This is a genomic window from Stenotrophomonas rhizophila (genome assembly GCF_000661955.1).
GTDB lineage: Bacteria > Pseudomonadota > Gammaproteobacteria > Xanthomonadales > Xanthomonadaceae > Stenotrophomonas > Stenotrophomonas rhizophila.
In genome coordinates this window covers 3,796,338-3,911,680 of the sequence record NZ_CP007597.1, presented here as the reverse complement: position 1 = coordinate 3,911,680, position 115,343 = coordinate 3,796,338, and the positions used below count along the sequence as shown (strand labels likewise).

General features: G+C 67.6%; 96 protein-coding genes, 1 pseudogene and 1 riboswitch. Of the genes and pseudogenes, 67 read left to right on the top strand and 30 right to left on the bottom strand.

Translation table 11 applies throughout. The features are described from left to right. Positions 1-104: 104 nt before the first annotated feature. The 11 genes from DX03_RS17125 (at position 105) to DX03_RS17075 (ending at position 12,487) form a co-directional block, all read left to right on the top strand. A complete protein-coding gene (locus DX03_RS17125) occupies positions 105-446 on the top strand; it encodes a DUF4398 domain-containing protein (RefSeq protein ID WP_051598900.1) in 342 nt (113 codons plus the stop codon). After that, positions 446-1,357 carry a coiled-coil domain-containing protein gene (locus DX03_RS17120; RefSeq protein ID WP_081797266.1) on the top strand — a complete coding sequence of 304 codons (912 nt, stop codon included), beginning with the start codon at positions 446-448 and terminating at the stop codon, positions 1,355-1,357. The genes DX03_RS17125 and DX03_RS17120 overlap by 1 nt, the downstream gene beginning before the upstream one ends. A gap of 394 nt (positions 1,358-1,751) precedes the next feature. After that, on the top strand, positions 1,752-1,970 hold the full coding sequence (locus DX03_RS17115; protein ID WP_038690653.1) for an HP1242/YdcH family protein: 219 nt from the start codon (positions 1,752-1,754) through the stop codon (positions 1,968-1,970). Between the two features lie 201 nt (positions 1,971-2,171). Beyond that, a complete protein-coding gene (locus DX03_RS17110; protein ID WP_038690651.1) occupies positions 2,172-3,542 on the top strand; it encodes a pyridoxal-phosphate dependent enzyme in 1,371 nt (456 codons plus the stop codon). 130 nt (positions 3,543-3,672) lie between these two features. Continuing rightward, the gene (locus DX03_RS17105; protein WP_038690649.1) at positions 3,673-4,866 is read left to right on the top strand and encodes a cystathionine gamma-synthase; all 1,194 of its coding nucleotides are present in this window, start codon (positions 3,673-3,675) and stop codon (positions 4,864-4,866) included. Then, entirely contained in the window at positions 4,863-5,693 is an 831-nt protein-coding gene (locus DX03_RS17100) for an ABC transporter permease (protein ID WP_038690647.1), read from the top strand. The genes DX03_RS17105 and DX03_RS17100 overlap by 4 nt, the downstream gene beginning before the upstream one ends. Next, entirely contained in the window at positions 5,683-7,035 is a 1,353-nt protein-coding gene (locus DX03_RS17095) for an ABC transporter ATP-binding protein (RefSeq protein WP_038690645.1), read from the top strand. Before DX03_RS17100 ends, DX03_RS17095 begins: the two co-directional genes overlap by 11 nt. Then, the gene (locus DX03_RS21500; protein WP_038690643.1) at positions 7,032-7,613 is read left to right on the top strand and encodes a CatB-related O-acetyltransferase; all 582 of its coding nucleotides are present in this window, start codon (positions 7,032-7,034) and stop codon (positions 7,611-7,613) included. The genes DX03_RS17095 and DX03_RS21500 overlap by 4 nt, the downstream gene beginning before the upstream one ends. Positions 7,614-7,625: 12 nt before the next feature. Continuing rightward, the gene (locus DX03_RS17085; RefSeq protein WP_038690641.1) at positions 7,626-8,663 is read left to right on the top strand and encodes a class I SAM-dependent methyltransferase; all 1,038 of its coding nucleotides are present in this window, start codon (positions 7,626-7,628) and stop codon (positions 8,661-8,663) included. A 27-nt stretch (positions 8,664-8,690) separates the two neighbouring features. After that, complete coding sequence (locus DX03_RS17080; RefSeq protein WP_051598899.1) at positions 8,691-11,438, top strand: glycosyltransferase; 2,748 nt, start codon at positions 8,691-8,693, stop codon at positions 11,436-11,438. Continuing rightward, positions 11,435-12,487, top strand: a complete 1,053-nt coding sequence (locus DX03_RS17075) for a glycosyltransferase family protein (RefSeq protein ID WP_185753378.1) — start codon at positions 11,435-11,437, stop codon at positions 12,485-12,487. Before DX03_RS17080 ends, DX03_RS17075 begins: the two co-directional genes overlap by 4 nt. Before the next feature lie 43 nt (positions 12,488-12,530). Here the strand turns inward: DX03_RS17075 and DX03_RS17070 are convergent, their stop codons facing one another. The 7 genes from DX03_RS17070 to DX03_RS17040 form a co-directional block, all read right to left on the bottom strand. After that, the gene (locus tag DX03_RS17070; protein ID WP_185753377.1) at positions 12,531-14,549 is read right to left on the bottom strand and encodes a hypothetical protein; all 2,019 of its coding nucleotides are present in this window, start codon (positions 14,547-14,549) and stop codon (positions 12,531-12,533) included. A 68-nt stretch (positions 14,550-14,617) separates the two neighbouring features. After that, positions 14,618-15,751, bottom strand: coding sequence for a dTDP-4-amino-4,6-dideoxygalactose transaminase (gene rffA, locus DX03_RS17065; RefSeq protein WP_081797265.1), 1,134 nt, complete (start codon positions 15,749-15,751; stop codon positions 14,618-14,620). A gap of 34 nt (positions 15,752-15,785) precedes the next feature. After that, positions 15,786-16,151 (bottom strand): EamA family transporter, encoded by a 366-nt coding sequence (locus tag DX03_RS17060; RefSeq protein ID WP_038690635.1) that lies wholly within the window; start codon positions 16,149-16,151, stop codon positions 15,786-15,788. Continuing rightward, positions 16,148-16,915, bottom strand: a complete 768-nt coding sequence (locus tag DX03_RS17055) for a GNAT family N-acetyltransferase (RefSeq protein ID WP_038690633.1) — start codon at positions 16,913-16,915, stop codon at positions 16,148-16,150. The genes DX03_RS17060 and DX03_RS17055 overlap by 4 nt, the downstream gene beginning before the upstream one ends. Then, the gene (locus DX03_RS17050) at positions 16,899-17,909 is read right to left on the bottom strand and encodes a glycosyltransferase family 2 protein (protein WP_244880137.1); all 1,011 of its coding nucleotides are present in this window, start codon (positions 17,907-17,909) and stop codon (positions 16,899-16,901) included. Before DX03_RS17050 ends, DX03_RS17055 begins: the two co-directional genes overlap by 17 nt. A gap of 21 nt (positions 17,910-17,930) precedes the next feature. Continuing rightward, entirely contained in the window at positions 17,931-18,869 is a 939-nt protein-coding gene (locus DX03_RS17045; RefSeq protein WP_038690631.1) for an electron transfer flavoprotein subunit alpha/FixB family protein, read from the bottom strand. Further along, positions 18,869-19,615 carry an electron transfer flavoprotein subunit beta/FixA family protein gene (locus tag DX03_RS17040; protein WP_038690629.1) on the bottom strand — a complete coding sequence of 249 codons (747 nt, stop codon included), beginning with the start codon at positions 19,613-19,615 and terminating at the stop codon, positions 18,869-18,871. The genes DX03_RS17045 and DX03_RS17040 overlap by 1 nt, the downstream gene beginning before the upstream one ends. A 259-nt stretch (positions 19,616-19,874) precedes the next feature. Between DX03_RS17040 and rfbB the strand changes: the two genes are divergently transcribed. Genes rfbB through rfbD form a run of 4 tightly spaced genes read left to right on the top strand, consistent with a single transcriptional unit; the run spans position 19,875 to position 23,291 of the window. Beyond that, a complete protein-coding gene (gene rfbB / locus DX03_RS17035) occupies positions 19,875-20,930 on the top strand; it encodes a dTDP-glucose 4,6-dehydratase (RefSeq protein ID WP_038690627.1) in 1,056 nt (351 codons plus the stop codon). 32 nt (positions 20,931-20,962) lie between these two features. Then, complete coding sequence (gene rfbA / locus DX03_RS17030) at positions 20,963-21,850, top strand: glucose-1-phosphate thymidylyltransferase RfbA (RefSeq protein ID WP_038690625.1); 888 nt, start codon at positions 20,963-20,965, stop codon at positions 21,848-21,850. Next, complete coding sequence (gene rfbC, locus DX03_RS17025) at positions 21,847-22,404, top strand: dTDP-4-dehydrorhamnose 3,5-epimerase (protein ID WP_038690623.1); 558 nt, start codon at positions 21,847-21,849, stop codon at positions 22,402-22,404. Before rfbA ends, rfbC begins: the two co-directional genes overlap by 4 nt. Beyond that, the gene (gene rfbD, locus DX03_RS17020) at positions 22,401-23,291 is read left to right on the top strand and encodes a dTDP-4-dehydrorhamnose reductase (protein ID WP_038690621.1); all 891 of its coding nucleotides are present in this window, start codon (positions 22,401-22,403) and stop codon (positions 23,289-23,291) included. The genes rfbC and rfbD overlap by 4 nt, the downstream gene beginning before the upstream one ends. A 69-nt stretch (positions 23,292-23,360) precedes the next feature. On the opposite strand, the gene DX03_RS17015 is transcribed toward rfbD, so the two are convergent. Both DX03_RS17015 and DX03_RS17010 read right to left on the bottom strand, forming a co-directional pair. Further along, entirely contained in the window at positions 23,361-24,764 is a 1,404-nt protein-coding gene (locus DX03_RS17015) for a mannose-1-phosphate guanylyltransferase/mannose-6-phosphate isomerase (protein WP_038690619.1), read from the bottom strand. Between the two features lie 11 nt (positions 24,765-24,775). Continuing rightward, positions 24,776-26,125, bottom strand: coding sequence for a phosphohexomutase domain-containing protein (locus tag DX03_RS17010; RefSeq protein ID WP_038690616.1), 1,350 nt, complete (start codon positions 26,123-26,125; stop codon positions 24,776-24,778). Between the two features lie 159 nt (positions 26,126-26,284). Between DX03_RS17010 and DX03_RS17005 the strand changes: the two genes are divergently transcribed. From DX03_RS17005 to DX03_RS16995, 3 genes are read left to right on the top strand one after another with little or no spacing between them, the layout of a single operon-like run. After that, positions 26,285-27,019, top strand: coding sequence for a CoA transferase subunit A (locus tag DX03_RS17005; protein WP_038690614.1), 735 nt, complete (start codon positions 26,285-26,287; stop codon positions 27,017-27,019). Between the two features lies 1 nt (position 27,020). Then, positions 27,021-27,653, top strand: a complete 633-nt coding sequence (locus tag DX03_RS17000; protein ID WP_038690612.1) for a CoA transferase subunit B — start codon at positions 27,021-27,023, stop codon at positions 27,651-27,653. 56 nt (positions 27,654-27,709) lie between these two features. Then, entirely contained in the window at positions 27,710-28,294 is a 585-nt protein-coding gene (locus tag DX03_RS16995; RefSeq protein WP_038692531.1) for an alpha-ketoglutarate-dependent dioxygenase AlkB family protein, read from the top strand. Positions 28,295-28,310: 16 nt separating this feature from the next. On the opposite strand, the gene DX03_RS16990 is transcribed toward DX03_RS16995, so the two are convergent. From DX03_RS16990 to DX03_RS16970, 5 genes are all read right to left on the bottom strand, one after another. Then, positions 28,311-29,273: a glycosyltransferase family 2 protein gene (locus DX03_RS16990; protein WP_038690610.1), complete on the bottom strand. Its 963-nt coding sequence runs from the start codon at positions 29,271-29,273 to the stop codon at positions 28,311-28,313. Between the two features lie 86 nt (positions 29,274-29,359). Beyond that, positions 29,360-30,019: an ABC-type transport auxiliary lipoprotein family protein gene (locus tag DX03_RS16985; protein ID WP_038690608.1), complete on the bottom strand. Its 660-nt coding sequence runs from the start codon at positions 30,017-30,019 to the stop codon at positions 29,360-29,362. Then, positions 30,016-30,942 carry an MlaD family protein gene (locus DX03_RS16980; protein ID WP_038690607.1) on the bottom strand — a complete coding sequence of 309 codons (927 nt, stop codon included), beginning with the start codon at positions 30,940-30,942 and terminating at the stop codon, positions 30,016-30,018. Before DX03_RS16980 ends, DX03_RS16985 begins: the two co-directional genes overlap by 4 nt. A 3-nt stretch (positions 30,943-30,945) precedes the next feature. Continuing rightward, positions 30,946-31,776 (bottom strand): ABC transporter ATP-binding protein, encoded by an 831-nt coding sequence (locus tag DX03_RS16975; protein WP_038690605.1) that lies wholly within the window; start codon positions 31,774-31,776, stop codon positions 30,946-30,948. A gap of 4 nt (positions 31,777-31,780) precedes the next feature. Further along, entirely contained in the window at positions 31,781-32,893 is a 1,113-nt protein-coding gene (locus DX03_RS16970; RefSeq protein WP_038690603.1) for an ABC transporter permease, read from the bottom strand. Between the two features lie 101 nt (positions 32,894-32,994). Here DX03_RS16970 and DX03_RS16965 point away from each other — a divergent pair, with 101 nt between their 5' ends. Together DX03_RS16965 and DX03_RS16960 are read left to right on the top strand one after the other, a co-directional pair. Beyond that, positions 32,995-34,254 (top strand): threonine/serine exporter family protein, encoded by a 1,260-nt coding sequence (locus tag DX03_RS16965; protein WP_038690601.1) that lies wholly within the window; start codon positions 32,995-32,997, stop codon positions 34,252-34,254. Between the two features lie 651 nt (positions 34,255-34,905). Next, entirely contained in the window at positions 34,906-35,820 is a 915-nt protein-coding gene (locus tag DX03_RS16960; RefSeq protein WP_038685553.1) for an IS110 family RNA-guided transposase, read from the top strand. A 308-nt stretch (positions 35,821-36,128) separates the two neighbouring features. Here the strand turns inward: DX03_RS16960 and DX03_RS16955 are convergent. The 3 genes and pseudogenes from DX03_RS16955 to DX03_RS16945 all read right to left on the bottom strand — a co-directional run. Beyond that, positions 36,129-36,500: pseudogene (locus tag DX03_RS16955) on the bottom strand (H-NS histone family protein); the annotation flags it as partial. Positions 36,501-36,667: 167 nt separating this feature from the next. Continuing rightward, a complete protein-coding gene (locus DX03_RS16950; RefSeq protein WP_038690598.1) occupies positions 36,668-38,359 on the bottom strand; it encodes a proline--tRNA ligase in 1,692 nt (563 codons plus the stop codon). A 101-nt stretch (positions 38,360-38,460) separates the two neighbouring features. Next, positions 38,461-38,841: a DUF4124 domain-containing protein gene (locus DX03_RS16945; protein WP_038690596.1), complete on the bottom strand. Its 381-nt coding sequence runs from the start codon at positions 38,839-38,841 to the stop codon at positions 38,461-38,463. A 160-nt stretch (positions 38,842-39,001) separates the two neighbouring features. Between DX03_RS16945 and pssA the strand changes: the two genes are divergently transcribed. Genes pssA through rimI form a run of 3 tightly spaced genes read left to right on the top strand, consistent with a single transcriptional unit; the run spans position 39,002 to position 40,778 of the window. Next, entirely contained in the window at positions 39,002-39,781 is a 780-nt protein-coding gene (gene pssA, locus DX03_RS16940) for a CDP-diacylglycerol--serine O-phosphatidyltransferase (RefSeq protein WP_038690594.1), read from the top strand. A gap of 56 nt (positions 39,782-39,837) precedes the next feature. After that, a complete protein-coding gene (locus DX03_RS16935; protein ID WP_081797343.1) occupies positions 39,838-40,284 on the top strand; it encodes a hypothetical protein in 447 nt (148 codons plus the stop codon). Then, the gene (gene rimI, locus DX03_RS16930; RefSeq protein WP_038690590.1) at positions 40,281-40,778 is read left to right on the top strand and encodes a ribosomal protein S18-alanine N-acetyltransferase; all 498 of its coding nucleotides are present in this window, start codon (positions 40,281-40,283) and stop codon (positions 40,776-40,778) included. Before DX03_RS16935 ends, rimI begins: the two co-directional genes overlap by 4 nt. Positions 40,779-40,885: 107 nt before the next feature. On the opposite strand, the gene DX03_RS16925 is transcribed toward rimI, so the two are convergent. The 5 genes from DX03_RS16925 to DX03_RS16905 form a co-directional block, all read right to left on the bottom strand. Then, a complete protein-coding gene (locus DX03_RS16925) occupies positions 40,886-41,710 on the bottom strand; it encodes a DMT family transporter (RefSeq protein ID WP_038692529.1) in 825 nt (274 codons plus the stop codon). 135 nt (positions 41,711-41,845) lie between these two features. Beyond that, on the bottom strand, positions 41,846-44,614 hold the full coding sequence (locus DX03_RS16920; RefSeq protein WP_038690588.1) for a valine--tRNA ligase: 2,769 nt from the start codon (positions 44,612-44,614) through the stop codon (positions 41,846-41,848). Positions 44,615-44,657: 43 nt separating this feature from the next. Further along, complete coding sequence (locus DX03_RS16915) at positions 44,658-44,846, bottom strand: YqaE/Pmp3 family membrane protein (RefSeq protein WP_038690586.1); 189 nt, start codon at positions 44,844-44,846, stop codon at positions 44,658-44,660. A 48-nt stretch (positions 44,847-44,894) separates the two neighbouring features. Next, complete coding sequence (locus DX03_RS16910; RefSeq protein WP_038690584.1) at positions 44,895-45,320, bottom strand: DNA polymerase III subunit chi; 426 nt, start codon at positions 45,318-45,320, stop codon at positions 44,895-44,897. An 85-nt stretch (positions 45,321-45,405) separates the two neighbouring features. Next, positions 45,406-46,884: a leucyl aminopeptidase gene (locus DX03_RS16905; protein WP_038690582.1), complete on the bottom strand. Its 1,479-nt coding sequence runs from the start codon at positions 46,882-46,884 to the stop codon at positions 45,406-45,408. 104 nt (positions 46,885-46,988) lie between these two features. Here DX03_RS16905 and lptF point away from each other — a divergent pair, with 104 nt between their 5' ends. Together lptF and lptG are read left to right on the top strand one after the other, a co-directional pair. Continuing rightward, complete coding sequence (gene lptF / locus DX03_RS16900) at positions 46,989-48,071, top strand: LPS export ABC transporter permease LptF (RefSeq protein WP_038690580.1); 1,083 nt, start codon at positions 46,989-46,991, stop codon at positions 48,069-48,071. Next, positions 48,068-49,174, top strand: coding sequence for an LPS export ABC transporter permease LptG (gene lptG, locus DX03_RS16895; RefSeq protein ID WP_038690578.1), 1,107 nt, complete (start codon positions 48,068-48,070; stop codon positions 49,172-49,174). Before lptF ends, lptG begins: the two co-directional genes overlap by 4 nt. Positions 49,175-49,549: 375 nt before the next feature. Here lptG and DX03_RS16890 read toward each other — a convergent pair whose 3' ends face one another. Beyond that, positions 49,550-50,026, bottom strand: coding sequence for an RDD family protein (locus tag DX03_RS16890; protein ID WP_038690576.1), 477 nt, complete (start codon positions 50,024-50,026; stop codon positions 49,550-49,552). Positions 50,027-50,096: 70 nt separating this feature from the next. On the opposite strand from DX03_RS16890, the gene xerD reads away from it, so the two are divergent. After that, positions 50,097-51,074: a site-specific tyrosine recombinase XerD gene (gene xerD / locus DX03_RS16885; RefSeq protein ID WP_038690574.1), complete on the top strand. Its 978-nt coding sequence runs from the start codon at positions 50,097-50,099 to the stop codon at positions 51,072-51,074. Between the two features lie 105 nt (positions 51,075-51,179). Beyond that, positions 51,180-51,980 carry a thioredoxin fold domain-containing protein gene (locus tag DX03_RS16880; RefSeq protein WP_038690571.1) on the top strand — a complete coding sequence of 267 codons (801 nt, stop codon included), beginning with the start codon at positions 51,180-51,182 and terminating at the stop codon, positions 51,978-51,980. A gap of 120 nt (positions 51,981-52,100) precedes the next feature. Here the strand turns inward: DX03_RS16880 and DX03_RS16875 are convergent, their stop codons facing one another. Continuing rightward, positions 52,101-54,203 (bottom strand): glycosyl hydrolase family 18 protein, encoded by a 2,103-nt coding sequence (locus tag DX03_RS16875; protein ID WP_038690569.1) that lies wholly within the window; start codon positions 54,201-54,203, stop codon positions 52,101-52,103. Between the two features lie 292 nt (positions 54,204-54,495). On the opposite strand from DX03_RS16875, the gene purL reads away from it, so the two are divergent. The 28 genes from purL (at position 54,496) to DX03_RS16730 (ending at position 98,520) form a co-directional block, all read left to right on the top strand. Next, positions 54,496-58,482, top strand: coding sequence for a phosphoribosylformylglycinamidine synthase (gene purL, locus DX03_RS16870; protein WP_081797342.1), 3,987 nt, complete (start codon positions 54,496-54,498; stop codon positions 58,480-58,482). A gap of 451 nt (positions 58,483-58,933) precedes the next feature. Continuing rightward, on the top strand, positions 58,934-66,499 hold the full coding sequence (locus DX03_RS16860) for an ESPR-type extended signal peptide-containing protein (RefSeq protein ID WP_038690565.1): 7,566 nt from the start codon (positions 58,934-58,936) through the stop codon (positions 66,497-66,499). 159 nt (positions 66,500-66,658) lie between these two features. Next, positions 66,659-68,512, top strand: coding sequence for a S8 family peptidase (locus DX03_RS16855; RefSeq protein WP_038692525.1), 1,854 nt, complete (start codon positions 66,659-66,661; stop codon positions 68,510-68,512). A 293-nt stretch (positions 68,513-68,805) separates the two neighbouring features. Next, complete coding sequence (gspE, locus tag DX03_RS16850) at positions 68,806-70,533, top strand: type II secretion system ATPase GspE (protein WP_038690563.1); 1,728 nt, start codon at positions 68,806-68,808, stop codon at positions 70,531-70,533. A gap of 37 nt (positions 70,534-70,570) precedes the next feature. After that, positions 70,571-71,791, top strand: a complete 1,221-nt coding sequence (gene xpsF / locus DX03_RS16845) for a type II secretion system protein XpsF (RefSeq protein ID WP_038690561.1) — start codon at positions 70,571-70,573, stop codon at positions 71,789-71,791. A 46-nt stretch (positions 71,792-71,837) separates the two neighbouring features. Beyond that, positions 71,838-72,266: a type II secretion system major pseudopilin GspG gene (gene gspG / locus DX03_RS16840; protein ID WP_038690559.1), complete on the top strand. Its 429-nt coding sequence runs from the start codon at positions 71,838-71,840 to the stop codon at positions 72,264-72,266. Positions 72,267-72,302: 36 nt separating this feature from the next. Then, positions 72,303-72,779 (top strand): type II secretion system protein XpsH, encoded by a 477-nt coding sequence (gene xpsH, locus DX03_RS16835; protein ID WP_137191088.1) that lies wholly within the window; start codon positions 72,303-72,305, stop codon positions 72,777-72,779. Then, positions 72,776-73,192 carry a type II secretion system protein XpsI gene (gene xpsI, locus DX03_RS16830; RefSeq protein WP_038690558.1) on the top strand — a complete coding sequence of 139 codons (417 nt, stop codon included), beginning with the start codon at positions 72,776-72,778 and terminating at the stop codon, positions 73,190-73,192. The genes xpsH and xpsI overlap by 4 nt, the downstream gene beginning before the upstream one ends. Next, positions 73,189-73,821, top strand: coding sequence for a type II secretion system protein J (locus DX03_RS16825; protein WP_038690556.1), 633 nt, complete (start codon positions 73,189-73,191; stop codon positions 73,819-73,821). Before xpsI ends, DX03_RS16825 begins: the two co-directional genes overlap by 4 nt. Beyond that, complete coding sequence (locus DX03_RS16820) at positions 73,818-74,681, top strand: type II secretion system minor pseudopilin (protein ID WP_038690554.1); 864 nt, start codon at positions 73,818-73,820, stop codon at positions 74,679-74,681. The genes DX03_RS16825 and DX03_RS16820 overlap by 4 nt, the downstream gene beginning before the upstream one ends. Further along, entirely contained in the window at positions 74,678-75,844 is a 1,167-nt protein-coding gene (locus DX03_RS16815; protein ID WP_038690552.1) for a PilN domain-containing protein, read from the top strand. Before DX03_RS16820 ends, DX03_RS16815 begins: the two co-directional genes overlap by 4 nt. Beyond that, positions 75,819-76,640, top strand: coding sequence for a type II secretion system protein GspM (gene gspM / locus DX03_RS16810; RefSeq protein WP_081797263.1), 822 nt, complete (start codon positions 75,819-75,821; stop codon positions 76,638-76,640). The genes DX03_RS16815 and gspM overlap by 26 nt, the downstream gene beginning before the upstream one ends. Further along, positions 76,630-77,421 (top strand): hypothetical protein, encoded by a 792-nt coding sequence (locus DX03_RS16805; protein ID WP_038690550.1) that lies wholly within the window; start codon positions 76,630-76,632, stop codon positions 77,419-77,421. The genes gspM and DX03_RS16805 overlap by 11 nt, the downstream gene beginning before the upstream one ends. Before the next feature lie 9 nt (positions 77,422-77,430). After that, a complete protein-coding gene (gspD, locus tag DX03_RS16800) occupies positions 77,431-79,647 on the top strand; it encodes a type II secretion system secretin GspD (protein WP_038690549.1) in 2,217 nt (738 codons plus the stop codon). A 39-nt stretch (positions 79,648-79,686) separates the two neighbouring features. Next, positions 79,687-80,538, top strand: coding sequence for a glycosyltransferase family 2 protein (locus tag DX03_RS16795; RefSeq protein WP_038690548.1), 852 nt, complete (start codon positions 79,687-79,689; stop codon positions 80,536-80,538). A 5-nt stretch (positions 80,539-80,543) separates the two neighbouring features. Then, positions 80,544-81,380 (top strand): glycosyltransferase family 2 protein, encoded by an 837-nt coding sequence (locus tag DX03_RS16790; protein WP_038692519.1) that lies wholly within the window; start codon positions 80,544-80,546, stop codon positions 81,378-81,380. Positions 81,381-81,455: 75 nt separating this feature from the next. After that, positions 81,456-82,631: a nicotinate phosphoribosyltransferase gene (pncB, locus tag DX03_RS16785; protein ID WP_038690547.1), complete on the top strand. Its 1,176-nt coding sequence runs from the start codon at positions 81,456-81,458 to the stop codon at positions 82,629-82,631. A 171-nt stretch (positions 82,632-82,802) separates the two neighbouring features. Continuing rightward, positions 82,803-83,984, top strand: a complete 1,182-nt coding sequence (wecB, locus tag DX03_RS16780) for a non-hydrolyzing UDP-N-acetylglucosamine 2-epimerase (protein ID WP_038690546.1) — start codon at positions 82,803-82,805, stop codon at positions 83,982-83,984. Then, positions 83,981-86,194, top strand: a complete 2,214-nt coding sequence (locus tag DX03_RS16775; protein WP_038690545.1) for a cellulose biosynthesis cyclic di-GMP-binding regulatory protein BcsB — start codon at positions 83,981-83,983, stop codon at positions 86,192-86,194. The genes wecB and DX03_RS16775 overlap by 4 nt, the downstream gene beginning before the upstream one ends. Positions 86,195-86,200: 6 nt before the next feature. Next, entirely contained in the window at positions 86,201-88,345 is a 2,145-nt protein-coding gene (locus DX03_RS16770) for a glycosyl transferase family protein (RefSeq protein WP_038690544.1), read from the top strand. Further along, entirely contained in the window at positions 88,342-91,161 is a 2,820-nt protein-coding gene (locus DX03_RS16765) for an NfrA family protein (protein ID WP_038690543.1), read from the top strand. The genes DX03_RS16770 and DX03_RS16765 overlap by 4 nt, the downstream gene beginning before the upstream one ends. Positions 91,162-91,183: 22 nt before the next feature. Then, on the top strand, positions 91,184-92,230 hold the full coding sequence (locus DX03_RS16760; RefSeq protein WP_038692517.1) for an alginate O-acetyltransferase AlgX-related protein: 1,047 nt from the start codon (positions 91,184-91,186) through the stop codon (positions 92,228-92,230). Positions 92,231-92,234: 4 nt separating this feature from the next. After that, positions 92,235-93,359 (top strand): alginate O-acetyltransferase AlgX-related protein, encoded by a 1,125-nt coding sequence (locus DX03_RS16755; RefSeq protein WP_051598895.1) that lies wholly within the window; start codon positions 92,235-92,237, stop codon positions 93,357-93,359. 12 nt (positions 93,360-93,371) lie between these two features. Next, positions 93,372-94,952 (top strand): MBOAT family O-acyltransferase, encoded by a 1,581-nt coding sequence (locus DX03_RS16750; protein ID WP_038690542.1) that lies wholly within the window; start codon positions 93,372-93,374, stop codon positions 94,950-94,952. A gap of 13 nt (positions 94,953-94,965) precedes the next feature. Next, on the top strand, positions 94,966-95,196 hold the full coding sequence (locus DX03_RS16745) for an acyl carrier protein (RefSeq protein ID WP_038690541.1): 231 nt from the start codon (positions 94,966-94,968) through the stop codon (positions 95,194-95,196). Between the two features lie 28 nt (positions 95,197-95,224). Beyond that, a complete protein-coding gene (locus tag DX03_RS16740; protein ID WP_038690540.1) occupies positions 95,225-96,700 on the top strand; it encodes an AMP-binding protein in 1,476 nt (491 codons plus the stop codon). Next, the gene (locus tag DX03_RS16735; protein WP_051598894.1) at positions 96,697-97,383 is read left to right on the top strand and encodes an alginate O-acetyltransferase AlgF; all 687 of its coding nucleotides are present in this window, start codon (positions 96,697-96,699) and stop codon (positions 97,381-97,383) included. The genes DX03_RS16740 and DX03_RS16735 overlap by 4 nt, the downstream gene beginning before the upstream one ends. A 3-nt stretch (positions 97,384-97,386) precedes the next feature. Beyond that, positions 97,387-98,520 (top strand): acyl-CoA dehydrogenase family protein, encoded by a 1,134-nt coding sequence (locus tag DX03_RS16730; protein WP_038690539.1) that lies wholly within the window; start codon positions 97,387-97,389, stop codon positions 98,518-98,520. A gap of 73 nt (positions 98,521-98,593) precedes the next feature. On the opposite strand, the gene DX03_RS16725 is transcribed toward DX03_RS16730, so the two are convergent. Next, positions 98,594-99,601, bottom strand: a complete 1,008-nt coding sequence (locus DX03_RS16725) for a DUF4434 domain-containing protein (RefSeq protein WP_185753376.1) — start codon at positions 99,599-99,601, stop codon at positions 98,594-98,596. Positions 99,602-99,993: 392 nt separating this feature from the next. Here DX03_RS16725 and DX03_RS21265 point away from each other — a divergent pair, with 392 nt between their 5' ends. Continuing rightward, the gene (locus DX03_RS21265; protein ID WP_038690536.1) at positions 99,994-100,317 is read left to right on the top strand and encodes a hypothetical protein; all 324 of its coding nucleotides are present in this window, start codon (positions 99,994-99,996) and stop codon (positions 100,315-100,317) included. A 47-nt stretch (positions 100,318-100,364) separates the two neighbouring features. On the opposite strand, the gene DX03_RS16715 is transcribed toward DX03_RS21265, so the two are convergent. The 3 genes from DX03_RS16715 to ettA form a co-directional block, all read right to left on the bottom strand. Further along, positions 100,365-101,681: an NCS2 family permease gene (locus DX03_RS16715; protein ID WP_038690535.1), complete on the bottom strand. Its 1,317-nt coding sequence runs from the start codon at positions 101,679-101,681 to the stop codon at positions 100,365-100,367. Positions 101,682-101,749: 68 nt separating this feature from the next. Continuing rightward, positions 101,750-102,424, bottom strand: coding sequence for an outer membrane protein (locus DX03_RS16710; RefSeq protein ID WP_185753375.1), 675 nt, complete (start codon positions 102,422-102,424; stop codon positions 101,750-101,752). A 191-nt stretch (positions 102,425-102,615) separates the two neighbouring features. Beyond that, the gene (ettA, locus tag DX03_RS16705; protein WP_038690533.1) at positions 102,616-104,280 is read right to left on the bottom strand and encodes an energy-dependent translational throttle protein EttA; all 1,665 of its coding nucleotides are present in this window, start codon (positions 104,278-104,280) and stop codon (positions 102,616-102,618) included. Positions 104,281-104,516: 236 nt separating this feature from the next. Between ettA and DX03_RS16700 the strand changes: the two genes are divergently transcribed. The 7 genes from DX03_RS16700 to ribD all read left to right on the top strand — a co-directional run bounded on the left by DX03_RS16700 (position 104,517) and on the right by ribD (position 109,801). Further along, positions 104,517-104,993, top strand: coding sequence for an RcnB family protein (locus DX03_RS16700; protein ID WP_038690532.1), 477 nt, complete (start codon positions 104,517-104,519; stop codon positions 104,991-104,993). A 153-nt stretch (positions 104,994-105,146) separates the two neighbouring features. After that, complete coding sequence (glyA, locus tag DX03_RS16695) at positions 105,147-106,400, top strand: serine hydroxymethyltransferase (RefSeq protein ID WP_038690531.1); 1,254 nt, start codon at positions 105,147-105,149, stop codon at positions 106,398-106,400. Then, positions 106,397-106,840, top strand: coding sequence for a hypothetical protein (locus DX03_RS16690; RefSeq protein WP_051598893.1), 444 nt, complete (start codon positions 106,397-106,399; stop codon positions 106,838-106,840). Before glyA ends, DX03_RS16690 begins: the two co-directional genes overlap by 4 nt. Before the next feature lie 25 nt (positions 106,841-106,865). Further along, positions 106,866-107,321 carry a hypothetical protein gene (locus DX03_RS16685; RefSeq protein ID WP_038690530.1) on the top strand — a complete coding sequence of 152 codons (456 nt, stop codon included), beginning with the start codon at positions 106,866-106,868 and terminating at the stop codon, positions 107,319-107,321. 239 nt (positions 107,322-107,560) lie between these two features. Next, positions 107,561-108,040 (top strand): hypothetical protein, encoded by a 480-nt coding sequence (locus tag DX03_RS16680; RefSeq protein WP_185753374.1) that lies wholly within the window; start codon positions 107,561-107,563, stop codon positions 108,038-108,040. An 83-nt stretch (positions 108,041-108,123) separates the two neighbouring features. After that, positions 108,124-108,645, top strand: a complete 522-nt coding sequence (nrdR, locus tag DX03_RS16675) for a transcriptional regulator NrdR (RefSeq protein WP_038690528.1) — start codon at positions 108,124-108,126, stop codon at positions 108,643-108,645. Positions 108,646-108,718: 73 nt separating this feature from the next. After that, positions 108,719-109,801, top strand: a complete 1,083-nt coding sequence (gene ribD, locus DX03_RS16670; protein WP_038690527.1) for a bifunctional diaminohydroxyphosphoribosylaminopyrimidine deaminase/5-amino-6-(5-phosphoribosylamino)uracil reductase RibD — start codon at positions 108,719-108,721, stop codon at positions 109,799-109,801. Positions 109,802-109,827: 26 nt separating this feature from the next. Here the strand turns inward: ribD and DX03_RS16665 are convergent, their stop codons facing one another. Then, positions 109,828-110,712 (bottom strand): hypothetical protein, encoded by an 885-nt coding sequence (locus DX03_RS16665; RefSeq protein WP_038690526.1) that lies wholly within the window; start codon positions 110,710-110,712, stop codon positions 109,828-109,830. Between the two features lie 605 nt (positions 110,713-111,317). Beyond that, on the bottom strand, positions 111,318-111,956 hold the full coding sequence (locus DX03_RS16660; RefSeq protein WP_038692510.1) for an outer membrane beta-barrel protein: 639 nt from the start codon (positions 111,954-111,956) through the stop codon (positions 111,318-111,320). A 160-nt stretch (positions 111,957-112,116) separates the two neighbouring features. Further along, positions 112,117-112,261, top strand: a riboswitch (FMN riboswitch). A 75-nt stretch (positions 112,262-112,336) separates the two neighbouring features. Between DX03_RS16660 and DX03_RS16655 the strand changes: the two genes are divergently transcribed. From DX03_RS16655 to nusB, 4 genes are all read left to right on the top strand, one after another. Continuing rightward, a complete protein-coding gene (locus DX03_RS16655) occupies positions 112,337-112,963 on the top strand; it encodes a riboflavin synthase (RefSeq protein ID WP_038690525.1) in 627 nt (208 codons plus the stop codon). Next, a complete protein-coding gene (ribB, locus tag DX03_RS16650; protein WP_038690524.1) occupies positions 112,960-114,057 on the top strand; it encodes a 3,4-dihydroxy-2-butanone-4-phosphate synthase in 1,098 nt (365 codons plus the stop codon). Before DX03_RS16655 ends, ribB begins: the two co-directional genes overlap by 4 nt. 202 nt (positions 114,058-114,259) lie before the next feature. Further along, entirely contained in the window at positions 114,260-114,727 is a 468-nt protein-coding gene (ribH, locus tag DX03_RS16645) for a 6,7-dimethyl-8-ribityllumazine synthase (RefSeq protein WP_038690522.1), read from the top strand. Further along, positions 114,724-115,203, top strand: a complete 480-nt coding sequence (gene nusB, locus DX03_RS16640) for a transcription antitermination factor NusB (RefSeq protein ID WP_038690521.1) — start codon at positions 114,724-114,726, stop codon at positions 115,201-115,203. The genes ribH and nusB overlap by 4 nt, the downstream gene beginning before the upstream one ends. The last annotated feature ends 140 nt before the right edge of the window (positions 115,204-115,343 follow it).

The following is a 115,343-nucleotide window of genomic DNA, read 5'->3' as shown; positions in this document are numbered from 1 at the left end:
GGCTTCCGACAATGGCCGCGCTCCTACTTCTGGCGACGGCACCCCCAATGAATAGCTTCGCACAAATACGACGTATCCCGTCGGTGGTCATGATTGTTTGCGTGATGGCGTGCACATTCGCGCTGGCAGGCGCCGCCCAGGCCCAGGACGGCGCCCTGGAACTGATGCAGGCCCGGCAGGCGGTGGACAAGGCCACCCAGGCCGATGCCGACCAGTACGCCCCGGATCTGATCGCCGTGGCCCGCCAAGGCCTGGAACAGGCCCAGCGCGCCGCCGGCGACCGCCGCGAGCGCAAGAACGCCCCGGCCTTGGCCGTGCGCGCCACCGTGGATGCCGACCTGGCCCGCGCCCGCAGCGAAGAAGCCACCGCCACCGCCCAGCTGCAGCTGCGTCGCAATGAAGTGACCCAGCTGCAACGCCAGCTCGCCACCGGGGAGAACCGTTGATGACCGTCGCGCCGAAGAAGTCCCGCACGCTGCGCGCGTCCACCCTGGTGCTGGCCGCCGGCCTGGCCCTGCCGCTGCTGGCCCAGGCCGCCGAAGACCCGGCCGTGGCCCAGCTGACCCAGCGCCTGATGGCCATGCAGGCCAATCCCGACGCCTCGCAGCTGGCCGCCTTCGAGCGCCTGCAGGCCCAGCAGGCCGTGGCCGACCTGGACAAGGCCAAGCGCCGCGACCTGGACCAGGCCCGTTACCTGGCCGAACGCCGGGTCGAGATCGCCGAAACCAGCGTGCGCGCCGCGCTGGCCCAGCGCGAGGTGGACCAGCTGGAACGTACCCGCAGCGAGCTGCTGATCGAAGCCAGCCGCCGCGACGCCCAGCGCGCCCGGCAGGAAACCGAGCGCCTGCGCGTGCAGGCGCAGATCCAGGCCGAGGAAACCGAGCGCCTGCGTCAGTCGGCCGAGCAGGAGGCCCTGGCCCGCCAGGACGCCGAAACGGCGCTGACCAGCGTGGCCGGCAAGCAGACCGCCCGCCTGAGCGCGGCCCAGCAGAGCGCGGCCAAGCTGGCCCGCGAGGAAGCCGAACTGGTCTCGGGCAACACGCTGCCGGGGTCGAAGTTCGACAGCCGCGGCGAAGTGTTCACCTTCAATGGCGATGCCTTCGCGGCCGGCAAGGGCAGTCTGTCCAGCGCCGCCAAGGGTCAGGCCAAGGCACTGGCCGAGTACCTGAACATCGGCAAGAAGGGCCGGGTCCGGATCGAGGCCTATGACGCTGCGGCCGGGGTGGGCGACCAGCGCGCCCAGGCCCTGCGTGACGCCCTGGTGGCCGCCGGCGTCAGCGCCAGCCGCCTGCAGGTCGCGGGCAAGAAGGCTGCGGCCACCAAGGCGCGTTCGGCCGAGGTCATCATCGCCCCCTGAGCCGGTTCTGCGGGGGTCAACGCGGGTCGCTGGCAACGGTCGGTCATGACCGTTGGTCATGACGCAACCTGCTGTTTTTGTTTAATTTTCGTTGAAGTGCGCGTTCAGCCTGAACCCCGGCTTGAGCGGATCGAAAATTTCAGATGAAACGCTTGAAGACCCCATCGGGCAGGCGTAGGGTCAGTTGTCCGGGGCGCCTTCCGCGACCCGGACGATTGGAGGGCCGGGCCGATGAACCGAGGGCACGAACCACAGCAGTCTGCAGTCCGGGCAGTCCCGGTTGCGCATGCGGGTTCGGTCGCGGTCATCGCCAGGTGCTCCACCCAAAAGCAACGCCCCGTGCCGTCAGGCCGGGGCGTTCTTGTTTCTGCCGTACAGCGATAGGAGGTTCATCATGTTTGAAGGTCAGCCCCAGAGCGAGATCGACGCACGCCGCAAGCGTGATCCGGAATTCAAGGCACTTTACGAACGGCACCAGAAGTTGAACAAAAAGTGCATGGATGCCCAACTCGGTGTACTGCCGATAGACGATCTCACCTTGGGCCAGATGAAGCGTGAGAAGCTGCTGGCCAAGCAGAAGCTGGAACGGATGTACGACTCCCCCATGCATTGATGTAAGGTTTTGACCCAACGCCGCGGGCGGCGTCCGTCACCTCGTCGACGGGCGCCGTTCGCGTCGCTCCGCTGTCGCGGCCGGCATCACCCCGCCGCCTACAGCCCGGCATCCGCCGTTGATCGCCACAACCTGACTTTCCGCGTCAACCGTCGGATAATCACCGGTCCGGCCGCATTGCGGCGCGAACGATGTGATCCGATGGCAATCCACTCCTCCGTACTCGACCTCATTGGGCACACCCCGATCGTCAAGGCCCAGCGCCTGGACACCGGTGTCTGCGAGCTCTACCTGAAGCTGGAGAGCGCCAATCCCGGAGGATCGATCAAGGACCGCATCGGCCTGTCGATGATCGAGGCCGCTGAGAAGCGCGGCGAGCTCACCCCGGGCGCGACCCTGGTCGAGGGCACCGCCGGCAACACCGGCCTGGGCCTGGCCCTGGTAGCCCAGCAGAAGGGCTACAAGCTGATCCTGGTCGTGCCCGACAAGATGAGCCGCGAGAAGATCTTCAACCTGAAGGCGATGGGCGCCGAAGTGCGCCTGACCCGTTCGGACGTGGCCAAGGGCCACCCGGAGTACTACCAGGACATGGCCAAGCGCGTGGCCGAGGAAACCCCCGGCGCGTACTTCATCAACCAGTTCGGCAACCCGGACAACCCGGCCGCCCATGAGTTCGGCACCGGCCCGGAGATCCTGGAACAGATGGACGGCGACCTGGACGCGATCGTGTTCGGCTGCGGCAGCTCGGGCACCATGACCGGCCTGTCCCGCGCCTTCGCCAGCGCCTCGCCGAAGACCGAGCTGGTCCTGGCCGACCCGGTCGGCTCGATCCTGGCCGAGTACATCAACGACGGCGTGCTCAACGACAAGTCGGGCAGCTGGCTGGTGGAAGGCATCGGCGAAGACTTCCTGCCCTCCATTGCCGATTTCAGCCGCGTCACCAAGGCCTATGCCATCACCGATGCGGAGAGCTTCCACACCGCGCGCGAGCTGCTGGGCAAGGAAGGCATCCTCGGCGGTTCCTCCACCGGCACCCTGCTGGCGGCGGCGCTGAAGTACTGCAAGGAGCAGACCACCCCGAAGAAGGTGCTGGTGCTGGTCTGCGACACCGGCAACAAATACCTGTCCAAGATGTACAACGACTACTGGATGCTGGACAACGGCTTCCTGGAGCGCCCGCAGAGCGGCGACCTGCGCGACCTGATCCTGCGCCCATACGGCCAGCGCGACACCGTCGTGATCGGCCCGAACGACCTGCTCACCACCGCCTACCAGCGCATGAAGCTGTACGACGTGTCGCAGCTGCCGGTGATGGACGGCGACCAGCTGGTCGGCATCGTCGACGAAAGCGACGTGCTGCTGCACGTGTATGGCGATGAAGCCCGCTTCCGCGACCCGGTGGCCACGGCCATGGTCAGCAAGCTGGACCGGCTGGATGTGAAGTCCCCGATCGAGGCGCTGCTGCCGGTGTTCGACCGTGGCCAGGTGGCCATCGTCATGGACGGCGGCACCTTCCTGGGCCTGATCACCCGCATCGACCTGCTGAACTACCTGCGCCGCCGCGTTCAGTAAACGCCTGGCCCCGGCCGCCGCTGCTCTGAATCTGCGTTTATCCGCGTCAACGGCCGATTAAGCCGCCGCTGATAGACTTCCGCTCCTTTTGCGGGAGCCCCCACCGGGGCTCTCCTTGCTGGGAAACAACATGTCCGACCACGCTTCCTCCGGGCACGGCAACCGTGCGCTTGCCCTGGCTACCCTGGCCATCCACGGCGGACAGTCGCCGGATCCGAGCACCGGCGCAGTGATGCCGCCGATCTACGCGACCTCCACCTACGCCCAGTCCAGCCCCGGTGAACACCAGGGCTTCGAGTACTCGCGTACCCACAACCCGACCCGCTTCGCCTACGAGCGCTGCGTGGCCTCCCTGGAAGGCGGCAGCCGCGGCTTCGCGTTCGCCTCGGGCATGGCCGCCAGCTCCACCGTGATGGAGCTGCTGGACGCCGGCAGCCACGTGGTGGCGATGGATGACATCTACGGCGGCACCTTCCGCCTGTTCGAGCGCGTGCGGAAGCGCACCGCCAACCTGCAGTTCAGCTTCGTCGACCTGACCGACCTGGCCGCGTTCGAAGCCTCGATCACCCCGCAGACCAGGATGGTGTGGATCGAAACCCCGACCAACCCGATGCTGAAGATCGTGGACATCGCCGCGGTGAGTGCCATCGCCAAGCGCCACGGCCTGGTCGTGGTGGTGGACAACACCTTCGCCTCGCCGATGCTGCAGCGCCCGCTGGAACTGGGCGCGGACCTGGTCCTGCACTCGGCCACCAAGTACCTCAACGGGCACTCGGACATGGTCGGCGGCATGGTGGTGGTGGGCGACAACGCCGAGCTGGCCGAACAGATGGCCTTCCTGCAGAACTCCATCGGGGGCGTGCAGGGCCCGTTCGACAGCTTCCTGGCCCTGCGTGGCCTGAAGACGCTGCCGCTGCGCATGAAGGCCCATTGCGCCAACGCGCTGGCCCTGGCCCAGTGGCTGGAAACCCACCCGGCGGTGGAAAAGGTGATCTACCCCGGCCTGACCTCGCACCCGCAACATGAACTGGCCACGCGCCAGATGAACGGCTACGGCGGCATTGTCTCGATCGTCCTCAAGGGCGGTTTCGAGGCGGCCAAGCGCTTCTGCGAGAAGACCGAGCTGTTCACCCTGGCCGAGTCGCTCGGCGGCGTGGAAAGCCTGGTCAACCACCCGGCGGTGATGACCCATGCCTCGATCCCGGTGGAACGCCGCGCCCAGCTGGGCATCAGCGATGCGCTGGTGCGGCTGAGCGTGGGCGTGGAGGAGCTGGGGGATCTGCAGGTGGATCTGGAAGGTGCGCTGGCGGGCGCCGCAGAATGAGCAGTATCCATGCCGAATCTGGCAGTTCGCCAGGCGCGCTGCTCCGCAGCCTGGTGTCCAATCGCACCCTTATCTGGCAGTTGGCCAAGCGCGATGTGATCAGCCGCTACCGCGGCTCGGTGTTTGGCCTGGCATGGTCGTTCTTCAACCCGCTGCTCATGCTCGCGGTGTACACCTTCGTGTTTTCCGTGGTGTTCAAGGCGCGCTGGGGACTGGAAACGAGCAATCACGGCGACTTCGCCGTGATCCTCTTCGTGGGCATAATCGTCCATGGCGTGTTTGCCGAATGTGTCAACAAGGCCCCCGGCCTGATCCTCAACAGTTCCAGTTACGTGAAACGGGTGATTTTCCCGCTCGACACATTGCCTTGGGTGGCAATGGGCGCAACCTTGTTCCACTCCACGATCTCGCTGTTGGTCCTGCTGATCGCGCAGATCGTCCTGAGGGGTTCTATCCCCATTACCGCACTCTGGCTGCCCGTGGTGATTCTGCCGCTGGTGATCGGCACCATGGGCGTTTCCTGGCTGCTGGCGGCGCTTGGCGTGTACTTGCGTGATATCGGCCAGGTCACCGGCATTCTCACTACTGCCATGCTGTTCATGGCGCCGGTACTCTATCCGCTGCAGGCGCTTCCCGAGCGTATCCGTCCATACATCTACCTCAATCCGTTGACATTCATCATCGAACAGGCGCGCGAAGTACTACTGTGGGGGCATTCTCCGGACTTTGTCGGCCTGGGGAAATATGCGTTGGGCGCAATGCTGGTGGCCTGGTTCGGATTTGCAACGTTCCAGAAGATGCGCAAGGGGTTTGCCGATGTGCTCTGACTCCACGCGGGACGTGGCCATCCGGGTAACCGGCGTGACCAAGTGCTTTCAGATCTACGAACAACCGCACTTGCGGCTCAAGCAGGCGCTGCTGCCACGTTTGCGGCGCGCGGCAGGGTTGCCGCCCCGCAACTACTTCCAGGAGTTCTGGGCACTCAAGGGGGTGGACTTTGAAGTGCGGCGAGGCGATACGGTCGGCATCATCGGACGCAATGGGTCGGGCAAATCCACATTGCTGCAGATCATCTGTGGCACGCTGCAGGCAACCACGGGCACAGTCGAGGTAAAGGGGCGCGTTGCAGCGCTGCTGGAACTCGGCGCAGGCTTCAACCCCGAGTTCAGTGGGCGTGAGAACGTCTACCTCAGTGCATCCATCCTCGGTCTTGATCGACAGCAGATCGATGCGCGCTTCGAGGATATCGTCGCCTTCGCCGACATCGGTGACTTCATTGAGCGACCGGTAAAGACGTATTCCAGCGGCATGTACGTGCGGCTTGCTTTTGCCGTCATCGCGCACGTCGACGCGGACATTCTCATCATCGATGAGGCCCTTGCGGTGGGTGACGCAATTTTCGTACAGAAGTGCATGCGTTTCCTGCGTAAGTTCCGCGAGAACGGAACGCTTCTGTTCGTCAGCCACGATACTGCATCGGTGCTCAATTTCTGCCAGAGCGCGCTATGGTTGAATCGGGGCGACATGGTATTGCATGCGTCGGCCGAAGAGGCCTGCAATGCCTACATAGAGTATTGCTCGCAGGAAGTGTACGGGGAGGCAGTGAAGCTGACGCCCCGTCAAGCACTGCGGGAGGCGGCACCTGAAAAGCCGAAGGCAAAGGTGGAGGCCGATACCCGCCTGGAGATGTTCGACAACGTAGCCAATGCAGCTGGTTGGCAGTCGGGCATCGCCAGCATCGATTCGGTGGTGCTGAGCAACCCACAGGGTGAGCCGCTGAGCGCTTTCTCCGGTGGCGAAGACGTGCTGCTGAGCGTGCGCGCCACCGCGCACGCCGCATTGTCCAGTCCGCTTATCGGCTTCTTCGTCAAGGATCGCTTGGGCCAGTCGTTGTTTGGCGAGCACACCTATACGTATGTGCAGCCGCCTATGCAGGTCGAGGCTGGCACACGCCTGGAGGCCAATTTCCGTTTCACCCTGCCCATGCTGCCCAACGGAGACTATTCCATGACTGTCTCCATTGCTGATGGCGATCCGTTCGCCAACACCCAGCATGCCTGGCTGCACGATGCGGTACTGATCAAGGTAGCCTCGCCCAAGCTTCGCTATGGCTTGGTCGGCATTCCTTTCGACGAGGTAACGATGACACGTCTGGGGAGCGGCGAATGAACCATGGTTTCATTCCGCCGCTGACATCGGATGATCCGCGGATCAGTATTGGCCGGTTCACCTATGGTGGGGCCACCTTCAAGCTCTGGAGCGCCGGGGAGCGCGTCGAGGTCGGCGCATTCTGTTCTTTCGCAGAGGATGTGCTGATCTTCGGTGGCGGCGAGCATCGCTTGGACTGGGTAACCACCCATCCGTTGAGGATCGCGTTCAATTCCCCGGGTGCAGGCCAGGATGGCCATCCTCATAGCAAGGGACCGACGCGCATCGGCAACGACGTATGGATTGGCCACGGCGCGATGGTGCTGTCCGGGGTAACCATCGGCGATGGTGCCTGCATCGGCGCCGGGGCCGTCGTCAGCAAGGACGTTCCTCCCTATGGCATTGCCGCCGGTAATCCCGCCGCCTTGGTGCGTACTCGCTTCAGCGAGGCGCAGATTGCCCAATTGCTTCACGTCGCGTGGTGGAACTGGCCCATCGACAGAATCAAGCAGTTCGAGGCGCTGCTTTGCAGCGCCGACATCGATGCCTTCATCCTGGCCGCGCTGGCCGATCCGGACGCTTCGGCGTCGCACTCGTAATCAGAGACGCACATGATTGATTTTGTACTGTCGCCCAGCATGCTGATGATGCCTCGCAAGCTGCCGCATAGCGCTTGGTTGGGACACATTCCGTTCGCCAGCTGGTTGCTTGATGTCCAGCGGCCGCAACACATTGTCGAACTTGGGACCCACAACGGCGCATCGTTCCTGGCCCTCTGCCAGGCGGTCGAAGCGCAACAGATCAGCTCGCGCGTGTTCGCGGTGGATACCTGGCAGGGTGATGAACACGCGGGATTCTACGGCGATGAGATCTATGCCGAACTGCGTGACTATCAGCAGCGGCATTACGCAGGCATCTCCGAAATGATGCGCATGCGATTCGACCAGGCGCTGGAGTATTTCGCTGACGGATCGATTGATCTTCTCCACATTGATGGCCTGCACACCTACGAGGCCGTGCGCGAAGACTTCGAAACATGGCGCAAAAAGTTGTCACCGCGCGCGGTGGTACTGTTCCATGACAGCTGCGTGCGCGAACGTGGATTTGGTGTCTGGCAGTACTGGAGTGAGATTTCCACCGAGTATCCGTCTTTCGAGTTCAGCCACACCCATGGGTTGGGCGTATTGTTGGTTGGCCAAGAGCAGCCTGAGGCCTTGCTGCGCCTTGCCCGGGCGTCGCGGAACGGTGAGTTTGCATCGATCAACCAGCTCTTCGATTCACTTGGGCGGAACATCAAGAATGTTGAGGAGATCGAGCGTGTGAACAGCGCTCTCACTGCGGCGCATGGGGAAATCGGTCGCCTGAACGAGGAGTGCGCGCGATTCCGGGCGTTGCTCGACAAGAACACTGACGTCAGCGATGAGCACTACACGTTGATCGAAGCGCAATTGCCCGCGCTCGCGCAAGGGCTGTCGCTCCTGGAGCGACGTGTCATTGATGGAATGAACGATATGCGGCTTGCGCTGGATGAATCGCGGGAAGCATCGGTGAACAATGTCGTTGCCTCTGTGGTGCCGCGGATGGAAGAGCAGGATCGCAAGCTCAACCACCTGTTGCGTCCTTGGTGGCGTCGCGCCATCGGCCGCTAACTTACCTGGCACTGACAAGGTACCCACATGTTCATCGACAAGACCCTGCTGAAGCGCGGCCTGAAACGGGTGGCGGCAAAGCTGCTGTCCGTCAACTGGTTCGCGTTGGTTCCCGATCGCGTAAAACTGATCGTGGTGCGACGGGCAGGCGTCTGCGACTGGCACTGGTACGCGCGCTTCATCATGCGCCTGCCCGACGCCGCCGCCGATGGCCCCCGACATTTCCTCGTGCATGGGAACGCAGAAGGAAAATCGCCGGGTCCGCTCTTCGATCCGACTTGGTACTGCGAGCGTTTCGGGTTGCGCGCCAAGCCACTTGATGCGTTGACGCAGTATGTGCTGATCGGTGACTGGATCGGTCTGCAGCCGTGTGCCTGGTTTGATCCGCGCTATTGCCGGAAAACAGGCTGCGCTCGCGGGCTGCGGCCCGTGCTGGGGCGGTATCTTGTGGACTACCGCAACGCCGGGGTGCCGCATCCGCTGTTTGACCAGGACTGGTACCTGGATAAGTACGCGGATGTGCGCAGCAGTGGCGTCAACCCATTGGTGCACTTCCTGTATGACGGGATTCCGGAAGGTCGTTTACCCAATCCGTATTTTGTGCCGGCATGGTATCTGGAGTCGTATCCAGACGTCGGCGGAACCGACCCCCTCTCGCACTTCCTGCTGCACGGTGCGGCAGAAGGGCGTAGCCCCGGCCCGGATTTCAACGCGCGCCAGTACCTGGATGCAAATCCCGATGCTGCTGCGTTGGGAATGAATGCGCTCGCCCATTATCTTGCGGTAGGGCGTCGCGATGGACGTGAGCTGGGAAAACGCCCTTTGTCGCTGGCAGATGTTGTCGCCCCCACCGCCGTGGGGAAGATGCTGCAACGGGCCGGCGTCGTCGACATCGTGCTGCCGGTGTATCGCGGCTTGGACGAAACGCGCAACTGCATCGAGTCTGTACTCGCGTCGCAGAATCGCACCCGAACGCGGCTGCATATCTACAACGACTGTTCGCCTGAGCCGGAGGTCACCGCCTACCTGCGCGAGTTGGCCAGCCACGAGCCGTCGTTGCGTCTGGTCGAGAATCCGCAGAATCTCGGCTTCGTGCTGACCGTCAATTCCGGCATGACGCATGCCCTGAATCAGCGGGACAGCATCGGCGCGCTGCTGCTCAACAGCGACACTATCGTTGCCGGAGACTGGGTGGATCGCATGGTCGCCCATTTGGATGCCGATGTCGGCTCGGTGACGGCCCTGTCCAATAACGCGACGATCTGCAGCTATCCCCAATTAGGTGCCAATGCGCTGCCAACTGCGATGGATGCCGCTGCCCTGGACCGCCTGACCCGGGTTGCCAATGCGGGTGTAGCCGTGGATGTGCCGACCGGGGTGGGCTTCTGCATGCTCATTTCCCGCGCCGCGCTGGAGAAGGCCGGGCTGTTTGACGCCGAGGCCTTCGGTAAAGGCTATGGCGAGGAGAACGACTTCTGCATGCGCTCGGGGCGATTGGGCTTCCGGCATCGCCTGGCCATGGACGTGTTTGTCGAGCACGTGGGAGAGGTCAGCTTTGCCGACGACAGCAAGCCTGGCAAGATCATCGCCCAGAGGATCATTGACGAGCGCTATCCGGACTACGGTGCGCAGGTCGCTCGTTTCTGCTCAATGGATCCGGGCTTCGCGGCGCGCGTGCGGTTAACCCTTCAGGTATGGAAAGCGCGTGGACGGCCGGTTTCGGTGCTGCTCACCCACACTTGGGGCGGGGGCACCGAACGTGCCGTGCAGGCGATGCGGACATCGCTGGCTGAAAGCGGCGAGGTGGTGATCGTGCGCCCCATGGAGGACAACAACGGCGCCGGATTGGTCAATGTGAGCCACACATCGGATTTCGACGGCTTCGAGTTCCTGTTCCGATACCGGACCCCCGAGGAACTTGCGGCGCTGCTGCAGGAGCTGGGTGCCAGCATGCTGCAGATCCATCACCTGGTTGGCTTCGGGAATTCGGTACGGCGGGCCGTGGCCTTGGCTGGTCTGCGTTACAGCTTCCACGTGCATGACAACTATGCGATCTGCCCGCAGATCACGCTGACCGATGCGTCGGGGAACTACTGTGGCGAGCCGGCTGAAAATGGCTGTGACGCCTGCATCGCAGAGCGGCCATCCAACGGAGCAACGGACATCCGCAACTGGCGTGCCAATCACGAGTGGGCGCTGCTCGGCGCCCAGACGGTGCTTGCACCGAGCCTCGACGCGGCGCAACGGATGCAGCGCTACACCGGTATCCCGGTGCAGACGGTGTACCACGAGTCGATGATTGATGCGGCACCGGGGCGGCTGGGGCAGGGACTGCGGCCGTACCGCGTGGTGCTGCTGGGCGTAATGGCCGCGCACAAGGGATTGAACCACCTCTTGGCCATTGCCGAGGAAGCGCGGCGCGTGCGTGCGCCGCTGCATCTCCACGTGATTGGATACCCGCAGACGGAACTGCCTAAAAATCCTGGCTTCAGCTGGAGCGGCCCCTATGAGGAGTCAGCGCTGGATGCCCTGATCCAGGCCTACGATCCAGATGCGTTCCTGTTTCTGTCGCAGGCGCCGGAGACCTACTCTTATACGTTGTCTCATGCACTGCGCGATGGCCGACCGATCGCCGCCAACCGCCTCGGCGCGTTCACCGAACGGCTGGAAGGCGTGCCCAATACACTGATGCTGGCGCATGATGCGCCTGCGGTCGTTGCCGTGCAGGCGCTGGTCGCGTGGTTGGACGTCCTGTACGAAAAGGAACATGCATGAAACGGGAATTCGGCATGGGGACCCAGCCCGCTCTGCGTTCTCAGTACGGCGTGCGGGTTGCGGTGATACCCGAGCGCTATGGCGCGGTGATGTCGCCGTGCGCCAGCATCCGCTTGCACGCGTTCACTGAACGCTTTGCCGCCGATGTGCGATATCTGGTGCCGGAAGAGCTTTCCGCCTTCGCGCCCCAGGCCATCCTGTGGAACCGCGGGGCGATCGATGACGTCGAGCAGATCGAGCAGATGGCTACGATGGCGCGGCGAATCGGTGCGCGGCTGATCTACGACATCGACGACAACCTTCTGGCCATGGAGGAGCATCCGGAGCGGGACGCCTACGCGACGCTGATCAATGCCGTGCGTGCGTCGATCGCACTCGCTGATGAAGTGTGGTGCTCGACGGAGACGCTGGTGTCGGAAATTCAATCCGCCGGCGGCAATGCCATCGCGATGCCCAATGCGCTGGACCCCGATCTCTGGTCGGGCGCCTGCCCGCCCACTGACCGAACGTCACGTTTGAGATTGGTGTACATGGGGACGCGCACCCATGACGAGGACTATGCGTTTGTGCAGCGCGTTCTGGCGCGGTTGCAAACCCTGCGCCCGGACAGTTTCTCGCTGACCCTGGTAGGGGTGAACGCAGCGGACGTAGCATTGCCTGAGTGGGCTGAGGTGCTGTCACCGCCTTCCCATGTCGGTGCATCGTATCCGGCTTTCGTGCGCTGGTTCGTCGGCCAGGGACCGTTCGATCTTGGTCTGGCGCCCCTGATGGAAACGAAGTTCAACCAAGCCAAGAGCGGCATCAAGGTGCTCGACTACGCGGCTATCGGCGTGCCCACGCTCGCATCGGATGTGGCTGCCTATCGCGGCGGTGTAGCCGGCGACCGTCTATTGGCGCGGAACGACGAAGATGCGTGGCTGGAGATTCTGCAGGCAGTACTGGACGATCGCGCGATGCTGGATCCGATCCGCGATGGCGGCAGCCGCCTTGTCGGAGCAGAGATCTTCGCCGACGCCGTCAAATGGCGCTGGTCACGCATCGTCGCTTGACGCGTCGCCGTCTGCTGGAGTGGCAGCAGACGGCGGCCATCAATCACGGTGTCAGGTTGGGTAACGCGATGGCGACGAAGGAGTAAGCGCCCAAGACTACAGCCGCCGCGAGAGCGATATGGGCCAGCCGCTCAAGCTGCGACCCTGGCCTCAGGTGCGACAGCTGCGCCCCCAGCAGTACGCAGACACCCAGGACGTAGCGCCCCTGTGCCTGGAAGTCGTAGGTCCAGCTGTGCAGCAGGGATGCACCCAACAGACTGACGCCCGCACCGGCCGCAAGCACCAATTGGCCGCGGCCCAGCTGCAGCGGTTGCGAGGTGGCCGCCGTACTCAGTCCAAGAAGCGTCAACAATACTGTCACCACCCAGATTGCCCAGTAGTAGGCGGCGGGCGCGTAGTACTGCATATAACCGTAGACACCGAACAGGCTCTTGGCAGTTGCCACCTGCCATTGCAGCGGTGGCTGCAGCATCTGGGGCAGGGAATACCCTCGTTCGTACATGCGCAGGCCGGGTGACGGGGTCGTTGCACTGGGTTTGAACGCTGGTGCGGCGTGGATCTCTCGGAGTCGGTCAACCTGTTCCGCTTTCTCCGCACCGCTGCCGTTGCGCAGGATATCCACCGTGATCCACGGTGCGGCCACGACCAGGGCCAGTGACATCAATATGGCGAAGCGATAGAGCGGCGTTAGCATACGGTGGCGCAACAGCATCCAGCCGTCGTAAGCCAGTACGCACAGGGCGGTCAGGACCAGTATGGCGATCGGCCACCCCGCACCGTATGCCTGGTGCAGGGCGTTGCCGGCGGCCGCCCACAGGATGCCGGCGGTACAGAGAACCGCCATGGCGAGCGAGGAACGAGCCGGCAGACGCAACCCGCCGGACGCGAGCGCGGCCGCGATGAAGACGCCGACTGGCCAGTAGTTGCGCTTTGAAATGATGAGCAAACCTAGACACAGCGCAAACAAGAGAGCATGCACGATCACCACTAGCTCGGCCCGGCGTCCTCCTTGGAGATAGCCGCGTAATGGACTGTCGCGCGTCAGCGCGATGCCTGCCGCCAGGCTCGCCGCCATCAATGGCAGCGCATCGCCGTTCATGTAGGAAAAGACGTACCACGCTTGGGGCGTAACGAGGATGGGTGCGAGCGTGAACGCGGAAAGTCGAAGCAAAAACACGGCAGCGATCAACAGCAGCAATAGCGAAGCCTGGTAGAGCCTGAAGCCTTGTCGCTCGGAAAGGCCGGCTTGCGTAGCCACGTTGCCAGCCTTACCTGCGAAGAAGTACGTCACGTTCCATTCGGCGAGATAGCTCACCCCGTACGGACTGGCCTGGTAGGAGGGCAGCATCTCCGGCGAATCAAGGGATGGCGGCATCCAATGATTGCTGAAGTAGCGCGCCCCTGCTTCGTGCAGGTCTTCGTCGGGGCTGACGGACGGTGAGGGGACCGCAAAAGCAGCCAGCGCCAGCACCAGCGACGCGCAGATCAGCGAGGGCCATGCATAGGACCGGGTATAAGCCATCTGCAGGCCCATCACGATCACGATGCAGAGGCCCAGGCCGATCCAAGTCAGGTGGACCAGTCGGCGCTCGACGCGGGAGGGATTGTCGGCGGGGGCAGGAAGTGCCACCAGCAATTGGGGATCCCGGGCGCCCGGCTGAAGTTGGTAGTGCGCGTCGCCGCCCGCAGCGTCAACCGTTGCCAGATCGTGGAGCGGGCTGCCAACCAAGGACGTCGCTGCCAGCAGCGGATTGCCCTTGATCCGTAGGTCGCCCACAGAGAGAGTTCCGGCACCCTCGGGAGGATCCAGTCGCAGCGCAACCGTACGTCCACTTGGCAGTTGCACCTGCAAGTTAGAGCGCCCGGCCGGCAGTGTCTGCGTCCATGAGTTGGCTTCAGAGAAGCCCTGCCCCTGGTCGAAGAACACCTGGAACGGACCAGGTGCACCCAGTTCCACGTCCACGGCCAGTTGGCTGCTGCTGTAGGGGCGTGAGCCGGCCAGTACGACAAGTAACATGGCGATGATCACCGCGACCAATTGGGTCCTGCGGAAATGTGCCAAGTCGCGCCACCAAGCAGCCAGTTGCTGCTGTTGCTGGCCTAATGGGACGGTCAGAGCACCAACGCTCCTCATTGGGGCATGCCCAGAACCTCATCTGCTGCGGCGAAGATCGCATCGAGATGATCTTCCACGCCGATCCACAACGGCATGCGCACCAAGCGTTCACTGAGTGTATCGGTGTTGCGCAACTCTCCGTGGGCGCGCCCTGCCTGTCGTCCAGCTGGTGCCGAATGCAACGGAATGTAGTGGAACACGGTCTGCACGCCTCGAGTCTTCATCTCCTGGATGAATCGCGTGCGGGCATCCAAGGTGGGTAGTAGCATATAGAACATATGCGCGTTGTGCTCGCAATCGGCCGGTATGACGGGGCGACGCAGGCGCCCGGCGCGTTCATGTGGTGCGGCCCATTGCTGGTAGCGGTCCCAGATGGCCAGGCGACGCGACGTGATCTGATCAGCTTCTTCGATCTGCGCGCAGAGGAACGCCGCCGTGATCTCACCTGGCAGGAAGGACGAGCCAACATCAACCCACGTGTACTTGTCGACCTGGCCGCGGAAGAAGCGGCTGCGGTTGGTGCCCTTTTCACGCAGGATCTCTGCGCGCTCGCCGAACTGGGCATCACGGCAGAGGAGGGCGCCGCCCTCGCCTGAGATGATGTTCTTGGTCTCATGGAAGCTCAGCGCTCCGAGCTCGCCGATAGTACCCAGCGGCCGTCCCTTGTAGCTGGACATGATGGCCTGTGCCGCATCTTCTACGATTGCCAGCCCGTGGCGGGTGGCAATGTCCACCATCGTATCCATTTCACAGGCGACGCCAGCGTAGTGGACGACGCAGATGGCCCGGGTACGCGGCGTAATGGCTGCTTCCACCAACCGCTCGTCCAGGTTAAGGGTGTCTTCGCGGATGTCCACGAACACCGGCACTGCGCCACGTAGAACGAACGCGTTGGCCGTGGAGACAAAGGTGTAGGACGGCATGATCACCTCGTCACCGGGCTGCAGGTCGAGCAGCAACGCCGACATTTCCAAGGCTGCCGTGCAGCTATGGGTCAGAAGGGCCCGATGTGCACCCGTTCGCTGTTCCAGCCAGGCGTGGCTGCGCTTGGTGAATTGGCCGTCACCGGACAGGTGCCCATTGGCGTGCGCCTGCGCGATGTGCCACAGCTCGCGGCCGGTCATGAAGGGCTTGTTGAAGGGAATCAAGAGTGTGCCTCGCAGGGTGGACGTTGTGAGGGTGTCAGGCGACCGATCGTGACAGCACGACCACACCCAGCATGATGATCAGCGTTCCGGCAATCTTGTATCCATCCAGCTGCTCCCGGAATATCACGCTGGCAAACAGCGCAACCAGAAAGAAGTTGATCGCCATGTAAGGGTACGCACGGCTGATCGGCATCTTGCTGATGGCCGCCATCCAGCACAACGATGCGCCGAAAGCGGCAGCAAATGCAGAAATGACCCACGGCTTGAGGAGCAGCTGCACCAGGTTCAATGGCTGCAGCGGTGCCGACAGCAGGTGGCCGTGAACGCCAACCTGCCATTTCAGGATCAACTGGCCGTACACGGTGAGAACGATTGTGAAGGCAATGAAAAGGTAGCTCACTTTTCGGTCTCGGAGAGGGAATGGATCGTGCGGGGCTGCAGGCGGCGATCTACGTGGTAGGTATCAAACGCACGTTCGATCCGCAGGCCGGCGCGGGCCCACTGCCGTTGCACGGTGTAATTCCAGATCTGTGTGGAGATGATGAGGCGCTGCTCGCCTTGGTGCGCGTGGTGGCGCATGACATGGTGTAGAAGGCGCCCATAGTGGCCGCGGCGTTCAAAACGTGGATGTACCGAATTCAGCACGATCTCGGCCACGCCACCCTCGCTGTCGCACGTTGCAAAACCGGCAATCACATCGCCATCGGACACGACCCAGGTGGACTGGTTTTCTTCCTGCTGCCCAAGTCGGCTCTGGGCCCACTCTACATAGCCTTCAAGGACCAGATTGGCCGGGATCAACGGGTTGGCCGCATAGTGCGATCGGTAGCCTTGGAAACCTGCCGCAGCGATATCGATGATGGCAGGGCGATCCGCAGCGGTCGCACGTCGTACCGACGGCGCCCATGTCCCGGACTCGGGAGTGAGGTCGATCCCGTAGTAGACCAGCGTATCGGCGGGAATGACAATCTCTCCGGTCTGCTGCAGGGCCAGGGCAATGTCGGTTCGGCCGGCCGGCACGCGGAGGATCAGCAGGTCGGCTGATGACGACGAGATGCTTGCAAGCAGCTCGGCCAGCGGTGATTCGGTGTTGAAACTGCCCCGTTCGACTCGAATGCCGAATCGCGCGCTGTCGAATGGAGAAAAATCAATCATCCCGGTCATTCGTGCTGGACTCCTGCCACGTATCGTGCCAGATGATGAACTGGGGACGACGCTTTGTTTCGCTGTGGATGCGGCCAATATAGAGGCCCACCACGCCCAGGCTGCCCATAATGAAGCTGCCAACCAACCAGATGGACGCGAGAATGCTGGTGAAGCCCGCTACCCGGATGTCGCCTGCCCAGTAGCGATAGACCGCCAGAAGAGCGATGCCCGCCCCAACCGCGGCCAGGGCGAATGCCATCGTCATCACCAGACGCAATGGTTTGTCGGAGAACGACAGCGCGATACGTGTGGCCATCTGCAGCAGCTTGCGCAGTGTATAGCCGCTCTTGCCTTCCGTGCGCCGACCGTGGGACACCGGCACGCGGAGTGTGCGATAGCCCGTCCAACGGGCCATCAACGGGAGGAACCGATCCACCTCGGGCATGGCATTCATGGCGTCAACGACCTTGCGGCTGTAGGCGCCGAAATTTGCCGTGGACGGATCGTACTCAGTGTCGGTCAACCACCCGAGCGTGCGATAGAAGGCGTTGGAGCCGCTGCGCTTGAACCAGGTGTCCTGCCGTTCAACCCGCTGGCCCAGAACAATTTCGTAGCCGGCCTCCAAACCTTCAAGGAGGGCGGGAATCTCTTCGGGAACGTCCTGAAGATCGCAGTCCATCACAATAATGCGCTGACCTCGGGCGTGATGGAGGCCAGCGCTGATTGCGGCGTGTTGTCCGAAGTTGCGTGAAAGCTGCAGGCCGCGAACTCGGGAAGACATCTTCCCGAGTTCACGGATCCGTTCCCACGCTTGATCAGGACTGTGGTCATCTACCAAGAGAAGTTCATGCGTGAGCCCTATCCCCGACAGGACACTGGCGACCCGTTCGGAAAGCTGCTCAAGGCATCCCGCGCACCCATAGACCGGCACGACGACCGATACGTCGGGACAGGGGGCAACGTTAAGATGGGTTGGCTTGCTCACCTGATCGCCCATGGCGGATTCACGCATGATAGTAGCCACAGTCCGGAATCAAAGCGCCGCTTCCAGTTCCGGCAGCAGGGTGAACAGGTCGCCCACCAGGCCGATGTCGGCAATTTCGAAGATCGGGGAATCCGGGTCCTTGTTGATGGCCACGATCGTGCCGGCATCCTTGATCCCGGTCAGGTGCTGGATGGCGCCGCTGATGCCGACGGCCACGTACAGCTCCGGGGAGATGATCTTGCCGGTCTGGCCCACCTGCAGGTCGCTGGGCACGTAGCCGGCGTCCACGGCGGCACGCGAGGCACCCACGGCGGCGCCGAGCTTGTCGGCCAGCTGGAAGATCACCTTGAAGTTCTCTTCCGAACCCACGCCACGGCCGCCGGAGACCACGCGCTTGGCGCTCTGCAGGTCCGGACGGTCGGTGGCACCGGCGGCCAGGCCGATGAAGCGAGTGTGCGACGGCAGGGTCGCCTCCACGCTGGCCGCTTCAACCGCAGCGCTGCCACCCTTGGCCGCTTCCGGCCAGGACGCGGCACGCACGGTGGCCACGACGATCTGGTCGGCCGGGACCTCCACGGTGATGATCGCGTTGCCGGCGTAGATCGGGCGCTTGAAGCTGTGGCTGCCTTCGACGGTCATCAGGTCGGACACCTGGTTGACGCCCAGCAGGGCGGCCACGCACGGCATCAGGTCCTTGCCGAAGGTGGTCGACGGGCCGAACACGTGGGTGTAGCCGGTGGCCAGCGCGGCGATCTGCGGCGCCAGTACCTGGGCCAGCGCCTGCGCGTTGGCCGGGTTGGCCACGGTCAGCACCTTGGCCACGCCCGCCAGTTGCGCGGCCTCGGCGGCCACGGCGGCCGGGTCGGCGGCCAGCACCAGCACGTCGATGCTGGCGCCGCTGATCGCGGCGGCCGCGCTGACGGTCTTGGCGGTGGCGGCGTTGAGCTTGCCGTCATGGTGTTCGGCAACAACGAGGATCTTGGTCATTACAGCAACCCCTTCTGCTTGAGTGCGGCGACCAGTTCGGCCGCGTCCTTGACCATCACGCCCTTGCTGCGCTTGACCGGCGCGGCGTACTGGGTGGTCTTGAAGGTATCGGCGGCGTCCACGCCGAGGTCGGCCAGCTGCAGGGTCTCCATCGGCTTGGCCTTGGCCTTCATGATGTCGGGCAGCTTGATGAAGCGCGGCTCGTTCAGGCGCAGGTCGGTGGTGACCACGGCCGGCAGATCCACTTCCAGGGTTTCCAGGCCGGCGTCGACTTCACGGGTGACCGTGGCCTTGCCGTCGGCAATGTCCAGCTTGCTGGCGAAGGTCGCCTGCGGGCGGCCCCACAGCGTGGCCAGCATCTGCCCGGTCTGGTTGGCATCGTCATCGATGGCCTGCTTGCCCAGGATCACCAGGTCCGGCTGTTCCTTCTCGACCAGCTTGAGCAGGGTGCGCGCGGCGGTGAGCGGCTGGATGGCCTGGTCGGTGACCACGTGGATGGCGCGGTTGGCGCCCATGGCCAGGCCGTTGCGCAGGTGGGCCTGGGCGTCGGCGGGGGCGATGGTGGCGACCACGACTTCGGTGGCGATGCCCTTGTCACGCAGGCGCAGGGCTTCTTCCAGCGCGATTTCGTCAAAGGGGTTGGGCGACAGCTTGACGCCGTCGGTGACCACGCCGGAACCGTCCGGCTTGACCTGAATGCGGACGTTGTAGTCCACCACGCGCTTGTACGCGACGAGGATTTTCATCTGGTGCGGAATCCTTGAATAACGGGGGAACGTCCGGCCCTGGAGACAGCAACCGGTTCGGGGGTGGGACCCGGATTCTAACTGGCCGGAGGCAACCATGCGAATGCGTATGGTGATGCTGCAATGCCGCACGAAACGTGACGCAGTCAGCGCTGTTCACGTGCTGCAGGCAGTCGTGAAGACGGCTGCACTGTATCCTGTGGCGCTGAATTGGACGCCAGCTGGCGCCTCCCATGCACACATAACAGGAGAACAGGTAGTGCCCACATGGCTTGTCACCGGCGGAGCCGGATTCATTGGCGGTAACTTTGTCCTCGAAGCGGTCGCCAAGGGCGTGCGGGTAATCAACCTGGATGCGCTGACCTACGCGGGTAACCTGAAAACCCTGGCCCCGCTGGAGGGCAACCCGGACCACGTGTTCGTGCACGGCGACATCGGTGACCATTCGCTGGTGGCCCGCCTGCTGGCCGAACACCAGCCCGATGCGGTGGTGAACTTCGCCGCCGAAAGCCATGTCGACCGTTCCATCGACGGCCCCGGCGCGTTCATCCAGACCAACGTGGTCGGCACCCTGGCCCTGCTGGAATCGGTGCGCGACTACTGGAAGGCGCTGCCGGCCGACAAGGGCGGCGCGTTCCGCTTCCTGCACGTGTCCACCGACGAGGTGTACGGCACGCTGGGCGAAACCGGCAAGTTCAGCGAAACCACTCCGTTCGCGCCCAACTCGCCGTACTCGGCGTCCAAGGCGGCCTCGGACCACCTGGTGCGCGCGTTCCACCACACCTACGGGTTGCCGGTGCTGACCACCAACTGCTCCAACAACTACGGTCCGTACCACTTCCCCGAGAAGCTGATCCCGCTGGTGATCGCCAAGGCGCTGGCCGGCGAGCCGCTGCCGGTGTACGGCGATGGCAAGCAGGTGCGCGACTGGCTGTTCGTGTCCGACCACTGCGAGGCGATCCGCACCGTGCTGGCCAAGGGCCAGGTCGGCGAGACCTACAACGTCGGCGGCAACTCGGAGAAGGAAAACATCGAAGTGGTGCATGCGATCTGCGCGCTGCTCGATGCCCGCCGCCCGCGCGAGGACGGCCAGCCGCGCAGCAGCCAGATCACCTATGTCGCCGACCGTCCGGGCCATGATCGCCGCTATGCGATCGACGCCAGCAAGTTGAAGGACCAGCTGGGCTGGGAGCCGAAGTACACCTTCGACCAGGGCATCGGCTTCACTGTCGACTGGTACCTGGACAACCAGGAATGGGTGAACGGCGTGCTTGACGGCAGCTACCGCCTGCAGCGCATCGGCACCGCCGCCTGAGTGGCGGCCATCCACAGACAGAGGACCACCGCATGACTCAACGCAAGGGCATCATCCTGGCGGGCGGCTCGGGCACGCGCCTGTACCCGATCACCAAAGGCGTCAGCAAGCAGCTGCTGCCGGTCTACGACAAGCCGATGATCTACTACCCGCTCAGCGTGCTGATGCTGGCGGGCATCCGCGATGTACTGATCATCAACACCCCGCACGAGCAGGCGCTGTTCCAGGCGCTGCTGGGCGATGGTTCGCAGTGGGGCATGAACATCGAGTACGCCGTGCAGCCGAGCCCGGACGGGCTGGCGCAGGCCTACCTGATCGGCCGCGACTTCGTCGACGGCAAGCCGAGCTGCCTGGTGCTGGGCGACAACATCTTCCACGGCCATGGCCTGCGCGAAGTGCTGCGCAATGCCGACCAGCGCGATACCGGCGCCACCGTGTTCGGCTACTGGGTCAACGATCCGGAACGCTACGGCGTGGCCGAGTTCGACAAGGCCGGCAAGGTCATCGACCTGGTTGAAAAGCCCGAGAAGCCGCGCTCGAACTACGCCGTGACCGGGCTGTACTTCTACGACGGCAATGCCAGCCACCACGCGGCCGAACTGAAGCCCTCGCCGCGTGGCGAACTGGAAATCACCGACCTCAACCAGCGTTACCTGCGCGAGGGCAACCTGCACTTGGAAGCGCTGGGCCGCGGGTATGCGTGGCTGGATACCGGCACCCACCAGTCGCTGCTGGAGGCGTCCAACTTCATCGAGACCATCCAGACCCGCCAGGGCCTGCAGGTGTGCTGCCCGGAAGAAATCGCGTTCGGCCAGGGCTGGATCAGCGCCGAGCAGCTGGAAGCACTGGCTGCGCCACTGATCAAGAACGGCTACGGCCAATACCTGCACACGCTGGCGGTACGAGGAGTTGTTCCGTGAAAATCATTGAAACCAAGCTGCCCGGTTGCGTGGTGATCGAACCGGCGGTGTTCGGCGACGAGCGCGGCTTCTTCTTCGAGACCTGGAACGCCGAGCGTTTCGGTCAGCACGGCCTGCCCACGAAGTTCGTGCAGAGCAACGTCTCCACCTCGGCCAAGGGCGTGCTGCGTGGCTTGCATTACCAATGGCCGCGGCCGCAGGGCAAGCTGGTCAGCGTGCTCGAAGGCGAAGTCTATGACGTGGCCGTGGACATCCGCCGTGGCTCGCCGACGTTCGGCCAGTGGGAAGCGGTGGTCCTGAGCGCGGAGAACAAGAAGCAGTTCTGGATTCCGGAAGGCTTCGCCCATGGTTTTGCCGTGCTCAGCGAGCGTGCGGTCTTCAGCTACCTGTGCACCGAGGTGTACCTGAAGGACTTCGACGCCGGCGTACGCTGGAACGATGCCGACGTTGCGGTGGACTGGCCGATCAGTGGCCCGACCCTGTCGGCCAAGGACGAAACGGCCCCGTTCCTGAAGGACATCGCCGAAGACCGCCTGCCGGTGTTCCAGCCGTGACCGTGCTGCTGTTCGGTGGCAATGGCCAGCTGGGCCAGGAACTGCGGCGCGCGCTGGCGCCGCTGGGCGAGGTGGTGGCGACCACCCGCAGTGGCTCGCTGCCCGACGGCAGCGCCTGCGAAGTGGCCGACTTCAACGCGCCCGCGTCGTTGACCGCGCTGCTCGACCGGGTTCGCCCCGACGTGGTGGTCAACGCCGCGGCCTACACCGCGGTGGACCGCGCCGAGGACGAGCGCGACGCGGCCTGGCGGGCCAATGCTGAAGCCCCGGGCGTGATCGCGCGCTGGTGTGCGGCGGCGGGCGTGCCGATGGTGCATTACTCCACCGACTACGTCTTCGACGGCCAGGGCACCCGCCCGTACCGCGAAGAGGACGTCACCGCACCGCTGGGTGCCTACGGCGGCAGCAAGCTGGACGGCGAGCAGGCGATCCGCGCCGCCGGTGGACGTCACCTGATCTTCCGCACGGCATGGGTGTACGCCTCGCACAGCGCCAACTTCCTGCGCACCATGCTGCGTGTGGGTGCCGAGCGTGATGTGCTGCGCGTGGTGGCCGACCAGGTCGGCACGCCGACCCCGGCGGCGCTGATCGCCGATGTCACCGCCCAGGCACTGCAGCATTCCGGCGGCCTCTCCGGTACGTGGCACCTGACCGCCAACGGGGAAACCAGCTGGCACGGGTTTGCCGAGGCGATCTTCGCCGAGGCCGTTGCGGCCGGGAAACTGGCGCGCGCGCCGAAGGTCGAGGCGATCACCACTGCCGAGTACCCGACCCCGGCCAAGCGCCCGGCCTATTCGGGCCTGGACGTGTCCAAGCTGGAGGCGGACTTCGGCATCGCGCTGCCCAGCTGGCAGGACGGTTTGAAGCGCGTCATCGCCGAGCTGTAACGGCGGGCATCGCGCGATCCAAAAAAAACCCGGCCTTGGCCGGGTTTTTTCTTGCCTGCGGCGTGCCGGTCAGGCGCGGCCGTAGGTGTCTTCGAAGCGCACGATGTCGTCCTCGCCCAGGTAACTGCCCGACTGCACTTCAATCAGTTCCAGCGGCAGCTTGCCCGGGTTCTTCAGCCGGTGGGTGACACCCAGCGGAATATAGGTACTCTGGTTTTCGGTCAGCAGCAGCACGTCATCACCGCGGGTGACTTCGGCCGTGCCGCTGACCACGATCCAGTGCTCGGCACGGTGGTGGTGCATCTGCAGGCTGAGCGTTGCACCGGGCTTGACGGTGATGCGCTTGACCTGGAAACGCTCACCGTGGTCGATCGAATCATAGGCGCCCCACGGGCGGTACACCTTGCGATGCCAGGTCGCCTCGGGACGACCGGCAGCCTTGAGCCGGGACACCACCTGCTTGATCTCCTGCATGCGGTCGCTGCGCCCGACCATCACCGCATCATCGGTCTCCACCACGATCACATCATCCAGCCCGACCAGCGCGATCAAACGCTCGCCGTAGGCATAGGTATTGTGGCAATCGATCGCGATGACATCGCCGTGGTGGGCGTTGCCATCGGCATCCTGCGCCGATACGTCGCGCAGCGCCGTCCACGAGCCGACATCGTTCCAGCCGGCATCCAGCGCCACCACCACCGCATCGGCGGTCTTTTCCATCACCGCATAGTCGATCGAGTCCGATGGCACCGCCGTGAACGCGTCCTTGTCCAGGCGGGTGAAGTCCGCATCGCGGCGCGCCTGCTGCCAGGCCGTGCGGCTGGCGGCCAGCATGGCCGGGTTGAACCGTTCCAGCTCGGCCAGGTAGCGCGAGGCCTTGAACAGGAACATGCCGCTGTTCCAGAAGTACTCGCCCGACTGCACATACTGCTGGGCGGTATCGGCATCGGGCTTTTCGACGAAGCGATCCACCGGGCGCACGTCGCCTGCGGCACCGGCCTTGATGTAGCCATAGCCGGTTTCCGGGCCGGTCGGCACGATGCCGAAGGTGACCAGCTTGCCCGACCGGGCTGCCGGCATGGCACGCAACACCGCCGCGCGGAAGGCCTCCTCGTCGGCGATCACATGATCGGAAGGAAGCACCAGCAGTACGGCATCATCGCCGTCACGCGTGGCTTCCAGTGCGGCCACGGCAATGGCAGGCGCGGTGTTGCGACCCACCGGTTCGAGCAGGATCGCCTGGGGTTGCACACCCAGCTGCTGCAGTTGTTCGGCGGCGACGAAACGATGTTCCTCGTTGGCCACCACCAGCGGCGCACGGCCGGCGATGGGCGCAACGCGCTGCCAGGTGGCCTGCAGCATGGTCTGCTCGCCCGCCAGGGCAAGGAACTGCTTGGGGTAGGCTTCGCGCGACAGTGGCCACAGCCGGGTGCCGGAACCACCGGACAGGATGACGGGAAGAAGATCGTTCATCGGGGCAGGCCTCAGGATGCCGTGAGCAGCTGGGAAATCTCATCGGTGCGCTGCTGCAGCAGGGCGGCATCGCCACGGGTTTCAACATTCAGGCGCAGCAGCGGTTCGGTGTTGGAGCTGCGCAGGTTGAAGCGCCAGGCACCGAAGTCGGCGCTGATGCCGTCGGTGTGGTCCAGTGCCGGCGACTGCGCGGCATAGTGGTCCATCACCCGCGCGACGGCCGCCTTGGCATCGGTGACCTTGAAGTTGATCTCGCCGCTGCACGGGAACTTGGCCATGCGCGCCTCGACCAGGTCGGCCAGCGAGCGGCCGGACTCGGACACCAGTGCGCCGATCAGCAGCCACGGAATCATGCCCGAGTCGGCGTAGGCGAACTCGCGGAAGTAGTGGTGCGCGCTCATTTCACCGCCATACACGGCATTTTCGCTGCGCATCTTTTCCTTGATGAAGGCATGCCCGCTCTTGCACAGCACCGGCTGGCCGCCGGCGGCTTCCACCATTTCCACCGTGTTCCAGGTCAGGCGCGGGTCGTGCACGATCTTGCCGCCGGGCTGGCGGGCCAGGATCGCCTGCGCCAGCAGGCCCACCAGGTAGTAGCCCTCGATGAAGCGGCCGGTGTGGTCGAAGAAGAAGCAGCGGTCGAAGTCGCCGTCCCAGGCAATGCCGAAGTCCGCACCATGTTCGCGCACGGCCTGCGCGGTCAGTTCGCGGTTTTCCGGCAGCAGCGGGTTGGGGATGCCGTTGGGGAAGCTGCCATCGGGTTCATGGCAGATACGGATGAACTCGAACGGCAGGTGCGGGGCGAGCAGGTCGACGATGGTGCCCGCGCCGCCATTGCCCGCGTTGACCACCAGCTTCAGCGGCTTGAGCGCGGCGCGATCGATGTAGCTGAGCAGGTGCTCGATGTAGGCGCCCTTGTCCGGATGCGCCTGCAGGCCACCGGTGGCGGCGGCCGCAGCGTCGGTATCGGCTTCGACGGCATCGGAGATCGCGAACAGGCCGGTGTCCGAGCTGATCGGGCGGGCCTGCTCCTTGACCAGCTTCATGCCGTTGTAATCCATCGGGTTGTGGCTGGCGGTGACCATGACCCCGCCGGCGGCGTTGAGGTGGTCCACCTGGAAATAGACTTCCTCGGTGCCACACAGGCCGATGTCCAGCACGTCGCGGCCGGCGCCACGCAGGCCGGCGGTGAGTGCGTCCTGCAGGGCGGCGCTGGTCAGGCGCACGTCGTGGCCCACCACCACGGTACCGGGGGCAAGCTGATCGGCCAGGGCCACGCCGATGCGGCGCGCCAGGTCTTCGTTCAGCTCGTCCGGCACCCGGCCGCGGATGTCGTACGCCTTGAATGCGGGAAGGGTCATCTATTCAATCCTTGAGACAGTCAGCGGATTAGTTTAGCCGTAGCCATGTATGGGAATCGTTTTCATGCCCTGCCGCGGGTAAACGCTGCTTCAGGCGCGCCGGGAAACCCCGGCGTACTGGCTACAATGCCTGCTTACATCAACGAGGTGAGGGCGTAGATGAGCAAGTCCCCAGATACGGCCGGCCGGCGCAGCAAGCGCTACGCCAGCGCCGCCGAGGCGCTGCAGGGCGTGGTTGCCGATGGCCAGACGCTGGCGGTGGGCGGTTTCGGCCTGTGCGGCATCCCCGAGGCGCTGATCGCCGCGCTGCGCGACAGCGCGGTCAAGGGCCTGACCGTGATTTCCAACAATGCCGGCGTGGATGGCTTCGGCCTGGGCCAGCTGCTGGAAACCCGCCAGATCCAGAAAATGATTTCGTCCTACGTGGGCGAGAACAAGGAGTTCGAACGGCAGTTCCTGGCCGGTGAGCTGGAGCTGGAGTTCAACCCGCAGGGCACCCTGGCCGAGCGCCTGCGCGCCGGCGGTGCCGGCATCCCGGCCTTCTTCACCGCCACCGGCTACGGCACGGTGGTGGCCGAAGGCAAGGAAACCCGCGAATTCGACGGCAAGCACTTCGTGCTGGAAACCGCGCTGCGCGCCGACGTGGCCCTGGTCAAGGCGTGGAAGGCCGACGAGGCCGGCAACCTGGTGTTCCGCAAGACCGCGCGCAACTTCAACCCGGCCTGCGCGATGGCCGGCAAGGTCTGCATCGTCGAGGTCGAGGAAGTGGTGCCGCTGGGCAGCATCGACCCCGACCAGGTGCACCTGCCGGGCATCTACGTACACCGCATCGTGCACAACCCCACGCCTGAAAAGCGTATCGAACAGCGCACCGTCCGCGCGGAGGGCAACTGAGATGGCTTGGACCCGCGATGAAATGGCCGCGCGCGCAGCGCGTGAGCTCACCGATGGCGCCTACGTCAACCTGGGCATCGGCCTGCCGACCCTGGTGGCCAACCACATTCCCGAGGGCGTGGATGTGTGGCTGCAGTCGGAGAATGGCCTGCTCGGTATCGGCCCGTTCCCGACCGATGCTGAGGTCGATGCCGACCTGATCAATGCCGGCAAGCAGACCGTTACCGCGCGCGCTGGCGCCAGCTATTTCGGCAGCCACGACAGCTTCGCGATGATCCGCGGTGGCCACATCAACCTGGCCATCCTGGGCGCGATGCAGGTGACCGCCAGCGGCGATCTGGCCAACTGGATGGTGCCGGGCAAGATGGTCAAGGGCATGGGCGGGGCGATGGACCTGGTGGCCGGCGTGCAGCGCGTGGTGGTGCTGATGGAGCACACCGCCAAGAACGGCGAGCACAAGATCCTGCCCGAGTGCACGCTGCCGCTGACCGGCGTGGGCGTGGTCGACCGCATCATCACCGACCTGGCCGTGTTCGACGTGACCGACACCGGCCTGGTGCTGGTTGAAGCCGCACCGGGCGTGGGCATCGACGAGCTGAAGGAAAAGACCGGCGTGGCCTTCAGCCAGGCCTGACCCGGCGTGCCGGGGTGCCCGTGCAAGCGGGCGCCGCGGCCACCCACGAGGACCGCATGGACCTGCATCTGCGCGACGCCGACGTACGCTGGCACCGCCACTGGCTGGCGGCTGCCGACGCCGATGCCCTGCAGCGCACGCTGCGCGAGCAGGTGCCGTGGGAGGTGCATCGCATCCGCATGTTCGGCCGCCAGGTGGACTCGCCGCGGCTGAGTTGCTGGATGGGCGACCCGGCGGCGCGCTACCGCTATTCGGGCACCGACTTCGTCCCCGCACCGTGGGACCCGGCGCTGCTGCCGTTGCGCGAGCGACTGGCGGCGTTCTGCGGGACGGACTTCAACAGCGTGCTGCTCAATCGCTACCGCGACGGTGACGATGGCATGGGCTGGCACAGCGACAACGAACCCGAGCTGGGTCCGGCACCGCTGATCGCCTCACTGAGCCTGGGCGCCGAACGCCGCTTCGCGCTGCGTCGTCGCGACGACCATGCGAAGAAGGCCGAAGTGGTGCTCGGCCATGGCGACCTGCTGCTGATGGGCGGCGCCACCCAGCGCCATTACCAGCACGCACTGCCGAAAAGCACCCGGCCGCTGGCCGAGCGCATCAATCTTACATTTCGTTGGATCCAGCCGGGGACATGACCGGCGCGCGCAGGGCTCAGGCGCGCACCAGGTCGATCACTGCCGACAACACGCCGCGCCCGAACCGCTGGTAGTTGCCGGACAGCAGTTCGCCAACGATGCGCGGAACACGTTGGAGACGACCGGCCGGGAGGTCGGCGCGGAAGGACACATGCTGCTGCTTCCGCTCGACCCACGCCAATGTGGGGGCCGGGAGACCCACGCTGCGGCCGCGTTCGAGCAACTGCATGCATTGAATCCGCTCGGTGTTCAGCTGCCGCATCCGGCGCGCGTGGCGCGGTGCAGGGTCGTTGCCTCCCAGGCCGAGCTGATTGCCGTCATGCAGGCGATAGCTGATCAGTGGCTCGGGCAGGCTGTCGATGTGTCCACGCATCGCCGCCAGGGTACCGATCCAGGCGTCGTGCACCCAGTCGGTTTCAGGCAGCGGCAGTGCATCTACCAGCACGTTGCGTCGCAGCGCCATTGCTGCGCCGGTCATCAGGTTTCTCTGTAGCATCAACCGGAAGCCGTCACCGGCATGCATCCGGCGCAGCGTTCGCCAGTTGATACCCAGTGCATCAAAAAGCCGTTTCGGCAGCGTCGCGCCCTGCCCATCAATCAGCAGCGCATCGCTGTGCACTGCCAGCAGGTGGGGGCGGGCATCGAACTCGGCGCAGATCCGCGCCACTTTCCCTGCATGCCAGACGTCGTCCTGGTCGCAGAGGAAGATCACCTCGCCGTTGCAGGCCCGCAGCGCACCATCGAAATTGCGGCGGTAGCCCACGTTCTGCGGATTGGCCTGCAGGTCCACGGCAATGCCCAGCGCCTCGGCCCGTGGCACGAACGCGCGCAGCAGGTCCATGCTGGTATCGGTGGAGACGTCATCGCGGATGACGATCTGGTCAGGCCGGCGCGTCTGCGCAAGCAGGCTGTCCAGCTGCGCCTGCAGGAAGCGCTCGCCATTGTAGGTGCACATGGCGATGGAGACGGTGGACGGCATCAGGACTTCGGCGGACGGAGCGGGGGCCGATTATCGCATGCAGGCGCTGCGTGCCCTGCAGCGCCTGGCCGTTGGCAGCGGGGGCATCAACGCACCCGGGTCGGCGTGACCTGCGCCTGCTGGTAATCGGCCTGGCCGCGCACCAGCGTCCAGCCCACCACCTCGGACGTCGTGGCCTGCAGGCCCTGCTCGAACGCGCGGGCGACATCGGCGGTGGCGGTACTGGGCACCGGCTGCTCCTGGCGGAACGTGCGGTCGGCGACCACGCGCTGGTCCACCACGTGGATCAGCTTGGCGTTCACTTCGATCAGCGCGGTGGGCGTGGCCTGGCCGCGGTAGTCGGCTTCGAAGCGGCGCACATCCAGGGCCAGCTTGTAGTCGGCGCGGATGCCGGTGGTGGCGCGGGCCACCCCTTGGATGCGGCCGGAATCCTCGAAGCCGCGCACCAGGGCGTCATCCAGCATGTCGGTGGCCGGCTGTGCCCAGCTCACGCCCTTGTACACCTCCAGCTCGGAGGGGGAGGGGCGCACGTTGATGCGCGGGCTGTCGACCACGCGTGCGGCGCTGGGCTTGACCAGCACCAGCTGCCAGTCGACCTTGGGCCAGCTGGGGTCGGCCTGGATGCGCACGACCGGGGAATAGATGGTGACTGCGCTGCGTTCGTTGCTGCCCAGCAGCGAGCAGCCGCCCAGCAGGGCGAGCATCGCCGCCGGCAACAGGATCCGGGTGAGAGTCGGGCGGCTCATTTGGGTTCGAACTCCTTGGGCGCGTCACGGCCCAGCAGATAGCGTGCCGGGTTGTTGTCGAGGCGGTCGCTGACCCGGCGCAGGTCGCGGATCAGCCCGCGCAGCTCGGTCAGGGTCGGGCCAAGCTGGGCCAGGCCATCGTTGGCGAAGCTGTTGATCGCCGCACGGTTCTCGCCGAGGATCGAATCGGCATTGCCGGCGGCCGAATCCAGCTTGCTCAGGGTGGTTTCCAGCTTGTCCAGGATCGGCGGCAACTGCTGCACCAGGTTCTTGTCCAGGCGCTGGATGGTGCCGTTGGTGCTCTTGAGGGTGACATCCAGGCTGCGCGCGGCGTCGCGCGCGCTGAGCAGCAGCGCCTGGGTGCCCTGGTCGCGGTCGGCCAGGCCGCCGCTGATGGTTTCCAGGTTGGCCAGGGTGGCGTTGATGCTGGCCACGTTGCGGTCGCTCAGCACCTGGTCCATGCGCTCGACGATGCGGTTGGCCACGTCGGTGATGTTCTGCAGCGCCGAGGGGGTGGTCGGAATGATCGGCGCCGGGTCCTTGTTGACCGCGGTCAGCGCAGCGGCCTGCGGGGTGCCACCGCTGAGCTGGATGATCGACGGGCCGGTCAGGCTGGTGATGGCCAGCTTGGCGCGGGTGTCGGTCTTGATCGGCGTGTTGGAGTTCAGGCGGATGCGGGCCACCACCTGGCGCGGGTCGTCCGGCACCAGGTTCAGCTCGGTGATCGAGCCGACCGCGATGCCGTTGTACTGCACCGGGCTGCCCACCGTCAGGCCGGTGACGGCTTCGCGGAAGACCACCCGGTACTCGGTCCAGGTGCGGTCGGAGGAGTACTTGGCTGCCCACAGGCCGAAGGCCAGCAGCGCCAGTCCCACCACCAGGGTGAAGGCGCCGATCAGTACGTAATTGGCTTTGGTTTCCATGGCTTACTCGATCTCGTTCTTTGCGCTTCGCGCCGCGCGGGCGCGTGGTCCGTGGAAATACTCCTGGATCCACGGGTGGTCCAGCTGTTCGATCTCGTGCAGCGGTGCGTTGGCGATGACCTTCTTGTCGGCCAGCACCGCCACCCGGTCACAGATGGCATACAGCGTGTCCAGATCGTGTGTGATCAGGAAGACGGTCAGGCCCAGCGCTTCCTGCAGGGTCTTGATGAGCCGGTCGAAGGCGGCCGCGCCGATCGGGTCCAGCCCGGCGGTGGGTTCGTCCAGGAACAGCAGTGGCGGATCCAGCGCCAGCGCACGGGCCAGGCCGGCGCGCTTGCGCATGCCGCCGGACAACTGCGAGGGCAGCTTGTTGATCGCATCGGCCGGCAGCCCGGCCAGCTTCACCTTGAGCAGGGCCAGTTCGTAGTGCCAGCGTTCGGGCAGTTCGCGGTGGTGTTCCTTCAGTGGCACCTGCACGTTCTCGCCCACGGTCAGCGACGAGAACAGTGCTCCGTCCTGGAACAGCACGCCGGTATTGCGTTCAATATGCAGGCGGCTGGCCGGGTCGCTGGAGCGTGCATCCACGCCCAGTACCTCGATCTGGCCATCGTCGGGCTCGCGCAGGCCGAGGATGCTGCGCATCAGCACCGACTTGCCGGTACCCGAGCCGCCCACCACGCCCAGGATTTCACCGCGACGCACGTCCAGGTCGACGCCGTCGTGCACCAGTTGCGCACCGAAGCGGTTGACCAGCCCGCGCACGCGGATCACCAGGTCGGGATCGGCGCTGGCGGGCGCGCTGTGGTCGGCGGCAGGGGCGGTGTCGAGGGTCATCCGGTTACCAGCCCATCTTCATGAACCACAGCGCGGCGAACGCGTCGAGGATGATCACCAGCGAAATGGCCTGGACCACACTGGAGGTGGTGCGCTCACCGACCGACTGCGCGGTGCCTTCCACCTTGAGGCCTTCCAGGCAGCCGATCAGGCCGATCACCAGCGCGAACACCGGCGCCTTGGACAGGCCCACCAGCATGTTGCGCACTTCCATGGTCTCGTACATGCGCGCGATATACATCTGCGGCGGAATGCCGAGATCGAACGCGCCCACGGTGACGCCACCGGCGAGGCCGGCCATCATCGCGATGAAGCTCAGCAGCGGCAGGGTGATCAGCAGCGCGACCAGTCGCGGCAGCACCAGCAGGTCGATCGGGTCCAGGCCGAGGGTTTTCATCGCATCGATTTCTTCGCGCGCCTTCATCGCGCCGATCTGCGCGGTGAAGGCACTGGCGGTGCGGCCGGCCAGCACGATGGCGGTGAGCAGTACGGCGAATTCGCGCAGGAAGGCGATGCTGACCAGCTCGACCACGTAAATCTCCGCGCCGAAGTCGCGCAGGATGGTCGAGCCGAGGAAGGCGATGACGGCGCCCACGAGGTAGGACAGCAGGGCCACCAGCGGGACGGCATCCAGCCCGACCTGTTCCATCTGGGCCACGGTGGCGGTAAGCCGGAACCGGCGTGGCTCTTTGATCAGGCGCGCGCCTTTGACCAGGTTCTCGCCGAGGAAGCTGGCCAGCGCCACGATGTTGTGGCCCATGCCGTGCACGCTGACGCCCAGGCGTTCGAGCGCGGCCAGGACGCCGAAGTCACGCTTGGGCCGGGGACGGTCGTCGGCGACTTCTTCGATGGTGCACACCAGCGCGCGGTGTTCTTCGCGGAAGGCCAGGGCGTCTTCGCCCAGGTCGGCACGCCGCGCCACGCGCAGGACCTGCAGCACGCCGGCCGAGTCGAGCACGGTGATGCCGCTGGCGTCGATGCCGGTGAGCGTGTCGGGAATGCCGCGCAGCACTTCGGCCGCGGCCAGCGCGGTATGCAGGGTCCAGTGGCCGGACAACCGGACCAGGCCGGGGTCCTGCGCATCCTGTTCGAGATGGGGGGCGTGTGTGTGCGTCATGGGCGTCCTGCCGCGCAGCATACCTTGTCCGTGTAGACGGCAAGTGTGTGGCAGGCAACATGAATGTTCAGCCGGGCAGGCTTCGGGTAATACTACGAAACATGTCCGCCGATACCGCCACCATCGTTACCCCCCAGGCCACCTACGCGCAGCGCGTGGCATTCGTATCGGAAATGGCCGGGCGCCTGCACAGCTATGGCACGACGGCGCAGCGGCTGGAGGCGGCAGTGGTCGCGCTGGCGCAGCGGCTGGACCTGGATTGCGAGCCGTGGTCGAACCCGACCGGGCTGATCCTGAGTTTCAGCGACCCGACCAAGGCGATCGGTTCGTCGGACATCACGCGGGTGATCCGGCTGGCGCCGGGCGAGAACGACCTGCATAAACTGAGCATCGCCGACCAGATCACCGATGCGGTGGCCAACGGTACGATGAGCATCGCGCAGGGTCACACGGCGCTGCGGCAGTTGGACAAGGATCCGGGCCGGCGCGGCAAAATCCGGATGATCCTGTCCTACAGCCTGGGTGCGGCGGGCGTGGCCGGTTTGTGGAAGCTGCCGTGGCTGGATATCGCGACGGCGGGGATGATCGGGTTGTTGATCGGGCTGATGACGCTGTACACCGACCGCCGGCCGGCCAGCCGGGAGGCAAGCGAGGCGTTGGCGGCGCTGCTGGCCGGTACGGTGGCGGCGCTGGTGGCGTCGTTCCTGGGGCCGTTGAATCTCAATACGGTGATCATCGCGTCGCTGGTGGTGATGCTGCCCGGGATGTCGTTGACCAATGCGGTGAACGAGCTGGCGAGTCAGCACTGGGTTTCGGGGACGGCGCGGTTTGCCGGTGCGATCACGACGATTCTGAAACTGACGGTGGGCGCGGTGATCGCGGTGACGCTGTCGGGGATCATCGGGCTGGACCCGCAGGTGCGGGCCTCGCGGCCGCAGGCCGACTGGGTGGAATGGAGCGCGCTGTTGGTGGCGGCGTTCGCGTTCGCGATGTTGTTCAAGGCCAATCGGCGCGATTATCCGTGGGTGATGGCAGCCTCGGTTGCCGGTTATGCGATTTCGAAATTCGCCGGGCAGGCATGGGGGTTGCCGGCGGGTATTTTCATGTCGGCGATGGTGATGACGGCGGCGGGCAATCTGTTCGGTCGGTGGGTGCAGCGGCCGGGCGCGATCATCCGGTTGCCGGGGATCATCATGCTGGTGCCGGGCAGTACGAGTCTGCGCGGGGTGCTGACGCTGGTGCAGCAGCAGGACATGAGCGCGGGCCAGACGGTGCTGATGACGGTGCTCAATGTGGTGATGGCGCTGGTGGCCGGGCTGCTGTTTGGCAATCTGCTGGTGCCGGCGCGGAAGAATCTCTGACCGTTTGGATCAAGATCCAAATCCAAGTCCAAATCCAAATCCAAATCAAGTCCAAGTCCAAGTCCTTGTAACCTCCTGCATCGTGCTGGGCCGGGGGGTGTGGGTTCCCGGGACACGCCGCAAGTACGTCCGTGTAGGCTCCGTCGGCGCATCCATGCGCCTCAGGGTCCCGGGAACCCACACCCCCCGACCCTCGACAGTTGGCTGGTGGCCATTGGCCAGGCAAAGGCAAAGGCAGAAGCGGAAACTGGCTTCGGTCGGCCAGCCGCTTCTCGCTTTTTCGGTGGGTACCGACCCACTGTCAGAGGGCGGGTACGGGTGGGTTGGCGGGACCGTTGGGCGCCATGGGTCCGGCGCATGCGCCGGACGGGTTGGGCAGGACGCCCAACCCCGGTCTTGCCGTTTGTGCAGGACTGCACAAACGAGCAAGGCGCTCACGAGCCTTATCTGATCGGAATCTGGCAGTTTAGGTGTCGAGAGCCGGCGTGGGCCGCCGTGTGAGCCTGGATCTCGACGATCGCCGTGTAGCTTGGCGCCCACGCCGGAATCTCCCTTGATCCGCCCGAACAGTTGCTGGAGCTGTCACTCGAAGCGATAAGACTGGGCAAGCGGGGGAGCTCTCGACCCTTCCAGACTATACGGAGTCGGGCGATGAACGGGATCGGGATTGATGTAAGCAAGCGCCGGCTGGATGTTGGAACCTCCGACGGCCAAACCCTGCAGGTCAGCAATGACCCCTCCGGTTTCGCTGAATTGGACCTCTGGCTGAGGCAGCGCCCGAGTAACCAGATCGTGCTGGAGGCCACCGGTGGCTACGAACAGCCTGTGCTGGATTTTCTGCACAAGGCCGGTCATCCGGTGGTTCGGGCCAATGCCTTGCGGGCGCGGAAGCTTGCTCAGGGGCTGGGCCAGAGGGCCAAGACCGACCGCTTGGATGCCTATGCATTGGCACAGATGGCCACGCTGGTGAAGCTGCCGGCCTATCAGCCGTTGGAGGCTTGGCAGCAGAAACTGCGGGAGTTTGTGCGGGCACGTCGACAGATGATCCAGGCCTTGGCCGTCGCGCGACAGCAGCAGGAAATGGTGGGTGATCGTGAACTGCGCCGGCTTTTGCAGGCCAACATCACCCACCTGAAGACACTGGTCAAACGCCTGGGAAAGCAGATTGCCGAGCAGCTCGCTCAACAGCCCCAGCTCACGGTTCTGAAGTCGATGAAGGGCGTGGGGCCGGTGGTACAGGCGGTGCTGGCCAGCTACCTGCCTGAGCTGGGCCATATCAGTGGAAAGGCCATCGCCAGCCTGGTGGGCGTGGCGCCGATGTCCCACGACAGCGGGACGATGCGTGGAAAACGAAGCATCCACGGCGGTCGAGCCGAGATCCGTCAGGTGCTTTACATGGCCGGCATGTCAGCCCTGCAGCACGAACCGCGCATACGGGACTTTTACCGGTCGCTACGGGCCCGCGGCAAGGAGGCCAAAGTAGCCATCGTGGCGGTAATGCGAAAGATGCTGGTGATCCTCAACGCCCGCGTGCGCGACGCTCAAAGCGGACCGATCCCCGCCTGAAGCGCGCCCGGGCACATCTCCAACGGCTGCCGGCCAGCGGCCGGCACTACCGTGCCCGTCTGCTGGAGGGGCCGAAGCCTCCTCCAGCAACACAGTTGCTACACGGACGTACTTGCGGCGTGTCCCGCCAACCCACCCGTACCCGACCCAGCCAGCGGAAGCGCGCACTCGCACGCGCATTTGCGGCTGTTGATTTAGCGTCTGGCGTTGCACGCAGAACGTCCATCAGCGTGAGAGAAAACTCATAAAAAACGCCGGCTTTCGCCGGCGTTTTGAGATTCGGTTTCTGATGAAACCAGAATCGATTACTTCTTGATCAGGAACTCTTCGACCTTCTTGCCCTTGGTCGTCAGCGCCGCCAGCCAGCGCGGCTGCTTGCCGCGGCCGGTCCAGGTTTCCTTCGGGTTGGCCGGGTTGCGGTACTTCGGGGCAACCTTGCCCAGCTTGCGCACGGCCTTCTTGGCCGGGGCCTTGGTGGCCTTCGCTGCACGGCCGCGGGCCGGGGCCACGCCGCCGAACACCTCTTCGATCGAATATCCGTGCGCCTTCGCCAGCTTGGTCAGCTGCGCGCGCACCTTGGTTACCGCCGGGCGCTTGGCCACGATGGTCTGCTGCTTCTTCGCGTTCTTGATCAGGGCGCCCAGCTCTTTGGCGGACAGGCCACTCAGGTCAATGCTCATCAACTACTCCGGAATCTATTTAAGGACGGGGTGGGCCAGTCCTTGGCGTCGGCGACAGCATACATATCCCATCGGGTGCTGCACAGAGTTAACCGGGATATTCAATCGGAAGGCGCAAAAGAAAAGCCGGGATATTCCACCCGGCTTTCTTCGATCCCCTGTTTCGGTCAACCCGCCAGGCGGGCCAGCAGCGTCTCGCGGTCCAGGCTCTCGGCCTCGCTCGCGCTGCGCGACCGGTACTCGTAGGTCCCGGCGGCCAGCCCGCGCTCGGACACCACCACCCGGTGCGGCACACCGATCAACTCCATATCGGCAAACATCTGGCCCGGGCGCAGACCCCGGTCGTCCAGCGCCGCGTCCAGCCCGGCCGCCTGCAGCTGCGCCAGCAGCTCGCCCGCCGCGGTGGCCACCGCCTCGTCCTGCTTCGGGTTGATCACGCAGACCACCACCTGCCACGGGGCCATCGCCGCCGGCCAGATAATCCCGGCCTCGTCGTGGTTCTGCTCGATTGCCGCCGCCACGATGCGCGAAATGCCGATGCCGTAGCAGCCCATCGCCATTACCGCCGCCTTGCCGTTCTCATCCAGCACCGTGGCCTTCAGCGCCTGCGCATACTGGCGGCCCAGCTGGAACACGTGGCCCACCTCGATACCGCGCGCGATCTTCAGCTCGCCACCGTCGCTGGCGCGGTCGCCGGCCTTCGCATTGCGGATGTCGGCCACGTCCGGCTCGGGCAGGTCGCGGCCCCAGTTCACCCCGGCAAAATGGAAACCGGCCTCGTTGGCGCCGATCACGAAGTCGGCCATCGCCGCCACGTCGCGGTCGGCCACGATGCGGATCGGCTTGACAGGGTTCAGCGGGCCCAGGAAGCCCGGCTCGCTGCCCAGGTGCGCGGCGATCTCCGCTTCGCCGGCCATGCGGTGACCCTGCAGGCCCTCCACCTTGCCCAGCTTGATCTCGTTGACCTCGTGGTCGCCACGGACCAGCGCCAGCACGAACCCGGCTTCGGTCATCAGCGCGATCGACTTCACAGTGCGCTCCAGGCCCAGCCCGAGCAGCTCGGCTACCGCTTCGCAGGTCTTCTGGGTCGGCGTTTCCACCTTGCGCATCGCCTCGCTGGCCGCACCGCGGGCGCCCGGGGCGGCGGCCACGGCCGCTTCCATGTTGGCCGCGTAGTCCGAGCCGGTGGAGAACACCAGCGCGTCTTCGCCGGAATCGGCGATCACGTGGAATTCCTGCGAGGCGTCGCCGCCGATCGCGCCGGAATCGGCCTGCACCATGCGGAAATCCAGGCCCAGGCGGGTGAAGATGCGGCTGTAGGCCGCCTTCATGTTCTCGTACTCGCGCACCAGGCAGTCATCGTGCAGGTGGAAGGAGTAGGCGTCCTTCATCAGGAACTCGCGCGAACGCATCACGCCGAAGCGCGGGCGGATCTCGTCGCGGAACTTGGTCTGGATCTGGAAGAAGTTGACCGGCAGCTGCTTGTAGCTGGAGAGCTCCTGGCGCGCGAAGTCGGCCGCGGCCTCTTCGGCGGTGGGGCTGTAGCAGAACACCTGGTCCTTGCGGTCCTTGATCTTCAGCAGCTGCGGGCCGAACTTTTCCCAGCGCCCGGTGGTTTCCCACAGTTCCTTGGGCTGGATGGTCGGAATCTGGAATTCCACCGCGCCGGCGCGCTCCATTTCCTCGCGCACGATGCGCTCGACCTTGCGCAGCACGCGCAGGCCCAGCGGCGACCAGGTGTACAACCCCGAGGCCAGCTTGCGGATCATGCCCGCGCGCAGCATCAAGCGGTGGCTGGTGAGCTCCGCGTCACTGGGGGTTTCCTTGGTGGTGTGCAGGTGGAACTGGGAGAGGCGCATCGTCGGCTTCGCTGAACGGCAGAAGCCGATATTCTGCCAGCCCGGCCGCCGCCCTGCCCATCACGGCCGCCACACACCTGGCAGCCATGCCCCGGGCTTACTCAGGCGCCGGGCTTGCAGTAGGCCTTGATCGCCGCCTCGGCCAGGTTGCGCTGCGCGCCGCGCTGCTCGTCGCTGAGGGCGGTTTCGGCCTTGCCGTCGCCATCGGTGTCCTGCATGACCGCGCCCTTGCCGTCCAGCAGGGTCAGGTTGCTGCGCGCGGTGGTGCAGTCGGCCGACTGCGCCGGTACCGCGGCGGCCGTGGCCGGGCGGGCGACCGGGTCGCGCCCTTCCACCTTGCGCGCTTCGTACTTCTGGCCGGTCGGGGCCTTCTCCGAATACTGGGTCACGCCGTTGGCGTCCTTCCACTTGTAGACAGTACCGGCCTGGGCCGAGGCGCTGGCGAGCAGCAGCAGGCAGCACAGCGAGGGCAGGGCACGCATGGCAACTCCGGGCATCAGGGCAAGGCGCCGATTGCAGCACCCCGGCCCGGCGCTGGCAAGCCGCCGGCGACCGGCGGGCCGGTGGGTACCGGCAACGGTCACCCGGCCCCGGAAGCACCGGGCTGCCCCAAAGGCCACCACACCCACTAAACTGGCCGGTATGGATCAGATGAAACCCCCGCCGCGCTCCCGCAGCATCTACCTGCTGCCCAACCTGTTCACCACCGCAGGCCTGTTCGCCGGCTTCTACGCGATCATCGCCGCGGCCAATGGCGACTTCGTCAATGCGGCCATCGCCGTGTTCGTGGCGGCGGTCATGGACGGCCTGGATGGCCGCGTGGCCCGGCTGACCGGGACCAGCAGCGAATTCGGCGTGCAGTACGACTCGCTGGCCGACCTGGTCAGCTTCGGCATGGCCCCGGCGCTGGTGATGTACCACTGGTCGCTGTCGTGGCTGAAATTCGATGACCCGGTCTGGGGCCGGGTCGGCTGGGCGGTGGCCTTCCTGTATGCGGCCTGCGCCGCGCTGCGCCTGGCCCGCTTCAACACCCAGGTCACCGTGGTCGACAAGCGCTGGTTCGTCGGCCTGGCCAGCCCGGCCGCCGCCGGGCTGATGATGTCCTTCGTGTGGGCCTTCGCCGATGGCAACCTGGGCTGGGATGGCAATCAGCTGCGCTATGTGTCGTTGGGCGTGACCCTGGTGGCGGCGTTGCTGATGGTCAGCCGGATCCGCTTCTGGAGCTTCAAGGGCAGCGGCGAACGTGGTCCGCGCGCCGATCGCGTGCCGTTCCTGGCGCTGGCGCTGGTGCCCATCGCCATTGCCATCATGGTCATCGACCTGCCGCGGGTGCTGTTTGCCGTCGGCATCGTGTACGCCCTGTCCGGCCCGTTCTACTGGCTGTGGCAGCGCGCCCGCAAGACGGCCGAGCCCCGCGCGTGAGCGAGGCCGGCCTGCCGCCGCTGTGGTCGCCGGCGCAGCAGTCGTGGCTGCAGGCGATGGGCTACACGGTGTTCGTGGACGGGCAGATCGACGAGGTCGCCCCGGCACCGATCACGCTGAGCGTGGCCGCCCATGCCGCGCCGGCCGAGCGCGCCGTGGCGCCACCCGCGCCCGCATCGGCAGCGGATACTCCGGTGCACGCCGCGCCACCGCCGCGGCGCAGTGCGCCGACCAGCATCGATGCGCCGGCCGTCGCGGGCAGCGGCAGTGCCGGGGACACCCCGGCAGCGACGCGCGAACGCAGCCCCGGCCGCCGCCCGGCCGTGCGCATGCCCGACCGCCTGCAGATCGCCCTGCTGCGGGCGTCCGGCTGCAATCCCGCCGAGCCGGAGACGCAGGCGTTGATGGCCGGGTGGAACCTGGACGACCTGCGCGGCAATGCCGCCGCCAAGCGCGCGCTGTGGCCGCAACTGCGGGCCCTGCGCAAGCGGGGCCGGCCGTGAGCGCGGTCAGCTCGCCCCGCCCACTGGCGTTGCGCGCGCTGCGCGAAAGCGATATCGACACCCTGATGCCGATCGAACTGCGCGGTTACCCGTTCCCGTGGACGCGCGGCATTTTCGTGGACTGCCTGCGTGCGGGCTACCCGGCGCTGGCGCTGGAGGACGACGGCGTACTGGTCGGCTACGGCGTGCTCAGCATCGCGGCCGACGAAGCCCACGTATTGAATGTGTGTGTGGATCCCCAGACCCAGTCGCGCGGCCTGGGCCGGTTTCTGTTCCGCGCGCTGGTCCAGCTGGCACGCGACCACGGCGCCCAGCGCGTGTTCCTGGAAGTGCGCCCGTCCAACACGCCGGCGGTGGCGCTGTACCACAGCGAAGGCTTCAACGAGATTGGCCGCCGCCCGCGCTACTACCCGGCCCGCGAGGGGCGTGAGGATGCCCTGGTGATGGCGATGGAGCTGGTGGACGACGACATCCAGACCATGCCGCCGCTGTAACGGCGCAAGGCAGCCGACCAACGGTCGGCTCTACCAACCGTCGTAGAGCCGATCGTTGGTCGGCTGCACGCAACGCCAGACCGGGGCCACACACGCCCGGCGCACCCTCACGCCACCCGCAACACCGCCGCGCCCGCAACGATCAACCCCGCCGCGATCCAGCGCATCCGCGTCACCCGCTCGTGCAGGACGAATGCGGAGATCAGGATGCCGAACAGGATCGAGGTTTCGCGCAGCGCCGAAATCATCGCCACCGGTGCGATGGTCATGGCCCACAGCGCCAGCCCATACGAGGTCAGCGTGCCGATCCCGCCGACCACGCCAAAGCCCGCGTTTTCCCGCGCGTAGGCCCACAGTCGGGACGCACGCGTGCACACCGCCCACACCGGCAGCGGCAACCCGGACAACAGAAACAGCCACAGCGTGTAGCTGAGCGCCGCACCGGACTGGCGCGCGCCCCATGCATCGACCAGCGTGTAGGTGGCGATAACCCCGGCATTGAGCAACGGCAGCCACAGGTGCTGGCGTGCGCCGCCGCGTGCCATGCACAGGATGCCCACACAGATCAGTGCGATGCCGCACCACGCCACCGCATGCAGGCGTTCCCCCAGGAACATGGTGCCCACCAGCGCCACCAGGATCGGTGCGCAGCCGCGCATCAGCGGGTAGGACGCGCTCATGTCGGTCACCCGGTAGGTGCGCGCGACCAGAACGTAATAGAGGACCTGCAACACCGTGGAGGCGGCCAGCCATGGCCAGCTGCGTGGCAGCGGCGCGGGCACGAAGGGCAGCAGGAGGGCCGCGATCAGCGCGGCCGACCCGGTGACCAGAATCGTGGTCAGCAGCGTATCGCTGCCGCGTTTGACGATCGCATTCCAGCTGGCATGCAGCAGGGCAGCGAACAGCACGGTACAGAAAATGGAGAGTGACATCGTGTCGGCAGGCACGCATTCCATGGACGAACACGCATCATGCCCCGGTAGAGCCACCCCATGGGTGGCTGCATCCATCGTCCCACCCGGCAGGTACCGACCATGGGTCGGTACCCCCAGGCAAACACCGCCGCGTTACAACTTCGCGCGCTGCTCGACGAGGCCGGCCAGCTGCGCGGTCCATTCCACCAGACGCACGCGTTCCTGCTCGACCACCGCGGCCGGCACCTTGTCGGTGAACTTGCCCAGCTTGGTCTGGCTCTTCTCCTTCTCCGACTCCACCCGGGCAATTTCCTTGTCCAGGCGGGCGCGCTCGGCGCCCAGGTCGACCAGGCCTTCCAGCGGCACCAGCAGCTTCAGCTCACCCACGATGGCCGCCGCCGACGGCGGGGTATCGGCCGCGTCGGCCAGCCAATCGATGCGCGCCAGCTTCAGCAGGAACGACAGCGAGGCCGTGAAGCGCGCCACGCGGGTGCGGTCGTCTTCGGTGCCACCCTGCAGCAGCAACGTGACCTGCTTGGCCGGCGGCACGTTCAGTTCGCTGCGCACGCGGCGCAGCGCGTTGACCATGCCCTTGAGCCATTCCACGTCGGCCTCGGCACGGGCGAAATCGCCCGCGAATTCTTCTGCCGTCGGGTACGGACGCAGCGACAGGGTGTCTTCGCCCAGGCCCAAGCGCGGGGCCACCTGGCGCCACAGCTGCTCGGTGACGAACGGAATCAGCGGGTGCAGCAGGCGCAGCAGTGCTTCCAGCACGTACAGCAGGGTGTGGCGGGTGCTGGCCGCGTCGTCGGCGTTGTCGCCGTTGAGCGCCGGCTTGGTCAGTTCCAGGAACCAGTCGCAGAACTCGTTCCAGGCAAACTCGTACAGGCACTGGGCCAGCAGGTCGAACCGGTAGTTGGCGTAGTGCGTCTGTGCCTCGGCCGACACCGCCGCCAGGCGCGCCAGGATCCAGCGCTCGGCATCGGTGCGCGGCTGCGGCACGCCGGTGAAGCTGCTGCCCTCGGTGTTCATCAGGGTGAAGCGGCTGGCGTTCCACAGTTTGTTGCAGAAGTTCTTGTAGCCCTCGGCGCGGCTCATGTCGAACTTGATGTCGCGGCCGTGCGTGGCCAGCGCGGCAATGGTGAAGCGCAGCGCGTCGGCACCGTGGGCAATGATGCCGTCGGGGAATTCCTTGCGCGTGGCCTTCTCGATCTTCGGCGCATCCTTGGGCTTCATCAGCCCGGTGGTGCGCTTGGCAACCAGGTCTTCCAGCGAGATGCCGTCGATGATGTCCAGCGGGTCGAGCACGTTGCCCTTGGACTTGGACATCTTCTGACCCTGCGCATCGCGGATCAGGCCGGTCATGTAGATGTCCTTGAACGGAATCTTCCCGGTGAAGCTGTCGGTGGCCATGATCATGCGGGCCACCCAGAAGAAGATGATGTCGAAGCCGGTGACCAGCACCGCCGACGGCAGATAGCGCTCGAAACCACGGTCGGCCATCGCCTGTTCGTTCGGCCAGCCCAGGGTGGAGAACGGCCACAGCTGCGAGGAGAACCAGGTTTCCAGCACGTCGCTGTCCTGGTGCAGGGCGACGTCGGCGCCGACGTTGTTGCGCGCGCGCGCATCGGCCTCGTCGCGGCCGACGTAGCAGTTGCCCGCGTCATCGAACCACGCCGGAATGCGGTGGCCCCACCACAGCTGGCGGCTGATGCACCAGTCCTGGATGTTCTCCATCCAGTGGCGGTAGGTGTTGATCCAGTTGGCCGGAACGAACTGGATGCTGCCGTTCTCGACCAGCTCCAGGCCGCGCTTGGCCAGCACGTCCATCTTCACGAACCACTGGTCGGTGAGGTAGGGCTCGATCACCTGCTGGGTGCGGTCGCCGCGCGGCACCTGCAGCTTGTGCGGCTTGGTTTCGACCAGGATGCCCAGGTCTTCCAGCTCGGCCAGGATCACCTTGCGCGCTTCGTAACGGTCCAGCCCGCGGTATTTCTCCGGGGCGTTGTCGTTGATGGCGGCCACCGGGGTGAACAGGTTGATCATCGGCAGGTTGTGGCGCACACCCACCTGGTAATCGTTGAAGTCGTGCGCGGGGGTGACCTTGACCACGCCGGTGCCGAACTCGCGGTCCACGTAGTCATCGGCGATCACCGGAATTTCGCGGTCGGTCAGCGGCAGCTTGACCATCTTGCCGATCAGGTGCGCGTAGCGCTCGTCTTCGGGATGCACCATCACCGCGGTGTCGCCCAGCATGGTTTCCGGGCGGGTCGTGGCCACGGTCAGCGTGCCGCTGCCATCGGCCAGCGGGTAGCTGATCGACCACAGGAAGCCGTCTTCTTCCACGCTCTCCACTTCCAGGTCGGAAATGGCGGTCTTCAGCACCGGGTCCCAGTTGACCAGGCGCTGGCCGCGGTAGATCAGGCCCTGCTCGTGCCAGCGCAGGAAGGCCTCGATCACCGCTTCGGACGGCTGCGGGTCCATGGTGAAGGTGCTGCGCGACCAGTCGGCCGAGGTGCCCAGGCGGCGCATCTGGCGTTCGATGGTGTCACCGGAGAACGCCTTCCACTCCCAGACCTTCTCGATGAAGCCCTCGCGGCCCAGCGAATCGCGGGTCTCGCCCTTGCCTTCCAGCGCCAGGTTGCGGCTGACCACCATTTCGGTGGCGATGCCGGCGTGGTCGGTACCCACCTGCCACAGCGTGTCGTAGCCGCGCATGCGGTGGTAGCGCACCAGCGCGTCCATCAGGGTCTGCTGGAAGGCATGGCCCATGTGCAGCGTGCCGGTCACGTTCGGCGGCGGCAGCAGGATGGTGTACGGCTCGCCCTTGCCGGACGGCTTGAAATGGCCGGCCTTCTCCCACGCGTCGTACAGCGCGGTTTCGAAGGTTTTGGGGTCGTAGCTGGAGGCGAGTTGGGTCATGCGGGAACCAGGATCGAAGACGGGAGGTGGGGGTGCCGGAACATCAGCGCCCGAGGGCGCGCTGGATCTTCTGGTCGGTATGGAACTGCGAAACCGCGTAGGCGGCCCAGATCGCGGCCGGAAGCCAGCCAATCAGGGTGATCTGCAGGATCAGGCAGAGGATGCCTGCGAACGGGCGGCCAATGGTGAAGAAGGCGAACCAGGGAAAGATCAGGGCGATCAACAGGCGCATCAAGGGTCTCCGGGCTCGGTGGCGGCGCCACGGCGGGCGCCGCGCGGGTTACATGTCGTACTTGTTCAGGTCAAAGCCCAGCGCCTTGTACTGGCGCCAGCGCTCGCGCAGCGGTTCGCGCGCTTCCGGGTCGGCCGGCACCACTTCCAGCACCCGGTCGCACTCGGCCAGGTACGGGTCGTCGCGCAGGTTGATCACCAGCGGGCGCGCCGGGGCCGGCGTGCCGGGCACGGCGATCAGCACCAGCGCCTCCTCCTCGTCCATGTCCTCACCGGCGATCTGGTGCGGGATGTAGGCCTCGTCGTCGAACGACCACAGCAGCTCGTCCAGCTCCTCGGCCTGGGCCTGGTCGCGTGCCAGCACCAGGGTGAACAGCCCGGCGTCGTTGGCCTTGCGGGCCAGCTCACAGACCAGGCGCAGCGGCTCGGTCAGGAAGCGGGGCTTGGCGATCAGGTAGAAATCAGCACGGGACATGGGCAGGCCAGGAGCGAAAGGGAAGGCCCGGCAGCAGGCCGGGCGGGATCGGGGCGGCGCTCAGGCCCCCCGATCGGGCACGGCATCAGGCGCGGGCGACCTGGTCCAGCAGCCACTGGCTGAGCAGGCCAACCGGGCGGCCGGTGGCCATGCCACGCTTGCCTTCGTCGCTGGCAACGCCGGCGATGTCCAGGTGGGCCCAGCGCTGGCCTTCGGCGAAGCGCGACAGGAAGCAGCCGGCGGTGATCGCGCCGGCCCAGCGGCCGCCGATGTTGTAGACGTCGGCGAAGCTGGAATCCAGCATCGGCTGGTACTCGTCCCACAGCGGCAGGCGCCAGGCGCGGTCGAACACGTGCTCGCCGGCGGCCAGCAGTTCGTTGGCCAGGTCGTCGTGCTTGGTCATCAGGCCGGCGGTCTGGTGGCCCAGGGCAACCAGGCAGGCACCGGTCAGGGTGGCCACGTCGACCAGCGCGGCCGGCTCGAAGCGCTGCGCGTAGGTGAGCGCGTCGCACAGGATCAGGCGGCCTTCGGCGTCGGTGTTGCCCACTTCGATGGTCTTGCCCGACATCGAGGTGATCACGTCCGACGGGCGGTAGGCATTGCCGTCGATGGCGTTTTCCACCGCCGGCACCACCACCACCAGGTTCAGCGGCAGCTTGGCGGTGACCGCCGCGACGAAGGTGCCGATGACGTTGGCGCCACCGCACATGTCGTACTTCATCTCCTCGATGCCGCCCTGGGTCTTCAGGTTGACGCCGCCGGTGTCGAAGGTGATGCCCTTGCCGACCAGCACGTAGGGCTTGGCGTCGCCGCCGTTGCTCCACTTCAGCACCACCAGGCGGGGGCGGTTGGCCGAGCCGCGGGCCACGGCCAGCAGCGAGCCCATGCCCAGCGCTTCCATCTGATGCTCGTCCAGGATCTCCGCCTCGGCGCCGGCGTGGGCCTGGGCGAAGGCAACCGAGGACTCGGCCAGGTAGGCCGGGGTGCACAGGTTCGGCGGCAGGTTGCCCAGCTCGCGGGCGTACTGCACGCCAGCGGCGATGGCCTGGCCCTGGGCCAGGGCCTGGGCGTCGGTACCGGCGATGGCCAGCTGGGTCAGGCCGGGTTCGTCGGCCTTCTTCTTGCCCAGGGTGGCGCTGTAGCGGTAGGCGGCGTGGTCGGCGGTGATGATGGCCTGGCGGATGTTCCAGGCGGCATCGCGGCCCTTGACCTCGAGTTCGGTCAGGGTGAACAGCGCGTGGTGGTTGACCCCGCTCTTCAGGGCGCGGCTGGCATCGCCCACCGCCTTGAGGTACTGCGGGACGCCGAACTTGGCCGGTTCGCCCAGCCCCACCACCAGCACGCGCGGGGCGGTGACGCCCGGCAGGTCGTGCAGCAGCGTGGTGTTGCCGGTCTTGCCGCCGACGTCGCCGCGGGCCACCAGGGCCGTCAGGCGACCGCCCGAAGCGGTGTCCAGGGCCTGTGCCGCCGGGCTCAGGGTCTGGTCGGCATAGGCGCCGACGATGACGCAATCGAACGCGGCCGAGGCCGGCGTTGCGTGGTTCAGGGTGAATTCCAGGGCCATTGATCAGATTCCGTTGGCAAATCCGTACAATCGCGAGCTGTTTACGTCCCGTCAGTAGACTGGGCAGCACCGCGAACGAATCCGAGAGTTTAAACCACCGCCCCATGTCGAAGCTCGATCGCTATCTCCTGCGTGATTTCGTCCAGAGTTTCCTGGCCACTTTGATCGTGCTGCTGGTGGTAAGCGTCGGTGGTGTCCTGGTGGACATCCTCGGCAATATCGCCGACGGCCGCGTACCGGCCCGCCTGCTGTTCTCGCAGCTGGGCCTGCAGTTCATCGTCTATATGCCGCTGATCCTGCCGCTGGCGCTGATGCTGGGCCTGCTGCTGGCCACCGCCCGGCTCTACCGGGACTCGGAAATGGCGGTGCTGACCGCCATCGGGGTGGGGCCAAAGCGGCTGCTGCGCCCGGTGCTGATGCTGGTGCTGCCGGTGGTGGGCCTGATCGGCCTGTGCTCGCTGTGGCTGGGCCCCTGGGCCGACCGCACCAGCGAGACCATGATCGTGGAAGCCAACCGCAGCGTGGCCATGGCCGGGCTGGAGTCGGGCAAGTTCACCAACCTGCCCAACAACGGCGGGGTGGTCTACCTGTCCTCGCTGTCGCCGGACGGTACCCGGCTGGGCAAGGTGTTCCTGCAGCGGCAGAAGGACGACCGCATCGAGGTGGTGTCGGCCGACCACGGCCGCATGTTCTTCGAGGGCGAGCGCCAGCGCTACCTGGAGCTGGACGACGGCCACCAGGTGGAAGGGCCGGCCAACGGCGCGCTGGACTACAAGCTGATGACCTTCGCGCGCAACGACGTGGCCATGCCCGACGGCGCCGACACCCGCCAGAAGGATGACCCCGAGCTGCTGCCCACCACCCAGCTGCTGGGTGACGCGCGCCCGGCGGCGCAGGCGCAGCTGCATTCGCGCATCACCCCGCCGCTGATCGCGCTGGCGTTCGCGCTGATGACGCTGCCGCTGGCGCGCAGTTCGCCGCGCCAGCAGCGCTACGGGCGGATGATGCTGGCATTCCTGGCCTACCTGGTGGGCATGAACCTGATGTTCATCGGCACGCGCTGGATCGCCGATGGCAAATTGTCCGGCAGTGTCGGTCTGTGGTGGCTGAGCCTGCCGCTGCTGGCGCTGGCGATCTGGATGTACCTGCGTGACGGCAAGCTGTCGCGCCCGCGGAGGACCGCATGAAGCTTCGCCCGATGCGGTTTGATCTTTATCTTGGCCGGTCGGTGTTCGGCACGGTGCTGCTGACCTGGGCCGTCCTGTTGGGGCTGGACGTGGTGATGGCCTTCTCCGGCGAATTCAAGGACGTGGGCAAGGGCGGCTACACGATCGGCCATGCGGCCGCGTGGGTGCTGTACACGGTGCCGCGCCGGGCCTACACGTTCTTCCCGACGGCAGCGGTGATCGGTTCGCTGATGGGGCTGGGGCAGCTGGCGGCGACCTCCGAGCTGACCGCGCTGCGCGCGCTGGGCCTGTCGCGCAAGCGCCTGAGCGCGTCGGTGGCGATCGCGCTGTCGCTGTTGACGGCGGTGATGGTGTTGACCGGCGAGACGCTGGCACCGTGGGCGCAGAGTCGGGCCGACGACATCCGGATGAGCGCCAAGTGGGGCAACGACATGGCGGTGGCCCGCTATTCGGGCGTGTGGGCACGCGAGGGCGATACGTTCCTCAACGCGGGCGCAGGCGACGAGCAGCTGCTGCCGGGCGGTGGGACCAAGCTGGTGCTGCGCGATGTGCGGCTGTACAAGATCGGCGACGACGGCAAGCTGGCGTCGTTGACTTACGCGGGCACGGCCGAGCATGGTGATACGGGCTGGGTGTTGAACAAGGTGCGCCGGGATACGTTCGGGGAGCGCTCGGCGACGCGTGAGACGGTGGAATCGGAGCCGTGGAATTCGAAGCTGGATGCGGCGGCGCTGGCCAGCGGCATGTCCAAGCCGCGCAACCTGCGCGCGGCCGACCTGCGCACGAGCATTGAGTACCGCAAGCGCAATGGGCTGGATGCGCGCGATTACGAGGACATCTACTGGAGCCGGTGGTTCTACCCGGTGAACGTGCTGGCGTTGTGCCTGGCGGCGGTGCCGTTCGCGTTCGGCTCGCTGCGCAGCGGCGGGATGGGCAAGCGGTTGTTCCTGGGCATCCTGTTCGCGCTGGGCTTCTGGCTGCTGCAGTTGTTCTTCGGGCGCATGGCCGGTGCGTTGAAGTTCGATTACCGCATTGCCTACGCACTGCCGCCGATCGTGATGCTGGTGGTGTCGGGGATGCTGTTCCGGCGCAAGTCGGGGTAACGCGGCGTCCATCGTTGTGCGGTGACCCGCTCTGGAAGGTGCGTCGTGTGTGGCCGGAATGGCGCCGCCCGGACCAGCTCCCCGCAGAATCTTCCCCGCCCAGGTAGTGCCGGCCGCTGGCCGGCTCCCCGCAGAATCTCCACCGCCCAGGTAGTGCCGGCCGCTGGCCGGCTCCCCGCAGAATCTCCCCGCCCAGGTAGTGCCGGCCGCTGGCCGGCTCCACGGAATCTGTCAGGCAGTATCGGGAGCCGGCCAGCGGCCGGCACTACGCTGATGCGTCCGGCGGTATCGGGGGCCGGCCAGCGGCCGGCACTACGCTGATGCGTCCGGCGGTATCGGGGGCCGGCCAGCGGCAGGCACCACCGTGGGGCGCGGTCAGCGCTTGGGCAGGCGTCGCATGCGCGTGCCGCTGGCGCGGTCGTGCCAGGTCAGGCGCTGGCGGTCGATCAGTGACCACCACAGGCCGAGCCCGCCGAGCAGAACCGAGACGGTGCCGACGGTGTAGCGCAGCCATAGTTGCCGGCGGGTGGGGGCGGTGCCGTCGGTGCTAGTGACCTGCAGGCGCCAGGGACGCATGCCCAGGGTCTGGCCGCCACGGCGCCAGCTCAAGGTGGCGTACAGGCCGGTGACGATCCAGCAGCACAGCCAGAGCAACCATTGCAGCGCGCTGAAGGGGGCGATGTTGTCGCGCTCGGCGTGGCCGGACAGCGTGTAGCCCACGGTGAACAGCGTGCCGGCCAGCATCCACAGCGCCAGCGCGGGGAACAGGTCGTAGAGCAGCGCCAGGAGGCGCCACAGCAGCAGGCTGGCGGGGCGGTCGGTGGCGGCAGCGGGAGCGGTGGTGGTGGCCATGGGCCGAGCATACCTGCGCCATGGCGCCGGTTCGATGGCCGCCCCGTGTTCGGCTCCGTATGCTGGTCGCATGTCCGATGCCTCTACCCCCGCGCTGCGCCGCCAGCTGGTGCAGCAACTGCCGCCCCTGCGCGATGCCGACAACGTGCTGATCCAGCGTTTCCTCGATGCGATCTGGGCCGAACAGGGCCTGGCACAGGCCAGCCTGGACAGCTATCGACGCGACCTGGAGGGCGTGGCGCGCTGGCGCGATGGCGCTGCGGGCGGGTTGGCAGCGATCGACCGGACCGGCCTGTTCGACTACCTGGCCTGGCGTGCACGGCACGGCTGGTCGCCGCGCAGCAACGCGCGCCTGCTGTCGGCGCTGCGCGCGTTTTTCGCCGATGCCCTGCGCCGCGGGCAGCGCAGCGAGGACCCCAGCGTGCTGCTGGATCCCCCGCGGTTGCCGCGGTTGCTGCCCAAGGCGCTGGCCGAAAGCCAGATCGAGGCACTGCTGGATGCGCCGGACATCGACACGCCCCTCGGCCTGCGCGACCGGGCGATGCTGGAGCTGATGTACGCCGCCGGCCTGCGCGTAAGCGAACTGGTGCAGCTGCCGGCCAATGCGGTCAACCTGCGCCAGGGCGTGCTGCGGGTGACCGGCAAGGGCAGCAAGGAACGGCTGGTGCCCTTGGGCGAGGAATCCCAACATTGGCTGGAGCGCTACTTGGCCGAATCGCGGCCGCTGCTGGCCGGCAAGCGCGCGGTCCCGGCCGGGGCCGACGGCTCGGTGCCGATGTTCCTGGAACCGTCGCTGCACCCGCTCAGCCGCCAGCAGTTCTGGGCGCTGGTGAAGAAGTACGCGGCGCTGGCCGGGATCGATCCGGTGCGGATCAGCCCGCATGGGCTGCGCCACAGCTTCGCCACCCACCTGCTCAACCACGGCGCGGACCTGCGGGCGCTGCAGATGCTGCTGGGCCACAGCTCGCTGTCCACCACCCAGATCTACACGCTGGTGGCGCGTGAGCACCTGCAGAAGCTGCACGCCCGGCATCATCCGCGCGGCTGACCTCGCGGGCGGGCCGGCGGGGCGCCCTGTTTCGCTGCGGTCCAGCTGTGTGCCGGGGCGGCTGTGCGAGAATCGCGCTTACCTTCTTTCCTGACGGACTGCTCGATGCTCCGTGTTGCCATTGCCGCCCTCTTCGGCGCGCTCAGCCTGACTGCCTGCGCGCAGCAACCGTCCGCGCCTGCCGCCAGCAAGGGCGCCAGCCCCGCCGCGGCCGCCACGCCTGCGGCACCTGCCGCCGGTAGTGCCGATGAGCGGGTGCGCAGCGCACTGCAGAAACTGGATCCCAAGTTCGCGCCGGACTACATCGGCGCCGCGCCGTTCCCGGGCTTCCGCGAAGTGCTGGTGGGCGGGCAGGTGCTGTACGTCACCGATGACGGCCGCTACCTGATGCAGTCCCAGCCCTACGACATTCAGAACAAGGCGCCGGTCAGCAGTGCCGGTCTGCTGGCATACCGGCAGAAGCTGCTGGCGAAGGTGCCGCAGGCCGAACGCATCGTGTTTGCCGCGCCCAATGCCAAGTACACCGTCAGCGTGTTCACCGATATCGAGTGCGGGTACTGCCGCAAGCTGCATCAGGATATCGCCGAGCTCAACCGCAACGGCATCACCGTGGAATACCTCGCGTTCCCGCGCATGGGCCTGGGCAGCCAGGACTACACCGACATGATTTCGGTGTGGTGCGCCGCCGATCGCAAGCAGGCGCTCACCGCGGCCAAGACCGGCAAGCCGGTGACGCCGAAGAACTGCACCAACCCGGTGGCCATGCAGTACACGCTGGGCCAGCAGATGGGCGTGAACGGCACCCCGGCGATCTTCGCCGCCGATGGCACCCAGCTGGGCGGCTACCTGCCGCCGGCACAGCTGAAGGCCGCGCTGGAGCGCACCACGGCCGGCGGCAGCCGCTGAAACCAGAACGCCCCGGCAATGCCGGGGCGTTTTTTTTGGCGGGTAGAGCCGGGCTCTGCCCGGCTGCACGTTTGCAATGACGTGGTCATCGATCAGCGGGGCAGAGCCCCGCTCTACGGGTCAGTTCAACCCGTCGCTGATGGCCTTGGTCAGGGTGCCCTGCGGGTCATCGCCGCTGAACTCCCAGAAGAACGCGCCGCCCAGTCCCTGGGCTTTCACGTAGCCCATCTTCTCGGTGACCATCGCCGGGGTATCCACGCTCCAGAAGGTGGTGCCGTTGGAGATCCACGTGGCCTTGGCAACGTTGTCGGTGTAGACCGGCCAGGTCAGGTTCTTGAGCACCTTCCAGTCTTCGATGCCGGCTTCATACGTGCCCGGCGCCGCGCCGCTGGCGCTCTTGTACAGTCCGTTGTTGCCGCTGGCCACGCCGGTCCAGCCGCGCCCGTAGTAGCCGATGCCCAGGTTCAACTTGGACGCCGGCACGCCACGGCTCAGGAACGCCTCCATCGCATCGTTGCTGTTGTAGAGCTTCTGGTCACCGGTGGACGGGTCGGCCGGGGAGTCGAACAGCGCCGAGTGATGGTTGGTCTGCGGATCCCACGCACCGTGGAAGTCGTAGGTCATCACGTTGATGAAGTCCAGGTACGGGTGGTACGCCGCCGGGTCGGTAACGCGGATCTTGTCGATCCCCGCGCCCACCGCCACGGTCAGCAGCAGCCCGGGCCGCACCGCATCGAGCTGGCGGCGGAACTCGGCCAGCAGCGCGGTGTAGTTGGCGTTGTCGGCCGGGGTACCGCAGCTCAGCCCGCACGCCACCGGGTATTCCCAGTCGATGTCGATGCCGTCGAACACGCCCGCCGCCGCGCCCACGCCACCGGCGCCGTCGGTCACCGGCAGGTTGCCCTTGATGTAGGCATCCACGCACGAGGCCACGAAGGCCTGGCGGTTGGCCGGCTGCGCCGCGCTGGAGAAGCCGCGCGACCAGGTCCAGCCACCCAGCGAGATCAGCACCTTCACGTTCGGGTGCTTGGCCTTGAGCTGCTTGAGCTGGTTCCAGTTGCCGCGCAGCGGCTGGTCCCAGGTATCGGCACCGCCACTGACGCTCTCGCCGGCACCGAAGGCCTTGGTGTAATCGGCGAACGCATCCCCGCCCACGCCGGTGTTCGGGTCGGAGGCCTGGGTCACGCCCACTTCGCAGCGGTTGTTGCGCACGTTGCCGAAGGCGTAGTTGATGTGGGTCAGCTTGGCCGCCGAACCGCTGGTGTCGATGTTCTTGACCCGGTAGTTGCGCCCGTAGATGCCCCACTGGGTGAAGTAGCCGATCACCCGCTTGTTGCCGCCGCCACCGCCGCCGGCCGCGGTGGTCACACTGATGGAGCCGCTCTGCGCCGAGGCATTGCCGGCGTTGTCGCGGGCACGCACGGTGTAGGTGTAGGCGGTGCTGGCGGTGAGCCCGCCGTCGGTGTACTGGGTGGCGCTGGGCGAGCCGACCAGGCTGCCGTTGCGGTACACGTCGTAGCCGGCCACGCCGCTGCCGCCGCTGTTGTCGGTGGCTGCGCTCCAGGCCAGGTTGACCGTGGTGGCGGTTTTGGACGGCGAGGCCAGGCCGCCCGGTACGCTGGGCGGGGTGGTGTCGTTGCTGGCGGCGGTGACGGTCACGCTGACCGTGGCCGAGGACGTCACCGCGTTGTTGTTGTCGGTGGCCACCGCCTTGAAGGTGTGGCTGCCGGCCGATGCATTGGCCCAGGTCACGCTGTAGGGCGCGCTGGTGTCGATGCCCAGCGAGGTGCCGCCGCGGAAGAACTCGACCTTGCTGACGCTGCCGTCGCTGTCGGCGGCGTTGGCGCTGACGGTGATGCTGCTGCCGGCGGTGAAGCTGGCTCCGGCGCTGGGCGAGGTCAGGCTGACGGTGGGCGGCTGGTTGCTGCCGCTGCCATCGCAGGCGCCCAGGTTGGTGTAGTAGGGCGCGCCGGCCGGGTGGTCGGGCGGGGCATTCCAGATGTCCTGGTTGGCCCGGTACAGCACGCCCCCTTTCTGCAGGGTGGTGCCGGCGAGGTAGATCACCGCGCCGTTCCATTCGGGCGCGCCGGTACAGTTGGCGGCCAGCGCCAGGCTCGGCGTGGCGGCCGCCGCCAGGGCCAAGGCAAGCAGCCAGCGTTTGTGGCGGGCCGCTGGCTGGGAGGATATCGATGTCACCGCACTGCGCATCATCGGGTCAGGCATGGTCTTACTCCGATCTAGTGATGGGCGCGGGCCGCCGGGTGGGGCGGCCCGCGTGCAGCAGGTCCGGGCGCCGGTGAGAGAGGCCGGCAACAGCAGTGGGGGCGGACGAGGGCCTGACCGGCAGGGGTGCCGGGCAGGCGAGGACAACGTTGTCATGCATTCGTCCGCCAATCCGTGAGCCAGCGCAAGGTTCGGCCGTGAAGACGGCGCGGCCGTGCTGACCGCCCGCCAAGCCCCGGCGGCCGACTTCGGTACAATGGTGGGCCCCGTTCCCAACCACGGTTCCCCGGACATGATGGTCCTCGAGGGCGCATCCGCCCTTTCGCCGTTCCGCCGCGAACGTCTTGAATCCCGCCTGCAGTCCCTGGCCGCCGATCTGCGCATCACCGGTGCCTGGCATGTCTACTTCATCCAGACCGAGGGCGATGCGGCCCCGGACCCGGCGATCCTGAGCCGGATCCTGGAAGCCCAGCCGGCACTGGCCGGGCAGGAAGCGGGGGCGGTATCGCGCTTCGTGGTCCCGCGCCTGGGCACCTTGTCGCCGTGGTCGAGCAAGGCCACCGAACTGGTGCGCGGCGCCGGGCAGCCGATCCGCCGGGTGGAGCGTGGCCTGCGCATCGACCTGGCCGGGTGGCCGGCCGATGCCGCCGCCCAGGCGGCGGTGGCGCGCGCGCTGCACGACCCGATGACCCAGTCGGTGCTGGACCAGGCAGACCAGGCCCAGGCGCTGTTCAGCGCACCGGCCCGGGGTGAACTGGAACGCATCGCGCTGGAGGACCTGGAAGCGGCCAACCGCCGCCTCGGCCTGGCCATGGCCCAGGACGAGATCGACTACCTGCGCCAGCGCTTCGGCGAACTGGGCCGCAAGCCGTCGGACGTGGAACTGATGATGTTCGCGCAGGCCAATTCCGAGCACTGCCGCCACAAGATCTTCAACGCCAGCTGGACCATCGACGGCGCCGACCAGCCGCATTCGCTGTTCCGCATGATCAAGAACACCCACCAGCAGACCCCGCAGCACACGTTGAGCGCGTACAGCGACAACGCCGCGGTGGTCGCCGGCCTGCCCGCGTCGCGCTACCGCCCCGATCCGGCCAGTGGCCAGTACCGCAGCGAAGCGGTGGTCGATTCGGCGTTCTGCATCAAGGTGGAAACCCACAACCATCCCACCGCGATCGCCCCGTTCCCGGGCGCGTCGACCGGTGCCGGCGGTGAAATCCGCGACGAAGGCGCCACCGGCCGCGGCGGCAAGCCGAAGGCCGGCCTGACCGGCTTCTCGGTCTCGCACCTGCGCATCCCGACGCTGCCGCAGCCGTGGGAAGCGCCGCGCGCGCTGAACCCGCGCATGGCCCCGGCGCTGGACATCATGCTGGACGGCCCGCTGGGCGGCGCCGCCTTCAACAATGAGTTCGGCCGCCCCAATCTGCTGGGTTACTTCCGCAGCTTCGAGCTGCCCGAAGGGCAGGGCCTGACCCGCGCCTACGACAAGCCGATCATGCTCGCCGGCGGCCTGGGCGCCATTGACCAGAACCAGGTCGAAAAGCTGACCCTGCAGCCGGGCGATGCGGTGATCGTGCTGGGTGGCCCGGCCATGCTGATCGGCCTGGGCGGCGGTGCCGCCAGTTCGGTGGCCTCCGGTGAAAGCGCCGAAGACCTCGACTTTGCCAGCGTGCAGCGCGACAACCCGGAAATGGAGCGTCGCTGCCAGGAAGTGATCGACCGGTGCGTGGCGCTTGGCCTGGACAACCCGATCCGCTGGTTCCATGACGTCGGCGCGGGCGGCCTGTCCAACGCGATTCCCGAGCTGCTGCACGACTCCGGCGTGGGCGGTGTGATCGACCTGGGCAAGGTGCCCGCCGATGACCCGTCGTTGTCGCCGATGCAGTTGTGGTGCAACGAATCGCAGGAACGCTACGTGCTGGGCGTGCCGCAGGCGCGGCTGGCCGAGTTCGCCGCGATCTGCGCGCGCGAGCGCTGCCCGTTCGCGGCCGTTGGCGTGGCCACCGCCGAGGAACGCCTGGTGGTGGCCTACGGCGCCACCGTGGGCAACATCCCGGCCGATGCGCCGATCGACCTGCCGATGGACGTGCTGTTCGGCAAGGCGCCGAAGATGCACCGCGACACCGCGCACCCGCCCGCACCGCGCTGGCCGGCGCTGAAAACCGCCGGGCTGGACCTGCATGAAGCGGGCCTGCGCGTGCTGGCGCATCCTTCGGTCGCCTCGAAGAACTTCCTGGTCACCATCGGTGACCGCAGCGTGGGCGGGTTGACCGCACGCGAGCAGATGATCGGCCCGTGGCAGTTGCCGCTGGCCAACGTCGCCATCACCCTGGCCGGGTTCGACACCGTGGCCGGTGAAGCGATGGCCATTGGCGAACGCACCCCGCTGGCCCTGCTCGATGCCGCCGCCTCGGCCCGCATGGCCGTGGGCGAGGCGATCACCAACCTGTGCGCCGCCCCGGTGGATGCACTGGAGACGGTGAAGCTGTCGGCCAACTGGATGGCCGCGGCCGGCCACAACGGCGAAGACGCGCTGCTGTACGACGCGGTGCGCGCGGTGGGCATGGAACTGTGCCCGCAGCTGGACCTGAGCATCCCGGTCGGCAAGGACTCGCTGTCGATGCAGGCGCAGTGGCACGCCGATGGCCAGGCGCACAAGTCGGTGTCGCCGGTCTCGCTGGTGATCTCCGCATTCGCGCCGGTGGCCGATGCCAACGCGCAGCTCACCCCGCTGCTGGACCGCGACACCGACAGCGAGTTGTGGCTGATCGGCCTGGGCGCGGGCAAGCAGCGCCTGGGCGGTTCGATCCTGGCCCAGGTGCATGCCGACCACAGCGACCTGCCCGCGTTTGCCGGCGCCGTGCCGGACCTGGACGATGCGCAGCGCCTGCGCGCGTTCTTCGAACTGATCCGCGATGCGCGCCAGGCCGGCCTGCTGCTGGCCTACCACGACCGCAGCGATGGCGGTGCCTTCGCCGCGCTCTGCGAAATGGCGTTCGCCTCGCGCCTGGGCCTGGACATCACCCTGGATGCCTGGGGCGATGATCCGTTCCGCAGCCTGTTCAATGAAGAACTGGGTGCGGTGGTGCAGATCGCCAAGGAAGACCGTGCTGCGTTCGCTGATCTGGTCGAGCGCCATGCACTGACCGAATGCGCGCAGCGCATCGCGCGTCCGACCACCGCTCCGGTGGTGCGTGTCTCGCTGCAGGGCGAAAGCCTGGTCGAGTGGCGCTGGGAAACGCTGTTCGATGCCTGGTGGTCGGTCACCCACGCCATGCAGAAGCTGCGCGACAACCCCGACAACGCCGACCAGGAGCGTGCGATCGCGCGCAACTTCAACGCGCCGGGCCTGAAGCCGAAGCTGACGTTCGATATCAACGAAGACGTGGCGGCGCCGTACATGGATGTACCAGTGTCGCGGGCGCAGGATGCGCAGGAGCGACCGCCGTACATGGATGTACCAGTGTCGCGGGCGCAGGATGCGCAGGAGCGACCCCCGTTCATCAACACCGGCGCGCGCCCGCGCGTGGCGGTGCTGCGCGAGCAGGGCGTCAACGGCCAGATTGAAATGGCCAACGTCTTCGAACGTGCCGGCTTCAGTTCGTTCGATGTGCACATGAGCGACCTGATCGAAGGCCGCGTCGCGCTGTCCGATTTCACCGGTCTGGTCGCCTGCGGTGGCTTCAGCTACGGCGACGTGCTGGGGGCCGGCCGCGGTTGGGCCACCTCGGTGCTGGAACGCAGCGCACTGCGCGATGCCTTCGCCGCGTTCTTTGCGCGTGACGACAGCTTCGCCCTGGGTGTGTGCAACGGCTGCCAGATGATGAGCCAGCTCAAGGACATCATCCCCGGTGCCGAGCACTGGCCGCAGTTCCGCCGCAACCGCAGCGAGCAGTTCGAAGCGCGTACCGCGCTGCTGGAAGTGGTGGAGTCGCCGTCGATCCTGCTGCGTGGCATGGCCGGCTCGCGCCTGCCGGTCGCGGTGGCGCATGGCGAAGGCCAGGCGGTGTTCGCCACGGCCGTGGACCAGGCCGCCGCACGCGTCTCGCTGCGCTACGTGGATGGCGATGGCAACGTGGCCACCCAGTACCCGCTCAACCCGAACGGTTCGCCGGACGGCATCACCGGCCTGACCACCAGCGACGGCCGCGTCACCATCATGATGCCGCACCCCGAGCGCACCCCGCGCGCGCTCAATCTGAGCTGGCGTCCGAGTGAGTGGCAGGGTGACTCGCCGTGGCTGCGGATGTTCCGCAACGCACGCGTATGGTGCGGCTGATACTGCGCACGCCACTGTTGTCGATGCGGTGAAAATCGCGTGAAGAAACCGCCGGCACTGCCGGCGGTTTTCTTTTATGCGGAATGGAAAATGATCGGCAGCAAGGAGTTACAGCGCGTTACAACGTGAAAACGCGTTATAGCCATTACTCACATGAAACTAACGTAATCAGCATGTTTATCGTCGGTTTTGTGACGCGCATCGCTGTCGGAAGTTTTTCTACGTCAAAGTCTTGACGTTCCTGAAACTGTACGTTAACACTGCATCCTCATTTCGAAAGCGTTCAGTTCTGCAGTAACCGCATGGATGGCGAGTCGGCTGTACTTCTGTAGCAAGCCATTCGGCGCAACGCAGTAAATCAAGCGAGTAAACGCCCCCAGGGGACGTTGGACCACACGGTCCGGCGTTGGCGTCGCTTTGCCCAAAACCAGCCCACTCAGGAGTCGCATCGATGAATCGGATTTATCGCAAGGTCTGGAACAAAGCACTGGGGCAGATGGTTGTCGCCTCGGAATTGGCCACCAGCCAGTCTGCCGGCGTGGTCATCGACCAGCGACGATCCACCGACACGCGCGCCTCGTCGCTGCTGTCGGGTGCCATCGCGTTGACACTCGGGTTGGGAATGGCAGGGCTCGCGCCGGCGGCGTTGGCGCAGTCGGTGGAAGTGGGCGGCAATGCCAACTGCGTCGTGCTCAACAGCAAGATCCTCGACAGTTGCGTGGTGGATGGCAGCGCCAGCGCGACCGGCAGCAATGCGGTGGCCATCGGCAGCAACAGCACCGCGTCGGCCAACAACAGCGTCGCGCTCGGTGCCGGCTCCAAGGCCAACCGCGTCAACACGGTGTCGGTGGGTGACGCCGGCAAGGAGCGCCAGGTCACCAACGTGGCCGCCGGCACCGCCGCCACCGATGCGGTGAACAAGGCCCAGCTGGACAAGGTTGCAGTCGCTGCCGAAGGCGCGACCCGCTATTTCAAGGCAGACGGCGCAGGCAACAACAGTGACGCGGCCACGATCGACGGTGACGGCGCGCTTGCCGCCGGTGCCGGTGCCAACGCCGAGGGCGACGGCGCCACCGCCGTGGGGCAGGGCAGCCAGGCGCTGGCCAATGCCACCACGGCGACCGGCAGCCAGGCCATTGCGGCCGGCCTGGGCGCCAGCGCCTTCGGCCAGAACACGCTGGCCTTCGGTGACGCCAGCACGGCGGTGGGGCAGAGCGCCGCCGCTTTCGGCCTGGGCGACGTAGCGCTGGGCGCACATGCACTGGCCGCCAGCGAGAACGGTGCGGCCACCGCGATTGGCGGCCTGGCCGAAGCCAGCGCCGACGGTGCCACCGCCATTGGTGGCGGCGCATTGGCCATCGGCGCGGGCAGCACCTCGCTCGGCCGTGGCGCCGGCAGCGGCGGTGAAGCCTCGGTGGCGGTCGGCGCGTTCAGCGTGGCCGTGGCCGATTTCAGCGCTGCGCTCGGGTCCAATTCCGCGGCCGTGGCCGTGGGCAGCGTGGCGCTCGGCGCCGGCTCCTACGCCGATCGCATCGACACGGTATCGGTGGGCAACGGCGAAACCGGTCTGCGCCGCCAGATCACCAACGTGGCCGATGGCACCGACGCCAACGATGCAGTGAACAAATCCCAGCTGGATGCCGTGGGCGAAGTCGCGGCCACCACCAGCAAGTACTTCCAGGCCACCGGCAGCGACGACAGCGATGCCGGCGCGTACGCCGACGGCGACAACGCCACCGCCATCGGTGAAGCGTCCAACGCACTCGGCAACGGTGCCACCGCGCTGGGCAGCGGTGCCACGGCGGTGGCACAGAACGCCACGGCGGTGGGCTTCAATGCCGTGGCCACCGGCCAGAACAGCGCCGCCTTCGGCAACAACGCGCAGGCCAACGGCCCGGGCAGCGTGGCGGTCGGTGGCGCGGCGGTGGATGCCGATGGCAACCCGCTGATCACCAATGGCGGCGTGCCGGTCGATACCGGTGCCACCAGCGCCGGCGTCGGCGGTACCGCGGTGGGTGCCAGTGCCGAAGCGTCGGGCTTCGCCTCATCGTCCTACGGTGTCGGCGCGTACGCCGGCGGCGCGCAGTCGTCCGCCTTCGGCGCGGTGTCCAACGCCATCGGCGACTACTCCACCGCCGTCGGCACGCAGAGCGTGGCCACCGGCAACAGCAGCACCGCCATCGGCGGCCCCGCCGACCTGCTGCCGGGCCTGGGCTTCTTCGTGCAGACCCAGGCCAGCGGTGAAGCGGCGACCGCCGTGGGCGCCGGCGCCATCGCCAGCGGCGATTACGCCACCGCCAACGGCACCCTGACCGAAGCGTCGGGCACCGAAGCCACCGCCGTGGGCTACTTCGCCTATGCGCCGGGTGAGGGTGCCACCGCACTGGGCGCGGAAACCTGGGCCAGCGGCGAACTCAGCACCGCGGTCGGTTTCTACGCCACCGCACGCGGCGCCAACAGCGTCGCGCTGGGCGCCAATTCCACCGCCACCCGCGCCAACACCGTCTCGGTGGGCGACGTCGGCAACGAACGCCAGATCACCCATGTGGCGGCCGGTACCGACGCCACCGATGCGGTAAACAAGGCGCAGCTGGATGGCGTGGCCCAGGTGGCCAACGTCACCGCCAGCCGCTTCAAGGCCAATGGGTCCGATGACAGCGACGTGGGCGCCTTTGCCGACGGCGACGGCGCACTCGCCGCGGGCGAAGCCAGCAATGCGCTGGGCGCCGGTGCGGCCGCACTCGGCAACGGGGCCAACGCGCTGGGCGATGACACCGTGGCCGTGGGCCGCAACGTCAGCGCGAACGGCAACGGCAGCGTCGCCATCGGCGGCCTCGGCCAGGCCTATGACGAGTTCAACCAGCCGCTGGTCGATGCCGACGGCAACGCCGTCAAGGTAGGCACCACCGCGGCCCAGGATGCGGTGGCCGTGGGTGCGGGGGCATTGGCCACCGGCACCACCAGCAACGCGTTCGGCAGCGGCGCGCAGGCCACCGGCAACAACAGCCTGGCCGCCGGTTACAAGGCGCGCGCCACCGGCGACTACAGCGTTGCGCAGGGCGACAACGCCTTCGCCAGCGGCGAGGAAACCACCGCCACCGGCGCCTACGCCTGGGCCACCGAAGACGGTGCCACCGCGTTCGGCGCCAGTGCCTGGGCCACCGCTGCCAACGGCACCGCGGTGGGTCAGTCGGCGTGGGCCAGCGGCACCGGCTCCACTTCGATCGGCTACAACAGCTGGGCCCGCGGCAGCAGCGCCACCGCGCTGGGCCGGGGGGCGTTCGGCTACGGCGACAACAGCGTCGCGGTCGGCTTCCAGGCGCTGGGCAACAGTATCAACACCATCGCCATCGGCACCAACGTGGTGGCCGGCGGTGAAAGCGCGATCGGCATCGGCGCCGGCAGCAACGCCAGCGCGTCCAATGCGGTGGCACTCGGCGCCGGTTCGGTCGCCGACCGTGCTTACACCGTGTCGGTGGGCAGCAGCACCCGCCAGCGCCAGGTCACCAACGTCGCCGCCGGTACCCAGGGCACCGATGCGGTGAACCTGGACCAGCTCACCGACGCCACCGCGCAGTTCCAGGCCAGCGGTGACGGCGTGGCCGTGGCCGCTGGCGAGGAAAGCGTGGCCGCCGGTTCCAACGCGGCCACCGATGGCGATTACGCCACCGCCGTGGGCTCGGCCAGCTTCGCCGCCGGCAGCGGCGCCACCGCGCTGGGCAGCGGCGCGTTCGCACTGGCCGACAACGCCAGTGCGGTGGGCTTCAATGCACTGGCCAGCGGTGCCAACGCGATCGCCGTGGGCGCCAATGCGCAGGCCAGCGGCGAATACGCCACCGCCACCGGCGCCGAAAGCGAGGCCTCCGGCGAGCAGAGCACCGCCACCGGTGCGGCCAGCGTCGCATCCGGTGCGGGCAGCTTTGCCGGCGGTGCGTTGTCCGACGCGGCCGGCGAAGAGTCGGTGGCGCTGGGCTACTACAGCAGCGCCAGCGGCCAGGGCGCGACCGCCGTGGGCGCCGAAAGCGTGGTCAGCGGCACCTTGTCGGCCGGCTACGGCTTCGGTTCTGAAGCCACCGCCGGCTACACCACCGCCATCGGCGGCCTGGCCGTGGCCAGCGCCTTCAACGCCACCGCACTGGGCAGTTTCGCCCAGGCCACCGGGTCCAACAGCGTGGCCGTCGGCGGCGATGCCGAAGCCTCCGGGGCCTACAGCACCGCCACCGGCCAGGGCAGCCTGGCCACCGGCACCAACAGCGTGGCCGTGGGTGGTTCGCTGTTCGGCCTGCTGGCCACCGAAGCCTCGGGCAACTACTCCACCGCCGTGGGCGGCGGGGCGTGGTCGCCGGGCGTGAACAGCACCGCGCTCGGCAACGCCGCCACCTCCAGTGGTGAAAACAGCGTGGCCCTCGGTGCCGATTCCATCGCCGACCGCGACGACAGCGTGTCGGTGGGCAGTGCCGATGCGCAGCGCCAGATCACCAACGTCGCCGCCGGTACCGAAGGCACCGACGCGGTCAACCTCAACCAGTTGAACGCGGTAGCCGCCGCGGGCGAAGCCACCAGCAAGTACTTCCAGGCCAGTGGCAGCGACAACAGCGATGCCGGTGCCTACGTGGAAGGCGACGACGCCCTGGCCGCCGGTGAAGCGGCCAATGCGATCGGCGACGGTGCCACCGCACTGGGTGCCGGCGCCAATGCGCTGGCCGCCAGCAGTACGGCGGTGGGCACCAACGCACTGGCCAGCGCCGATGGCGCTGCGGCAGTGGGCAGCAATGCGCAGGCCACGGGCGAGAACAGCGTGGCGCTGGGCAGCAACGCCAGCGCCAGCGAGATCGGTGCCAGCGCGGTCGGCGGCGGTGCCATCGCCAGCGGCGCCTATGCCACCGCCAACGGCTTCGAGTCGTCGGCCAGTGGCCAGCAGGCCACCGCGACCGGCTTCCGCAGCACCGCCTCGGACGCGGGCGCCTCGGCGTTCGGCAGCTACAGCGAAGCCACCGGGCGCCTGTCCAACGCATTGGGCTACGGCGCGATCGCATCCAACGCCCTGGCTACCGCCGTCGGTACGTCGGCCACGGCCTCCGGTGCCAGTTCGGTGGCGCTGGGTGAATCCAGCGAAGCGACCGGCGATGAAAGCGTGGCCATCGGTGGCTCGACCTTCTTCGGCCTGCTGCCGGCCCGTGCCAGCGGCACCGGTGCGGCGGCGTTCGGTGCCGGTGCATGGGCAACCGACGACTACGCCACCGCGATCGGCTGGAACTCGTGGGCCGATGCGGCCAACAGCACCGCATTGGGTGCCAACGCCATTGCCGAAGGCGTCAACAGCGTCGCGCTGGGCGCCGGTTCGTCGGCCGAACGTGACAACACGGTCTCGGTGGGTACGGCCACTGCGCAGCGCCAGATCACCAACGTGGCCGACGGTACCGAAGGCACCGATGCAGTCAACGTCAACCAGTTGAGCGCCGTGGCCGAGGTTGCCGAGCAGACCAACCGCCAGTTCAAGGCGTCCGGCAGCGGCAATGGCGATGACGTGGGTGCCTATGTCGATGGCGCCTACGCCACCGCCGCCGGTGAAGCCGCCAACGCGTTCGGCACCGGGGCATCGGCCTATGGCAGCGGCGCGCTGGCCTCCGGTCGCAATGCGTCGGCGTCCGGTTTCAACGCCTCGGCCACCGCCGATTCGGCCACCGCCATCGGTGGCGCGCTGTACTACGAAGATGCCAACGGCAACGTGATCCTGGACAAGGCCACCAGCGCCAGCGGTACCGGCGCCACCGCGCTCGGTGCCGGTGCGCAGGCCACCGGGGTGTTCAGCACCGCCAGCGGCGCCGGCGCCACCTCGGCCGGGCTGCAGTCGGCAGCGTTCGGCTACAGCGCCGAAGCGGGTAGCGACTACAGCACCGCAGTGGGCGCGTTCAGCGCGGCGAGCGGGGTGCGGACCACCGCGCTCGGCTACGGCGCCGAAGCCAGCGGCGACTACGCTTCCGCACTGGGTTGGGGCAGCACCGCATCCGGTGCCTACGCCAACGCCATCGGCTATGCCTCGCAGGCCAGCGGCGCCAACAGCGTGGCCGCCGGTTCCAATGCCTGGGCCACCGCGGCGCAGACCACCGCTGTCGGCCAGCTGGCGTGGGCCACCTCGGCCGGCTCCACCGCGATCGGCCAGGACAGCTACGCCTACAGCGGCCTCAATGCCACGGCAGTGGGCAAGAGCTCCTCGGCCAGTGGCGCCGGCAGCGTCGCGCTGGGCGCCGGTGCACGCACCAGCGAAGCCAACGTGGTCTCGGTCGGTGGCGGTAACGGCACCACCGGTCCGGCCACGCGCCGCATCACCAACGTCGGTGCGGCCGTGAACGCCAACGACGCGGTGAACAAGGCGCAGCTGGACAGCGTGGCGGCCACCGCCGATGCGGTCGGCAAGCACTTCCAGGCCAGCGGCACCGGCGTGGCCACCGCCAGCGGCAGCGATGCGCTCGCCGCCGGGTCGGGCGCTGCCGCCAGTGGCAACCGCAGCAGCGCACTGGGCGCGGCATCGGTGGCCTCGGCCACGGGTGCCACTGCCATCGGCGCCGATGCATCGGCACGGGGTGACAACAGCACCGTGATCGGCCGCTCGGCCTCCACCAACGCCACCAACGGCGTGGCCATCGGCAACGGTGCCTTCGCCAGCAACGGCGCCGGCAGCATCGCCATCGGCGCGGGGGCCGGCGTGTCCGGCGCCGGTTCGGTGGCACTGGGTGCAGGCGCACGTGCGGTCGAAGCCAACGTGGTGTCGGTGGGCGGTGGCAACGGCACCGATGGTCCGGCCACGCGCCGCATCGTCAACGTCGCGGCCGGCCGCATCGCTGCCGGCAGCACCGATGCGGTGACCGGCGGCCAGCTCAACACCACCAACCAGCGCGTGGGCGCGGTGGAAACCCGCGTGGGTGACATCGACGAGCGCATCGGCTCGGTGGAAACCGTTACCGCCAATGCGCTCAGCTACGACGACGCCAGCCGCGACAAGGTCACCTTGTCCGGTGTGCAGGGCACGGTGCTGGACAACGTGGGCAGCGGGTCCATCGCTTCCGGCAGCCGCCAGGCCATCAACGGTGGCCAGCTGTTCCAGTCGCTGTCCGATGCCGCCAGCTTCCTCGGCGGTGGTGCCAGCGTGGGCATGCAGGGTGTGTTCGTGGCCCCCAACTATGTGATCCAGGGAACCACGTACAACAACGTGGGTGACGCGTTGGGTGCGCTGGACCGCAAGGTCAGCGACCTCGACCAGCGCGTGGCCGGTTCGTCCAACGCGCGTGCACGCAGCGCAGCGGCACCGTCGGCCAATGTGGCCAGTGCGTCGCTGGCCACGGCCGACGAGCGCGTGGCCACTGCCAGCGTGCAGGGCACCCCCACGGCCGCCAGTGCAGGCGGTGCGCAGGTGGCCAACGCACCGGTCGCCGCCGCACCCACGGCCGTCAACGCGGTTGCCATGGGCGATGGCGCTGTCGCCAGCGGGGCCTCGGCCACCGCGATCGGCCAGGGGGCCACCGCAACAGCGGCCAACTCGGTCGCGCTGGGCCAGGGCTCGGTTGCCGATCGTGCCGATACGGTGTCGGTGGGCAGCGTGGGTAACGAACGCCAGGTGGCCAACGTTGCCGCCGGCACGCAGGCCACCGATGCGGTCAACAAGGGCCAGCTGGACGGCGGCATCGCCACGGCCAACAGCTACACCGACCAGCGCTTCGGCGCGATGGCCGACAGCTTCGACATCTACAAGGGCGAAATCGACCAGCGTCTGCGCCACCAGGACCGTCGCATCGATCGCCAGGGTGCGATGAGCGCGGCGATGCTCAACATGGCCACCAGCGCCGCCGGCGTGCGCACCCAGAACCGGGTGGGCGTGGGCGTGGGCTACCAGGGTGGGGAGTCGGCGTTGTCGCTGGGCTACCAGCGTGCGCTCAGCGAGCGTGCCACGGTGACCATCGGCGGTGCCTTCAGCAGCGATGACAGCTCGGTGGGCGTGGGTGCCGGCTTCGGCTGGTAAGCAGACGTGGCAAGGCGTGGCCTGGTAGGGGCCACGCTGCAAGCAATGCAAGGCCTGAGGGGGCGGGTCACGGGAACCCTGGCCAGGGCCGGCCAGGGAACTCGCATGGAATGTTGGCCTGAACAGTCGTTTGATCATGACCTTGAAGAGGATTTCAACGTGACCAGTAAGCAGAACCTTCGCATCAACGTGCTGGCAGCCGCGCTGCTGTCGATCTCGGCCGGCTCGGCGTTCGCCGCCAGCCCGCGTACCGAGGAACCCAAGCGCCCGGCCACTGCCGCGCAGCAGAGCAGCAACGGCATCATCGTCAAGTACCGTGCCGGCAGCGCCGCGGCCTCGGACCGCTCGGCCAAGCTGGCGGTGGTCAACTCGGCGCTGTCGCGCGCCACCCTCAACGGTGGCACGGCGCGCGCCGGTGCGCTCAACCCGCAGGTGGTGCGCAAGCTCGGCGTGGGTGCCGACCTGATCCGCCTGCAGAGCCGCCTGGGCGATGCCGAACTGCAGAAGGTGCTGGCCGAACTGAAGGCCGACCCGACCGTGGAATACGCCGTGGTCAATGCGCGCATGCAGCGCGCCGACCTGCGCGCCAAGCCGACCGAAACCAAGCAGCTGGTGCCCAACGATCCGTACTACGCGCAGTACCAGTGGCACTTCGGCAACGCCACCGGCGGCATCAACGCGCCGTCGGCATGGGACGTGTCGCAGGGCGAGGGCGTGGTGGTGGCGGTGATCGATACCGGCATCCTGCCCAACCATGAAGACTTCAGCGGCAACCTGCTGGAAGGCTACGACTTCATCAGCGATGCCGAAACCTCGCGCCGCCCGACCGACGCCCGCGTCCCGGGTGCACTGGATTACGGCGACTGGGTGGAGAACGACAACGAGTGCTACACCGGCTCGCTGGCCGAAGACAGCTCCTGGCACGGCACCCACGTAGCCGGCACCGTGGCCGAAGCCACCAACAACGGCGTCGGCATGGCCGGCGTCGCGTACAAGGCGAAGGTGTTGCCGGTGCGCGTGCTCGGCAAGTGCGGCGGCAGCCTGGCTGACATCGCCGATGCCATCACCTGGGCCTCGGGCGGCACCGTGGCGGGCATTCCGGCCAACGCCAACCCGGCTGAAATCATCAACATGAGCCTGGGCGGCAGCGGCGCCTGCGACCCGGTCTACCAGGCCGCGATCAACGGTGCGGTATCGCGTGGCACCCTGGTGGTGGTGGCGGCAGGCAACGCGGGCGGCAACGTCTCCAATGCACGTCCGGCCAACTGCAACAACGTCGTTGCGGTGGGCGCCACGCGCATCACCGGCGGCATCACCTACTACTCCAACTACGGCGCGGCGGTGGATCTGTCGGCCCCGGGTGGCGGTGGCAGCGTCGACGGCAATCCGGGCGGCTACATCTGGCAGGCCATTTCCAGCAGCACCACCTCGCCGGAACTGGGGACCTCCGATTACGGCGGCAAGGGCGGCACCTCGATGTCCTCGCCGCACGTGGCGGCGGTGGCAGCCCTGGTGCAGAGCGCACGCATCGCCAACAACCGCGACGCGTTCACGCCGGCCCAGCTGGAAACCCTGCTCAAGGAAACCGCGCGCAAGTTCCCGGTGACCATCCCGGCGGCTACCCCGATCGGCACCGGCATCGTCGATGCCAAGGCCGCGCTGGCCAAGGCGCTTGAGGAAGAGTGCACCGAGAACTGCGGTCCCACCGCGATCCCGCTGACCAACAAGGTGGCCGTGGGCGGTCTGAGCGGTGCCGGTGGCAGCGAAGTGCTGTACAGCTTCGACGCGCAGGCCGGCAAGGTGCTGAGCCTGCTCACCTACGGCGGCAGCGGCAACGTGTCGGTGTACGTCAGCCAGGGCAAGGAGCCGACCGCGACGGTGTTCGACGCCAAGTCGACCCGCCCGGGCAACAGTGAAACCGTGCGCTTCACCGCGCCGGTGGCCGGCACGTACTACATCAAGCTGGTCGGCGAGTCCGCGTTCAGCGGCGTCAGCGTCATCGCCAACCAGTAACGGGTGTGTGGTTCTTGGGGAGCCGATCTTGTGATCGGCTCCCCATTTTTTTTGGGCGATCATCCTCCGGGTAGAGCCACCCCATGGGTGGCTGCCGCGCTGATCGTGCACCACGCGCAGCCACCCATGGGGTGGCTCTACCCCCGTGTGGATGCGTTGTCTTTCCCTGGTCATGCCTGTCGCCATTTACCCGGGCATACGGCGGTCCTGCGGGCTGTGTCGATTTCACATCGCACCGGCACGTAAAGCGACCCGCCGAACTGCTAAAGTCATGCGGTCGCCAGGAGAGCTTCGTGAACGCGGTTGCCCACGATCCCACTGCAGAAACCACTGCGGAAACCCGCATCGTCGAAGCGTTGCTGCGCAACGGGCGCCTGAAGGAAGGCGACCTGGCGCGGGCACGTCCGCTGCACCGCGAATCCGGCGGCAGCCTGCTGCAGTTGCTGGTGCGGCTGGGCCTGGTGTCCGAACGCGACCACGCCCAGGCCAGCGCCGAGGTGCTGGGGCTGGCCCTGCTCGACGCGCGTGCCGTGCCCGAAGTGGCCCCCGAATCGCTGCTCGATGCACTGCCGCTGTCGTTGCGCTTCCTCAAGCAGTTCCATGTCTGTCCGCTGGCCCTGCACGATGGCGTGCTGGATCTATGGCTCAGCGACCCGCAGGACCCTTATGCCGCCGACGCCGTGCGCCTGGCGATGGGCGTACCGGTGCGGCTGCATGTCGGGTTGCGCTCGGAAATCGATGACCTGATCGAGCGCTGGTACGGCCAGGGTCGCAGCGCGATGGGGGCGATCGTCGAAACCGCCGATGGCGAAGGCAGCGCGGTCGACGACATCGAACACCTGCGTGACCTCGCCTCCGAGGCCCCGGTGATCCGCTTGGTCAACCTGGTGATCCAGCGCGCCTTCGAGCTGCGCGCCTCGGACATCCACATCGAACCGTTCGAAAACCGCCTCAAGGTGCGTTACCGCGTCGACGGCGTGCTGATCGAGGGCGAAAGCCCGCCGGCCAACCTCACCGCCGCGGTGATCAGCCGCGTCAAGATCATGGCCCGGCTCAACATCGCCGAACGCCGCCTGCCGCAGGACGGTCGCATCATGCTGCGCGTGCAGGGCAAGGAACTGGACCTGCGCGTGAGCACCGTGCCCACCGCGCACGGCGAGAGCGTGGTGATGCGCCTGCTCGATCGCGATACCGTCGTCTTCGATTTCCACCGGCTCGGCTTCACCGATGCGTTCCTGCCGCAGTTCCGCAAGGTACTCGAGCAGCCGCACGGCATCCTGCTGGTCACCGGCCCGACCGGCTCGGGCAAAACCACGACGCTGTACACCGCGCTCAGCCAGCTCAACACCGCCGACGTCAAGATCATCACCGTGGAAGACCCGGTGGAGTACCAGATCGAAGGCATCAACCAGATCCAGGCCAAGCCGCAGATCGGGCTCGACTTCGCCCACGCACTGCGCAGCATCGTGCGCCAGGATCCGGACATCATCATGATCGGCGAAATGCGCGATCTGGAAACGGCGCGCATCGCCATCCAGTCCGCGCTCACCGGCCACCTGGTGCTGTCCACGCTGCACACCAACAACGCCGCCGGCGGCATCACCCGCCTGCTCGACATGGGCGTGGAAGATTACCTGCTTACCTCCACCATCAACGGCATCCTGGCCCAGCGCCTGGTGCGCCGGCTGGAGCCCGAACACGCGCAGCGTTACCTGGCCTCGCCGGAGGAGATCGAGAAGTTCGGCCTGCGTCGCCTGCAGCCGCAGGGCGATATTTTCCTGTACCGCGCGCAGCCCTCGGCGATCGCGCCCACTGGCTACCTGGGCCGGACCACCATCATGGAATTCCTGGTCATGAACGACGAGCTGCGCCGCGCGGTGATGCGTCGCGCCGGCATGGGCGAGATCGAGCAGATCGCCCGCGCGGCCGGCATGCGCACGATGTACGAGGACGGGCTGGCCAAGGCATTGCAGGGCCACACCACGCTGGAGGAAATCCTGCGCGTGACCGAGGAATCCTGATGCGCATGCATCGTCCCTGGCCGGCGGGCCGCTGAGCATGGCGCTGTACCGCTACAAGGCGCTCAACGCGCACGGCGAACTGTTCGACGGGCAGATGGAGGCCGCCAGCGAGGCCGACGTGGTCACCCGCCTGCAGGACCAGGGCCACTTGCCGATGGAAGCGCGCCTGGCCAGCGAAGGCGTGGCCACGCCCACCTCGTGGGCCGCACTGCTGCGACGCAAACCCTTCGACGGCGCCGCGCTGGTGCAGTTCACCCAGCAGCTGGCCACCCTGCTGGGGGCCGGGCAGCCGTTGGATCGCGCGCTCACCATCCTGCTGGACCTGCCTGAAGACGAGCGCAGCCGTCGCGCCATCACCGACATCCGCGACGTGGTGCGCGGCGGCGCGCCGCTGTCCACCGCGCTGGAACGCCAGCACGGGCTGTTTTCGCGGCTGTACATCAACATGGTGCGTGCCGGTGAAGCCGGCGGCAGCCTGCACGACACCCTGCAACGCCTGTCGGAGTACCTCGAGCGCAGCGCCGAACTCAAGGGCAGGGTGATCAACGCGTTGATCTACCCGGCGATCCTGCTGGCGGTGGTCGGCGGCGCGCTGCTGTTCCTGCTGGGCTACGTGGTGCCGCAGTTCGCGCTCATGTACGAAAGCCTGGACGTGGCCCTGCCGTGGTTCACCCAGTGGGTGCTGGCCGCCGGGCTGGTGGTGCGCGATGGCTGGCTGGCGATGATCGTGGTGCCGGCGCTGGCGTTGCTGGTGATCGAACGCAAGCTGCGCCAGCCGGCGTTCCGCCTGGCGATGGACGGCTGGCTGCTGCAGCGCAAAGGCATCGGCCCGCTGCTGGCCAAACTGGAAACCGCGCGGCTGGCGCGCACTCTGGGCACCCTGCTGCGCAATGGCGTGCCGTTGCTGGCCGGGCTGGGCATCGCGCGCAACGTGCTGGGCAACCGCGCGCTGGCCGCCGACGTCGATGCGGCCAGCGACGACGTCAAGAACGGCAACGGCCTGTCGGTGTCGCTGGCGCGCGGCAAGCGCTTCCCCCGCCTGGCCCTGCAGATGATCCAGGTGGGCGAGGAATCCGGCGCGCTGGACACCATGCTGCTCAAGACCGCCGACACCTTCGAGCAGGAAAGCGCACGCGCCATCGACCGCCTGTTGTCGGCGATGGTGCCGGTGATCACCCTGGTGCTGGCATCGGTGGTCGGGCTGGTAATCGTCGCCGTGCTGGTGCCGCTGTATGACCTGACCAATGCCATCGGCTGACGATGGCGCTTTCGCATTCCCCTGAACCCTGCAAGGAGCCTGCCGCATGCAACGCCGCCTGATCCGCTTCACCTCGCCGCGCCGCCAGGCCGGCATGAGCCTGTTGGAAATCATCATCGTGATCGTGCTGATCGGCGCGGTGCTGACGCTGGTGGGCAGCCGCGTGCTGGGCGGTGCCGACCGCGGCAAGGCCAACATCGCCAAATCGCAGGTCCAGACCGTGGCCGGCAAGGTGGAAAACTACCAGCTGGATACCGGCAAGCTGCCGGCCAAGCTTGATGACCTGGTTACCCAGCCCGGCGGCACCAGCGGCTGGCTGGGCCCGTATGCCAAGCCGGCCGAACTCAACGACCCGTGGGGCCACCCGCTGGAATACCGCGCACCCGGCGAAGGCCAGCCGTTCGACCTGATCAGCCTGGGCAAGGATGGCAAGGTGGGTGGCAGCAGCTACGACGCCGACATCAAGTACGAGTAAGTCCGCTTGCTGGTCATCGCCCTGCCACGCCTGCCCATGCCCCGCCGCCCGCCGCGTTCCCCGCGCCGGGTGGCCGGGCTGTCGTTGCTGGAAATGCTGCTGGTGGTGGCGCTGATCGCCATCATCGGGGCGGTCACCGCCACGGCGATGAACGGCGGCATCGACGGCATGCGGCTGCGCAATGCCGGCAAGGAACTGGCCAGCCAGCTGCGCTACACCCGCACCCAGGCCATCGCCACCGGTGAGCGGCAGCGCTTCCTGATCGACCCGCAGGCACGCACCTGGCAGGCCGCCAACGGTCGCCACGGCACGGTGCCGCCCAGCCTGGAGGTGCGCTTCCGCGGCGCACGCGAAGTGGCCACGGCTGCCGGCCAGGGCGCCATCGCGTTCTACCCCGATGGCGCCTCCAGCGGCGGCAGCATCGACCTGCAGGTGCGCGACGCGGTCTGGCACATCGACGTGGGCTGGATCACCGGCGACGTACGCTCGGGCCCACGGCGGGAGGGCCCATGAAACACCAGCGCGGCTACTCGCTGCTTGAGGTGATCGTGGCCTTCGCGGTGCTGGCACTGGCGCTGACGTTGTTGCTGGGCAGCCTGTCCGGGGCCTCGCGGCAGATCAAGCAGGCCGACCTGCGCAGCCGTGCGGTGCTGCATGCGCAATCGCTGCTGGCCGTCACCGGCGTGGTCGAGCCGCTGCAGGACGGCGAGCGCAGTGGCGAATGGGAAGACGGCCGCTACCGCTGGACATTGCAGGTTGCGCCGTACCAGGAGCCGCGCACCGATGCGTTGCCGGTGGCCGACACCGTGGCCGGTCCGCGCCTGGCGCAGCTGACCCTGCAGGTGTCCTGGGGTGATACCGACGCCGACCGCATGCAATGGCGCAGCCTGCGCCTGCTGCCCGCCGACCCGGGGACGCCGCGATGAGCCGTGCGGCGCGCGGCTTCACCCTGATCGAAGTGCTGCTGGCCACCGCGTTGCTGGTCGGTGGGCTGGCCCTGGCGTTTGCCACCGTGCGTTCGGCGCTGGCCATCAGCCAGCGCGGCGAACAGATGGCCGCGCACAACGAGCGCATGCGGGCGGTGGAAGGTTTCCTGCGGCGGCGCCTGTCGATGGCCATGCTGACCGCCACCACGCCACCGGACCCCACCCGCGAACCGGTGTACTTCCTGGGCGAGCCGCAGCACATGCTGTTCGTGTCCGATCTGCCCGGCTACCTCGGCCGCGGCGGCCCGTATGTACACGAACTACAGGTGCGTGGCAGCGGCGACGCGCAGCGCCTGGACCTGGCGCTGACCCTGGTGCAGAACGGCGAGCGCATCGAGGAGACACCGCCGCGCCCGCCCGAGGCACTGGCCGATGCGCTGCGCGCAGTGACCTTCCGCTACCGCGGCATCGACCCGCGTAACGGTCAACTGGGTGAGTGGCAGGACCGCTGGGACGACACCCGCCGCCTGCCCAGCCTGGTATCCATCAGCGTCACCCCACGCCAGGGCCCGGCATGGCCGCCCATGGTGGTGGCCTTGGCACAGCAGTCCCGCGGAGCGCGCCCATGAGGCGCGCGCGCGGCGCCGCGCTGGTGCTGGTGCTGTGGCTGATCGCGCTGCTTACCGCGGTGGTCGGCGCGTTCGCGCTGAGCGCCCGCATCGAACACATGCAGCAGCGTGTCATCAACGACGACGCCATCGGCCAGGAGCACGCACGTGCGGGGCTGGAGTACGCGTTGTACCGGCTGCAGCCCAGTGCGACCCGACCACCGTGGGTGGCCGATGGCCGCCGCTATCGCTGGGAATTCGACCAGCGCCGGATCGACCTGCGGATCGTCGACGAGAACGGCAAGATCAACCTGAACCTGGCCGACGCCACGTTGCTGCGCGCGTTCCTCGCGGCGATGGGCGTGGCGCCCGAACGTGCCGGCCCGCTGGCTGGCGCGATCGTCGACTGGCGCGATGCCGACAGTCTCAAGCAGCCCGGCGGCGGCGCCGAATTGCCTGAATATGTCGCCGCCGGCCTGCCGTATGGCCCGCGCAACAACCGCTTCGAGACACTCGGCGAACTGCAGCGCGTGCTCGGCATGGATGCCACGCTGTATGAACAGCTGGAGCCGATGCTGACCCTGTACAGTCGGCAGTCGCGTCCGGATCCGCGTTTCGCGGCCGGTCCGGTGTTGACCGCACTCGGGCTGGATGCTCCGCGGCTGCTTGCCGAACGCGAACGGGCCCAGGCCGGTGAAGATGCGAAAGTGGGCGGTGCGGCGCTTGCCAGTGGCAGCGGCACCTATAGTATCGAGAGCCGCGCAACGGATGAACGCGGCAAGGTATCGGTTCTGCGGGGCGTGGTGCGGACGGGGACCGCCGGCACGCCGGGAACCACTTACACAGTCCTTCGTTGGGAACAGGGAATGGCAGCACGATGACGGCATGGCGGGACACTCTGGTGCGGGCACAGGGGCAGATGGCGCCGGGCGTGGTCAATGGCCTGCGCTGGTGGCGGCGTTCGTTGCTGGCGTGGCTGCCCGAGCGTTGGCAGTGGGCGCTCGGCTGGTCGCGCTCGCGGCTGTTGTTGCAGCAGCAGGGCGATCAACTGCACGTGCTGCGCGATGGCGGCCTGCATACCGAACGGGTGCTGGAACTGCCCTGGCCACAGACCCCGGCCGCGCTGGAGCAGCGCCTGGATGCGCGCCTGCGCACGCTGCCGCGGCATTGGCTGCTGCCGGCCGCGGCCGCACTGCGCCGCCCGCTGCGCCTGCCGGCCGCGGCCGCCAGCCGCCTGCGCGACGTGGTGGGGTTCGAGATCGACCGCCAGACCCCGTTTGAACCGGCGCAGGTCAGCTTCGACGTGCGCGAATTGGGCGCGCTGGATGACGGCCAGCTGCAGGTGGAACTGGTGGTGATGCCACGCCAGGCGCTGGAGCAGTGGGCGCAGCAGGTGGGGCCGTGGGCGCAGGGCTTGGCCGGCGTGGATATTGCCGATGTCGAGGGCCAGCCGCTGGGGGTGAACCTGCTGCCGCTGGACCAGCGGCAGGCCCAGCGCGATCCGATGCGTCGCTGGAACCTGCTGATGGGGCTGGCGGCGCTGGTGCTGCTGGCCTTGGCTGGCCAGCAGATCCTGGACAACCGCCAGGCCGCGGCCGATGCGCTGGCCGAGCAGGTCAACGCGGCCGCACGCGATGCGCGTCAGGTGGCCGCCGAGCGCCAGCACCTGCAGACACTGGTCGAAGGCGCGGCCTTCCTCGAACAGAAACGCATGGCCCATGCCAGCACCGTGGAGTTGTGGAATGAACTGACCCGGTTGCTGCCCGATGGCACCTACCTGGAAAAGCTGTCGGTGGAAGGCGATTCGCTGCAGTTGATCGGGCTGAGCCGCGAGGCGTCGCAACTGGTGCCGCTGCTGCAGGACTCGCCGCTGTGGCGCAAGGTCAACCTGACCGGCGTGCTGCAGGCCGATGGTGGCGCGGCCGGCCGCGACCGCTTCACGCTGACCGCCGAACTTCAGCCGTTGCCCGGTGCCACCCCTGCAGCGCCCGCCGCTGCACCTGCCGCGGAGGGTGCCGATGGCAATGCCGACCACACGCCGTGACCGCTGGCTGGCGCTGGCGTTGCTGCTGGCGGTGATCGCGCTGGCCTACCTGGTGCTGGTGCACCCGTGGTTCACCCGGCCACTGCTGGCCATCAATACCGACATCAGCGACCTGCAGGAGCGCGATCAGCGCGTGCAGGCGCAGCTGCAGCAGCGCGGCGCCGTCGCGCGGGGGCTGCAGCAGGCACAGGCCGCCCTGGCGGGCCGGCCCGGTTTCCTGCGTGAGGCCACTGCCGAATCGGCCGCCGCAGCGTTGTCCTCTCGCCTGCAGGACGCCGTGGCATCGGCCAGCCCCGGCAACCGCAGCTGCACCATCAGCAACCGCTCGCCACTGCAGGACACCAGCGCCGATGCCGTGTTCCCCAAGGTAGCGCTGCAGGTGCGGCTGCGCTGCGGCATACCGGAAATGGCCGCCGTGCTGTACATCCTGGAAACTGGCAGCCCGCGCCTTTTCGTCAACAACCTCAACCTGCTCGCACAGCGCTTCCAGCAATCGCCGAATGAAACCGGCACCGGGTTGGACGTGTCCTTCGAACTGGTGGGCTATCTCCAGCCCGGGGGCGCCTCGGATCCGGTCGCGCCGGCGTCGGCCGGTGCCGCGATGCCGGCCGATAGCAGCGGCCTGACCCCGGCCGGACCCGTGCCGGCCGATGCCCAGGCCGCCGCCAACGCCCAGACAGACGCCAACGCCAACGCAGCCGCGTATGCAGCGCAGGCCGGCGTGGATGCAGCCGCAACTGCGACCAGTGCCGACGATGCGGCTGCCGATGCTGCGGAGACCGGCCATGAAGATTGAGCTCACCTCCCTGCGCAGCTGGTGGCTGGCCACCGTAGTGGCATGGGCCGCCGCGATCTGGATCGCCAGCCTGTTCGGGCTGGGCAGCCACCTCCCGGTGGCCGCCGAGGGCGACCGCACCGCGTCGCCGCTGCCGGTGCTGCCGGCGGCCGCGCCGGAGCGCATCGGGTCGGCCGAAGCCTACGCCCAGATCGGTGCGCGCCCGTTGTTCGCCGAAGACCGCCGGCCGCGTCCGTACCTGCTCGGTGGCAGCGAACCGGGTGCGTCCAGTGCGGTCAGCCTGACCGGGGTGCTGCTCACGTCCGAATTCAGCATGGCCATCCTCACCACCGACCAGAAGCAGTCGCTGCGCCTGCGCCTCAACGGCGACCCGGTCAACGGCTGGCAGCTGCTGGCACTGGAACCGCGCAGCGCCACGGTCAGTGGCCCTGGCGGCACCCAGGTGCTGGAACTGACCGTGTTCAACGGGCAGGGCGGCGAGCCGCCGACCGTGCTGGGCAACCCGGTCAATGGCGCGGTGCCGCCGGCCGGCGCCGGGGTGATGCCGTTGCCGCCGCCGCCGCCGCCGCCGCCGCCCGGCCAGCCCGTGCGGCCGGTGCAGGTGGCCGCCCCGTCGGCACCGGCACCGCCGGCACCCGCCGCGCCCACTACCCCGGCCCAAGGCCCCAGTGATGCACAGATGCAGGCCATCCGTGCGCGCATCCAGGCGCGCCGCCAGCAACTGCAGCAACAACAACAATCGCAGCGACCGCCCGCGGGCGGCTCCGGCCAGAACCCTTAGAGTGACAGCATGACACTGCGCCTTTTTTCACCGCGTCTCTTCTCCCTGTCCCTGCTCGCCAGCGTGCTGGTCGGCTGCGCCACGGTGCCTGCACCGGAAGTGCGCCGCAACGCCGTGCTCGACAGCCACCAGGTGGTCGCCGGGGATGGTTCCCGCGACGGCGTGAATGCCGAACCGCTGGAAGCCACCGGTGCACCGCAGCCGGTGATCCGCCGCGGCACCGGCACCATGATCAACCGCAGCGCGGCGGCTGCCGCGGCACCGTCGCTGGGGCAGGCCGGCAATGGCACGGCCACCTTCAACTTCGAAGGGGAATCGGTGCACGCGGTGGTCAAGGCGATCCTGGGCGACATGCTCGGCCAGAACTACGTCATCGCCCCCGGCGTGCAGGGCACCGTCACCCTGGCCACGCCCAAGCCGGTGTCGTCGGCGCAGGCGCTGAACCTGCTGGAGATGGTGCTGGGCTGGAACAACGCGCGCATGGTCTACAGCGGTGGCCGCTACAACATCGTCGCCGCCGACCAGGCACTGGCCGGCACCGTCGCACCGAGCACCGCTCCGGCGGCCAACGCGCGCGGCTTCGAGGTGCGGGTGATCCCGCTGCAGTACATCTCGGCCACCGAAATGAAGAAGGTGCTGGAGCCGTACGCGCGCCCCAATGCCATCGTCAACGTCGACAGCGGTCGCAACGTCATTACCCTGGGCGGCACCCGCAGCGAACTGGAAAACTACCTGCGCACGGTGGAGATCTTCGACGTCGACTGGTTGTCGGGCATGTCGGTGGGCGTGTTCCCGATCCAGACCGGCAAGGCCGAACAGGTCGCCGCCGACCTGGAGAAAGTGTTCGGTGAGGAAAGCAAGACGCCCAGCGCCGGCATGTTCCGCTTCCTGCCGCTGGAGAACGCCAATGCCGTGCTGGTGATCACCCCGCAGGCGCGGTATCTCGATCAGATCCAACAGTGGCTGGAGCGCATCGACACCGCCGGTGGCAGCGCACGGTTGTTCTCCTACGAGCTGCGTTACGTCAAGGCCAAGGACCTGGCCGAGCGCCTCGCCGAAGCCTTCGCCAACGAGAACAGCCGCGGTGGGCGCGGCAGCAGCGGTTCACTGGCACCGGGCGCCACCCAGATGGACCTGGGCGGCCGCGACAACGCTAACAACAGCATCTCGCTCAACACCGGGTCCGGCAGCGGCAGTGGCCGCGGCGGGCTGGGCGAGGGCACCCTGAGCCTGCCGCAGCGGCAGAGCGGCAACGCCAGTTTCAGCCTGGAAGTGCAGGGCGACACCGTGGGCATCTCGGCGGTGGAAGAAACCAACACGCTGCTGGTGCGCTCCACCCCGCAAGCCTGGCGGTCGATCCGCGAGGTGATTGAAAAGCTCGACGTGATGCCGATGCAGGTCCACATCGAAGCGCAGGTGGCCGAAGTGTCGCTGACCGGCGACCTCAGCTACGGCGTGAACTGGTTCTTCGAGCAGGCCGTGGCCACCGGCAAGACCGAAAGCGGCATCGACCTGCCCAGCGCGCTGGGGCGTTCGATCTGGGGCAGCATTTCCGGCGCGGTCGGCGATGGCGGGGTGGGCTGGACCTTCCTCGGCAAGAACGCGGCGGCGGTGGTGACGGCGCTGGACAAGGTCAGCAACCTGCGCCTGCTGCAGACCCCGTCGCTGTTCGTGCGCAACAACGCCGAAGCCACGCTCAACGTGGGCACCCAGATCCCGATCAACTCGGTGTCGGTCAACACCGGCACCGGCGGCGACAACACCTACAGCCAGGTGCAGTACCTGGACACCGGCGTGATCCTCAAGGTGCGCCCGCGCATTACCCGCGATGGCGTGGTGTTCCTGGACATCGTGCAGGAAGTCAGCTCGGCCGGTGCCATTCCGGCCGGCTGCGATCCAACCAAGACCACCTGCAACCCGCCGATCAACACGCGCAAGATTTCCACCGAAGCGGCCGTGCAGAGCGGGGACACCATCATGCTGGCCGGGTTGATCACCAACTCCGACGAAGATGGCTCCAACGGCGTTCCGGGTCTGAGCAAGATCCCGGTGCTGGGCGCCCTGTTCGGCAGGAAGACCCAGAACACCGGTCGTTCGGAAGTGATCGTGCTGCTGACCCCGACGATCGTCCGCAACGCGCAGGAATCGCGCAACCTCACCGACGAGTACAGCAACCGCTTCCGTGCCATGGAGCCGTTCCCGAACCACCAGAAGCCGAAGAACTGAGCTACGCTGCGGCCACGCGTGCCGCAGACAGGGGGACCGATGGGGACGATCGTGCTGCTGCCGATCGGGGTCGATGACACCGCCCTGGATCTTTGCCTGGGCGCACTGGACGCCGGCACGCCGGCCGACACCGCGGTATGGCTGGCCGACGACGGCCAGGCCGGCCCGCGCGTGCAGCCGGTGATCGAGCACTGGCTGGCCCACACCCGGCTGCGTGCCGAATACACCCGGCGCGCGCGCAGCATCGGCGAGGTGGCCCACCTGGATGAGATGTTGCGTGCCTGCGCAGGCGCCGACGTGGTGGTGCTGGCGCCCGACGCCATTCCCGCGCCGGGCTGGCTGCAGCAGCTGGATGCCTGTTTCGCGCGTGACCCGTCGATCGGCTCGGCCACGCCGTGGTGCAACGCCGGTGAAACCGCGGCCTGGCCACGGCTGGGCGAGATCGACCCGGTACCGGCCGACCTCTACGCAATGGCCCAGGCCTGCGCCGGGTTGCCGCCGATGCATCCTGAACTGCCCTCGGCGGTGACCCACGCGGTACTGCTGCGGGCCAACGCCCGGCGCAAGGCCGGTGGCCTGGACATGCACAGCTACGGCTCGTGGAATGCCGCGCTGGTCGACCTGAGCCTGCGCATGGCCGGGCTGGGCTGGCGCAATGCGCTGTGCGAAACCGCCTTCGTGGCGCGCGCCGGCGAAGCCACTGCGTTCGACGGCGACATGGACGCGTTGGGCACCCGCTGGCCGGGCTGGCAGCCCCGCCTGGCCGCGTTCCTGATGGCCGACCCGCTGCGCAGCACCCGTGAAACCCTGCAGCAGCTGCACCGGCAGGCGATAATGCCGCGTTCGCAGGGCGACTTGTTCGCCCCGCCGCCTGCATCCCTTCCGGAGTGACCCGTGTGAGCATTGCCATCGCCGCCATCGTTGTCAGCTACCAGAGCGCGAGCACGCTGGATGCCTGTCTGGCCAGGCTGCGCGGGGCCGACGGCGTGGTCGAGATCCGGGTGGTCGACAACGGGTCCACCGATGCCACCCTGGATATCGTGCAACGCCACGCCACCGCCGACCCGCGCGTGCGTTTCATCGCCAACCCGGACAACCCCGGTTTCGCGGCCGCCAACAACCAGGGCGTGGCCGACAGCCGCGCACCGTGGCTGGCCTTCATCAACCCGGACCTGCTGGTCGAGCCGGGCACCCTGGCCGCGCTGTGCGAACGCGGCATGGCCATCGGCGATTGCCTGCTGGGCATGGAACAGGTCGACGAGCAGGGCCAGCCCGACCCGGCCGTGCGCCGTCGTGATCCGGATTTCGGGGCCATGCTGCGCTCGCCGGGGCAGGGCGCCAAGCTGGCGATCGCGGTGGACCACAGCCTGCCGCTGCAGCCGGTGCCGGCGCTGTCGGGGGCGTTGTTGCTGATGCCGCGCACCCTGTTCGACCGTATCGGCGGCTGGGATGCCGGTTACCGGCTGCACGCCGAAGACCTCGACCTGTGCCGTCGCGTGCGCCAGGCCGGCGCGCTGGTGGCGATCGCCAACGACCTGCAGGCGGTGCACGTGCGCGGGGTGTCCAGCCGCTCGCGGCCGTTCTTTGTGGAATGGCACAAGCACCGTGGTCTGTGGCGCTACTTCCGCAAGTTCGAAGCCGACCAGCGCAGCCTGCCGGTACAGGGCGCGGTGTTCGCCGCGATCTGGGCCCACGCGGTCGTGCAGATTCCACGGCTGCTGCGCGCGCGGTAATGGCCCACCGTGGGCACGCATCCCGGTAGGTACCCACCGTTGGTGGGTACATCCACGCAGGCGCATAATCGCCGCATGATCATCCAGTCCCTGCTCGACACCGACCTGTACAAGTTCACCATGATGCAGGCGGTGCTGCATCAGCATCCCGGCGCCCAGGTCCAGTACCGGTTCAAGTGCCGCACCCCCGGCATCGACCTGGCCAGCTACATCGACCAGATCAACGCCGAGATCGACCAGCTGTGCCAGCTCCGCTTCAGCACCGAAGAGCTGGAGTACATGCGCGGCCTGCGCTTCGTCAAAGCGGACTTCGCCGATTTCCTCGGCCTGTTCCACCTGGACCGCAAGTACATCCGGCTGCAGCCGTCGGCCAGCGTGCCCGGCGAGATCGAGCTGGACATCACCGGCCCCTGGCTGCACACCATCCTGTTTGAAGTGCCGCTGCTGGCGATCATCAACGAGGTGTGGTTCCGCAACACCACCACCGCCGATTTCGCCGAAGGCGAGCGCCGCCTGCAGGCCAAGACCGCGCTGCTGCGCGACACGCCCGGCTTCGAGCTGTGCCGCATCGCCGACTACGGCAGCCGCCGCCGCTACTCGCGTGAATGGCATGCGCGCATGCTGCCGATGATGCGCGACGCGCTGGGCGCGCAGTTCGTGGGCACCAGCAACGTGCATTTCGCCCGCCTGTACGGCATGACCCCGCACGGCACCATGGCCCACGAGTACCTGCAGGCGTTCCAGGCACTGGGCCCGCGCCTGCGCGATTCGCAGGTGGCCGCGCTGGAATCGTGGGCGCGCGAATACCGCGGCGATCTCGGCATTGCGCTCTCCGACGTGGTCGGGCTGGACGCGTTCCTGCGCGACTTCGACATGTACTTCTGCAAGCTGTTCGATGGCGTGCGCCACGACTCCGGCGATCCCTTCGCCTGGGGCGATCGCATGCTCGCGCACTTCAAGGACCGCCGCGTGGACCCGCGCAGCAAGGTGCTGGTCTTCAGCGATGGCTTGAACATCGAGAAGGTGATGCAGCTGTTCGACTACTTCCGTGGCCGCTGCCAGGTCGCCTTCGGCGTCGGCACGCACCTCACCAACGACCTGGGGCCGACCCCGCTCAACATCGTCATCAAGATGGTCCGCTGCAACGGCCAGCCGGTGGCCAAGCTCAGCGATTCGCCGGGCAAGAGCATGTGCGATGACCCCGGCTACCTGGCCTACCTGCGCCAGGTGTTCGAGCTTTCACCCGGGTGACACGGACAAAAGCGCCACAATGAGCCGTGCTCCGGGGCAATAAGTGACGCACAGCGTCACTTTCCCGGGGAAATGTGATATCCATCACGTTGCACTGGCTAGCTCGCCGCACTTGGCCTACGATTTGCGTGATGGAAGTCACAGTCGTTGGTCATCACAGGGAGCAGTCGGGTGAAGGTTCTATCTGTTTTTGGTACGCGGCCTGAAGCCATCAAGATGGGACCGCTGGTCCGCGCGCTGCATGCCGCGCCGGGCATCGAGTCCATCGTCTGCATCACCGGCCAACACCGGGCGATGCTTGACCAGGTGATGTCGCTGTTCGACATCCACCCCGATCACGACCTCGATGTCATGGTCGCCAACCAGACCCTCAACGGGCTGTGTTCCCGTCTGTTCGCCAAACTCGACGCGCTCTACGAACAGGTACAGCCGGACCGGGTGCTGGTGCACGGCGATACCAGCACGGCGATGACCGCGGCGCTGGCGGCCTTCCACCGCCGCATTCCGGTGGCGCACGTTGAAGCCGGCCTGCGCACCGGCGACCTGCAGCAGCCGTGGCCCGAAGAGATGAACCGCCGCGTGATCGACGTGGTCGCCGATCATCTGTTCGCCCCCACCAACAGCTCGCGCTACAACCTGGAACAGGAAAACCTGGCCGGGCGCATCAGCGTAACCGGCAACACCGTCATCGACGCGCTCAAGCAGACCGTCGAACGCATCGACCAGGACGCGACGCTGCGCACCTCGATCGACGCGCATTTCCCGTTCCTGGAAAGCCAGCGCAAGCTGCTGCTGGTCACCGGCCACCGCCGCGAGAACTTCGGCGGCGGCTTCGAGAACATCTGCCGCGCGCTGGCCGAGCTGGCCCTGCGCGACGACCTGCAGATCGTGTACCCGGTGCACCTCAACCCGAACGTGCAGGGGCCGGTGCATGCCCATCTGGGCGGGCTGGACAACGTGCACCTGATTCCACCGCAGGATTACCTCAGCTTCGTGCGCCTGATGCAGCGCGCGCATGTGGTGCTGACCGACTCCGGCGGCGTGCAGGAAGAAGCCCCGGCGCTGGGCCGCCCGGTCCTGGTGATGCGCGATGTCACCGAGCGCCCCGAAGCGGTGCAGGCCGGCGTGGTGCGCCTGGTGGGCACCGATCCGGCGCGGATCGTGGCTGCCGTGCACGACGCCTGCAACGGGCCGCGGGTGGCGGCGCACTTCATCGCCGATGCCAGCCCGTACGGCGACGGACGCGCCTCGGCGCGGATCGTTGCCGCGCTGCGCGGTGAACCGTTCGACGAGTTCGTGGCCGCCCATGCGGCGCCGCTGTCCCAATCCTCCCTTTCCGAAGTGACGCCATGACCCCGACCAACCGTAGTACCGCTCGTTTTCCCCAGGTATTACCGCTGGCCCTGGTCCTGGCACTCCCCCTCAGTCCTGCCTACGCCGCCGACACCGCGGCCGGGCAGTTCACCGAGTGGGCGGCCGACGCCACCGTGACGCGCAGCATGACGCTGCGTGAGCTGGGCTTCCGCCAGCCGCTGACCCTCAGCGGCCAGGAAAGCCAGCGCGAAATCTACCTGCCGGTCCCGGCCGGCGTGCCGACCCGCGACGCGCAGTTGCAGCTGGATGGCCGCTACGTACGCGGTCATACCGGGCGCAGTTCGGGCTTGTGGTCGGTCGACGGCGACCCGGTTGCGGCGCGGTCGATCACCGATGCGCAGGGCGATGCCAGCCAGCTGTTGGCCATCGATGGCCTGCCGCGTGACAACGGCTTCGTCCGCGTGGCCGTGGGCTGGTGGTCGGTGGTGTCCGACTACCGCTGCGCCGACCAGAGCGCGCCGGCCAACGTGCTGCGGCTGTCGCCGGACTCGCGTTTCAGCTACCGCTTCGATGGGCGTGCGGTGAACACCGTGGCCAAGGCCTGGGGCGCACTGCCGACGCGCGTGCGCGTGCTGGTGGATGGCAAGGCGCTGCAGGCACCGGCCTACGACGCCGCCTGGCGGGTGGGCGCGGCGCTGCGCAACGGCGGCAAGCAGGTGGACGTGGTGGCACTGCCAGTGGTGGGCAGCACGGTGGACCTCACCGGCGTCTCCATTCCGGCCAGCCTGCAGGGCGTGCCGGCGTATGCGGCGCTGGCCGCAGGCGGCACCCAGCATCGCATTGCCAGCCTGGCCGAAGTCGGGGCGCTGCTGTCGCTGCGCGACAGCGGTCCGTTGGCCATCGACGTGGCGATCAGTACCGACCCGCTGCGTGCCGGCGTGCGCGCCGCCCTGGATGCACTGGCCACCGAGGTCGGTGCCAGTGGCGGCGATGCCGCCAGCGCCTTCAGCGCCTGGCGGGGCAGCGACATGGCCGCGCTGGAAAAGGGCACCGGCACCGCGTCGGTCAGCGTCGCCGCCGTGGCCGGGCGCCCGACCCTGGTGGTGGCGGCCAACGCCGGCGCCAAGGTGGCCGGCCTGCTCAGTGAACAGTGGCGCGCCTATGCACTGGGCCACACCCTGCAGGTGACCGAAGCCAGCCCGGCACCGGTGGGCGACAACGCGGTCCTGCTCAGTCGCCTGGGCAATATCGCCGGCACCCTGGACATCGTGACCCGCGGCGATCGCACCGCCAGCTTCGCACTCGGTGCGCTGTCGGCCGACGGCCGACTGCCCGACCAGGTGGTGGTCGACGTGTCCGCCGCACCCAACGCGGCCGGGCAGGGCGCGGTGGCCAGCCTCTACGTCAACGATTACCTGCTGGGCGCCAAGGTGCTCGCCGCCGACGGCAAGCCGCAGCGGCTGGTGGCCAAGGTGCCGGCCTACGCGCTGGCCGCACGCAACGAGGTGCGCATCAGCTTCCTGCGCCAGCCGGCGCGTCCGTACTGCCATGACCCGGCAACCGCGTTCCCGGTATCGATCCTGCCCAGCAGCCACCTGACGCTGGCCAAGCGCACCCTGGACGCCGACTTCGTCGGTGCCGCCAGCCAGCTGGCCCACGCCAATGAGGTGTTCGTACCGGCCAGCTGGCTGCAGGACGCCCCGGCGTCGCTGGCCAAGGTGATCGCCATCGCCAGCGCGGTCGGCGTGTCGCCGCAGGCGGCTGAACTGAAGGTGGTCGCTGCCGGTACCGCGATCAGCCCGGGGCGGCCTTACCTGGCCTTCGCACTGGCCCCCTCCGGGGTCACGCCGGCCGGTCTGAAGGACGGCCGCCTGGTGGTCAACGGTGCCACCCAGCCGCTGCTCGACCTGGCCGGCCTGGACCGTGCCGCAGCCGTGCAGGTGGTGGACGGGGGTGGCCATACCGGCGTGCTCTACAACGACCTCGGCGTGCAGGGCCCGGCGCTGGACCAGCCGTTCCGTCTGTTGCGCGGCGACCTGGCCGTGCTCGACGGCAGCGGCGTGGTCAGCGATTTCGACAGCCACGACCCCTATGGCGCGCGCCTGGCCGAGAGCGGCAATCCGCAGCCCTGGTGGCAACAGCACATGGTGTGGTTGCTGGTGCTGGTCGGGCTGGTGGTGTTCGCGCTGTTGGCGGCCCGTGTAACCCAGGTCCGTCGTCGCCGCACGTCCGCAAGCAACGGTCACTGACCGGCCGTGGACGGTCTGTTCTGGAACATCCAGCTGGCCAACTACTACGCTGCCCTGGAAACAGTGGCAGCGGCGGTCGCCGTGCTGATCCTGATCTCCAGCCTCGACGACCTGTTCATCGACATCTGGTACTGGGTGCGCGAAAGCTGGCGCACCCTGACCGTCAAGAAGCGCCGCGAATACCGCCCGCTGACCCAGCAGGACCTGCTGCAGCGTCCGGAGCAGCCGCTGGCGATCATGGTGCCGGCCTGGGCCGAGTACGACGTGATCGCGCAGATGGTGGAGAACATGATCGATGTGCTCGACTACCGCGAGTACATCGTCTTTGTCGGCACCTATCCCAACGACGCCGAGACCATCGCCGAAGTGGAGCGCATGCGGCGGCGCTACAAGCGCCTGCGCCGCGTGGAAGTGCCGCATGCCGGCCCGACCAGCAAGGCCGACTGCCTGAACTGGCTGATCCTGTCGATCTTCGACTACGAGAAGCGCCACGACATCGAATTTGCCGGGGTCATCCTGCACGACAGCGAAGACGTGCTGCACCCGATGGAGCTGCGCTTCTTCAACTACCTGCTGCCGCGCAAGGACATGATCCAGTTGCCGGTCACCTCGCTGGACCGCGAGTGGTACGAGCTGATCGCCGGCGTGTACATGGACGAGTTCGCCGAGTGGCATGCCAAGGACCTGGTGGTGCGCGAAAGCGTGTCCGGCATGGTGCCCTCGGCCGGCGTCGGCACCTGCTTCTCGCGCAAGGCGCTGCTGGCGCTGAGTGAGGCCACCGACAACCAGCCGTTCAACACCGACAGCCTCACCGAAGACTACGACGTGGGTGCGCGGCTGGCGGCGATGGGCATGCATTCGATCTTCGCCCGCTTCCCGGTGCAGTTCCGCGTGCGCCGGCCGTCGTGGTTCGGGTGGGGACCGGTGCGCGAGAGCACCCAGTCGATGGCGCTGTGCGTGCGCGAGTATTTCCCCGACAACTTCCGTGCCTCCTACCGGCAGAAAGCGCGCTGGGTGCTGGGTATCGGCCTGCAGAGCTGGGAGACGCTGGGCTGGCGCGGTTCGCTGGCCACCAAGTACCTGCTGGCGCGCGACCGCAAGGGCATCGTCACCTCGTTCATCAGCATCATCGCCTACATCATCTTCCTGCAGCTGCTGCTGTTCTGGCTGCTCAAGGTGACCGGGGTATGGACCACCCAGTTCCCGACCATTTTCCAGGCCGGCACCTGGCAGATGAACGTGGCGCTGATCACCACCGCCGCGCTGGCCACCCGCGTGGTGCAGCGCTTCTACTTCGTCAACAAGCTGTACGGCTGGGAACACGCGTTGATGTCGATCCCGCGCATGGTGGTCGGCAACATGATCAACTTCATGGCCACCGCGCGCGCGTGGCGGATGTTCCTGCTGTACCTGCTGTTCGGCAAGCGCATGGTGTGGGACAAGACCATGCACGATTTCCCCAGTGCCTCGCAGCTGGTGCAGACCCGCAAGCGCCTGGGCGAACTGCTCACCACCTGGCAGGCCGTGGAGCCGGAGCGGCTGGAGCAGGCGCTGCAGCAACAGCAGGGCGGGCGCCAGCAGCCGCTGGGCCGCATCCTGGTGTCGCAGGGCTGGTTGGACGATGAAACCCTGGCCGAGGCGATCGCCTTCCAGGGCGACCTGGCCCGCGCGGTGATCGACGTCGACTACCTGCAGGCCGGACAGTTCCCGCTCTCGGTCGAAGCCTGCGTGCAGTGGCGCCTGTTGCCGCTGCCGGGCAGCACCGCCGATACCTTGTCGATCGCGGTGGCCAACCCGCTCAGCGAGGCCGAGCAGGCCCAGTTGCTGCACGATGTGCATGCCACCGGACTGACGCAGTCGATCGCGCGCGAGAGCGAAATCAATGCGGGCCTGCGCCTGATCAGCGGTGAAACCTACCGCATCGACGCCGTGCCGCTACTGGGCGACCTGCTGGTGGAGATGCGGCTGATCGCACGCGACCAGTTCGAGCGCGTGCTGGACGAATACAAGCCGCAGCGCGACGGCCGCATCGGCGACTACCTGGTCAAGCACGGTGTCGCCACCGAAGCGGCGATTGCCGAAGCAGTGCGCGAGCAGCACCGCCGCTCGGGCCAACCCCAATACAGCGCCACCGGAGAGCTGAAGGCATGAGAACCACCCTGCTTTCCAGCGTGATCGCGCTGAGTCTGATCGGCCTGGGCAGTGCCAGCGTGCACGCGCAGGAATCGCTGCCGCTGTCGGGCAACGCGTACCGCATCGCCGAACAGGCCTTCGGTGCCTACGACCGTGGCGACTATCAACAGGCCTACCGTACCGCCAGCGAAGCGGTGCGGTTGCGGCCGGACGTGGCGCGCCTGCGCCTGCTGCAGATCTACGCGGCGCAGAAACTGGGCCGCACCGACGAGGCGCGCGCGCTGGCGCGCCGGGCACTTGCCGATGGCATCACCGACCCGGCCCTGCCGGGGCTGGCCGCCGCTGCACCGCGTGCCGCCGCCGCTGGCACCAACGTGCGTGGTGCCACCGCCGCCCGCCCGACCGCGGCCGAGCTGGCCTATCAACGCGCGTTTCCCTTGGCGGCCCAGGCCTACGAGGCGTTCAACAGTGACCGTATGGAAGAAGCCGCCAGCAAGGCCGAGCAGGCCTTCCGCCAGCAGCCGCAGCAGGGTGCCTGGGCGATCCTGTGGGTGGCCTCGCTGGAGGCCGGCGGCAAGCTGGACGAGGCGCAGCAGGCGGCGGCCACCGCGCTGTCGCTGGGCGCGCCGAACCGCACCGATATTCTTGCCGCGCAGTTGCGCATCAAACGCGAGCAGGCGGTCGTGCCGGCGCAGGCCGGCTACCAGGCGTTGATCGCCCTGCGTCCGCAGGATGCCGTGGCACCCGCGCGCCAGGCGGTGGAACTGGCGCCGGAGTCGGGCAGCCATCGCTTGCTGCTGATGACCGCCTTGCTGCTCAGCAACCAGTTGCCCGAGGCGGTAGATGCCGCATCCGATGCGATCGCCCAGGACAATGAAGACACCAACGCGCTGGTGATGCGCGGCTACCTGCAGCAACGGCTGGGTCGCAGCGCGCAGGCCAATGCAGACTTCGACCACGTGCTGGCCCAGGATTGGCTGGATGGCCAGCAGCAACGCAACGTGCGTCTGCTGGCGGTGGATGCGGCGCTGGCCGCGGGTGACCGTGAGCGTGCCGAGCGCCTGCTGGCCCCGCTGCGCACCGATCCACTGACCGACGAAGATGCCGATACACGCCGTGCCATCGCCGATGCGGTGGCGCTGCGCACCCGTTCGATGCGCTCGGCGCGACCGGGCGTGGCGCTCACCGACACCAGCTATCCCGCGCCGATCCAGCAGTGCCGCGAAACGCCCTACGGCACCCAATGCGAACTGACCCCCACCGACCTGCAGGGCGAGGGCGGCGCCGCCCAGCGTGCCTATGCCGCCTACGGTCGGCAGGACTACCAGCAGGCCATCGAGGAGGCGCGCAAGGCCGTGCAGGCGGCGCAGGACAGCGCGCCATTGCAGTCGCTGCTCACCACCTCGCTGGCCGCCGGCGACCGCAGCCAGCAGGCCGAAGCCCGCCAGCGCCTGGATACCGCCCTGGCCACCACGCCGCAGGATGCCGGTCTGCTGATGCAGCGCGGCTACCTCAACCAGCGCGCGGGTGATCCGCGCAGCGCACTGGGCGATTTCCAGGCGGCCGAGGCAACCGGCAAGGCACCGCCCACGGTGGTGCTGGACCAGGCCTATTCCAACGCGGCGCTCGGCCAGCACCCGCAGGCGGTGACGCTGCTGCGCGGGGCGATCGACAGCGCCGACGCCGGCACGCTGCCGTTGGATGCCGCGCAGCGCTACAACACGCGCAGCTCCATCGCCAACTATTCGCGGGAATGGGGCATGACGCTGTCGGCGGGCTATCGCGGCGCGCGCCAGGCCGCCACCAACCTGGGCGGTGCGGCGATCAGCACGCCCGGCGACTCGGTGTTCGGCACGCTCGAAGCGTTCTGGCGGCCGCAGAAACTCAACAACCAGCACGGCACGATGGAACTGTATGCGCGCCTGGCCAACACGCTGTATGACGAAGGCGGCACCTTCGAATCGCTGCAGGCGGTGGACCCGTGCACCGGCATCCCCAGCGAGGATGCCCGCACGCGCGCCGAGCGGCTCAGCCGCTCGCGGTCGATCGCCGGGTGGCCGTCCACCATCGGCGCGTTCGGTGCGCGCTACACCTTCGGCCAGACTGGCCTGAGCGCCGGCATCGAGCGCCGCCAGTTCCTCGGCACCGCCACCCGCAACGGCGGCGTGTACCCGGATTCGGCCGCCATCCAGTGCCGGATCCAGATCGAATCGAGCCAGCCGCTGCAGATGACCACCGCGGCCCGCTACCGTCTGCAGGACAACGCCGGCGGCTGGATGTCCTACCTCACCTACGGCTTCTACAAAGGCACCGGCGTGCGCACCGACGTCAACCAGTGGTGGACGCTCAGTGGGTACGCCCAGGCCGGCTTTACCTGGGATGACAACCGCGCGCGCTTCACCGTGGATCAGATCGACAGCAACGGCGACATCGTGGCGCGGCTGACCGACTCCGACGGTCGCCTGCGCCGCCAGCAGTGGTTCGGTGCCGCCGAACTGCGCGCCGGCCGCAGCTACCGCTTCGGTGCCGAGCAGACCCGCTGGGTGTTGAGCCCGTACCTGGTGATCGGCGCGGACTGGATCGACCAGCGCTCCAAGGTACGCGGCATCACCTACCCGCTGATCGGCGCGCAATCGTTCGACCTGTCCGACACCGACCGCAGCTGGTCGCTCGGTGCCGGCCCCGGCGTGGGCGTGCGCTACTGGTTCCGCGAAGACCACTACAACGCGGCGCGGTCCTACCTGGACCTGGCCGTGCAGTACCGGTTCGCCCTGGGCGGCGGCGATACGCAGCGCGCCAAGGGTCTGTTCGCTACCGCTACCTTGTACTACTGACATTGGAAAAGGCATGAACGACATGGATACGCATTCTTTGCTGACCCCCACCGCTCCCCGCCGTCGCCTGCGTGCCGGTCTGCCGCTGCTGGCCGTGCTGTGCGCACTGGCCGGTACCGGTGTCGCGCAGGCGCAGGCGCCCGCCGCCGCACCGCCCGCCGCCAGCAAGGACGACTCGGCCATCGTGCTGGTCGGCAAGGACGGCTGGTTGTTCCCTGCATGGGGCAGCTTGAGCGAGGTGGACATGCAGGCGGTCGATGCCTCCACCCGCCTGATCGCCGAAACCAAGGCCCGCCTTGCCGCACGTGGCGTGCGCCTGGAGCTGCTGCTGCTGCCCGACAAGGTGCTGTTCTACGAAGATCGCCTGCCCGCGGGCAAGGTGGTGAGTGCTTCGGTGGAAAAGCGCTACGACACCATTCTTGGCTCGCTGCAGAAGGCCGGCGTCGATGCACTGGATGCGCGCAAAGTGCTGGCCGGCGTGCGCGCGGGCGGCACCGACGTGTTCTATCGCAGCGACCAGCACTGGACCCAGGCCGCCGCCGATGCCACCGCCGATGCGCTGGCGGCACGCATCAAGCAGGCCGTGCCGAACCTGGCCGGCGAGCCCGGCACGGGCACGCCGCTGGGCAAGGAAACCCGCGAGCGCCGCTATGGCGACCTGGCCGAACTGTTCCTGCCACCGGAACAGCGTGCCGCGGTGGGCCGCGAAACCTTCACCGTGCGCCGCGCCGCCGAATCGCAGGGCCTGCTCGACAGTGGCAAGGCACCGGTGCACGTGACCGGGCACAGCATGGTGCAGGCCTACTTCGGTTTCCCGCAGAAGCTTTCCAACGCGCTGGACCGCCCGGTCACGGTGAACTGGAAGGCCGGCAACGTGGGCCCGTGGATCATGCTGCTGGAGTACCTGGAGTCCGACGACTTCCGTACCAATCCGCCGCAGGTGCTGGTCTGGCAGATGTTCGAACCGGTGTACGGGTTCGGCCCGCAGGCCCAGGGCCAGTGGGACAACGCGTCGATCATGACCCCGGCGCAGTTCACCGCGCGCGTGAACAAGGCATTGGGGCAGTAACCCGATGAGTGCACGTCCCGGCGCGCCCGCGCCCCTGCCACCGGCCGCGCCGCCCGGTGCCCACCGTCCCACCGCCGCGCTGGTGATCGCGCTGCTGGTCATCGGCCTGCTGGCCGGTGGCTGGATGCTGGGCAAGGCGAAGATCCCCGCGGCCGCGTTGGCACCGGCACGCTGGGCCGACGGCGAAGCTGGCCGCGCGATCAACGAAGCGCTCAAGTTGCCGGTGCAGGCCCAGGCCGACCTGGCCACGGCCGCGCTGCGCTATCGCCTGCTCGGCGACCTGGGGCCGCAGGTGGCACTGGGGTGCCCGGACTGGCTGTTCTACCGCGACGGGCTGCGCCCGCCGCCGGGTGCGGGCGAGCAGGTGCTGCAGCAACGCGTGCGGCTGATGCAGCACTGGACCACGCAGCTCAAGGCGCAGGGCGTACAGGTGCTGGTGGTGGTGGTGCCGGACAAGTCACGGATCGAGCAGGCGCATACCTGCGGGTTGCGCCATTCAACGGCCATGCGCGCGCGGTTGGGCCAGTGGCAGCAGGCGCTGGGTGCCGCCCACGTGGCCTCCACCGACCTGCTGCCGGTACTGCAGCAGGGCACGGCGCCGGTGTTCTTCCGCACCGACGTGCACATGAACCGGATCGGCGCGCAGCGCGCCGCCGACGCGGTGGCCGCCTCGGCGCTGCCGCTGCTGGGCGGGCGTGGCGCGCAGGCGTTCGAGGTGGGCGCGCCCGGTGCGGCCAAGCCGCGCATGGGCGACCTGATCGTGCTCGCCGGGCTGGAGAAGGCGCCGCCGGCCTGGCGCCCGGCGCTGGACCGCGAGCCCGAACAGGTGATCGCGCCGGTGCGCAGTGGTGGCCTGCTCGATGACACCCCGCCGGTGGAGGTGCTGTTGCTGGGCAGCTCCAACGGCCGCCGCAGCCTGTTCGCCGAACGCCTGGGCAATGCGCTGGGGCGCGAAGTGTGGAACCAGAGCCTGGATGGCGGGCAGTTCTCCGGCGCGCTGCTGGCGGCCTGGCCGCAGCGTGCGCAATGGCCGCCCACGCTGAAGCTGGTGGTCTGGGAATTTTCTGAAATGGCCCTGTCCTTGCCGTTGACCGACGGTGAGCAGGCAACGCTGGCCGAGATCGACTGAGCGCTACGGACGATGCTTTTCAACTCCTTCCTGTTCCTGCTGGTGTTCCTGCCGATCGCGCTGGGCGTGCATTACGCCCTGGGCGCGGTGAAGCCGCGCCTGGCGGCCTTGTGGCTGTGCGTGGCGTCCATCGTGTTCTACGGCTGGTGGAACCCGCAGTTCGTGATCCTGCTGTCGGGCTCGATCGTCTTCAACTACCTGGTCAGCCTGGTGATCCTGTCGCTGGCCAAGCGACCGAAACTGCAGCTGCTGGCCACCGTGCTGGGCGTGGCCGCCGACCTGCTGTTGCTGGTGCACTACAAGTACTTCGCGGCGATGGTGAACTTCGTCGGCGAGATGGGCTTCAACGTCGGCCCGATGGATGCGTTGATCCTGCCGTTGGGCATTTCCTTCTTCACCTTCACCCAGATCGGCTACCTGCTCGACTGCCGCGCCGGCGTGGTCAACGACCGCAGCCCGCTCAGCTACGTGCTGTTTGTGACCTTCTTCCCGCACCTGATCGCCGGCCCCATCCTCCACCACAAGGAGATGATGCCGCAGTTCAGCAAGCGCGAAACCTACCGGTTCCAGGCCGACAACCTGTCGGTGGGCGGCATGTTGTTCGTGATCGGGCTGGCCAAGAAAGTACTGCTGGCCGACACCATCGCCCCGTATGCCGATGCCGGCTTCGCCTCCACCGGCGAGGTGCAGTTCTGGGGCGCCTGGGCCACCGCGCTCAGCTACGCGCTGCAGCTGTACTTCGATTTTTCCGGGTACTCGGACATGGCGCTGGGCCTGGCGCGCATGTTCGGCATCCGCTTCCCGCTCAACTTCAATTCGCCTTACAAGGCGACCAGCGTGATCGACTTCTGGGCGCGCTGGCACATGACGCTCACCCGTTACATCACCGCCTACCTGTACTACCCGGTGGCGATGGCGGTCACCCGCTGGCGTACCCGCCATGGCCGCGCCACCGGCCCGGCGGCGGTGGCCTCGGCGGGCGGCTTCCTGTCGATGATCGTGCTGCCCACGGTGTGGGCGATGGGCCTGGCCGGCATCTGGCACGGCGCGGGCCTGCAGTTCCTGATCTTCGGCCTGCTGCATGCCGGCTACCTGTCCATCAACCATGCCTGGCGCGTGTTCGTCGGCGGCCGCAAGCCGGCCGCGCTGCGCCAGCTGCGCTGGTACCAGCACGCCGGCTATGTGCTGCTCACCTTCGGTGCGGTACTGGTGGCGCAGGCGTTCTTCCGCGCCGACGGCGTGCACGATGCCTGGGAGCTGGTGCAGGCCATGTTCGGCGTGCGCGGTTGGGAAAGCCTGGAGAACCTGGGCTACCTTGGCGGCATGGGGCTGGGCGACAGCTGGCGCCTGCTGGCTGGCCACCACGTGCAGCTGCTCTACATCCTGGTGCTGCTGGCCATCGTCTGGCTGGCACCCAACGCGCAGCAGATCATGGGCGTGTACGGCCCGTCGCTGGCCAAGCCCAGCCCGGCGCCCCGCGCGTGGATGCGCTGGCAGCCCAACTGGCAGTGGCTGCTGGTGATGCTGCTGATGCTGGGGCTGTCGCTGCTGAGCCTGCACAAAGAATCCCGTTTCCTCTACTTCCAGTTCTGACAAGGTGAACCCGATGGATATCCAGACCCTCCAGGCCCAGTTGATCGACATCGTCGAAGCGGTGATCGGCACCCGCGTGCAGCCGGACGAATACATGGAGTCGCTGTTCGACTCGATGTCCAAGGTGCAGCTGATGGTCGAGGTCAAGGACCGCCTGGGCGTGACCCTGCCGGTCGATGAGATCGATGCGCTGGTCGATTCGGTGCAGGTGCTGGCCGACTACGTGGCCGCGCACCAGCGCTGAGCCCACCCCACCTGCAGGAGCTGTCCGCATGCGTTTCGATTTCGAACACTGCCGCTTCGTCGCGCTGGAGCACGCCCCGCATGCACCGGCCCTGCACGATGCCGACGGCAGCCTGGACTGGGCCGCGCTGCATGCGGCAACCCAGGCCTGGATCGGGCGCGCGCAGGCGGCCGGCGTGCAGCCCGGCTACGCGTTGGTGATCTCCGGGCACAAGCAGTCTGCGTTCGTGGTGGCCATGCTGGGCTGCCTGCAGATGGGCGTCACCTATGTGCCGGTGGACACCATCAACCCGGCCGCGCGGCTGCAGCGGATCACCCAGCTCACCCATGCCGGCGCGGTCTACGATGCCGCCACCGATACCTTCGGGCCCGGTGCCGACGCACCGCGCGCGCTCAGCGTGCCGGACCTGGCCTACATCATGTTCACCTCCGGCAGTACCGGTGACCCGAAGGGCGTGCAGATCGGCCGCGACAGCGTGGCGCTGTTCACCGGCTGGATTACCGACTGCCTGCAGCTGGGCGAGGCGCCGGCCTTCCTCAACCAGATGCTCTTCAGCTTCGACTTCTCGCTGTTCGACCTGTGCGGTGCGCTCGGCACCGGCGGCAGCTGCGTGCTGTGCCCGCGCGAGGTGATCGCCGACAGCGAACGGTTTGTCGAACACCTGCGTCAGTCGGCGGTGGCGGTGTGGGCGTCCACGCCCTCGTTCGTGCGCCAGCAGATGCTCAACCCGCGCTTCAACGCCGAGCACCTGCCCTCGCTGCGCGTGTTCGTGTTCGGCGCCGAATCGCTCACCCCGCGCGTGGCCGAAGAGCTGTGGGCGCGCTTCCCGCAGGCGCGCATCATCAACTCCTACGGTCCCACCGAGGCCACCTGTTCCACCACCTGGGTGGAGATCGACCCGGCGCTGCGCGCGGCCGCGCCCAACCCGTTCCCGATCGGCGTGGCCAAGCCCTATGCCGAGGTCTTCATCGACGACGGCGAAATCTGCATGGCCGGCGACCACGTCATGCGCGGCTACCTGGATCGCCCGGACCTGGACCAGGGCGTGCTGTTCACCCATCACGGCAAGCGGGCCTACCGCAGCGGTGACCTGGGCGACCTGGATGCGGAAGGGCGGGTGACCTTCCGCGGCCGCAAGGATGACCAGATCAAACTCAACGGCTACCGCATCGAGCTGGCCGAAGTGGATGCTTCGCTGTCCACCCTGGACGGCGTGGTGGCCGGCGCGGCGGTGGTTCTGCGCCGGCCCGATGGCACCTTGGTGCGCATGATCGGCTTCGTCGAACTGTCCCAGCCCGGCGAAGGCGCGGTGCAGCCGCTGCCGGCGTCGTTGCAGGACTGGAAGGCGCAGCTGGGCCGTCGCGTGCCGCCGTACATGATTCCCTCTGAGCTGATCGCCGTTGATGCGCTGCCGACCGGCACCAGCAACAAGGTGGATCGCCGACAACTGGAGCAGCGCTACGCAATGGCGCGCACGCTTCGCCGCCAGGAACCCACTGCATGAAACTGCCCTTGATCTCGCTCGCCGCCGCCGTGCTGGCCCTTTCGTCGCTGGCCGCCACCGCCCAGCAGACCGCCCCCGAAGGTCGCCTGGCCCAGCTGTATGCGGCACGGCCGCCAGCCGGTTCGGCGTTCGTGCGCGTGCTCAACCCGGGCAGCGCCGCGCTCAAGGTCGCCGTCGGTCCGGGCGCCGAACAGAGCATCGGCCCGGCTACGCGGGCCAGCCGCTACGCCATCGTGGAGGGCGGCAAGCCGTTCACCGTGCGCGTGGCCGGCAAGCCCCGCAGCCAGCCGCAGGTTGCCGCCGGCAGCTTCACCACCCTGGTGCTGGACGCCGCGGCCCCGTCAAAGCCGCTGGCGGCACTGGCCGATGGCGGTGGCACCAGCGACGCGCTCAAGGCCGAGATCCGCTTCTACAACCTGGCCAGCGGCTGCGCGCAGGGGCGCCTGGCCATGGCCGACAAGGGCGCCGTGGTGTTCCCGGCGGTGGCCAGCGGCAGCAGCAGTGCGCGCGGCATCAACCCGGTCAAGGCACGCCTGGTGGCCGGCTGCGGCGGCAAGGACAGCGCGCCGCTGGCCCTGCCGGCGCTGCAGCCCGGCGACCACTACAGCCTGTTCCTGACCGGCAGCGCCACCGCCCCGTTGCTGCAGGGCCAGCTCAGCGGCACCGACCCGGTGGGCCGCTGATCCATGCACACCCGTCCGGTATTCGGTGAAGACCACGCGCTGTTCCGCGCGCAGGTGCGGCGTTTCATCGCCGAGCAGATCGCCCCGCACTACGCACAGTGGGAGCGCGACGGCATCACCCCGCGCGCGCTGTGGCGTGCGGCCGGGGAGGCTGGCCTGCTCAACTGCCAGCTGCCCGAGCCGTACGGCCTGGGCGGCGACATCGGCCACGCCGCCTGCGTGATCGAGGAACTGGCGCGCGCCAACTACCTGGGGATCGGCTTCTCGATCCACTCGGACATGGTGGCGCCGTACCTGATGCAGTACGGCAGCGATGAAGTACGCGCGCGCTGGCTGCCAGCGATGGCGCGCGGCGAGGCGATCGGCGCCATTGCGATGACCGAACCGGGCGCGGGCAGCGACCTCAAGGCGGTCCGCACCCGTGCCGAACGCCAGGGCGAGCACTACCTGCTGAACGGCCAGAAGACCTGGATCACCAACGGCAGCAACGCCGACGTGGTGGTGGTAGTGGCCACCGTGGCGCCCGAGCTGGGCGCGCGTGGGCTCACTCTGTTCTGCGTGGACACCGCGTTGCCCGGCGTCACTCGCGGCGCACCGATGGCCAAGATCGGCCAGCACGCGCAGGACACCAGCGAGCTGTTCTTCCAGGACGTGGCGGTACCGGTGTCGCACCTGCTGGGCGAAGAACAGCGCGGCTTCGACTACCTGGGCGAACAGCTGGCGGCCGAGCGCATGGCCATCGCGTTGCGCGCAGCGGCATCGGCCGAGGGCATGCTCGATGAAACCGTGGCCTACGTGCGCCAGCGCAAGGCATTCGGGCGCTTCCTGATCGACCACCAGAACACCCGTTTCGTGCTGGCAGGCGCGGCGGCCCAGCTGGCGATGCTACGCAGCTTCCTCGACCAGTGCCTGGCCGCGCAGCTGCAAGGCCGGTTGGACGCAACGGTGGCGGCGATGGCCAAACTCAACGCCACCGAACTGCAGGGCACGATCCTCGACGACCTGCTGCAGTTGCATGGTGGCTACGGCTACAGCAGCGAGTACGGCATCGGCCGCGCCTGGACCGACGCACGCGCGCTGCGCATCTTCGGGGGCAGCAGCGAAATCCTGCGCGAGATCATCGGCCGCACGTTGTAACCGCGTCAGCCCCGGTAGGTACCGACCGTTGGTCGGTACGCCCCAACGCTGGTCGGTACACCCCACGCGCGCCCTACAACCCCCACTGCCGCCGCAACGCCTTCGCCTGCGGTGTGTCCTGCGACAACCACGGGTCCAGCGCATACACCAGCACGTGTTCGGCACCGCTGTCGCGCGCCCACGCCAGTTGGCGTTCAATCCGCGCCGCGTCGGCGGTTTCGCCCTTGAACTGGGTGCCGTCGTGGTTCTCACCGGGCAGTTCGCGGAACAACTCCACGATCGCATCGAACGCCACGCCGCGTTGTTTCAGCATCGCCAGCAACGGCTTGAGCTGCTGCACATTGCCGGCCCCGGCAACGCCCACGCCGTCCTGCACCATCGGCCGCAGCGGCACCTGGTCCAGCAGGCTGGCCCACACTGTCTCCAGGCGGCCGCTGGTCTGCAGGCGGCTGAAGTAGGTGGAGATGGCGCAGTCGCCGCAGTCGCCGCCGCGCGCCTGGGCCGCTGCATGCAGGCCGTGCAGCCACTGGCCCAGCCACTGCACGCGGGCCGGATCGGCCCAGTGGTACTGCTCGATCTCATACGGCAGGTACCAGCCGCCGAAGGCCTGAAGGCGTGCCCACGGTGCCTGCGCCAGCCACTGCTGGGCGCGCGCCAGGCTGCTGGCGAAGAAGGCCTGCAGCGCGGCGTCATCGCCGCCGATCGCCTGCCACCACGACTGCTCGAAGGGCAGCCCCACCCGCACCGTGATGCCCGCTTCGCCTGCGGCGGTGAACAACATGCGCAGGCCGGCATCGGACAGGTGCCAATCGCCTTCCGGCGCGCCGTGGATACCGGTCCACTGCAGCACCAGCTGCTTGCAGCCCAGGCGCTGGGCCAGCCCCACCGAGCGCTGCCAATCGGCCATGGTCCAGTCCAGGTGGCTGCGCCAGGGCTGCAGGAACGTGCCCTCTACCTGCACCGGCATCGAACAGCCGGGCAGGGTGGCCAGTGCACCCACGGCGGGCGCCAGCAGCGCGGCACGCAGCAGCCGGCGACGCAACGGCGAAGACAGATCGACAGGCAGGGGAGAATCGCTCATGCCCCATCATCCCAGAGCCGCGTTGCGTAGGGGTGAACCGCGGGGCGTGCGCCCTGGACGTGGATGATCGCGTTGCGTAGTGCAGGGCCGGCTTCGCTCATGCGTCATGCCGACATCGAACGTTGATCGGGTCACGGCAGTCGGCAGGGGCGCGACCCTACCGGGGGTGCGGCATGGTCACGGCGCAGTTGCAGGTGCAGTTGGAAGGGCCAACGCCAACGCCAACTCTGCCGCCGACTCGGACACCAAAATCGCCACCGAAATCGCCGTCGCCGTTGCTGGTAGGGTCGCGCCCCTGCCGACTGCCGACCCTCTGCCCACATCCGGGAATGGCATGACCTTTATCGAGATGATCGCGTTGCGTAGTGCAGGGCCGGCTTCGCCCCTGCGTCATGCCGACATCGAACGTTGATCGGGTCACGGCAGTCGGCAGGGGCGCGACCCTACCGGGGGTGCGGCATGGTCACGGCGCAGTTGCAGGTGCCAGCACCGACTCTGCCGCCGACTCGGACACCGAAATCGACACCGAAATCGCCACCGAAATCCCCACCGAAATCCCCACCGAAATCGCCGTCGCCGTTGCTGGTAGGGTCGCGCCCCTGCCGACTGCCGACCCTCTGCCCACATCCGGGAATGGCATGACCTTTATCGAGATGATCGGTTTCGACGTTGCAGAGCCGGCTTCGCCCCTGCGTCATGCCGACATCGAACGTTGATCGGGTCACGGCAATCGGCAGGGGCGCGACCCTACCGGGGGTGCGGCTTACTCCAGCGCGTAGCGCAGCACGAACAAGCCGGCCACCAGCCACACCGCCGGGTGCACGTCGCGCCATCGCCCGGTGCCGGCCTTGAGCACGGCATAGGCGACGAAGCCGAACGCCAGGCCGTTGGCAATGGAGTAGGTGAACGGCATCGCCAGCGCACACAATGCGGCCGGCACCGATTCGGTCAGGTCGCTCCAGTCCACGTCCACCAGCTCGCGCAGCATCAGCCCGGCCACGAACAGCAGGGCAGGGGCGGTGGCATAGCCGGGCACCATCGCCGCCAGCGGCGAAAACAGCAGTGCGGCCAGGAACAGCGCGGCCACCACCAGCGCGGTCAGGCCGGTGCGGCCACCGGCCTGCACGCCCGACGCGCTTTCGGCGAACGCGGTGGTGCTGCTGGTACCCAGCAACGAGCCGGCCACGATGGCGGTGCTGTCGGCCAGCAGCGCACGCCCGAAGCGCTTGGGCGCACCCGGCAGTTTCAGCAGCCCCGCACGCCCCACCACGCCGTACAGCGTGCCGGTGGCGTCGAACACTTCCACCAGCACGAACACCAGCACCACCTGCAGCAACACCGCAATCGGCGCGCCGCCGTTGTGGTGCAGCAGCCCGGGCAGGTCCAACTGCAGGAAGGTGGGGGCCAGGCTGGGCGGCAGCGACACCAGCCCATGGAACTGCACGTCACCGAGCAGCCACGCCGCGCCGGTGACGGCCAGAATGCCGATCAGGATCGCGCCGCGCACCTTGCGCGCTTCCAGGATCGCAATCAGCAGGAAGCCCGCCAGGGCCAGCAGCGGTGGGGCGGTATTGAGCGGGCCCAGCGCCACCAGCGTATCGGTGTTGGCGATGATCACCCCGGATTTCTGCAGCGCGATGATGGCCAGGAACAGGCCGATGCCCGCCACGATCGCCGCGCGCAGCGAGGGCGGAATGCCCGCCACCAGCCAGGCGCGCACGCCGGTGAGCGACAGCGCCAGGAACACCAGCCCGGAAATGAACACCGCCGCCAGCGCCTGCTGCCACGGCAGGCCGGCCGCGCCGACCACGGTGAAGGCGAAGAACGCGTTCAGGCCCATGCCCGGGGCCATGCCCACCGGGAAGTTGGCGGCGAACGCCATCACCAGCGAACCCAGTGCCGCGGCCAGGCAGGTGGCCACGAACACCGCGCCCGGGTCCATGCCGGTGGTGGCCAGGATGTCCGGGTTGACGAAGACGATGTAGGACATCGTCAGGAAGGTGGTCAGCCCGGCCAGCACCTCGGTGCGCACGGAGGTGCCGTGCTGCTGGAGCTGGAAGACGCGTTCGAACAGGGACATCGCAGATCTCTCGTGCCGGGGGCGCACTGCCTCGCCCAGGCGGACCTGCGGGTGCGTCGTGTGGCGGGTTAGAAGTGGTAATTCAACTTCAGCGTAACGCTGCTGTAGTCGGTATGGAAGCTGCGGCGGGCCGCGTCGGGGTAGTTCGGATCGTGCAGCTGCACCGGGCTGGAGCCCAGGTTGGTGTAGCGGTACTCAACGCCGGCGGACAGGCGCTCGTTGACCCGCACCAGCACGCCTGCGCCGACATTGACGCCGGTGGAGACATGGCGGGCGCCGGTCTCGAATTCCGCCACGCGGCAGCCATTGGTTGCCTCGACCAGCGATTTGTCGCAGCCCAAGGTGTATTCCTGGCGGGCCACGGTCACGCCGGTGGTCAGGTAGGGCAGCACCGGGCCGACCGCGTAGCCGAGCATCAGGTTGACCGACCCCGACCGGGTCACTGCGTCCTTGCCGTAGTACGGGCTGTGCGGGTGGTTTTCGCGGTCTTTCCAGTCGCGGTCGATGCTGCCGAAGGCAAGGCCGCCTTCGATGCCCACCACCACGTTGTTGTCGAACTGCCAGGTGCGGCCGGCCTGCACGCCGCCGGTGAACCCGCGCGGGCTTTTTTCAGAGGCGTTGGCGTTGCTGCGGTCCTGGCTCTTGCCTTCTGCATGGCTCGCCTGAACGCCCATGTAGCTGCCTTCCCAGTTCGCCGGGGCCGCCGCGGCGGTGCCCGACAGCAGCAGGGCTGCAGTACTCATGACCAGTGCTTTCATTGGTGGTGTCCTACGTTGGTCGCAACTGCGTGGGGTGCAATTGCGTGAGGTGCGTAGGAGACCTGAAGTCGTTATCTATGGATATGCAATTAGTTGCATCCTGCTGCCTATGGCTAGCGGTGGGTACCGACCCGAATGCAAAACGGCCGCGCAGTGCGCGGCCGTTTCTCGTTCCGTTACTTCAGCGCCTTGAAGCGCAGGCGCTTCGGTGCGGCGTCGTCGCCCATGCGGCGGCGCTTGTCTTCTTCGTACTCGCGGTAGTTGCCCTGGAAGAACTCCACGTGCGAGTCGCCTTCGAACGCCAGGATGTGGGTCGCGATGCGATCCAGGAACCAGCGGTCATGCGAAATCACGAAGGTGTTGCCCGGGAACTCCAGCAGCGCATCTTCCAGCGCACGCAGGGTTTCGATGTCCAGATCGTTGGACGGTTCATCGAGCAGCAGCACGTTGCCACCCTGCAGCAGGGTCTTGGCCATGTGCAGGCGGCCACGCTCACCACCGGACAGCGACCCCACCAGCTTCTGCTGGTCCTGGCCCTTGAAGTTGAAGCGGCCGATGTAGGCGCGCGACTGGATCTCAACGCCATTGATGTTGAGGATGTCCAGGCCGCCGGCGATTTCCTGGAAGACGTTGTGGTTGCCTTCCAGCGCGTCGCGGCTCTGGTCCACGTAGGACAGCTTGACGGTCGGGCCGACCACGATCTCGCCGGTATCGGGCTTCTCCTGGCCGGTGATCATCTTGAACAGGGTCGACTTACCGGCACCGTTGGGGCCGATGATGCCCACGATCGCGCCACCGGGCACCAGGAAGTTCAGGTCGTCGAACAGCAGGCGATCACCGAACTTCTTGGAGACGTTCTTGAACTCCATCACCGCATTGCCGAGGCGCTCGCCCGGCGGAATGAAGATTTCGTTGGTCTCGTTGCGCTTCTGGTAATCCACCGACTGCAGTTCTTCCAGGCGGGCCAGACGCGCCTTGCCCTTGGTACGGCCGCCCTTGGCGTTCTGCCGCGACCATTCCAGTTCCTTCTGGATCGCCTTCTGGCGGGACTTTTCCTGGTTGTCTTCCTGGCGCAGGCGGTCGTCCTTCTGGGTCAGCCAGTCGGTGTAGTTGCCCTTCCACGGAATGCCGCGGCCGCGATCCAGTTCCAGGATCCACTCGGCGGCGTTGTCCAGGAAGTAGCGATCATGGGTGACCGCCACGACGGTGCCGGTGTAGCGCGCCAGGAACTGTTCCAGCCATTCCACGGACTCGGCGTCCAGGTGGTTGGTCGGTTCATCGAGCAGCAGCATGTCCGGCTTCTGCAGCAGCAGGCGGCACAGCGCCACGCGGCGCTTTTCACCACCGGACAGGGTGCCGACCACGGCCTCCCACGGCGGCAGGCGCAGCGCATCGGCGGCCACGTCCAGCTGGTTTTCCAGGGTGTGCGCGTCGCCGGCGGCCAGGATCGCCTCCAGGCGCTCCTGTTCCTTGGCCAGCTTGTCGAAGTCGGCGCCTTCCTCGGCATAGGCCAGGTACACCGCGTCCAGCGCGGCCTGGGCCTGCAGCACTTCGCCCACGCCTTCCTCGACCGACTCGCGCACGGTCTTGGTCGGGTCCAGCTCCGGTTCCTGGGCCAGGTAGCCGACCTTGATGCCGGCCTGCGGGCGGGCTTCGCCCTCGAAGTCGGTATCCACGCCGGCCATGATCTTGAGCACCGTCGACTTGCCCGAGCCGTTCAGGCCCAGCAGGCCGATCTTGGCACCCGGGAAGAACGACAGCGAGATGTCCTTGATGATCTGCCGCTTGGGCGGGACCACCTTGCTGACGCGGTTCATGGTGTAGATGTATTGCGAGGACATGAGGTCTCCGAAGGCGCAACCCTGCGCCCGTTCCAGGCGGAACAGGAACAGATGAATAAAGGGGTACCCCCGATTATAGCCGGAAGCGATGACAGACGCCGGTCTGCCCATGGGGCGGGGCTTGCCGGGGCCTGAATGGGCCGTCAAAGCCGTTGAAATGGAAACCGTTTCCAGCCGGAAACCGTTCAGATGCCGTCAGCATGATGGAGCCATCAATCCACCAAGCGAGGCCAATCATGCGCATGAATCGATTTGTGGTCGGGGCCGTCGCCTCGCTGCTGGCCCTTGGCACGGTGGCACCGGCCTTCGCCGACAACGACCACCGCGGCCGTGGGCACGACCGCCATGATGACCGTCACGACCGCCGGCATGATCGCCACGACCGGCATGATCGCCGCGACTGGCGCGACGACCGCCGCCGCGAGGCCCACCATGACCGTCGCTACTACGACAACCGCGGGTATTACCGCCCGGCACCGCCGCCGCGCGTGGTCTATCGCCCGGCCCCGGGCTACGGCTCCTACGGCTGGGCGCGCGGCCACCGCTACCGCGAGTACTACGGCGGCCCGGTGTACGTGGTCAACGACTACAGCCGCTACTCGGTGCGCCGCCCGCCGCGTGACCACCACTGGATCCGCGACGACCGCGGCAACCTGCTGCTGGTCGCCATCGCCACCGGCATCATTGCCGACTACGTGATCAACAACCGGTAAGCCCGGCGGCAGGCACGCTGCCCGGCCTGGACGGCGCCCTTCGGGGCGCCGTTCCGCGTTCCGGGGCCCGCGCGCCCGGATTGGTCACCCCGCGCCGCGGGGACTACAATCCAGAGCTCGCGCTGTACCCCCTCTGCCTGCCTGGAGTAACCGATGTTCCCGCGTGACGTCCGCATCGAAACCTACGATCCCGAACTGGCCAAGGCCATCGCCGCCGAAACCCAGCGCCAGGAAGACCACGTCGAGCTGATCGCCAGCGAGAACTACACCAGCCCGGCGGTGATGGAAGCCCAGGGCAGCCAGCTGACCAACAAGTACGCTGAAGGCTACCCGGGCAAGCGCTACTACGGTGGCTGCGAGTACGTGGATATCGCCGAACAGCTGGCCATCGACCGCCTCAAGCAGCTGTTCGATGCCGACTACGCCAACGTGCAGCCGCACAGCGGTTCGCAGGCCAACCAGGCGGTGTACTTCGCGCTGCTGCAGCCGGGCGACACCATCCTGGGCATGAGCTTGGCCCACGGCGGCCACCTGACCCACGGCGCCAAGGTCAATGCGTCGGGCAAGCTCTTCAACGCGGTGCAGTACGGCGTGGACGAAGCCGGCCTGATCGACTACGACGAAGTGGAACGCCTGGCCGTCGAGCACAAGCCGAAGATGGTCGTTGCCGGTTTCTCGGCGTACTCGCAGGTGGTGGACTGGGCGCGCTTCCGCGCCATCGCCGACAAGGTCGGTGCCTACCTGTTCGTGGACATGGCGCACGTGGCTGGCCTGGTCGCCGCGGGCGTGTATCCGAGCCCGCTGCCGCACGCCCACGTGGTCACCTCGACCACCCACAAGACCCTGCGCGGCCCGCGCGGCGGCATCATCATCGCCAAGGGCGCTGACGAAGACCTGGTCAAGAAGCTGCAGTCGATCGTGTTCCCGGGCATCCAGGGCGGTCCGCTGATGCACGTCATCGCCGGCAAGGCCGTGGCCTTCAAGGAAGCGCTGGAACCGGCCTTCAAGACCTACCAGCAGCAGGTGGTCAAGAACGCCCAGGCGATGGCCAACACGCTCATCGCGCGCGGCTACAAGATCGTCTCCGGCGGTACCCAGAACCACCTGATGCTGGTCGACATGATCGGCAAGGATGTGTCGGGCAAGGACGCCGAAGCCGCCCTCGGCAAGGCCCACATCACCGTCAACAAGAACTCGGTGCCCAACGACCCGCGGTCGCCGTTCGTGACCTCCGGCCTGCGCCTGGGTACCCCGGCCGTCACCACCCGTGGCTACCTGGAGCAGGACTGCGTGGACCTGGCCAACTGGATCGCCGACGTGCTCGACGCCCCGGCTGACGAGGCCGTGATCGCCCGCGTGCGTGATGCGGTGAGCGCCCAGTGCGCGAAGTACCCGGTCTACGGTTGATCGATCTGTTCGATCAGCGCCGTTTCTACCTGGCCGTGGCAGCCCTGTTCGGAGTGCCCGGCCTGGTCCTCGGCGCGACGCTGGCCGGCCTGGGGGTGGTGGCCGGCGCGGGTCAGACACAGCTCGGCGGGTTGCCGCCGCCCCTGCTCACCGTGGGGTGGGCACTGTCCGGACTGCTCGGGCTTCTCGCGTGGGTCCGGCTGAGCTGGGCCTGGGTGAGCGCCGGACGGGACGGCCTGCAGTGGCCGCATGGGTCATGGTGGTGGCTGCTGGGCCTGGGCGTTGCCGCTGCACTGGCCCTGGTCGGTGTGGTGGTGCTCGATATCGGGCCGGGGCGCGGGAATGCCTACCTGCTGCTGCTGGCCGGGCCGCCGGTGCTCGTTCCCACCGCCGTCCTGTACGTGCAGCGAAACCGTGGCAGGCAGGAACGCCTGCAATGAGCGCTGGGCGCACGCGGCACCGTCCGTGCATCCGGTAGTCGATGCATCGGCAAGTCGTGATCGCCGCCAGCGCCTTCTCTATGCCGCGCTGGCGGTGCTGTTGGGTGGCCCCAGCGTTCTGTTGGGCGGGGCGCTTGCGGCCATGGGCATGGTGGGCACCGTGGCGTCACTGGCCGACGGCACCGTCGCGCTTCCCGGCCAGGCACTGATGCTGGTATGGGGGATGGCCGGTCTCGCCGGCTGCATTGCCTGGTTGGGGCTCAGCTGCAGCTATCTGCTGGAAGGACGCAGCGCACTGCGCACCCGCAGCCGTGCCCAGTGGGCGGCGCTGCTGCTGGGCATGCTCGCCAGCCTGCCGATGCTGGGCATCGGGCTCTGGTTGGGGTTCACCCACGGCAGCGAAGCGTTCGGCCTGCTGCTGGCGGGACCTTCGCTGCTGGTTCCGGCCGGCATACTGTGCCGATTGCGACCCCGCGCCTGAGGGCCGCGCGAGGGACCGTTACGCGCCAGCGCAGATCGAAACGTGGCGACGATAGCCGCGAAGAACTCGACGCGCGCAATGTGTGCAGCGGCTTCGATCGCGCGCGGCAGAATTCTGTACCGGGTGCAGCCGGCTGGTCAGGCACAGGTGATTTTCGGATTAATTGCATATTCGAGCGCGGGCGATTGGTTCTAGCGTCGCCCGAAGCCGTGACGTGCGGCTGTTTCGAGGCAGAACACGTGACGTATCCCGTCCCTCCGCAGTTGATTCCCTCGCCTTCCCGGTATCAGATCGGTTTCGCCGTCCATCTGCTGGCAGTAGGTCTGCCCTTGATGCTCGTCTCGTTGTCGTGCTTCGTGACGATCGTGCCGTTGGCCGCCTTTGAAGGCGGTGTTTCGCTGGTCGGACTGCGGCGGGGCTTCCTGGCGTGGTACGGCACGGTGCTGGCGGGCGCTGCGGCGATGGCGCGGCTGGGCTGGGACTGGTTAGTGCGGCGCCGGCCGCTGCGGCAAGGCAGCGCCCGGGCCTGGTGGTTCCTGCTGGCCGCGCTGCTGGTGCAGGCCGTGACGTGGTGGGCCATGCTGCGGTTCGGCAGCGGCCTGGAGTCCAGCCAGTACGGGCGTTACCTGTGGGCCGGCACGCCGCTGGCCGGTTGCGCGGCGCACCTGGCCTGGCTGCGGTGGCGGGAGGGGGCCGGGACGATGACCCTGCGCACCTGATATTTGTGCGGGCTGTCCTTCTCAGGTACCGTTGCGACGCTGCCGTGACCACGGCATGACGTTTTCCTGATGCAAGGCGTTCCATGTACTGTCCGTTCTGCCAGCATGCCGATACCCGTGTAATCGACTCGCGCGTCTCTGAAGACGGGGCGACGATCCGGCGTCGGCGTGAGTGCGAGGCCTGCAACGAACGCTTCAGCACCCTGGAAACCATCGAGTTGAAACTGCCGGCCATCGTCAAGAGCGACGGCAGCCGCGAAGCCTTCGACGCGCGCAAGGTGCGCAGTGGCTTCGATCGCGCGCTGCAGAAGCGCCCGGTGCCCGAAGACGAAATCGAACTGGCGGTGCGTGCGGTGATGCAGCAGGCACGTGTCTGCGGCGAACGCGAAATCCCGTCGATCAAGATCGGCGAGTTCGTCATGAATGAACTGCGCAAGCTCGACCATGTCGGCTATGTGCGTTTCGCCTCGGTGTACCGCAGCTTCGGCGACGTGGCCGATTTCCGCGAGGAAATCGAAAAACTCGAACGCGACCTGCCGGCCAGCACCGAGCAACTGCAGCTGCTGGGCGGTGTGATTCCGCTGGAAAAGAAAAAGAAGGGCTGATGCCGGCCGCCTCGCGGCGACCCTGGCTGGGCTACCATCGGCGCTGCACGCCTGCCGCCGACTGATCATTGCCATGACTGAATTTTCCGCGCTCGACCACCTGCACATGGCCCAGGCGCTGCGTCTGGCCGAACGGGCGGCGTACACCGCGCGGCCCAATCCCATGGTGGGCTGTGTGATCGCCCACGGCAGCGAGGTGGTAGGGCAGGGTTGGCACCAGCGCACCGGTGGCCCGCACGCCGAAGTCTTTGCACTGCGCGAGGCCGGCGACCGCGCGCGGGGTGCCACCGCCTACGTCACCCTGGAACCTTGCGCGCACCACGGCCGCACCCCGCCCTGCGCGTTGGCGCTGATCGAAGCAGGTATCACCCGCGTGGTGGCGGCGATGCGCGATCCCTTCCCGAAGGTCGATGGCGGCGGCTTCGTGCTGCTGCGGGAAGCGGGGATCGAGGTTGCCGAAGGCCTCATGGCCGCGCAGGCGCGCGACCTCAACCGCGGGTTCCTGTCGCGCATCGAGCGCGGCCGGCCGTGGCTGCGGGTGAAGCTGGCCGCCAGCCTGGATGGCCGCACCGCGATGGCCGACGGCACATCAAAGTGGATCACCGGCGCGGCCGCGCGCGAGGACGTGCAGCACTGGCGCGCGCGTGCGGGTGCCATCCTGACCGGCGCGGACACCGTGCTGGCCGACGACCCGATGCTGACCGTGCGCCTGCCCGACACCGAGGTGCTGCCGCCACTGCGCGTGATACTCGATTCACGCCTGCGCTCGCTGGAATGCGCGCGCGTGCGCGGAGGAAAGGGTCGCGCGCTGTACCTGCACGAGGCGGCAGTGAGTGCGCCGGACGCGGCCGATGCGGACTTTGCCAGCGTGGCCAGCCGCGAGGGTCGCCTCGACCTGGGCGCGGTGCTGGCGCTGTTGGCCGCGCGCGAGATCAACGAAGTGCACACCGAAGCCGGTGCGACGCTGGCCGGCGCATTGCTGGCCGGCGGCTGGGTGGATGAGCTGCTGCTCTACCAGGCGCCCACGTTGCTGGGCGAACACGGCTTGCCGCTGCTGTCCGGGCTGGGCATCCATGCGATGGAGCAGCAGCGTCGGATGCGCGTGGTGGACCAGCGCCAGGTGGGCGACGACCTGCGGCTGCTGCTGCGGCCCTGATCCGGGGATCAGGGCCGGCTTTCATCTCAACGGCAGGCGTCGGTCCACATCATTTCGGCAATCGAGCGCAGCGCCTTGCACTCCTGCACCATGGCCTCCACCGATTGGGTCTGGGCCTTGTCCCGCAACTCGTCGGCCATCGCATCCACGCCATTGAGCTGCTCCGGCGCGATCTTCGCCACGCACTGCCGGTGCTGCTGCAACAACAGGTCGCAGCTGGCCACGCCGGTCAGCGTCGGCGCGTGCTTCGCGGCAGCTTCCTGCTGCCACGCATCGAACGGCAGCAGCGCCTCCACCACCGGCGCCACCAGCGCGTCGAGGTTGCCGCTGTACCAGTAACCGTTGTCCTTGGCCGGGTACAGATCCACGCTGCCGCGTACCTCGCGGCGCGGACCGCTGCTGACCGCCGCCACGTAGCCGTCGGTGAAGCGCTTCAGCCCGGCCGGGGTGTTGTCGGCCACGCTGGCATCGAACAGGGGGCGCAGGCCATCCAGTACGGTCACCTGGCAGGTGAAGTCGACCGTGGCGACCTTCGCGCCGTCCACGGCGTCGTTGTCGCGCAGGGTGCTGCCCTGCGCGCGGCACCGGGTCTTGCCCAGGTTGGCCGCGACCACGGCAGGCATCGCCTCGATACGCGCGTTGTCGCTGCCTGCTGCCGCGAGCAGGCCCTGCAGCGGTGCGGCGAGCGCACCGGCGAACGCGCCCTTGTTGAATTCAAGCGAGTCCTGGCCATCGAAGGCAGGGCGCAGCGCGTCGTTGAGCGTGCGCGCCGCCGCGGCGTCGTCTTCCAGCATCACCCGGGCATACAGGTCGAAGGTCTGCTCGGGCGTCAGCGGTGCCGGTGCAGCGGCAGTGGCCAGCAGCGGCATGCACAGCAACAGGGAGGTGGCCAGTACGTGGCGGGTTTTCATGGCGGTCAGCGTCCAATGCAGGGCGCGGAAGCCTAGCGCATTTCACCGCTACATCGATGACGCGCCGGAGAAGAACCGGAAAAAGGTGCTTCGCCCTTCTGAGGGGCAGGCAGAAACGTGCTTTGACGCTTTCCAGGCGCGGCCGTCGGCGGGTCGGGCACTGGGCCCCCATGCCCTTTCCGGCGAATGTCCCCCGGCGTCGGCCTGCGGCCGCCACCTCCTCCTTTATTTCGCCTCCAAGGGCATGGGGGCCCAGCGCCCGACCCACCGCCCAGCGTCAGAAAAGCGTGGCGTCCACCTGCGCACCGCAAGCCGAGCCCCGTAGCAGCCGGTAGGCTCCTGGGCAAAATAAAGGAGGAGGCCGCCCAGCGGCCGGGGGACGTTTGCACCAGGGGCCTACCGGCTGCTACGGGGCCCTCACGCTCGCGACCGGCCGAATCGGAGACGCCAGCCGGCCTGCCCCCGGCTATCCGCGTCGCGGCGTGGTCACTCTGCGACGGCCTTGCAACAAGACGCTCCGCTCAGATGGGCGAAGAAGCAAAAAAAAACGGGCCCCTTTCGGGACCCGTTCGATCACGGCGCAGCGGCGAACCGCTGCAGCCCGATCAGAAACTCGCGCGCACGCCCACCGAATACTGGGTGACTTCGTCGTACGCCTGCACTTCGCCCACCAGACCCCAGGTCGGGGTGAAGTTGACCTGGCCACCAAGGGTGCCGGTCCAGGTGCCGTCCATGTCGCTGCCGTCGATGTAACCGGCCTTCAACCAGGCTTCGGTACGCGGCGAGGGCTTGCCACGCACGCCCAGGGTGGCGCGGGCAGCGTTGGTGTGTTCCTTGAAGCGCTCGGTGTCGAAGCCGTCGGCTTCGTACTTGGCTTCGTTGTTGATGCGCAGCCAGGCGATGTCGGTGGTGAAGTCGACGCGGTCGCTCATCGGCATGTGGTAGCCGATGCCCAGCTCCGGCTGCTTCAGCTCCTGCTTGACGCGCACGTCATAGCTGCCCAGGTCGTAGGTGTTGGTCTTGGACACGGTGCTGTAGGCACCGAACACATGCACCTGTTCGGCGATGGCGAACGAGCCGCGGACGTAACCGCCGTCCAGCTTCGGCTTGGAGGGAGCGCCATTACGGTCCAGCTGCAGCTGGGTCCAGCCACCTTCCACGTAGGTGTAGCTCAGGCCTTCGGCCGCAACGGCGGAAAGCGGGGCGGCGGCCAGCAGGGCGGCGGCCAGGAGAATCTTGCGCATGCAGGTTCCTTGGGTGGTGTTGAGGTCCATTTCAGCCGACCCATCAATGGGCGACAGGAGCGGCGATCACTGCCGCGCGAGCGGATTTTAACCAGAACTTCACAAAAAGCGAGCAGTCAGGTTGCCCTGTTACAATGGCCGCGCCGGCTCGCCGGTACACAAACGTCTTCAGGGCGGGGTGCGATTCCCCACCGGCGGTAGGTGCGCAAGCACGAGCCCGCGAGCGCTTCCGGCCCCGCCGGAAGGTCAGCAGATCCGGTCCAATGCCGGAGCCGACGGTATAGTCCGGATGAAAGAAGACGGTGCGACCGGGCCTTGGGCTCGGTGTGCACCTATATGCCTTGCGGCGTTTTTCGCTCACTTTTCGCGGAGAACGTTCCTTGTTTACTGGAATCATCGAAGGCGTCGGCCGTCTGGCCGCACGCGACACCCTCGGCGGCGACGTCCGCTTTACCTTCAACGTGGGCACCCTGCCGTTCGACAACGTGCAGATGGGCGAGAGCATCGCCATCAATGGCGTCTGCCTGACCGTCATCGCCCACGACGCCACGTCCTTCCAGGCCGACGCGTCCACTGAAACCCTCGGCCTGACCACGCTGGGCCAGCTGGCCGACGGCGCGGTGATCAACCTCGAACGCGCCATGCGCCCGACCGACCGCCTCGGCGGCCACCTGGTCAGCGGCCATGTCGACGGCCTGGGCCAGGTGCTCTCCATCCATAACGACGCCCGCGCCCAGCGCTGGCGCTTCGCCGCGCCGCCCGCGCTGCTGCGCTACATCGCCAAGAAGGGCTCGATCTGCGTGGACGGCGTCAGCCTGACCGTCAACGAGGTGGATGCGCAGGGCTTCGAGGTCGCGCTGATCCCGCACACCGTGGCCAATACCGCTTTCGCCGCCACCGGCGTGGGCAGCGCGGTCAACCTGGAAATCGACCTGGTGGCCCGCTACGTGGAACGCCTGATCAGTGTGCCGGCCACCGGTTCGCACGTACAAGGAGATGCGGCATGAACTTCGCCCCCATTCCGGAGATCCTGGAAGACATCCGCCTCGGCCGCATGGTGGTCATCGTCGATGACGAAGACCGCGAGAACGAAGGCGACCTGATCATGGCCGCCGAGCTGGTCAAGCCGTCGGACATCAACTTCATGGTCACCCACGGCCGTGGCCTGGTGTGCCTGCCGCTCACCCGCGAGCGCGCCGCCGACCTCGGCCTGGCGCCGATGGTCCAGGCCAACACCGCGCAGTTCCAGACCAACTTCACGGTCAGCATCGAGGCGGCCGAGGGCGTTACCACCGGCATCTCGGCCTACGACCGCGCCCACACCATCCGCACCGCGGTGAAGCCGGACGCCAAGCCGGCCGACCTGCACCAGCCGGGCCACATCTTCCCGCTGATCGCCCAGCCGGGCGGCGTGCTTACCCGCGCCGGTCACACCGAAGCGGGCGTGGACCTGGCCATGCTGGCCGGGCTGGAGCCGGCCGGCGTGCTGGTGGAGATCCTCAACCCCGACGGCAGCATGGCGCGCCGCCCGGAGCTGGAGGTGTTCGCCCGCGAGCACGGCCTGAAGATGGGCTCGATCGCCGACCTGATCGCCTACCGCCTGGCCACCGAGAAGACGGTCGAACGCGTGGACGAGCGCGAGATCGACACCGAGTTCGGCCCCTTCAAGCTGGTCACCTACCGCGACCGCATCGCCCACGACCTGCATTTCGCCCTGGTCCGTGGCACCCCGGACACCGAGCCCACCCTGGTGCGGGTGCAGGTGGAGAACCCGCTGGCCGACCTGCTGCACTGGCGCCGCGACGACTTCGGCGTGGCCTCCACCGACGCCCTGCGCGCCATTGCCGCCGCCGAGCGCGGCGTGATGGTGGTGCTGTCGGCCCCGCGCGACACCAACAGCCTGCTGGCCCGCCTGCGCCAACAGCCGGCCCCGGTGACCCCGGGCAAGGACAAGGATGTGAGCCAGTGGCGCCGCAACGGCGCCGGTGCGCAGATCCTGTCCGACCTCGGCCTGGGCAAGCTGCGCGTGCTGGGCACCCCCCGCCGCCAGATCGGCCTGGCCGGCTACGGGCTGGAAGTAGTGGAAACGGTCACCCCCTGACCGCCCGCCCGTAGAGCCGGGCTCTGCCCGGCTACCCACCGCCCCACCACGTAACGCAAGCCGGGCAGAGCCCGGCTCTACGGGGCCATGCAATGTCAGCCGGGCAGAGCCCGGCGCTACGCGGCCATGGCCGCCGGCCCTTGTCCGGCGTAACTGGCCCGCCCGCGTTAAACTAGTCAACCTTTTGGACCCCACGCCGAACATGAGCCACTACGAAGGCGACCTCCGTACTCCGGAAAAGGCCCGTTTCGCCATCCTCGCCAGCCGCTGGAATGCCCGCATCACCGACGTACTGGTCGCTGGCGCGCGGCAGAGCCTGGCCGGCAACGGCATCGACGAAGCCGCCATCGACGTGATCCGTGTGCCCGGCGCATGGGAACTGCCGCTGGTGGCCGCCCGCCTGGCCGCCGCGCACGAACATGCCGCGATCATCGCCCTGGGCTGTGTGATCCGCGGCGACACCCGCCACTACGAACACGTGGCCGATGGCTGCGCCGAAGGCCTGATGCGCGTGCAGCTGGATTTCGGCGTGCCGGTGCTCAATGGCGTGCTCGCCGTGGAACGCGCCGAGGATGCCGAGGCCCGTGCCGGCGGCAGCCATGGCAACAAGGGTGAGGAAGCCGCACTGACGGCGTTGGAAATGGTCAATCTTCTGGAGCAGTTGCCGTGAACAAGTCGAACCCGGGCAAGCCCTCCGGTAAACCCGTCCGCCGTGATGGCATCGACCCCGTGCTGCGCTCGCGCGCGCGCCGTCGTGCCCTGCAGGCGATCTATGCGTGGCAGATTTCCGGTGGCAACGCGCAGACCGTGATTGCCCAGTTCGCGCACGAGCAGGCACGTGAAATCGCCGACCTGGCCTATTTTGAAGCGCTGATCCACGGCGTGCTGGACAACCGCAAGGACCTGGACGAGGCACTGACCCCGTACCTGGACCGCAGCATCGACGAAGTGGACGCCATCGAACGCGCCGCGCTGCGCGTGGCCGCCTTCGAAATGCGCTACCGCCTGGACGTGCCGTACCGCGTGGTCATCAACGAAGCCATCGAGTCGGCCAAGCGCTTCGGCTCCGAGCATGGCCACACCTACGTCAACGGCGTGCTGGACCGCGCGGCCGTGGAATGGCGCAAGGTCGAATCGGGTCACTGACCCGCCGGTGGTAATGACCCGCCGGTGGTAATGCCCCGCCGGTGATAATGACCCGCCGGTGGCAACGACCCGCCGGTGGTGATGACCCGCCGGTGGTAATGACCCGTCTGGTAGTGCCGGCCGCTGGCCGGCAACCGCCG

What these genes read in the sequence shown, in the direction of transcription:
- DX03_RS16665 (WP_038690526.1), bottom strand. Translation starts at nt 110,712, where the DNA reads ATGAAAACCCGCCACGTACTGGCCACCTCCCTGTTGCTGTGCATGCCG.
- DX03_RS17080 (WP_051598899.1), top strand. Translation starts at nt 8,691, where the DNA reads ATGTTCATCGACAAGACCCTGCTGAAGCGCGGCCTGAAACGGGTGGCG.
- glyA (WP_038690531.1), top strand. Translation starts at nt 105,147, where the DNA reads ATGTTCCCGCGTGACGTCCGCATCGAAACCTACGATCCCGAACTGGCC.
- gspD (WP_038690549.1), top strand. Translation starts at nt 77,431, where the DNA reads ATGACACTGCGCCTTTTTTCACCGCGTCTCTTCTCCCTGTCCCTGCTC.
- DX03_RS16920 (WP_038690588.1), bottom strand. Translation starts at nt 44,614, where the DNA reads ATGACCCAACTCGCCTCCAGCTACGACCCCAAAACCTTCGAAACCGCG.
- gspM (WP_081797263.1), top strand. Translation starts at nt 75,819, where the DNA reads ATGGCAATGCCGACCACACGCCGTGACCGCTGGCTGGCGCTGGCGTTG.
- DX03_RS16975 (WP_038690605.1), bottom strand. Translation starts at nt 31,776, where the DNA reads ATGACCCTCGACACCGCCCCTGCCGCCGACCACAGCGCGCCCGCCAGC.
- DX03_RS16710 (WP_185753375.1), bottom strand. Translation starts at nt 102,424, where the DNA reads ATGAGTACTGCAGCCCTGCTGCTGTCGGGCACCGCCGCGGCGGCCCCG.
- DX03_RS16715 (WP_038690535.1), bottom strand. Translation starts at nt 101,681, where the DNA reads ATGTCCCTGTTCGAACGCGTCTTCCAGCTCCAGCAGCACGGCACCTCC.
- DX03_RS16765 (WP_038690543.1), top strand. Translation starts at nt 88,342, where the DNA reads ATGAGAACCACCCTGCTTTCCAGCGTGATCGCGCTGAGTCTGATCGGC.
- DX03_RS16945 (WP_038690596.1), bottom strand. Translation starts at nt 38,841, where the DNA reads ATGCGTGCCCTGCCCTCGCTGTGCTGCCTGCTGCTGCTCGCCAGCGCC.
- DX03_RS17045 (WP_038690631.1), bottom strand. Translation starts at nt 18,869, where the DNA reads ATGACCAAGATCCTCGTTGTTGCCGAACACCATGACGGCAAGCTCAAC.
- DX03_RS17105 (WP_038690649.1), top strand. Translation starts at nt 3,673, where the DNA reads ATGTCCGACCACGCTTCCTCCGGGCACGGCAACCGTGCGCTTGCCCTG.
- ribH (WP_038690522.1), top strand. Translation starts at nt 114,260, where the DNA reads ATGAGCCACTACGAAGGCGACCTCCGTACTCCGGAAAAGGCCCGTTTC.
- DX03_RS17050 (WP_244880137.1), bottom strand. Translation starts at nt 17,909, where the DNA reads ATGCGTGAATCCGCCATGGGCGATCAGGTGAGCAAGCCAACCCATCTT.
- DX03_RS16980 (WP_038690607.1), bottom strand. Translation starts at nt 30,942, where the DNA reads ATGGAAACCAAAGCCAATTACGTACTGATCGGCGCCTTCACCCTGGTG.
- DX03_RS16795 (WP_038690548.1), top strand. Translation starts at nt 79,687, where the DNA reads ATGGGGACGATCGTGCTGCTGCCGATCGGGGTCGATGACACCGCCCTG.
- DX03_RS16775 (WP_038690545.1), top strand. Translation starts at nt 83,981, where the DNA reads ATGACCCCGACCAACCGTAGTACCGCTCGTTTTCCCCAGGTATTACCG.
- DX03_RS17110 (WP_038690651.1), top strand. Translation starts at nt 2,172, where the DNA reads ATGGCAATCCACTCCTCCGTACTCGACCTCATTGGGCACACCCCGATC.
- DX03_RS17115 (WP_038690653.1), top strand. Translation starts at nt 1,752, where the DNA reads ATGTTTGAAGGTCAGCCCCAGAGCGAGATCGACGCACGCCGCAAGCGT.
- DX03_RS17085 (WP_038690641.1), top strand. Translation starts at nt 7,626, where the DNA reads ATGATTGATTTTGTACTGTCGCCCAGCATGCTGATGATGCCTCGCAAG.
- DX03_RS16725 (WP_185753376.1), bottom strand. Translation starts at nt 99,601, where the DNA reads ATGAGCGATTCTCCCCTGCCTGTCGATCTGTCTTCGCCGTTGCGTCGC.
- DX03_RS17125 (WP_051598900.1), top strand. Translation starts at nt 105, where the DNA reads ATGGCGTGCACATTCGCGCTGGCAGGCGCCGCCCAGGCCCAGGACGGC.
- DX03_RS16860 (WP_038690565.1), top strand. Translation starts at nt 58,934, where the DNA reads ATGAATCGGATTTATCGCAAGGTCTGGAACAAAGCACTGGGGCAGATG.
- DX03_RS17015 (WP_038690619.1), bottom strand. Translation starts at nt 24,764, where the DNA reads ATGAACGATCTTCTTCCCGTCATCCTGTCCGGTGGTTCCGGCACCCGG.
- DX03_RS16985 (WP_038690608.1), bottom strand. Translation starts at nt 30,019, where the DNA reads ATGAGCCGCCCGACTCTCACCCGGATCCTGTTGCCGGCGGCGATGCTC.
- purL (WP_081797342.1), top strand. Translation starts at nt 54,496, where the DNA reads ATGATGGTCCTCGAGGGCGCATCCGCCCTTTCGCCGTTCCGCCGCGAA.
- DX03_RS16965 (WP_038690601.1), top strand. Translation starts at nt 32,995, where the DNA reads ATGTCCGCCGATACCGCCACCATCGTTACCCCCCAGGCCACCTACGCG.
- DX03_RS21265 (WP_038690536.1), top strand. Translation starts at nt 99,994, where the DNA reads ATGCCGACATCGAACGTTGATCGGGTCACGGCAGTCGGCAGGGGCGCG.
- lptF (WP_038690580.1), top strand. Translation starts at nt 46,989, where the DNA reads ATGTCGAAGCTCGATCGCTATCTCCTGCGTGATTTCGTCCAGAGTTTC.
- DX03_RS16805 (WP_038690550.1), top strand. Translation starts at nt 76,630, where the DNA reads ATGAAGATTGAGCTCACCTCCCTGCGCAGCTGGTGGCTGGCCACCGTA.
- DX03_RS16825 (WP_038690556.1), top strand. Translation starts at nt 73,189, where the DNA reads ATGAGCCGTGCGGCGCGCGGCTTCACCCTGATCGAAGTGCTGCTGGCC.
- xerD (WP_038690574.1), top strand. Translation starts at nt 50,097, where the DNA reads ATGTCCGATGCCTCTACCCCCGCGCTGCGCCGCCAGCTGGTGCAGCAA.
- xpsI (WP_038690558.1), top strand. Translation starts at nt 72,776, where the DNA reads ATGAAACACCAGCGCGGCTACTCGCTGCTTGAGGTGATCGTGGCCTTC.
- DX03_RS16755 (WP_051598895.1), top strand. Translation starts at nt 92,235, where the DNA reads ATGAGTGCACGTCCCGGCGCGCCCGCGCCCCTGCCACCGGCCGCGCCG.
- DX03_RS16880 (WP_038690571.1), top strand. Translation starts at nt 51,180, where the DNA reads ATGCTCCGTGTTGCCATTGCCGCCCTCTTCGGCGCGCTCAGCCTGACT.
- DX03_RS16995 (WP_038692531.1), top strand. Translation starts at nt 27,710, where the DNA reads ATGGACCTGCATCTGCGCGACGCCGACGTACGCTGGCACCGCCACTGG.
- DX03_RS17010 (WP_038690616.1), bottom strand. Translation starts at nt 26,125, where the DNA reads ATGACCCTTCCCGCATTCAAGGCGTACGACATCCGCGGCCGGGTGCCG.
- DX03_RS17040 (WP_038690629.1), bottom strand. Translation starts at nt 19,615, where the DNA reads ATGAAAATCCTCGTCGCGTACAAGCGCGTGGTGGACTACAACGTCCGC.
- ribB (WP_038690524.1), top strand. Translation starts at nt 112,960, where the DNA reads ATGAACTTCGCCCCCATTCCGGAGATCCTGGAAGACATCCGCCTCGGC.
- DX03_RS17055 (WP_038690633.1), bottom strand. Translation starts at nt 16,915, where the DNA reads ATGACCGGGATGATTGATTTTTCTCCATTCGACAGCGCGCGATTCGGC.
- DX03_RS16820 (WP_038690554.1), top strand. Translation starts at nt 73,818, where the DNA reads ATGAGGCGCGCGCGCGGCGCCGCGCTGGTGCTGGTGCTGTGGCTGATC.
- pncB (WP_038690547.1), top strand. Translation starts at nt 81,456, where the DNA reads ATGATCATCCAGTCCCTGCTCGACACCGACCTGTACAAGTTCACCATG.
- DX03_RS16745 (WP_038690541.1), top strand. Translation starts at nt 94,966, where the DNA reads ATGGATATCCAGACCCTCCAGGCCCAGTTGATCGACATCGTCGAAGCG.
- DX03_RS16960 (WP_038685553.1), top strand. Translation starts at nt 34,906, where the DNA reads ATGAACGGGATCGGGATTGATGTAAGCAAGCGCCGGCTGGATGTTGGA.
- DX03_RS16950 (WP_038690598.1), bottom strand. Translation starts at nt 38,359, where the DNA reads ATGCGCCTCTCCCAGTTCCACCTGCACACCACCAAGGAAACCCCCAGT.
- nrdR (WP_038690528.1), top strand. Translation starts at nt 108,124, where the DNA reads ATGTACTGTCCGTTCTGCCAGCATGCCGATACCCGTGTAATCGACTCG.
- DX03_RS17095 (WP_038690645.1), top strand. Translation starts at nt 5,683, where the DNA reads ATGTGCTCTGACTCCACGCGGGACGTGGCCATCCGGGTAACCGGCGTG.
- lptG (WP_038690578.1), top strand. Translation starts at nt 48,068, where the DNA reads ATGAAGCTTCGCCCGATGCGGTTTGATCTTTATCTTGGCCGGTCGGTG.
- DX03_RS16875 (WP_038690569.1), bottom strand. Translation starts at nt 54,203, where the DNA reads ATGCCTGACCCGATGATGCGCAGTGCGGTGACATCGATATCCTCCCAG.
- DX03_RS16700 (WP_038690532.1), top strand. Translation starts at nt 104,517, where the DNA reads ATGCGCATGAATCGATTTGTGGTCGGGGCCGTCGCCTCGCTGCTGGCC.
- DX03_RS17120 (WP_081797266.1), top strand. Translation starts at nt 446, where the DNA reads ATGACCGTCGCGCCGAAGAAGTCCCGCACGCTGCGCGCGTCCACCCTG.
- DX03_RS16910 (WP_038690584.1), bottom strand. Translation starts at nt 45,320, where the DNA reads ATGTCCCGTGCTGATTTCTACCTGATCGCCAAGCCCCGCTTCCTGACC.
- DX03_RS16970 (WP_038690603.1), bottom strand. Translation starts at nt 32,893, where the DNA reads ATGACGCACACACACGCCCCCCATCTCGAACAGGATGCGCAGGACCCC.
- DX03_RS16760 (WP_038692517.1), top strand. Translation starts at nt 91,184, where the DNA reads ATGGATACGCATTCTTTGCTGACCCCCACCGCTCCCCGCCGTCGCCTG.
- ribD (WP_038690527.1), top strand. Translation starts at nt 108,719, where the DNA reads ATGACTGAATTTTCCGCGCTCGACCACCTGCACATGGCCCAGGCGCTG.
- DX03_RS16905 (WP_038690582.1), bottom strand. Translation starts at nt 46,884, where the DNA reads ATGGCCCTGGAATTCACCCTGAACCACGCAACGCCGGCCTCGGCCGCG.
- gspG (WP_038690559.1), top strand. Translation starts at nt 71,838, where the DNA reads ATGCAACGCCGCCTGATCCGCTTCACCTCGCCGCGCCGCCAGGCCGGC.
- DX03_RS16750 (WP_038690542.1), top strand. Translation starts at nt 93,372, where the DNA reads ATGCTTTTCAACTCCTTCCTGTTCCTGCTGGTGTTCCTGCCGATCGCG.
- DX03_RS16730 (WP_038690539.1), top strand. Translation starts at nt 97,387, where the DNA reads ATGCACACCCGTCCGGTATTCGGTGAAGACCACGCGCTGTTCCGCGCG.
- DX03_RS17100 (WP_038690647.1), top strand. Translation starts at nt 4,863, where the DNA reads ATGAGCAGTATCCATGCCGAATCTGGCAGTTCGCCAGGCGCGCTGCTC.
- DX03_RS17075 (WP_185753378.1), top strand. Translation starts at nt 11,435, where the DNA reads ATGAAACGGGAATTCGGCATGGGGACCCAGCCCGCTCTGCGTTCTCAG.
- pssA (WP_038690594.1), top strand. Translation starts at nt 39,002, where the DNA reads ATGGATCAGATGAAACCCCCGCCGCGCTCCCGCAGCATCTACCTGCTG.
- DX03_RS16990 (WP_038690610.1), bottom strand. Translation starts at nt 29,273, where the DNA reads ATGCCGTCCACCGTCTCCATCGCCATGTGCACCTACAATGGCGAGCGC.
- DX03_RS16890 (WP_038690576.1), bottom strand. Translation starts at nt 50,026, where the DNA reads ATGGCCACCACCACCGCTCCCGCTGCCGCCACCGACCGCCCCGCCAGC.
- DX03_RS16915 (WP_038690586.1), bottom strand. Translation starts at nt 44,846, where the DNA reads ATGCGCCTGTTGATCGCCCTGATCTTTCCCTGGTTCGCCTTCTTCACC.
- DX03_RS16815 (WP_038690552.1), top strand. Translation starts at nt 74,678, where the DNA reads ATGACGGCATGGCGGGACACTCTGGTGCGGGCACAGGGGCAGATGGCG.
- rfbA (WP_038690625.1), top strand. Translation starts at nt 20,963, where the DNA reads ATGACTCAACGCAAGGGCATCATCCTGGCGGGCGGCTCGGGCACGCGC.
- DX03_RS16735 (WP_051598894.1), top strand. Translation starts at nt 96,697, where the DNA reads ATGAAACTGCCCTTGATCTCGCTCGCCGCCGCCGTGCTGGCCCTTTCG.
- DX03_RS17000 (WP_038690612.1), top strand. Translation starts at nt 27,021, where the DNA reads ATGGCTTGGACCCGCGATGAAATGGCCGCGCGCGCAGCGCGTGAGCTC.
- DX03_RS17005 (WP_038690614.1), top strand. Translation starts at nt 26,285, where the DNA reads ATGAGCAAGTCCCCAGATACGGCCGGCCGGCGCAGCAAGCGCTACGCC.
- DX03_RS21500 (WP_038690643.1), top strand. Translation starts at nt 7,032, where the DNA reads ATGAACCATGGTTTCATTCCGCCGCTGACATCGGATGATCCGCGGATC.
- DX03_RS16925 (WP_038692529.1), bottom strand. Translation starts at nt 41,710, where the DNA reads ATGTCACTCTCCATTTTCTGTACCGTGCTGTTCGCTGCCCTGCTGCAT.
- xpsF (WP_038690561.1), top strand. Translation starts at nt 70,571, where the DNA reads ATGGCGCTGTACCGCTACAAGGCGCTCAACGCGCACGGCGAACTGTTC.
- DX03_RS16740 (WP_038690540.1), top strand. Translation starts at nt 95,225, where the DNA reads ATGCGTTTCGATTTCGAACACTGCCGCTTCGTCGCGCTGGAGCACGCC.
- xpsH (WP_137191088.1), top strand. Translation starts at nt 72,303, where the DNA reads ATGCCCCGCCGCCCGCCGCGTTCCCCGCGCCGGGTGGCCGGGCTGTCG.
- DX03_RS16660 (WP_038692510.1), bottom strand. Translation starts at nt 111,956, where the DNA reads ATGCGCAAGATTCTCCTGGCCGCCGCCCTGCTGGCCGCCGCCCCGCTT.
- DX03_RS16935 (WP_081797343.1), top strand. Translation starts at nt 39,838, where the DNA reads ATGGGCTACACGGTGTTCGTGGACGGGCAGATCGACGAGGTCGCCCCG.
- ettA (WP_038690533.1), bottom strand. Translation starts at nt 104,280, where the DNA reads ATGTCCTCGCAATACATCTACACCATGAACCGCGTCAGCAAGGTGGTC.